Annotated in this window: 103 protein-coding genes and 1 tRNA gene (1 of these 104 only partly in view); 43 read left to right on the forward strand and 61 right to left on the reverse strand. The window is 66.5% G+C overall.

Annotated elements, in window-relative coordinates:
- Nucleotides 1-41 precede the first annotated feature (41 nt).
- Both RH91_RS02180 and traA read right to left on the reverse strand, forming a co-directional pair.
- Nucleotides 42-668, reverse strand: coding sequence for a hypothetical protein (locus RH91_RS02180; RefSeq protein ID WP_157136834.1), 627 nt, complete (start codon nt 666-668; stop codon nt 42-44).
- A gap of 10 nt (nt 669-678) precedes the next feature.
- Complete coding sequence (gene traA / locus RH91_RS02185) at nt 679-3573, reverse strand: Ti-type conjugative transfer relaxase TraA (RefSeq protein WP_010160866.1); 2895 nt, start codon at nt 3571-3573, stop codon at nt 679-681.
- Nucleotides 3574-3745: 172 nt separating this feature from the next.
- Here traA and RH91_RS02190 point away from each other — a divergent pair, with 172 nt between their 5' ends.
- From RH91_RS02190 to RH91_RS02200, 3 genes are all read left to right on the forward strand, one after another.
- Entirely contained in the window at nt 3746-4066 is a 321-nt protein-coding gene (locus RH91_RS02190) for a conjugal transfer protein TraD (protein ID WP_010160867.1), read from the forward strand.
- 19 nt (nt 4067-4085) lie between these two features.
- On the forward strand, nt 4086-4304 hold the full coding sequence (locus RH91_RS02195) for a conjugal transfer protein TraD (protein ID WP_029623534.1): 219 nt from the start codon (nt 4086-4088) through the stop codon (nt 4302-4304).
- Between the two features lie 395 nt (nt 4305-4699).
- A complete protein-coding gene (locus RH91_RS02200; protein WP_157136983.1) occupies nt 4700-5728 on the forward strand; it encodes an IS110 family transposase in 1029 nt (342 codons plus the stop codon).
- A 236-nt stretch (nt 5729-5964) separates the two neighbouring features.
- On the opposite strand, the gene RH91_RS02205 is transcribed toward RH91_RS02200, so the two are convergent.
- The 3 genes from RH91_RS02205 to RH91_RS02215 form a co-directional block, all read right to left on the reverse strand.
- The gene (locus RH91_RS02205) at nt 5965-6888 is read right to left on the reverse strand and encodes a nucleotidyltransferase and HEPN domain-containing protein (RefSeq protein ID WP_010160870.1); all 924 of its coding nucleotides are present in this window, start codon (nt 6886-6888) and stop codon (nt 5965-5967) included.
- Between the two features lie 71 nt (nt 6889-6959).
- Nucleotides 6960-7301, reverse strand: coding sequence for an RNA polymerase sigma factor (locus RH91_RS21190; protein ID WP_010160871.1), 342 nt, complete (start codon nt 7299-7301; stop codon nt 6960-6962).
- Nucleotides 7298-8215 (reverse strand): ArdC family protein, encoded by a 918-nt coding sequence (locus tag RH91_RS02215; protein WP_037478469.1) that lies wholly within the window; start codon nt 8213-8215, stop codon nt 7298-7300. The genes RH91_RS21190 and RH91_RS02215 overlap by 4 nt, the downstream gene beginning before the upstream one ends.
- A gap of 716 nt (nt 8216-8931) precedes the next feature.
- Between RH91_RS02215 and RH91_RS02220 the strand changes: the two genes are divergently transcribed.
- Nucleotides 8932-9138, forward strand: a complete 207-nt coding sequence (locus RH91_RS02220; protein ID WP_029623535.1) for a helix-turn-helix transcriptional regulator — start codon at nt 8932-8934, stop codon at nt 9136-9138.
- A 176-nt stretch (nt 9139-9314) separates the two neighbouring features.
- Here the strand turns inward: RH91_RS02220 and RH91_RS02225 are convergent, their stop codons facing one another.
- Together RH91_RS02225 and RH91_RS02230 are read right to left on the reverse strand one after the other, a co-directional pair.
- A complete protein-coding gene (locus tag RH91_RS02225) occupies nt 9315-10520 on the reverse strand; it encodes a tyrosine-type recombinase/integrase (RefSeq protein ID WP_029623536.1) in 1206 nt (401 codons plus the stop codon).
- A gap of 227 nt (nt 10521-10747) precedes the next feature.
- Nucleotides 10748-10834, reverse strand: a tRNA-Leu gene (locus RH91_RS02230).
- A 97-nt stretch (nt 10835-10931) separates the two neighbouring features.
- On the opposite strand from RH91_RS02230, the gene RH91_RS02235 reads away from it, so the two are divergent.
- From RH91_RS02235 to RH91_RS02275, 9 genes are all read left to right on the forward strand, one after another.
- A complete protein-coding gene (locus tag RH91_RS02235; protein ID WP_010160875.1) occupies nt 10932-11867 on the forward strand; it encodes a complex I NDUFA9 subunit family protein in 936 nt (311 codons plus the stop codon).
- A gap of 51 nt (nt 11868-11918) precedes the next feature.
- The gene (locus RH91_RS02240; protein WP_010160876.1) at nt 11919-12728 is read left to right on the forward strand and encodes an undecaprenyl-diphosphate phosphatase; all 810 of its coding nucleotides are present in this window, start codon (nt 11919-11921) and stop codon (nt 12726-12728) included.
- A gap of 159 nt (nt 12729-12887) precedes the next feature.
- Entirely contained in the window at nt 12888-14330 is a 1443-nt protein-coding gene (locus RH91_RS02245) for an NAD(P)-dependent oxidoreductase (protein ID WP_010160877.1), read from the forward strand.
- Entirely contained in the window at nt 14327-14623 is a 297-nt protein-coding gene (locus tag RH91_RS02250) for a hypothetical protein (RefSeq protein WP_010160879.1), read from the forward strand. The genes RH91_RS02245 and RH91_RS02250 overlap by 4 nt, the downstream gene beginning before the upstream one ends.
- Nucleotides 14620-15102 carry a hypothetical protein gene (locus tag RH91_RS02255; RefSeq protein ID WP_010160880.1) on the forward strand — a complete coding sequence of 161 codons (483 nt, stop codon included), beginning with the start codon at nt 14620-14622 and terminating at the stop codon, nt 15100-15102. Before RH91_RS02250 ends, RH91_RS02255 begins: the two co-directional genes overlap by 4 nt.
- Complete coding sequence (gene gltB, locus RH91_RS02260) at nt 15099-19619, forward strand: glutamate synthase large subunit (RefSeq protein WP_010160881.1); 4521 nt, start codon at nt 15099-15101, stop codon at nt 19617-19619. The genes RH91_RS02255 and gltB overlap by 4 nt, the downstream gene beginning before the upstream one ends.
- A gap of 293 nt (nt 19620-19912) precedes the next feature.
- Nucleotides 19913-20350 carry a hypothetical protein gene (locus RH91_RS02265; RefSeq protein WP_010160882.1) on the forward strand — a complete coding sequence of 146 codons (438 nt, stop codon included), beginning with the start codon at nt 19913-19915 and terminating at the stop codon, nt 20348-20350.
- Nucleotides 20351-20631: 281 nt separating this feature from the next.
- Nucleotides 20632-21303 carry a glutathione S-transferase family protein gene (locus RH91_RS02270; RefSeq protein WP_010160883.1) on the forward strand — a complete coding sequence of 224 codons (672 nt, stop codon included), beginning with the start codon at nt 20632-20634 and terminating at the stop codon, nt 21301-21303.
- Entirely contained in the window at nt 21284-21661 is a 378-nt protein-coding gene (locus RH91_RS02275) for a tRNA-binding protein (protein WP_010160884.1), read from the forward strand. Before RH91_RS02270 ends, RH91_RS02275 begins: the two co-directional genes overlap by 20 nt.
- 59 nt (nt 21662-21720) lie before the next feature.
- Here RH91_RS02275 and RH91_RS02280 read toward each other — a convergent pair whose 3' ends face one another.
- The 12 genes from RH91_RS02280 to RH91_RS02335 all read right to left on the reverse strand — a co-directional run bounded on the left by RH91_RS02280 (nt 21721) and on the right by RH91_RS02335 (nt 30684).
- A complete protein-coding gene (locus RH91_RS02280) occupies nt 21721-23220 on the reverse strand; it encodes a hypothetical protein (RefSeq protein ID WP_010160885.1) in 1500 nt (499 codons plus the stop codon).
- Nucleotides 23221-23264: 44 nt separating this feature from the next.
- Entirely contained in the window at nt 23265-23693 is a 429-nt protein-coding gene (locus RH91_RS02285) for a hypothetical protein (protein WP_010215176.1), read from the reverse strand.
- Between the two features lie 11 nt (nt 23694-23704).
- The gene (locus RH91_RS02290; RefSeq protein WP_029623539.1) at nt 23705-24238 is read right to left on the reverse strand and encodes a demethoxyubiquinone hydroxylase family protein; all 534 of its coding nucleotides are present in this window, start codon (nt 24236-24238) and stop codon (nt 23705-23707) included.
- Between the two features lie 2 nt (nt 24239-24240).
- Nucleotides 24241-24708 (reverse strand): disulfide bond formation protein B, encoded by a 468-nt coding sequence (locus RH91_RS02295; protein ID WP_010160889.1) that lies wholly within the window; start codon nt 24706-24708, stop codon nt 24241-24243.
- A 1-nt stretch (nt 24709) separates the two neighbouring features.
- Nucleotides 24710-26053 carry a S41 family peptidase gene (locus RH91_RS02300; protein WP_029623540.1) on the reverse strand — a complete coding sequence of 448 codons (1344 nt, stop codon included), beginning with the start codon at nt 26051-26053 and terminating at the stop codon, nt 24710-24712.
- 104 nt (nt 26054-26157) lie between these two features.
- Complete coding sequence (locus RH91_RS02305) at nt 26158-27330, reverse strand: murein hydrolase activator EnvC family protein (RefSeq protein WP_010160891.1); 1173 nt, start codon at nt 27328-27330, stop codon at nt 26158-26160.
- Entirely contained in the window at nt 27330-27752 is a 423-nt protein-coding gene (locus RH91_RS02310) for a 23S rRNA (pseudouridine(1915)-N(3))-methyltransferase RlmH (protein WP_010160892.1), read from the reverse strand. Before RH91_RS02310 ends, RH91_RS02305 begins: the two co-directional genes overlap by 1 nt.
- A 39-nt stretch (nt 27753-27791) precedes the next feature.
- Complete coding sequence (gene rsfS / locus RH91_RS02315) at nt 27792-28202, reverse strand: ribosome silencing factor (RefSeq protein ID WP_232283388.1); 411 nt, start codon at nt 28200-28202, stop codon at nt 27792-27794.
- A gap of 8 nt (nt 28203-28210) precedes the next feature.
- Entirely contained in the window at nt 28211-28828 is a 618-nt protein-coding gene (locus tag RH91_RS02320; RefSeq protein WP_010160894.1) for a nicotinate-nucleotide adenylyltransferase, read from the reverse strand.
- Nucleotides 28825-29121 carry a type II toxin-antitoxin system RelE/ParE family toxin gene (locus RH91_RS02325; protein WP_010160896.1) on the reverse strand — a complete coding sequence of 99 codons (297 nt, stop codon included), beginning with the start codon at nt 29119-29121 and terminating at the stop codon, nt 28825-28827. The genes RH91_RS02320 and RH91_RS02325 overlap by 4 nt, the downstream gene beginning before the upstream one ends.
- Entirely contained in the window at nt 29109-29384 is a 276-nt protein-coding gene (locus tag RH91_RS02330) for a CopG family ribbon-helix-helix protein (protein ID WP_051116664.1), read from the reverse strand. Before RH91_RS02330 ends, RH91_RS02325 begins: the two co-directional genes overlap by 13 nt.
- Before the next feature lie 31 nt (nt 29385-29415).
- On the reverse strand, nt 29416-30684 hold the full coding sequence (locus tag RH91_RS02335) for a glutamate-5-semialdehyde dehydrogenase (RefSeq protein ID WP_010160898.1): 1269 nt from the start codon (nt 30682-30684) through the stop codon (nt 29416-29418).
- Between the two features lie 71 nt (nt 30685-30755).
- On the opposite strand from RH91_RS02335, the gene RH91_RS02340 reads away from it, so the two are divergent.
- Nucleotides 30756-31823, forward strand: a complete 1068-nt coding sequence (locus RH91_RS02340; protein ID WP_010160899.1) for a DUF3667 domain-containing protein — start codon at nt 30756-30758, stop codon at nt 31821-31823.
- A gap of 117 nt (nt 31824-31940) precedes the next feature.
- On the opposite strand, the gene RH91_RS02345 is transcribed toward RH91_RS02340, so the two are convergent.
- The 7 genes from RH91_RS02345 to ruvB form a co-directional block, all read right to left on the reverse strand.
- The gene (locus tag RH91_RS02345) at nt 31941-32261 is read right to left on the reverse strand and encodes a hypothetical protein (protein WP_232283389.1); all 321 of its coding nucleotides are present in this window, start codon (nt 32259-32261) and stop codon (nt 31941-31943) included.
- A gap of 213 nt (nt 32262-32474) precedes the next feature.
- The gene (gene ftsH / locus RH91_RS02350; RefSeq protein ID WP_010160901.1) at nt 32475-34427 is read right to left on the reverse strand and encodes an ATP-dependent zinc metalloprotease FtsH; all 1953 of its coding nucleotides are present in this window, start codon (nt 34425-34427) and stop codon (nt 32475-32477) included.
- An 81-nt stretch (nt 34428-34508) separates the two neighbouring features.
- Complete coding sequence (gene tilS / locus RH91_RS02355) at nt 34509-35531, reverse strand: tRNA lysidine(34) synthetase TilS (RefSeq protein WP_010160902.1); 1023 nt, start codon at nt 35529-35531, stop codon at nt 34509-34511.
- Nucleotide 35532: 1 nt separating this feature from the next.
- Nucleotides 35533-36531: a tetratricopeptide repeat protein gene (locus tag RH91_RS02360; RefSeq protein WP_010160903.1), complete on the reverse strand. Its 999-nt coding sequence runs from the start codon at nt 36529-36531 to the stop codon at nt 35533-35535.
- Between the two features lie 52 nt (nt 36532-36583).
- Entirely contained in the window at nt 36584-37519 is a 936-nt protein-coding gene (locus tag RH91_RS02365) for a helix-turn-helix domain-containing protein (RefSeq protein ID WP_010160904.1), read from the reverse strand.
- 109 nt (nt 37520-37628) lie between these two features.
- Complete coding sequence (gene ptsP / locus RH91_RS02370) at nt 37629-39899, reverse strand: phosphoenolpyruvate--protein phosphotransferase (protein ID WP_010160905.1); 2271 nt, start codon at nt 39897-39899, stop codon at nt 37629-37631.
- Between the two features lie 95 nt (nt 39900-39994).
- Entirely contained in the window at nt 39995-41017 is a 1023-nt protein-coding gene (ruvB, locus tag RH91_RS02375; protein ID WP_010160906.1) for a Holliday junction branch migration DNA helicase RuvB, read from the reverse strand.
- A gap of 59 nt (nt 41018-41076) precedes the next feature.
- Between ruvB and RH91_RS02380 the strand changes: the two genes are divergently transcribed.
- Entirely contained in the window at nt 41077-41976 is a 900-nt protein-coding gene (locus tag RH91_RS02380) for a 2-hydroxyacid dehydrogenase (protein WP_010160907.1), read from the forward strand.
- An 8-nt stretch (nt 41977-41984) separates the two neighbouring features.
- Here RH91_RS02380 and ruvA read toward each other — a convergent pair whose 3' ends face one another.
- From ruvA to RH91_RS02405, 5 genes are all read right to left on the reverse strand, one after another.
- On the reverse strand, nt 41985-42581 hold the full coding sequence (gene ruvA, locus RH91_RS02385) for a Holliday junction branch migration protein RuvA (protein WP_010160908.1): 597 nt from the start codon (nt 42579-42581) through the stop codon (nt 41985-41987).
- A gap of 129 nt (nt 42582-42710) precedes the next feature.
- On the reverse strand, nt 42711-43196 hold the full coding sequence (gene ruvC / locus RH91_RS02390) for a crossover junction endodeoxyribonuclease RuvC (RefSeq protein WP_010160909.1): 486 nt from the start codon (nt 43194-43196) through the stop codon (nt 42711-42713).
- Nucleotides 43197-43577: 381 nt separating this feature from the next.
- Nucleotides 43578-44321: a YebC/PmpR family DNA-binding transcriptional regulator gene (locus RH91_RS02395; RefSeq protein ID WP_010160910.1), complete on the reverse strand. Its 744-nt coding sequence runs from the start codon at nt 44319-44321 to the stop codon at nt 43578-43580.
- A gap of 137 nt (nt 44322-44458) precedes the next feature.
- A complete protein-coding gene (locus RH91_RS02400) occupies nt 44459-44698 on the reverse strand; it encodes a DUF2312 domain-containing protein (RefSeq protein WP_010160912.1) in 240 nt (79 codons plus the stop codon).
- Nucleotides 44699-44915: 217 nt separating this feature from the next.
- Nucleotides 44916-45212, reverse strand: a complete 297-nt coding sequence (locus tag RH91_RS02405; RefSeq protein ID WP_010160913.1) for a DUF1244 domain-containing protein — start codon at nt 45210-45212, stop codon at nt 44916-44918.
- 81 nt (nt 45213-45293) lie between these two features.
- On the opposite strand from RH91_RS02405, the gene pyk reads away from it, so the two are divergent.
- Nucleotides 45294-46748 (forward strand): pyruvate kinase, encoded by a 1455-nt coding sequence (pyk, locus tag RH91_RS02410; protein ID WP_010160914.1) that lies wholly within the window; start codon nt 45294-45296, stop codon nt 46746-46748.
- Between the two features lie 228 nt (nt 46749-46976).
- Here pyk and RH91_RS02415 read toward each other — a convergent pair whose 3' ends face one another.
- The gene (locus tag RH91_RS02415; protein ID WP_010160915.1) at nt 46977-47594 is read right to left on the reverse strand and encodes an HAD family hydrolase; all 618 of its coding nucleotides are present in this window, start codon (nt 47592-47594) and stop codon (nt 46977-46979) included.
- A gap of 7 nt (nt 47595-47601) precedes the next feature.
- Nucleotides 47602-47727: a type B 50S ribosomal protein L36 gene (ykgO, locus tag RH91_RS02420; protein ID WP_010160916.1), complete on the reverse strand. Its 126-nt coding sequence runs from the start codon at nt 47725-47727 to the stop codon at nt 47602-47604.
- A 151-nt stretch (nt 47728-47878) separates the two neighbouring features.
- Here ykgO and RH91_RS02425 point away from each other — a divergent pair, with 151 nt between their 5' ends.
- Together RH91_RS02425 and RH91_RS02430 are read left to right on the forward strand one after the other, a co-directional pair.
- Nucleotides 47879-48574 carry a DUF4136 domain-containing protein gene (locus tag RH91_RS02425; RefSeq protein ID WP_029623541.1) on the forward strand — a complete coding sequence of 232 codons (696 nt, stop codon included), beginning with the start codon at nt 47879-47881 and terminating at the stop codon, nt 48572-48574.
- On the forward strand, nt 48571-49719 hold the full coding sequence (locus tag RH91_RS02430) for a M14 family metallopeptidase (protein ID WP_010160918.1): 1149 nt from the start codon (nt 48571-48573) through the stop codon (nt 49717-49719). The genes RH91_RS02425 and RH91_RS02430 overlap by 4 nt, the downstream gene beginning before the upstream one ends.
- A 46-nt stretch (nt 49720-49765) precedes the next feature.
- On the opposite strand, the gene RH91_RS02435 is transcribed toward RH91_RS02430, so the two are convergent.
- On the reverse strand, nt 49766-50665 hold the full coding sequence (locus tag RH91_RS02435; RefSeq protein ID WP_010160919.1) for a LysR family transcriptional regulator: 900 nt from the start codon (nt 50663-50665) through the stop codon (nt 49766-49768).
- 97 nt (nt 50666-50762) lie between these two features.
- Between RH91_RS02435 and RH91_RS02440 the strand changes: the two genes are divergently transcribed.
- From RH91_RS02440 to gpmA, 3 genes are all read left to right on the forward strand, one after another.
- Entirely contained in the window at nt 50763-51503 is a 741-nt protein-coding gene (locus tag RH91_RS02440; RefSeq protein WP_010160920.1) for an SDR family oxidoreductase, read from the forward strand.
- Between the two features lie 64 nt (nt 51504-51567).
- The gene (locus RH91_RS02445) at nt 51568-51780 is read left to right on the forward strand and encodes a tautomerase family protein (RefSeq protein WP_010160922.1); all 213 of its coding nucleotides are present in this window, start codon (nt 51568-51570) and stop codon (nt 51778-51780) included.
- 183 nt (nt 51781-51963) lie between these two features.
- On the forward strand, nt 51964-52650 hold the full coding sequence (gpmA, locus tag RH91_RS02450; RefSeq protein ID WP_010160923.1) for a 2,3-diphosphoglycerate-dependent phosphoglycerate mutase: 687 nt from the start codon (nt 51964-51966) through the stop codon (nt 52648-52650).
- A 178-nt stretch (nt 52651-52828) separates the two neighbouring features.
- Here gpmA and RH91_RS02455 read toward each other — a convergent pair whose 3' ends face one another.
- Nucleotides 52829-53437 carry a hypothetical protein gene (locus RH91_RS02455; protein ID WP_010160924.1) on the reverse strand — a complete coding sequence of 203 codons (609 nt, stop codon included), beginning with the start codon at nt 53435-53437 and terminating at the stop codon, nt 52829-52831.
- A gap of 166 nt (nt 53438-53603) precedes the next feature.
- On the opposite strand from RH91_RS02455, the gene purE reads away from it, so the two are divergent.
- Nucleotides 53604-54083 carry a 5-(carboxyamino)imidazole ribonucleotide mutase gene (gene purE, locus RH91_RS02460; protein ID WP_010160925.1) on the forward strand — a complete coding sequence of 160 codons (480 nt, stop codon included), beginning with the start codon at nt 53604-53606 and terminating at the stop codon, nt 54081-54083.
- Nucleotides 54080-55147 (forward strand): 5-(carboxyamino)imidazole ribonucleotide synthase, encoded by a 1068-nt coding sequence (locus tag RH91_RS02465; RefSeq protein ID WP_010160926.1) that lies wholly within the window; start codon nt 54080-54082, stop codon nt 55145-55147. The genes purE and RH91_RS02465 overlap by 4 nt, the downstream gene beginning before the upstream one ends.
- Before the next feature lie 43 nt (nt 55148-55190).
- Here RH91_RS02465 and RH91_RS02470 read toward each other — a convergent pair whose 3' ends face one another.
- The 6 genes from RH91_RS02470 to RH91_RS02495 all read right to left on the reverse strand — a co-directional run bounded on the left by RH91_RS02470 (nt 55191) and on the right by RH91_RS02495 (nt 64740).
- A complete protein-coding gene (locus RH91_RS02470) occupies nt 55191-57086 on the reverse strand; it encodes a CocE/NonD family hydrolase (protein ID WP_029623543.1) in 1896 nt (631 codons plus the stop codon).
- Nucleotides 57087-57264: 178 nt separating this feature from the next.
- A complete protein-coding gene (locus RH91_RS02475; RefSeq protein ID WP_010160928.1) occupies nt 57265-57567 on the reverse strand; it encodes a hypothetical protein in 303 nt (100 codons plus the stop codon).
- Between the two features lie 20 nt (nt 57568-57587).
- Nucleotides 57588-60401, reverse strand: coding sequence for a M16 family metallopeptidase (locus RH91_RS02480; RefSeq protein WP_010160929.1), 2814 nt, complete (start codon nt 60399-60401; stop codon nt 57588-57590).
- Nucleotides 60402-60584: 183 nt separating this feature from the next.
- Nucleotides 60585-61448 carry an FkbM family methyltransferase gene (locus RH91_RS02485; protein WP_081469489.1) on the reverse strand — a complete coding sequence of 288 codons (864 nt, stop codon included), beginning with the start codon at nt 61446-61448 and terminating at the stop codon, nt 60585-60587.
- A 242-nt stretch (nt 61449-61690) separates the two neighbouring features.
- A complete protein-coding gene (locus RH91_RS02490; protein WP_232283390.1) occupies nt 61691-62485 on the reverse strand; it encodes a hypothetical protein in 795 nt (264 codons plus the stop codon).
- A 119-nt stretch (nt 62486-62604) separates the two neighbouring features.
- The gene (locus RH91_RS02495) at nt 62605-64740 is read right to left on the reverse strand and encodes a penicillin acylase family protein (protein WP_029623544.1); all 2136 of its coding nucleotides are present in this window, start codon (nt 64738-64740) and stop codon (nt 62605-62607) included.
- A 145-nt stretch (nt 64741-64885) separates the two neighbouring features.
- Here RH91_RS02495 and clpB point away from each other — a divergent pair, with 145 nt between their 5' ends.
- Complete coding sequence (gene clpB, locus RH91_RS02500; RefSeq protein WP_010160933.1) at nt 64886-67465, forward strand: ATP-dependent chaperone ClpB; 2580 nt, start codon at nt 64886-64888, stop codon at nt 67463-67465.
- 186 nt (nt 67466-67651) lie between these two features.
- Here clpB and RH91_RS02505 read toward each other — a convergent pair whose 3' ends face one another.
- Nucleotides 67652-70759, reverse strand: coding sequence for a TonB-dependent receptor domain-containing protein (locus tag RH91_RS02505; protein ID WP_232283391.1), 3108 nt, complete (start codon nt 70757-70759; stop codon nt 67652-67654).
- 291 nt (nt 70760-71050) lie between these two features.
- On the opposite strand from RH91_RS02505, the gene RH91_RS02510 reads away from it, so the two are divergent.
- Nucleotides 71051-71569 (forward strand): hypothetical protein, encoded by a 519-nt coding sequence (locus tag RH91_RS02510; protein ID WP_010160936.1) that lies wholly within the window; start codon nt 71051-71053, stop codon nt 71567-71569.
- A 41-nt stretch (nt 71570-71610) separates the two neighbouring features.
- Nucleotides 71611-73065, forward strand: coding sequence for a tetratricopeptide repeat-containing sulfotransferase family protein (locus RH91_RS02515; protein ID WP_010160937.1), 1455 nt, complete (start codon nt 71611-71613; stop codon nt 73063-73065).
- A gap of 7 nt (nt 73066-73072) precedes the next feature.
- Here RH91_RS02515 and RH91_RS02520 read toward each other — a convergent pair whose 3' ends face one another.
- On the reverse strand, nt 73073-74347 hold the full coding sequence (locus RH91_RS02520; protein WP_010160938.1) for an aspartyl/asparaginyl beta-hydroxylase domain-containing protein: 1275 nt from the start codon (nt 74345-74347) through the stop codon (nt 73073-73075).
- An 80-nt stretch (nt 74348-74427) separates the two neighbouring features.
- On the opposite strand from RH91_RS02520, the gene RH91_RS02525 reads away from it, so the two are divergent.
- Nucleotides 74428-75453 carry a hypothetical protein gene (locus tag RH91_RS02525; RefSeq protein ID WP_037478482.1) on the forward strand — a complete coding sequence of 342 codons (1026 nt, stop codon included), beginning with the start codon at nt 74428-74430 and terminating at the stop codon, nt 75451-75453.
- 69 nt (nt 75454-75522) lie between these two features.
- Here the strand turns inward: RH91_RS02525 and RH91_RS02530 are convergent, their stop codons facing one another.
- The 5 genes from RH91_RS02530 to xseA all read right to left on the reverse strand — a co-directional run bounded on the left by RH91_RS02530 (nt 75523) and on the right by xseA (nt 84677).
- Entirely contained in the window at nt 75523-78483 is a 2961-nt protein-coding gene (locus RH91_RS02530) for a TonB-dependent receptor domain-containing protein (RefSeq protein WP_010160941.1), read from the reverse strand.
- A gap of 337 nt (nt 78484-78820) precedes the next feature.
- Nucleotides 78821-81868 (reverse strand): TonB-dependent receptor domain-containing protein, encoded by a 3048-nt coding sequence (locus RH91_RS02535; RefSeq protein ID WP_010160942.1) that lies wholly within the window; start codon nt 81866-81868, stop codon nt 78821-78823.
- Nucleotides 81869-82139: 271 nt separating this feature from the next.
- Nucleotides 82140-82883 carry a M23 family metallopeptidase gene (locus RH91_RS02540; protein WP_010160943.1) on the reverse strand — a complete coding sequence of 248 codons (744 nt, stop codon included), beginning with the start codon at nt 82881-82883 and terminating at the stop codon, nt 82140-82142.
- A gap of 166 nt (nt 82884-83049) precedes the next feature.
- Nucleotides 83050-83259 carry a DUF2093 domain-containing protein gene (locus RH91_RS02545; RefSeq protein ID WP_010160944.1) on the reverse strand — a complete coding sequence of 70 codons (210 nt, stop codon included), beginning with the start codon at nt 83257-83259 and terminating at the stop codon, nt 83050-83052.
- A gap of 23 nt (nt 83260-83282) precedes the next feature.
- A complete protein-coding gene (gene xseA / locus RH91_RS02550) occupies nt 83283-84677 on the reverse strand; it encodes an exodeoxyribonuclease VII large subunit (protein WP_029623545.1) in 1395 nt (464 codons plus the stop codon).
- On the opposite strand from xseA, the gene purD reads away from it, so the two are divergent.
- Both purD and RH91_RS02560 read left to right on the forward strand, forming a co-directional pair.
- Nucleotides 84676-85947 carry a phosphoribosylamine--glycine ligase gene (purD, locus tag RH91_RS02555; protein WP_010160946.1) on the forward strand — a complete coding sequence of 424 codons (1272 nt, stop codon included), beginning with the start codon at nt 84676-84678 and terminating at the stop codon, nt 85945-85947. The genes xseA and purD overlap by 2 nt on opposite strands.
- A 62-nt stretch (nt 85948-86009) precedes the next feature.
- Nucleotides 86010-86675, forward strand: coding sequence for a helix-hairpin-helix domain-containing protein (locus RH91_RS02560; protein WP_010160947.1), 666 nt, complete (start codon nt 86010-86012; stop codon nt 86673-86675).
- Nucleotides 86676-86883: 208 nt separating this feature from the next.
- Here RH91_RS02560 and RH91_RS02565 read toward each other — a convergent pair whose 3' ends face one another.
- From RH91_RS02565 to RH91_RS02575, 3 genes are all read right to left on the reverse strand, one after another.
- Nucleotides 86884-88188: a hemolysin family protein gene (locus RH91_RS02565; RefSeq protein WP_010160948.1), complete on the reverse strand. Its 1305-nt coding sequence runs from the start codon at nt 88186-88188 to the stop codon at nt 86884-86886.
- Nucleotides 88189-88288: 100 nt separating this feature from the next.
- A complete protein-coding gene (locus RH91_RS02570) occupies nt 88289-88717 on the reverse strand; it encodes a nucleoside deaminase (protein ID WP_029623546.1) in 429 nt (142 codons plus the stop codon).
- Between the two features lie 75 nt (nt 88718-88792).
- Nucleotides 88793-89080 (reverse strand): hypothetical protein, encoded by a 288-nt coding sequence (locus RH91_RS02575; RefSeq protein WP_037478485.1) that lies wholly within the window; start codon nt 89078-89080, stop codon nt 88793-88795.
- A 214-nt stretch (nt 89081-89294) separates the two neighbouring features.
- Between RH91_RS02575 and rpmB the strand changes: the two genes are divergently transcribed.
- The gene (rpmB, locus tag RH91_RS02580) at nt 89295-89597 is read left to right on the forward strand and encodes a 50S ribosomal protein L28 (protein ID WP_010160951.1); all 303 of its coding nucleotides are present in this window, start codon (nt 89295-89297) and stop codon (nt 89595-89597) included.
- 3 nt (nt 89598-89600) lie between these two features.
- Here rpmB and RH91_RS02585 read toward each other — a convergent pair whose 3' ends face one another.
- Complete coding sequence (locus tag RH91_RS02585; protein ID WP_232283392.1) at nt 89601-90593, reverse strand: esterase-like activity of phytase family protein; 993 nt, start codon at nt 90591-90593, stop codon at nt 89601-89603.
- A gap of 140 nt (nt 90594-90733) precedes the next feature.
- Between RH91_RS02585 and RH91_RS02590 the strand changes: the two genes are divergently transcribed.
- On the forward strand, nt 90734-91177 hold the full coding sequence (locus RH91_RS02590; protein WP_029623549.1) for a glycine zipper 2TM domain-containing protein: 444 nt from the start codon (nt 90734-90736) through the stop codon (nt 91175-91177).
- 228 nt (nt 91178-91405) lie between these two features.
- Here RH91_RS02590 and RH91_RS02595 read toward each other — a convergent pair whose 3' ends face one another.
- The 4 genes from RH91_RS02595 to RH91_RS02610 are packed head-to-tail and all read right to left on the reverse strand — an operon-like array spanning nt 91406 to nt 95441.
- Nucleotides 91406-92623, reverse strand: coding sequence for an argininosuccinate synthase (locus tag RH91_RS02595; RefSeq protein ID WP_010160955.1), 1218 nt, complete (start codon nt 92621-92623; stop codon nt 91406-91408).
- Nucleotides 92624-92682: 59 nt separating this feature from the next.
- Nucleotides 92683-93909, reverse strand: a complete 1227-nt coding sequence (locus tag RH91_RS02600) for an SAM-dependent methyltransferase (protein ID WP_010160956.1) — start codon at nt 93907-93909, stop codon at nt 92683-92685.
- Between the two features lie 18 nt (nt 93910-93927).
- Nucleotides 93928-94689 carry a molybdopterin-dependent oxidoreductase gene (locus RH91_RS02605; RefSeq protein WP_010160957.1) on the reverse strand — a complete coding sequence of 254 codons (762 nt, stop codon included), beginning with the start codon at nt 94687-94689 and terminating at the stop codon, nt 93928-93930.
- Complete coding sequence (locus RH91_RS02610; protein WP_010160958.1) at nt 94686-95441, reverse strand: cytochrome b/b6 domain-containing protein; 756 nt, start codon at nt 95439-95441, stop codon at nt 94686-94688. The genes RH91_RS02605 and RH91_RS02610 overlap by 4 nt, the downstream gene beginning before the upstream one ends.
- Before the next feature lie 92 nt (nt 95442-95533).
- On the opposite strand from RH91_RS02610, the gene RH91_RS02615 reads away from it, so the two are divergent.
- Complete coding sequence (locus tag RH91_RS02615) at nt 95534-96163, forward strand: flavin reductase family protein (protein WP_010160959.1); 630 nt, start codon at nt 95534-95536, stop codon at nt 96161-96163.
- Nucleotides 96164-96213: 50 nt separating this feature from the next.
- Here RH91_RS02615 and RH91_RS02620 read toward each other — a convergent pair whose 3' ends face one another.
- The gene (locus RH91_RS02620) at nt 96214-96879 is read right to left on the reverse strand and encodes a nitroreductase (protein ID WP_010160961.1); all 666 of its coding nucleotides are present in this window, start codon (nt 96877-96879) and stop codon (nt 96214-96216) included.
- A gap of 101 nt (nt 96880-96980) precedes the next feature.
- On the opposite strand from RH91_RS02620, the gene RH91_RS02625 reads away from it, so the two are divergent.
- The 6 genes from RH91_RS02625 (at nt 96981) to RH91_RS02650 (ending at nt 104098) form a co-directional block, all read left to right on the forward strand.
- Complete coding sequence (locus RH91_RS02625) at nt 96981-98153, forward strand: acetyl-CoA C-acetyltransferase (protein WP_010160962.1); 1173 nt, start codon at nt 96981-96983, stop codon at nt 98151-98153.
- 137 nt (nt 98154-98290) lie between these two features.
- Entirely contained in the window at nt 98291-99073 is a 783-nt protein-coding gene (locus RH91_RS02630) for an SDR family NAD(P)-dependent oxidoreductase (protein ID WP_010160963.1), read from the forward strand.
- Nucleotides 99074-99499, forward strand: a complete 426-nt coding sequence (locus RH91_RS02635; protein WP_010160964.1) for an acyl-CoA thioesterase — start codon at nt 99074-99076, stop codon at nt 99497-99499. It abuts the gene before it with no gap.
- A gap of 508 nt (nt 99500-100007) precedes the next feature.
- On the forward strand, nt 100008-101450 hold the full coding sequence (locus RH91_RS02640) for a DEAD/DEAH box helicase (RefSeq protein WP_037479082.1): 1443 nt from the start codon (nt 100008-100010) through the stop codon (nt 101448-101450).
- A gap of 312 nt (nt 101451-101762) precedes the next feature.
- Entirely contained in the window at nt 101763-103298 is a 1536-nt protein-coding gene (locus RH91_RS02645; protein ID WP_010160966.1) for an acyl-CoA synthetase, read from the forward strand.
- Nucleotides 103299-103309: 11 nt separating this feature from the next.
- Nucleotides 103310-104098: a crotonase/enoyl-CoA hydratase family protein gene (locus RH91_RS02650; protein WP_029623551.1), complete on the forward strand. Its 789-nt coding sequence runs from the start codon at nt 103310-103312 to the stop codon at nt 104096-104098.
- 152 nt (nt 104099-104250) lie between these two features.
- On the opposite strand, the gene RH91_RS02655 is transcribed toward RH91_RS02650, so the two are convergent.
- From RH91_RS02655 to RH91_RS02665, 3 genes are all read right to left on the reverse strand, one after another.
- Nucleotides 104251-105549 carry an amidohydrolase family protein gene (locus tag RH91_RS02655; protein WP_010160968.1) on the reverse strand — a complete coding sequence of 433 codons (1299 nt, stop codon included), beginning with the start codon at nt 105547-105549 and terminating at the stop codon, nt 104251-104253.
- A complete protein-coding gene (locus RH91_RS02660; RefSeq protein ID WP_010160970.1) occupies nt 105546-106982 on the reverse strand; it encodes an amidohydrolase in 1437 nt (478 codons plus the stop codon). Before RH91_RS02660 ends, RH91_RS02655 begins: the two co-directional genes overlap by 4 nt.
- A gap of 98 nt (nt 106983-107080) precedes the next feature.
- Entirely contained in the window at nt 107081-108310 is a 1230-nt protein-coding gene (locus RH91_RS02665; RefSeq protein WP_010160971.1) for a PQQ-dependent sugar dehydrogenase, read from the reverse strand.
- A 209-nt stretch (nt 108311-108519) separates the two neighbouring features.
- Between RH91_RS02665 and rimP the strand changes: the two genes are divergently transcribed.
- From rimP to RH91_RS02680, 3 genes are read left to right on the forward strand one after another with little or no spacing between them, the layout of a single operon-like run.
- A complete protein-coding gene (gene rimP, locus RH91_RS02670; RefSeq protein WP_010160972.1) occupies nt 108520-109182 on the forward strand; it encodes a ribosome maturation protein RimP in 663 nt (220 codons plus the stop codon).
- Entirely contained in the window at nt 109182-110852 is a 1671-nt protein-coding gene (gene nusA / locus RH91_RS02675) for a transcription termination factor NusA (RefSeq protein WP_010160973.1), read from the forward strand. Before rimP ends, nusA begins: the two co-directional genes overlap by 1 nt.
- A complete protein-coding gene (locus RH91_RS02680) occupies nt 110852-111082 on the forward strand; it encodes a tautomerase family protein (protein ID WP_010160974.1) in 231 nt (76 codons plus the stop codon). The genes nusA and RH91_RS02680 overlap by 1 nt, the downstream gene beginning before the upstream one ends.
- Before the next feature lie 130 nt (nt 111083-111212).
- Here RH91_RS02680 and RH91_RS02685 read toward each other — a convergent pair whose 3' ends face one another.
- Nucleotides 111213-111533 carry a GIY-YIG nuclease family protein gene (locus RH91_RS02685; protein ID WP_010160975.1) on the reverse strand — a complete coding sequence of 107 codons (321 nt, stop codon included), beginning with the start codon at nt 111531-111533 and terminating at the stop codon, nt 111213-111215.
- A gap of 263 nt (nt 111534-111796) precedes the next feature.
- On the opposite strand from RH91_RS02685, the gene RH91_RS02690 reads away from it, so the two are divergent.
- Complete coding sequence (locus RH91_RS02690; protein ID WP_010160976.1) at nt 111797-112534, forward strand: DUF448 domain-containing protein; 738 nt, start codon at nt 111797-111799, stop codon at nt 112532-112534.
- Nucleotides 112531-115343, forward strand: partial view of a translation initiation factor IF-2 gene (gene infB, locus RH91_RS02695; RefSeq protein ID WP_010160977.1) — the 5' portion only. The gene runs 49 nt beyond the window's last position; the window shows 2813 of its 2862 coding nt (coding positions 1-2813); its start codon is at nt 112531-112533; its stop codon lies off the right edge, out of view. Before RH91_RS02690 ends, infB begins: the two co-directional genes overlap by 4 nt.

A 115343-nucleotide genomic window follows, 5' to 3' on the forward strand; every position in this document is an offset into this window, starting at 1 on the left:
AAAATGGCCCTGAAAGCAGCCCATCCGCCCGCCCAAACCCGCTAACGTCGCCTGCGACGATGGGGCTTCGGGGTTTCTGCGACCGGGCTGGGTGACGCGCTCGGGATCGGTATTGGCGCGGGTTTATCCAAAGCCAACAAGCGCACACCTGCCTGCCGACGGTCCATCCGCATCGTGCGCGTAGCCATCCATTCCGGTGCAGCCCAACGTGCCGGCAACGCGCGCATGACCACGCCCGGCAGTATCGACCAAAGCAGGATGCCAAGGAAAAACCCACCCGCCGCCGCCAGCATCAGGTGCCGCTTCTGCACCCTAGCGGCATCCACTTGCTGGATCGCAAGTCGGAGCTGGTGGACCAAGGTCGCAGATGTCGCATGCGCGGTTTGCAGCAAATCGGCGTCTTTAGCGCGCACCTGCTCGCTTGCCTTGACGATCGAAGCACCGAGATTGCCCGGCGTCAGGCGCATCGCGGGGCTCTCCCCGATCGCTGCCAAGCTCGCGGAGATTGTGCCGAGCCGGTCATCCATGGCTTTGAGCGTTTCGGTATAGTCGGGCTGCTCGCTATGCTCGGCGGCCAACCCCTGGGTCGCGCGAAGCGCCAGACTCACCTCTCGCCGGAGGGCATCAAAAGCGCGAACGGGATCGTCGATGCTGGCATTCTGGTCCATGCCCAGGATCCTACCGTCCAATACCAAGACCATGCGAGAGGCCGAGATTTCGCTGGAGCTCGTGGGACATTGATTCATATCCAGGCATGCCGATTCCGAGCTCCCTACCACGCTGACGCAGCAGCGACTCGACCTGAGCGTCGCGCTCGAGACCCTTTGCCATGGCGCCCATCTGCTGCCGGACATGGCGCTCGCCGGTAAAGTCGCCGGACCGCTCAAGCCCGGTACGGTGCGTGTCCAGCTTCTTCCAGTCATCGATGAACCGATCTGCGCGCCGCACTGGATCGGTGCGGATTTCGCGCTCAATCGCCATCGCTTGAATCGCCCTCCCGGAGCGGCCCTGTTGCAATTCCTGCGCGAGCTCGGGGTTGCGGCTCAGCGCAGCGCGCAGATCGCGTGCGCCATCCGGCTGAACCTGCTCGAGCGCCGTTTGTGCTTTGGCGAGTGCTGCTTGCTGGTGCGGCAACGCTGCGCGACCGGTGCGGTCGGCGGCATCGACCTCGGCGAACGCTGCCGCATATCGGCGCACGGCCGCGCCGATATCGCGCGAGGGATCCATCGCCATCGACGCCTCTTTGGAAACCGCCAGTTTGAGGCCGTCAAACATGCTGCGCGGTCGTTCTGGCGCCGACTGTGGGGCATCGACGTTCAGGCGCAGGCCGGCAAACGGATTGCGTGCAGGTGTAGGTTGATCGGCGCTCGCCTGCTCGGGCGCCCGGCCATAATCCGACGCCATGTCCTTGCCACGCTCACGTGACAATGCGCGCACCAGCTTGCCCTGATCGCTGAAGTCGTCGCGACCGTAATGCAGATCGACGCTGTCGCGGTGGCGCGACAGTGCGACATAGGCGGCGTGACGATCGAGTCCCGGCGTCGCCAGCACGTGCACCCGATCGACGGTCACGCCTTGCGCTTTGTGCACGGTGGCGGCGTAGCCGTGATCGATCTGGTTATAGTCCTTCACGTCGAACGCGATCGAACGACCATCGTCGAGCATCACCGCCATCCGGCTCTGCGTGACCGACTGCAGGCTCCCGAGCGTACCGTTCTTCACCCCCAGCTCGCGCTCGTTCTTTAGGAACATCACCCTGTCGCCGGCCGCAAACTGCCGCCCGCCGCGTTCGGTGTTGATCGCGATATCCTCGCCAAGCTGATCGCTTGAACGAAGCCGATCGCGCGCGGCCACGTTGAGCGCGTGCACTTCGTCGTTGGTGTGAGTCAGGATGATCCGGGTCGCGTCAGGCGCGGCGGCCCGATCGCGATCCCAGCGATCGATCAGTTGCTCGCGTGCCCGCTCGCGGGTCTCAGCGGCATGCACGCTGCCACGCTCGTCATACGCCGCAACCGCATCAGCGGTGCGACCGGTCGCCAGCTCGCGCGTCGCGTCGCGCTGCCAGTCTTCGCGCTGGCGGCGGATCTGCGTGATCTCGACGCTGCCGTGTCGTTCGGCAGTCGATCGGAACGCAGCGCCGGCCTCGATCGCCTGAAGCTGTTCGGGATCGCCGACCAGCACGAGCTTGGCGCCGCGCTTCTCAGTTTCCGCCACCACGCGTTCCATCTGACGCGTGCCAATCATGCCGGCCTCGTCGATCACCAGCACCGAGCGCTGATCGAGCAACTCTCTACCTTGACCCCATTGATGCTCCATGCTCGCGATCGTGCGCGATGCGATGCCAGAGCCACTCTCGAGATTCTCCGCGGCGATGCCCGACAAGGCAATGCCGTGGACGCTGTAGCCAGCGCTCTCCCACGCCTCGCGCGCCACACCGAGCATCGCCGACTTGCCCGTGCCGGCATAGCCGACGACGACGCCGAGATCCTTGCCGTCGGTGACGTGATCGAGCGCGCTGCGCTGTTCGGCGGACAGCACCAAGCCGCGGTCTGCCGCGCGCGCTAGCGCGGCGTCGCGGTGTCGGTCGGGAACAGCGTGCTGGTCGCGGTTCGCCATCATGCCGGTGGCACGTTCGAGACGCTGTTCGGTCTCGATCATATCCCGACTGGTGAAGCGCAGCTCGCCGCGACCGTCTTTGCCCAGCTGCACGAGCTCGGGCGCGGATTTGACCGCCGCCATCACCTGGTCGAACTGATCCTTGCCGTCGCTGTGCCGATGCACGAACATCGCCAGATCGCGAGCGGTGAACGTTGCCTGGTTGTGCGTGATCACATCGAGCGCGAGCGCCGGGTTTGCGAGGAGTTTCTCACCGTTGGCGCGCGCGATTTCGGCGTGCTCGGCAAGCCGCTCGGACTCCAGCCCTTGCTCGGCCATGCGCGATGCAGCCGGGCCAATCTTGTTCTGTGGCTCGAGGTCGATCCCCTGCGCCTCCAGCGATCGGTGATCGACGCGCGCATCGATGTCGAGTTCAGCAAGCCGGGTGTTGAGGTGCTCGGCCCAGCGCTCTCGCCATTTCTCCAGAAGATCTGTGCGGTTCCAGTCGCGGTTCTTCGGTCCGAATCCGTCTTCGCCCACTTCGCGCGTGGTGAGCATTACATGCGCATGCGGCTTCGCTAGCCCATCGGCGCCCATGTCCCAATGCACGTTGAGATCCGCGATCATGCCGCGGCTGACAAACTCGTCGCGAATGAACTCGCGCGCCAGCTCGATGCTCTGCTCTTTCGACAGCTCGCGCGGGATCGCGAACTCGATCTCGCGCGCGAGCTGCGCGTCGATCCGCTTCTCGATCGCCTCGACCTCATTCCAGAGGGTTTCGCGATCGGAGAGGTGCTCGGGTGCGCCTTCCGGCAGCATTACTTCCGAATGCACGACGCCGGTCTTGTTCGAGAAATCGTGATGCCGATCGAGCCGCTGATCGTGCAGCCGCGATGCCGAGCGATAGGCTGCCGATGCCAGCGCGCTCGAGCCGCTCGCCCGCGAGATCATCTTTGCCGAGAAATGGTAGATCGCCATGACGGCAATTCACTTACACTTCAAAGCGCACGTCGGCACGACGTATAAGCGCGCCCTCAAAAGATTTCATCTGTTTCGGGACTGTGTAATCCCAAGAGATTTCAGGAGATTGTGGCTGATCGACTGAGGCGATATCTGGTTCATCCTCACCCAGCAAATGAGGACGTGACCAATGCGCAAACCACGTGACTTCGATGCCGAGCTGAAGACGCTGAGCGACAAAGCTCGGCAGCTCAAAGAGCAAAAGATTCGCCAGCTCGGCGAACTGGTGATCGCCACCGGAGCCGATGCGCTCACGATCGAGCAACTTGCCGGCCTGCTGTTGGCGGGAACCGACAGCAAGGACGCGAGCGCAAAGGAGGTGTGGCGCAAGCGCGGTGCCGCCTTCTTTCATCGGACGGGCAAAGCTGGCGGCGGCACCGACAGCGACGCGCGCGGCAATCCGGCGAACGACGGCGGCGCGCTACCGGATACAGGCTCAGATCGCTCGTGACGCCGCGAGAGGCTGGGTCTTGAAGCGCCGCGAGCGAACGCGCCACTTGATCGAACTCGGCGGGCTCGTCACCAAAGCCGGGCTGGTCGAGCTTACCGACGATGATCGTGCGGTCCTGTTCGGCCTCATGATCGAGGGCGCCACGACGTTGCGAAGCGAACGCCGCGACGAAGCGCTGACGCTCTGGCGACGGCGCGGCAAACGCGCGTTTGCGCTTGCCGACAGGGAAGACGCATGAACCTGACGCGCAGACGAACGAGAGACCTCGTCTGATGCCTATCGTAGCAACTGCGGTACGCTCGAACCGATGCCGCGGGATTGCCGTGCCCGAAGTGATGCGTGAGCGGAACGGATCAGTCCTGACAGCGATTTTCAACAGCGAGCTGAAAGAGATCGGAGAAAAGTCGGGCTGTTTGCTTAGTGTCACGCTCTGTTTTTCTGAGATCGCCCACGCAACCTTGTTTGCAATTTGGATGTCGATATAAATTCGAGGTCCTTCGGGACAGGCTGGCGATTCTTCGAAACCTTGTTTTAGGTCTGTCGTCGTGAGGCACCGAACCTAGCTCCCAAAATGAAGCTCGCCGACCATCATAGTCTGCTTGGAGCCTGATGATGCAATAGCACTGGGTTGGGCTGGATGTAGGAGAGGAGTTCACCAATATATGTGTTCTGGACGGGGGCGACACCCCTGTGCTGGAATGCTCAACCGGATCGTCCGCCGCTGAGATAGCAGCCGGGCTCGGCAGCCTGAAAATGTCAGAAATCCAGGTGATGGCGATGGAAACTGGATCGGTCGCGTTGCCAGAAAAGCTTCGAAAGATTGGCTTCCCGGTCAGCGTGCTTCACGCCAGAACCGTACATCGATTTCTGTCCATTCGTCATCATAAGACGGATGCCAATGACGCGAGAGGCCTCGCGGAGATCGCCCGTCTCGGCAATCTAGCCGCGCTGGCCATTCACCCTCGAAGTACGGCATCCCAGGAACTTCGCAATCAGCTGATAATTCGGAACAGTCTGGTTTCGGCGCGGGTCGCGGCCCGGGCCACGTTACGGTCTACGCTCCGCAACTATGGAAGCGAAATCCGGCAGCTAAGTCTCGGGGAGGCACTCCGCCCGCAGATAGAGACCGAACTGGATTTTATTTCGCGCACGGTTGGATCGTCGGCGGTCACGCAGGTCGTACCGTTGCTCGACGTCTGCGAGTCTCTGGCGAAATACGTCTCATCGCTCGATCGCCAGATGCAGCGTACCGCGGCCTCAAACCCCGTCACCAGCCGGTTTTTGCAAATTCCAGGCGTAGGCCCGATCTGTGCGATCTCGTTTTATTCGGCGATCGATGAGCCCTCACGCTTTCGTCGCACGGCTGATGTGGGTGCGTATCTCGGTATGATACCCAAAATCAGCCAATCCGGTTCAACGACCTACCGGTCGCGAGTGACAAAGGCAGGGAGCGCCATGACCAGAAGTCATCTTGTGATGGCGGCAGGAGTGATGATGTCCAGGGCAAAACAGCGTTGCGCGATCAGCGACTGGGGTGTCACGCTGGCAGAAAAAGTTGGCTATCCAAAGGCCAGGATGGCCGTGGCGCGAAAGCTTGCAATGGCCATGCTCAGCATGTGGAAAGCCGACAAGATGTTCGAGCCCTACCCGCAACGATTTTAGAGCTCCGCCTTGAGCGGCAAACTAGGACTCCGAACCAAGAACTGGAGCAAAATCTCCGTCCCCCATAATGGAGCCTAGTTTGGAAAATGCTATGGTGCCGGCCGCCCCCGGGTGACCGATACGTATGTCCAGATCACCTGATTAAAGGTATTGGTGCGTCGGCCCAACGGCGTTCTCAACCCCGGCGGGCACGTTCAGCGGTTCGACGGGTCTAGTTCCCGCAGGTCTGTATCAGATCAGGCTGCGGCGCTTTGCTCGAGCGCAGCAATGTGCTCTTCGCAAATCACCTGTACGACGTGGCCGAGCGCCTCGACGCGCTCGCCGAGCCACGCGAGTTCGTCTTCACTGATACGATAATGCTTGGAGTAGCGGGCCTTGACATAGGCCTCCTTGAGTTTCTCGAAGCGGGCGCGGTCGCCCTTGGTTTCGCGTGGCCAGACTTCGATTAGCCGCGCGTCAATCCGCTCGGCCTGGGTGCGCAGAAAACCAAGGTTGTGCACGTGCGGCGTATAGAATGTGCAGACCAATAGTGCGCAGTGGTAGTAACTCTCAGTCGCTTGATGGAGCAGAAAGGCGGCTTTCTTTGAATCGCCTTCTAAAATGTAAAAACGGTACCCTTTGAAGAAGCTATCGCCGCCAGCATGCCATTCTTCAAAATACTCCTGCGCCATCGCTAGCGCCTGATCCGGCGTCTTGGGCTGAGGCTCGGGAAGATCGGTCTCGTCGCTCTGGTAGAGCGCGATCCCATCGCGGGCGATGTCGATGAAAAAATAGCGCCCGTCGGACAATCCGGCGGTTACTTCGCGCCATGTATGCACGATGAAGTTAACCGGCGTGCGGAGCGTCTTCGTGATCGCCAGCTCTCGGTTCAGCGTATCCTCGGCGGTCGACCAGAATTCGACGCGGTCGACCAGCTTCTCGTGATTGACGATAACCAGCAGATCAAAGTCAGACTGATAGCCCTTGGCGGTGTGCGGCTCATCGACCCAGCCGCCGCGCGCATAGCTCCCGTAAAGGATGACCTTCAGAATGCGCGCCTGCTTCTTCCAGTCGGACGTGGCGATCGCGGTCGCGTCGGCAAACTGCTCGAACAGGATCCGCAGGACGCGTTCGAGCTCGCGCTGTTTGGCCGGCGGCAAATGATCGAGGCTGGTCTGCATCGCGCATCATCCTAACGCCTTGATATCGGTTCGGACAGCCTCGCCGGCAAAGCCGGCGAGGCTGCGACGCGTCAGCGCCACCGAGATACGAAAGACTGCCAGCGTCGTTGCCACGGCGTTCTTTCATCGCCGTCCAGGAAGCGCGACAGCTGACACAAGGCTTGCGCCATGTGGCGCTCGACATGGTGCGGACTCAATCCCGCACTCCGCCCGATTTCGATGTAGTCGAGGCCGTCGAGCCGATGCGCGAGAAACACCTCTCGCGTCATTCGCGGCAGCGCCCGCAGCGCTCGCTCCATTGTTGCGAGTTGTGCACGATCAGCGGGCGGATCCTGCTCCCCGGACGCGCTGTCGATCGATGGATCGGAGGCGCCTAGAACGCGCGCCTCCAGCTCGTTCCGATCGTCGGTCACGCCACCGCCTCCCGATCGATCTCACCGGCGGCGGCTTCGCCAAACGCGAGCAGATAGTCGGCCGCCTTGCTGGCGGCACTCGCCGCACGAAAGATCGCCTTGTCATCCTCGCGCAGCACCGCCAGCCAGCTGCCGATGTAATCCGCATGCCGCACGGTCGGCTGGATCGACAGCGACGCACAGGCGAACGCGCTGGCCATCTCCGCGACAAGTTCCTCGCGCGCATAATCAGCGCTACCGAACCCGCCGCGCTGGTCACGATCCAACCGGCTACGATGCCCGGTCCAATGCCCAAGCTCATGCAGAGCGGTGCGATACCAGTTGATCGGCTGGACAAACACAGCCTGCGGCGGAACCGCTACGAAGTCGCCACCGGGAGAATAATAGGCTTCCCCACCACCGATCCGGAAGTCCGCACCGCTCGCCTCGATCAGCGCCCGAACCTGCGGCAGGATATCCGTCGTAGCCCGCACTTGCGCGGCGCTCGTCAATGCATCGGGCAACCCCTCGCACTGATCGACATTGAACACGGTAAAGCGCTTGAGGAACGCAATTTGTCGCGCGTCGCGGTCTTCGTCCTGCGCCCGCGTCTGCTCGTCCTTCGGGGTGAAGCGGTCGGCATAGCAAACGGTCGTCCCCCGTTCGCCCTTGCGGACATTGCCGCCCGCCGCCTGCGCCTGCCGGTAGGTGAACCAGCGCTGCGACGTGTAACGCCCCTCGATCACCGCCGCCCACGGGATCAACACGTTGATCCCGGAATAGCGTCGCCCGGTCCCCGCATTGTGCGGCATCGTGCAACCGCATGAAGCAGCATCCCACGGCTGAACCCAAGGCAACCGCCCCGCCTCCAGCTCGGCAATCACACGCGATGTCACTTCTGCATAAAGGCTCGCCCGATCGGTCTTGTCCTGCATCTTCCTCACTCCAAAACCACCGCAACCGGCGCCGGAGTGGCGGGGGTGGGCGGCAGGAGCGAACCGGCAGTCCCGAAAGAGCGGCGGGCCGCACCCAATGGGCCGAAACGAAGTGGAGGAGCTGCGCGCAGCGCAGCTTGCGACCCGCCGCGGCGGGACTAAAGGGTAGCGACGCCCACCCCCGCCAGTTTGCGTGCCGGAGGCACAACGCCATCGCGCCAGCGCGATGACCGCAGCGATCTGCAGCGCCGAAGCGCTGCCGCTCCCACCGGGAGCCTGACAAAACGCACCCACGAATCCGGCCCACCGGGCACGGCGGCGTGCGCGCGGGCGTGTGCGCCAGCCGCCGCTGTGTCCCCCGGCCGGATCGAGTGTGCCACGCGGCAACAAAGACGCTGCGACCCCTGGCGGCTTCGCAGAAGTCCGTCAGCGCGCGCTCAATTGATCCCGGCGTTCCGCTCCCCGCGGCCATGCCGCCTTCGCGTCAGCGATCGTCATCCGAACGGACCGAGACGCGCATGCGGCTCGGCGGCGCCCACGCGCTGTAGAGCACGGCCGCGCGACAGCGCGGGACGCAAACCAATGCCTCGATTTGAGGCTGCGTACGCCACAGCAAGTCCTTGCACGCCCTGGTACGAGGCCTGCGATCAACCGCTTGATTGATCAAAATCCACGCCGAACTCTTGCCGGAGAAGCATCATGAACAGGATAATGTCATGGCGATCGAAAGCTCAGACCGTATCATCCGGCTGAAGGAGGTCCTGCTGAGGACAGGCCTCACCCGCTCAACCCTCTATCGGAAGATGCAGAACGGAACGTTTCCGAGAAACGTTCAGATCAGCACACGGTGCGCCGGTTGGAGACAATCCGCGATTGACGCCTGGATGCACAATCCAATGTTTTACAGCGTCGACGACGGTTGAGCGCTGTTCAGCTACCGTCCGCCCGCCCCGGCGGTTCCTGACGCTGTCGCGACACCATTGCGGCATCTGCACGTGGCTATCACCAAAGACGAATGGTGGCCCTCCCTTCTCATGCAGCCATGTTCAAAAAAGCTTTGGAAACATCCGTTCGCTGGAAATGCTCTCTCATCCGTTGTTCAGGCCCGAACCAAAACTGAATCAGTCCCGCGTAACCGATCCAAATAGTCGCTCCACCACTGATGCATCGCGATACGCTCCTCCCAATAGAAGCCGCGATTGTAAGTACCCCGTATCGCATCCTTGTCGGCATGAGCCAACGAACGCTCGATCGCGTCTGGGCTCCATTTCCCGCTTTCATTGAGAAGAGTCGAGGCGGTCGTCCTCAAGCCGTGCGCCGTCACCTCGCCCGGGGCATAGCCCATGCGTCGGAACGCTTGGTTTATCGTATTTTCGCTGAGTGGCCTCCGCGAGGTATGAAACGCGGGGAACACGAACCCGTCGGGTCCAGTCAAAGTATGCAACTCAGCAAGATAGCCCAGTACCTGCTTTGACAGCGGGACGGCATGTGGGCGCCGCATCTTCATACGCTCCGGGGGGATTTTCCAGACCCCGTTTTCGAGATCGAATTCGGGCCACAGAGCCTGCCTGAGCTCGCCGGGGCGGGCCATGACATGGGGCGATATCTTCAGGGCGAGACGGGTGATGAGATGGCCAGAATAGGCATCGATCGATAGGAGGAGCTCGCCGACCGCCCTCGGTTCAAGGATTGCGCTGTGGTGCTCAACCTTGGGCGTGATCAACGCGCCACGCAGTACGGAGGTTGGGTCGGTCTCGACACGGCCGGTCGCCACGCCGTAACGAAATACGCGGCTGGCAAATGAACGACAGCGGCGCGCGGTTTCATGTTTGCCCTTTGCCTCAATACGTTTGAGCGCAGCCAGGACATCGACAGGCTTCAATTCGGAAATTGCTCGAGCGGCAATCGGTGCCAGTTGCTCTAAAAGCCAATTCGCTTTTGTCGTCGTCGTATCAGCCCGGCCCTCGGCGACCATCTTGTCGATATATTCCTTGGCAACATCGCCGAACGTGTTCGCCGCGTTGTATTGGGCTACCAGTTTCTCTCGCTTCCGTTCGGCAAGGGGATCGACGCCGTCACGAACCTTGGCTCTCGCCTCGTCGCGTTTGCGGCGGGCTTCTGCCAAGCCGACCTCAGGATAGCGCCCGAGCGCAATGCGATTATCCTTCCCCAGATGGGAATATTTCAAACGCCAGAGCTTCGAGCCGCTAGGATGTACCTCGATGTACAACCCGCGCTCGTCGCTACGCTTGTAAACACGATCCTCAGCCTTAAGGGATCGGATCTCTAGATCTTTAAGTGCCATGACCATCAATCCCGCGTTGAACGGTATCGATCGAAAGCAGCGCCGTATCCCGTCGAAATGGCCCGCCGGGCCACCGTTTGAATCGGGCCACCGATGGCCCGGGCCTTGGCCCACTTTGGAGTGGGATCAACTGGAATTCGGTAAGACGCCTTCGGACAAAACCAACCTGAAAGTGGCAGATTTCCGCGGTTTTGTCGATGGTTCTGGGGCGTCATAAGACGCACGAATGGTGCCCGGAAGAGGACTCGAACCTCCACGCCCTTGCGAGCGCCAGCACCTGAAGCTGGTGCGTCTACCAATTCCGCCATCCGGGCACTGGGTAGGTGGCGGGCCTTAGGGGAGCGTCGTTGGTCTTGTCAACACGCTCGATGCTAGGCAGAGGGCATATCGACATTCGAGAAGGCGCTTTCGATGAACGACAAGCTGGTGACTTTGATCGGCGGCGGGGGTTTCCTCGGCCGCTATGTGGCGCAGGCGCTGCTGGAACGGGGCGCGCGGGTGCGGATTGCGCAGCGCGACCCGCATCAGGCGTTTTTCCTCAAGACGCAGGGCGGGCTCGGGCAGACGCAATTCGTCGCGGTCGACATCACCAAGCCCGAATCGATCGCCCGTGCCGTCGCGGGGGCGGACGCGGTGGTGAACCTGGTCGGGATCCTGAGCGGTGATTTCCAGAAGATTCAGGTCGATGGCGCGCGCATCGTGGCCGAGGCCGCGGCGCGCGCCGGGGTGGAATCGCTCGTCCACATGTCCGCGATCGGTGCGGATAGCGCATCCGAATCGGCCTATGGCCGCTCCAAGGGCGATGGCGAAGCTGCGGTCCGCGCCGCCTTCCCGGCTGCGACGATCCTGCGTCCGTCGATCGTGTTCGGCCGTGAGGACCAGTTCCTCAACCGCTTCGCCGCGATGATCGGCAGCGCACCGATCGTTCCGGTGCTGCGGACGGGCACCAAGTTCCAGCCGGTCTATGTCGGCGACGTGGCACAGGCCGTCGTCAAGGCGCTCGACGAGCCCGCGATCGCCGCGGGCAAGACCTTCGAGCTCGGCGGCCCCGACACGATCACGATGGGGGCGCTGGTCCGCTGGATCGCCAAGACGACCGGGCACAAGCGCCGGATCATCGACCTCCCCGATTCGATCGGTGCGGCGATCGCCGGGTTCGGCTTCCTGCCCGGGGCGCCGATTACCAAGGACCAGTGGAAGATGCTCGCGCACGACAACGTCGTCGCGGCCGGCACGCCCGGGCTGGATGCGTTCGACATCACGCCGACCCCGCTCGATGCGGTCGCGCCGGCGTGGCTGGTGCGATACCGCAAGGGCGGTCGTTTCTCGATGCCCGTCGCGGCCTGACACACGCGACCGTCGCACATCGATCCCGCAGGATCCTGAAAGGGAACGTTCGTGAACGAAATCATCAGCATCATCCTCCTCGGCATCGTCGAGGGGGTCACTGAGTTCCTGCCCGTCTCCTCGACCGGCCATTTGATCCTCGCGACCAAGCTGCTCGGCTATGATGCAGCGCGCTGGGGTGCCTTCAACGTGATCATCCAGCTGGGGGCGATCCTCGCGATCGTGGCGCTCTATTGGCGGACGTTCTGGGCGGTCGGCATGGGGGTGATGAAGCGCGAACCCAAGTCGCTGCTGTTCGTCCGCAACGTGCTAGTCGCCTTCGTTCCGGCCGCCGTGATCGGCCTTGCGATCCACAAGCAGATCGAGGCGTTGCTCGGCAATGCCGAGGTGGTGGCGATTGCGTTGATCGTCGGCGGGTTTGCGATCATCGCGGTCGAGCGGCTTGCCCCCAGGAGCGATATCGTCGGAGTCGCCGACATTCCCTTGCCCAAGGTCATCGGGATCGGCTTCCTGCAGTGCCTGGCGATGGTCCCCGGCGTCAGCCGGTCGGGCGCGACGATTCTTGGCGCGCTCGCGCTCGGTGTCGAGCGGCGGACGGCGGCGGAGTTCAGCTTCTTTCTCGCGATCCCCACGATGCTGGGCGCGACGACGCTCGAACTCGTCAAGAACCGTCATGAGTTGATGAGCGGGCAAGGGGTTGGGCTTGGCGCGATCGCGCTGGGATTTGCCGTGGCGTTCGTCGTCGCCCTGTTGGTGGTAAAATGGTTCATCGGGGTCGTGACACGGTACGGTTTCGTGCCCTTCGCGGTGTACCGGATCATCGCGGGTGCCGTTGCCCTGGCGTGGCTTTCCACGTTTTAGGGCCGTATCGGTTCTTTCGGGCAGCTGTTGCCAACGGAATATCCTGTCGGGCGCCTTGCCGAACGCTATTTATGTCACGTATGCTGACCTATGTTGTGGATTCAAGGTGACAGCGACATAATAGTGCGATATGCGCCGCATTCTCGAAAGGATGGGTGCATGGCGGACTTTTTGCTGCTCAAGTTTGTCGATCGCGAGCAGGCCTACCCGGCCAAGCGCGAGCCCGAGCTGCGGGCGGAGGACTTCCAGGAGATCGCGGATCGCTATGCGGTCCCCGATGCCGAGGAACAGGCCGGCCGTTGCTCGCAATGCGGCGTGCCCTATTGCTCGGTGCATTGCCCGCTGCACAATCACATCCCCGACTGGCTCCGTCTGACCGCCGAGGGGCGGCTGCGCGAAGCCTATGAGCTGAGCAACGCGACCTCGACCATGCCCGAGATCTGCGGCCGGATCTGCCCGCAGGACCGGCTGTGCGAGGGCAATTGCGTTATTGAATTCTCCGGGCATGGCGCGGTGACGATCGGCGCGGTCGAGAAGTTCATCACCGATACTGCCTGGGAAGAAGGCTGGGTCGAGCCGCTCGTCGTCGGCCCCGCACGCGGCCAGTCGGTCGGCGTGATCGGTGCCGGACCCGCAGGCTTGTCCGCAGCGGAATATCTGCGCGGCAACGGCTATGACGTCCACGTCTATGATCGCTACGACCGCGCGGGTGGATTGCTGACCTACGGCATCCCCGGCTTCAAGCTCGAGAAGCCCGTCGTTACGCGCCGGGTCGAGCGGCTCAAGGCGGGCGGGATCGTGTTCCACGAGAGCTTCGAGGTCGGTCGCGACGCGACGCTCGACGCATTGCGCCAGCGCCATGACGCGCTGCTGATCGCGACCGGCGTGTACAAGGCGCGCGCGATCAAGGCCCCCGGCGTCGAGCGTGACGGCGTGGTCGATGCGCTCGATTTCCTGACTGCGTCGAACCGCAAGAATTTCGGCGATGCCGTCCCTGCGTATGACGACGGCAGCCTCAATGCCGCGGGCAAGCATGTCGTCGTGATCGGCGGCGGCGATACCGCGATGGACTGCGTCCGCACCGCGATCCGCCAGGATGCCGCCTCGGTGAAGTGCCTCTACCGCCGCGACCGCGCCAACATGCCGGGCTCGCAGCGCGAAGTGAACAATGCCGAGGAAGAAGGCGTCGAGTTCGTCTGGCTGTCCGCGCCCGAAAGCTTCGTCGGCGAAGACCGTGTGTCTGGCGTCAAGGCGAGCGCGATGCGGCTCGGCGCCCCCGATGCGAGCGGTCGGCGCGCCCCCGAGATCGATCCCGAGGGCGGGTTCGATCTGCAGGCCGATCTCGTTATCAAGGCGCTCGGCTTCGATGCCGAGGATCTGCCGCGGCTGTTCGAAGCGCCCGAGCTTGGCGTGACCCGCTGGGGCACGGTGCTGGTCGACAACAAGACGCTGATGACCTCGCTCGACGGCGTGTTCGCGGCGGGTGACATCGTGCGCGGCGCGTCGCTCGTGGTGTGGGCGATCCGCGACGGACGCGACGTGGCGGCGAGCATGCACAAGTTCCTCAAGGCGAAAGCGAGCGCTGCGAGGAAGGCGGCATGAGGCTGACCGACAAAGAGGTTTCGGCCATTAAGGCGGCGACCCGGCTGACATTCGGCCCGGACGCCGTGGTGCGCCTGTATGGTAGCCGTACTATCGACACGCGGTGTGGCGGTGATATCGACCTCCATGTCGAAACGCAGGACGAGGTCGATGTTTGGCGTGCCAAGGATGTGTTTCTGGAACGGCTGTTCGCCCGGATAGATGCCCAGCGCGTCGATTTGATTGCGACCAAACGCGGAGCGACACCCACCCCGATCGAGCAGATTGCCTACCGCGACGGAGTGGTGCTGTGACGCGAGACGGCGAACGCGCCCTGCTTACGGACTATCTTGCGACATGCGGTCGGCTTCATACGGGATTCGTCAGAACCGTCGCATTGGTTGAACCGCTGGTGCCGATGACGGCAGCCCGCATCGACGAGCTTCCGTTCGAGGAAGATAGCTACGTGCTGGGGTATCTGAAGCGCTACGAACAGTTCGAGGATGCGCTGCATCGCACGTTGAAAGCGATCTCGAAGATCATGGAGCATGGCAAGATCGAACGCCTGACTTCAGTGGATGTAACCCGCCGCGCCTATGCTTTGGGGATACTGCCAAACGAGACAATCTGGGCGGATGCGGTACGCACCCGCAATGCCCTAGCGCACGAATATCCCCTCAACCCGCAAAAGCGCGCCGACCAAGTGAATGCAGCGTGGGATGCGCGGGAAACCCTGATCGAGACGTGGGCGGCTATCGAGCGCTTCGTCGAACAAGAGAGACTATTGGCATGACCAACATGGACTCCGAACGCCTCCGCCTCGCCGAACACGGCATGTATCGCCCCGAATTCGAGGGCGACGCCTGCGGCGTCGGTCTCGTCGCCGCGACCGATGGAACGCCATCGCGCCGGGTCGTGCAATCCGCGATCGATGCGCTGAAGGCGGTGTGGCACCGCGGCGCAGTCGATGCCGACGGCAAGACCGGCGACGGCGCGGGCCTCCACATCGACCTTCCGCTCAAGTTCTTCGACGATGCGGTCGCCGCCTCGGGGCATCGCCCGATGCCAAACCGGCTCGCGGTCGGGATGATCTTCCTGCCGCGCACCGATCTCGGCGCGCAGGAGGCGTGCCGCACGATCGTCGAAAGCGCGATCATCGAGGAAGGCTATACCATCTACGGCTGGCGCCAGGTGCCGGTCGACGTGTCGGTGATCGGCCAGAAGGCGCAGGCGACTCGCCCCGAGATCGAGCAGATCATGATCGCGGGCCCCCTGCCCGACGACCAGACCGCCGCCGAGTTCGAGAAGAACCTCTATCTCGTTCGTCGCCGGATCGAGAAGCGCGTGATCGCGGCGCAGATCCAGGGCTTCTACGTCTGCTCGCTGTCGTGCCGGTCGATCATCTACAAGGGCCTGTTCCTCGCGGAATCGCTGTCGGTGTTCTACCCCGATCTGCGCGACCCGCGGTTCGAGAGCCGCGTCGCGATCTTCCATCAGCGCTACTCGACCAACACCTTCCCGCAATGGTGGCTGGCGCAGCCGTTCCGCTGCCTCGCGCACAATGGCGAGATCAACACGATCCGCGGCAACAAGAACTGGATGCTCAGCCACGAGATCAAGATGGCGAGCCTGTCGTTCGGCGATCAGTCGGAGGACATCAAGCCGGTGATCCCGGCGGGCGCATCCGACACCGCAGCCCTCGACGCGGTGTTCGAGGCGATCTGCCGCTCAGGGAGAGATGCCCCGACCGCCAAGCTGATGCTGGTGCCCGAGGCGATGGCGGATTCGATCGACATGCCCGCCGAACATCTCTCGATGTACCAGTATCTCGCGTCGGTGATGGAACCGTGGGACGGCCCCGCCGCGCTCGCGATGACCGATGGCCGCTGGGCGGTCGCGGGGATGGACCGCAACGCGCTCCGTCCGCTGCGCTATGTCCGCACGGTCGACGGGATCGTCATCGTCGGGTCGGAAAGCGGGATGGTCGTCGTTCCCGAATCGACGATCATCGAGAAAGGCCGGCTCGGGCCGGGCCAGATGCTTGCGATCGATCTCGACGAGGGCGTGCTGTACCATGACCGCGCGATCAAGGACCAGATCGCGGGCGAGGCGGATTACGCCGCGATGATCGGTGCGTTCAAGCGGATCGAGGCGCTGCCGCAGCCCGCCGAGGATGCGATCACGCACTTCGACCGTGCCGACCTCACCCGCCGCCAGGTTGCGGCGGGGCAGACGCTCGAGGATATGGAGCTGATCCTGTCGCCGATGGTCGAGGGCGCGAAGGAAGCGATCGGCTCGATGGGCGACGATACGCCGCTTGCCGTGATTTCGGACAAGCCACGGCTGATCAGCCAGTTCTTCCGGCAGAATTTCAGCCAGGTCACCAACCCGCCGATCGACCCGTTGCGCGAACGCCATGTGATGTCGCTCAAGACGCGGTTCGGCAATCTCGCCAACATCCTCGACACCGAGGACCGGCGCGACGGCGTGCTGGTGCTGCAATCGCCGGTGCTCGATGGCACGAGCTGGGCGCAGCTCAAGGCGCATTTCGGATCGCAAGGCGCTGAAATCGACTGCACCTTCGAGGCCGGCGGCGGGCCGGAAACGCTCCGTGCCGCTATCGCCCGCATCCGTGCCGAGGCGGTAACGGCGGTGCGCCAGGGCAAGAGCGAGCTGTTCCTGACCGACATGGCGATCGGCGTGGACCGGATCGGCATTGCGGGCGTCCTCGCGGCGGCGGCGGTGCATACGCACCTCGTCCGCATGGGGCTGCGCTCCTACGCCAGCATCAACATCCAGACCGCCGAATGCCTCGACACGCATTATTATGCGGTGCTGATCGGCGTCGGCGCGACCACCGTCCACGCCTATCTGGCCGAAGCGTCGATCGCGGATCGCCAGGCGCGCGGGCTGTTCGGCGCGCTGACCCTCGCCGAATGTCTCACACGGCACCGCACCGCGGTGGACGAAGGGCTGCTCAAGATCATGTCGAAGATGGGGATCGCGGTGATCTCCAGCTATCGCGGCGGCTACAACTTCGAGGCGGTCGGCCTCAGCCGCGCGCTCGTCAACGACCTGTTCCCCGGCATGCCAGCGAAGATTTCGGGCGAAGGCTATGCCTCGCTCCACCTCAACGCGCAGCTGCGCCACGACAAGGCGTTCGACGAGGGCGTCGCCACGCTCCCGATCGGCGGCTTCTATCGCCAGCGCCACACCGGCGAGACCCACGCCTACTCGGCGCAGCTGATGCACCTGCTGCAGAACTCGGTCGCGACCGACAGCTATTCGACCTATCTGCAATTCGCACGTGGGGTGGAGGCGCTGCCCCCGGTCTATCTGCGCGACTTGCTCCAGTTCAAATATCCCGACGAAGGCATCCCGGTCGACCAGGTCGAGGCGATCACCGAGATCCGTAAGCGGTTCGTGACGCCGGGCATGTCGCTCGGCGCGCTCAGCCCGGAGGCGCATGAAACGCTCGCGATCGCGATGAACCGGATCGGCGCCAAGGCGGTGTCAGGCGAAGGCGGCGAGGATACCGAACGCTTCTCCCCGCGTGCCAATGGCGACAACGCCAATTCGGGCGTCAAGCAGATCGCCAGCGGGCGCTTCGGCGTGACCGCGGAATATCTCAACGCCTGCGAAGAGATCGAGATCAAGGTCGCGCAGGGGGCCAAGCCCGGCGAGGGCGGGCAGCTCCCCGGCTTCAAGGTGACCGAGTTCATCGCCAAGCTGCGCCATGCCACCCCCGGCGTGACGCTCATCTCGCCGCCGCCGCATCACGACATCTATTCGATCGAGGATCTCGCGCAGCTCATCTACGACTGCAAGCAGATCAACCCGACCGCGCGGGTGTGCGTCAAGCTCGTCTCGTCCGCCGGGATCGGCACGGTCGCGGCGGGCGTGGCGAAGGCGCATGCCGACGTCATCCTGATCGCAGGCCATGTCGGCGGCACCGGTGCCTCCCCGCAGACCAGCATCAAATATGCCGGCACGCCGTGGGAAATGGGGCTGTCCGAAGTCAACCAGACGCTGACGCTCAACGGTTTGCGCGGGCGGATCAAGCTGCGGACCGATGGCGGGCTCAAGACCGGGCGCGATATCGTGATTGCGGCGATCCTCGGCGCGGAGGAGTTCGGGATCGGCACGCTGTCGCTCGTCGCGATGGGCTGCATCATGGTGCGCCAGTGCCATTCGAACACGTGCCCCGTGGGCGTCTGCACGCAGGACCAGAAGCTGCGCGACAAGTTCACCGGCACGCCCGAAAAGGTCATCAATCTCATGACCTTCATCGCCGAGGAAGTCCGCGACATCCTCGCGCGGCTCGGCTTCCGCAGCCTCGACGAAGTGATTGGCCGCACCGAACTGCTCCGCCAGGTCAGCCGGGGCGCCGAACATCTCGACGATCTCGATCTCAACCCGATCCTCGCCAAGGTCGATGCGCCCGACGACCAGCGCCGCTTCAGCCTGACGACGCGGCGCAACGAAGTGCCCGACAGCCTGGATGCGCAGATCATCAAGGATGCGGGCGCGGTCTTCAGCCGGCGCGAGAAGATGCAGCTGACCTATTCGGTACGCAACACGCACCGCGCGGTCGGCACGCGGCTGTCGAGCGAGATCACGCGGACCTTCGGCATGTCGGCTCTCGCGGACGGGCATGTCCACGTCCGGCTGCGTGGCTCGGCGGGGCAAAGCCTCGGCGCGTTCCTCTGCAAGGGGATCACGCTCGAGGTGTTCGGCGATGCCAATGACTATGTCGGCAAGGGGCTGTCCGGAGGGATCATCGCGGTGCGCCCGGTGGTGAGTTCGCCGCTGGTCAGCCAGGACAATACGATCATCGGCAATACCGTGCTGTACGGCGCGACCTCGGGCAGCCTCTATGCCGCGGGCCAGGCGGGCGAGCGGTTCGCGGTGCGCAACTCGGGCGCGAACGTGGTGGTCGAAGGCTGTGGCGCGAATGGCTGTGAATATATGACCGGCGGGACCGCTGTCGTGCTTGGTACGGTCGGCGCCAATTTCGGTGCGGGGATGACCGGCGGGATGGCGTTCATCTACGATGCCGACGGCAGCTTCGCGCGGCGCGCCAACCCGGACAGCATCACGTGGAACCGGCTCTCGTCGCTGCATTGGGAAGCGGTGCTGCTCGGGATGGTCCGCGCGCATCATGCCGCGACCGACAGCAAATGGTCGGGCGCGTTGCTCGACGACTGGGGCCGCGTGGTGGATCGCTTCTGGCAGGTCGTGCCAAAGGAAATGCTGACGCGGCTGAGCCATTCGATCGACGACCGGGTGGAACAGGAGGCGGCGGAGTAGCGCGGGGCCGCACCGCCTCGGCAGCAAAGCGCACCGGACGGTCTGCGCAAAGGTGTTTAGCAGCGGCTTTTTGGATGCCCTCCCCGGCCAAGGCCGGGGCCCAAAAGTGGCGCGGTCGTACCGTCGCGATCGGCGACGTTACATCGGCCGTCGCTCTTGGACCCCGGCCTTCGCCGGGGGGGGATGATTGCAGAGAGGGCGTGCCCGAAGCTGACCCCATACGGCTTCGCCAATCGACGCACGCCGTGGAAGCTGCTATACGTGCGCCTTCACCGCATCCCAAAAGGTACGCCATGCGCCTGTATCTCCTCGGTTTGTTCGCCCTGACCGCCGCCACCCCGGCGCTTGCGCGCGAACCCGCCCCGCGCCCCGCACCGTCGATCGACGCCGCACAGGTCGGTGCGTTGCTGTCGAACCCGCTGGTGCAGGAAGGGCTAGCCGCGGTCGTCGACCAATATGCGGGCGCCTTGCTCCAGACCCGCGTGGGGCCGGTTGCGAAACTGGCGGGGCCGGACGCGGGCATCCGCCAGGAGGACACGCTCGGCGACGTGATCGGCCGGCAGGACCCGCACTATGCGGACCATCTCCACAAGGGCGCGAAGGGCGCGATCGCGGCGACCGGACAGGCCGCCAAGGACATCGCCAGCATGACCGCCGAACTCCAGCGCACCGCCGACCGGCTCCGCACGGTCCTCGGGAGCAGCGGTCTGGGGTTGGACGCGGCGCGCTAAATCCCTAGTTTTTGCCGCTCGGCGGTCTGGCGGCGCTGGGAAACATTCTTCCCCGGCGAAGGCCGCGGCCCAGGTGGAATGGCCGAAGTACCGTAGCGCAGCCCATCCATTCCCCGGCTGCGCTCTTGGGCCCCGGCCTTCGCCGGGGAAGTGAAGTCAGCAGGACGCTGCTGTAACGGCCGACTACCGGCCACCCCAGCGGTCGTCCCCGGGATGCACCCGACCGATTAATCCCGCGCGCCATCTTCCCCCTGCGCCGCACTGCTTCTACCACGCAGGATATGTGGCAACTCTATCAATTCCCGCTCTGCCCGTTCTCGCGCAAGGTCCGCCTCCTGCTCGGCGAAAAGGGCATCGGCTATGAACTCGTCCGCGAAAGCCCCTGGGAACGCCGCGACGAATTCCTCGACATGAACCCGGCGGGCCAGGTGCCCGTGCTGGCGGACCAGTCGCGGGGGATCCTGCTGATGGATTCCATGGCGATCTGCGAATATCTCGAGGAAACGGTCGAGAAGAGCGCGATGATCAACGGCACCGCGACCAGTCGCGCGGAGATTCGCCGGCTCGTCGCGTGGTTCGATACGCAGTTCTTCGCCGATATCGTCGCGCCGTTGCTCCACGAGCGGATGGAGAAGCGGCTCGTGACCAAGGAACCACCCGATTCGAAGCGGCTTCGCGACGCGATGAAGGCGGCGGTACGGCATCTCGACTATACCGATTACCTGCTCGATCATCACAATTGGATGGCGGGTGCGACGATGAGCCTTGCAGATCTGGCCGCAGCGGCGCAGATTTCGGTCGCGGACTATCTCGGCGGGATTGACTGGAAGAATCACGAACAGACCGCGAAATGGTATCGCGGGTTCAAGAGCCGCCCCAGTTTCCGCCCGCTGCTGTCCGAACGGATGGAGGGAATCATGGCACCGAAACATTATGACGATGTCGACTTCTGACCCGGTCACCTCCGATCTGGCGCCCCAGATCGCGTTCGACGACTTCCTGAAGGTCGACATTCGCGTCGGGACGATCGTCGAGGCGCTCCCCTTCCCGCAGGCGCGCAAGCCCGCGTACCGGCTGGCGATCGACTTCGGCCCCGGGATCGGGATCAAACGGTCCTCGGCGCAGATCACGGTGCATTACACGCTGGAGGAGCTCGTCGGGCGACAGGTCGCCGCGGTCGTCAACTTCCCACCACGGCAGATCGGACCGGTCATGTCCGAGGTGCTGACGCTCGGCTTCCCCGACGCGGCGGGCGAAGTCGTGTTGCTCCAGCCCGGGCATGGCGTTCCCAATGGCGGGCGACTGTTCTAGGCAGTCTGCCTGGCCCTCCCCGGTTCGTTTCGAAACGAACGAACGGGGAAACGAACCCGCTACGCGCGGCCCTGCGCCCGGACGCGGCGTTCCGCCCGGCGTGTCTGCCACAGCATCAGTCCCAGCAGCGGCACGGCAATGTCGAGATACAGCGCAAAGCCGAACCACGGGGCCCAGCCGGCGTAGAGATTGAGCACGGTATCCAGTTTCCCGTGCAGGAACATCCCGGAGAAATTGCGAGTCAAGACCGGCGTCAGCATCGCCTCGGGCGCAAAAATGTCGGTGCTGACGACGATCAGGTTGATCGCGCTCGACAGCGCCAGCACGCCGATTGCGGCTAAGCGCGCGCGGCGGTGTTCGAGCGAGGCCCATAAGGGGGCGAGGCCGAGCGCGAGGAAGGGAATGGCGGGAACCGCGTGGCGCGGCCCGACCGATGCGCCGCCGTCCCAATAATGGTAGGAGGCGTTGACCAGCAGCGCGATCGTCACGACCGCGACCGCAAGCCAGCCGAGATCGCGTGTCGCCGGGGTACGGATCAATCGCACCAGCCCGACCACCCCCAGCAGCAGAACAGGTGCCACCCAGAACAGCCCGCGCCGCAGCCCGAACAGGATCTCCCACAGCGCAACCGGTTTCGGGTAGGTCAGGCCGAACAGCCCCTCGTTCATCCCCTGGAAGCCGACCACCCCCTGATAGCCGAGCACGAACGGCGTGCCGAACGCGATCTCGTTATAGGCCAGGACCGGCAGCAGCGCGACACTCGCCGATAGCAGCGCCGCCGCATACAGACGGTTCCGGACCGGTCCGGCGGTGCGACGGGTTCGCCACAGCGCCCACACGCCGATCGCCAGCCCCGCAAGCGCTGCCTGGAATTCGATCGCCGCCGCCCAGCCGAGCGCAAGACCCGCCATCACCGGATAGCGCCACCGGCCAAGCGCGCGAGGTCCCGACGTCCCCCGCCAGATCGCCCAGGTCGCGATCAGCAGAAGTGCGGCGACCGGCGCATGGCCAAACAGGGTGGTCGACCAGCCCCATGCCACCGACCCGAGCGCATATCCCAGCGCGGCGAACAGCCCAGCGGCGGGGCTGCCCGTAATCCCCGTCCCGAGATCGAGCAGAAGGACCGCGGCAAACGCCGTCAGCAACGCCGCACTACCCGCGACCGCGAGCGACAGCCGGACACCAAGGAAGGCGCGCAACCGCGGATTGGCGATGTCGATCACCTCGTCCTGCGAGCGAGCGCCGGAAACCGCGTTGACCGCCCACACCGCCGGGACCGCCATCCCGGTCATCCCCGGGGCCTTGTCCATGTAATAATGCCGCGCCGCCCCGTTGCCGAACTGCGCCTTGTCGATCGTCAGCGACTGGTACCGGTCGATCCGCGCATCGCCGTGCTCGACCAGCGCGATCGCGGCGAAAAGGCGAGTCGCGGTGTTCGGGTTGAGCGCGTTGGACCCGAACCACACGCACGACAGCCAAACCAGCGCGAACAGCAGGAGCGCGACGCCATGCGGCCCGCGCGCCGTTTCGATGGTCGAAGACGAACCGGGCGTGATCAAGCGTTCCGGCACCCGATCAGCACCACGCCGGTTGCGTCCGCATCCTATTCGAGCGCCCGGTCGACTGCGCGCTGGTCCGCCTTGGCGGCCTGACGCTCGCGCTTATATTGCTGGCCGCGTTGTGCGAGGCACCCGGTGGCGCCGCCCGCGCCGACGGTCGAGCAGCTGCCGATGCCCTCGACCCCGACCTTGTCGTTCGCCTGCGCCTTCGCGGCCCAGCTCTCGTTTTCGGGTGTCACTTCCAGCTCGCGCAACTCCTTGGGGATGCGGAACTGTTCGCCAGGGGCGCGGCGCACGCAGACGACGATCTCGTTGCCGTTGGTATCGGTCGGGCACTTCTGGTTGCCGTAGATCGTCATCGTCGGTGCAGGCACGTTCTGCGCGGCGAGCGGGGCCGGAGCGGTGAGGCTGGCAGCTGCGCCGACCATTACGGTCGCGGCGAGCGTCAGCCGGGGGAACAAGGCTCGGGTCATCACTTTCTCCGTCAAATCCGTTTGGCCGTGGCAATGGCAACCTTGCAGCCAAGCCGGATGAACGTGCTCAGAACCGGATAGCCGATCGCGTTCTCGGCGCCTGCCGCGAGCGCGGCTTCCTTGTGCTCGACCTCTTCCGCCTGGAAGTCGCGGATCGCGTCGGTCAGCTCAGGGTCGCTGTCGCCCAAAGCGACGAGCTGGTCTTCGTAATGCTTGTCGATCTCGGTCTCGACCGCGGCGGTGCACGCCATCGCGGCCTCGGGGCTGATCGCGGCGGTCACCGCACCGAGCGCGAACCCCGCGACGTTCCAGATTGGCTCGAGCAGCGTCGGGCGTACGTTGCGCCGCGCCATCATCGCGTCGAAGAACGCGCGGTGGCGTGCCTCCTGGTTCGCCATCCCCGCGATCGCGCGCGCCGCCGGGCTGCGATCACCCAGCACCGCGAGCTGCCCCGCATAGATCCGCGTCGCGCCGAACTCGCCGGCCTGATCCACCCGGATCATCGATTCGGTCGCGCGTCGCGCGTCGCCCGGCTTCCAGCCCATGCTCATTTCCTCCGCAATGCCCAGAAGATGGCGATTGCTCCTGCGATCGAAAAGATCGCGTTGAACCCGGCGAGCGAAATCCCGCCGAGCCGCCATTGCGCGACGTCGCACCGGACGATCGGCGCCTTCATGATCGATTCGAGCGTGACCGGGCCAGTCATCGTCGAGGTGCATTCGGTGAAGCCCTGCCACCAGTGATATTCGACGCCTGCGTGAAACACCCCGATCAGCCCGCTGAGCAGGACGGCCACGCCCGCGAGCGCGACGAGCAGGCGTTGCACGCCACGCCCGGGCGCAGCGAACGCGAGTGCCGCGAGGATGATCGCGACGCCGTGCGGATAGCGCTGAAACCAGCACAATTCGCACGGATACAGCTTGCCGACATATTGCGACACCAATGCGCCGCCCAGCAGCGCTGCGGGGACGACCAGCGCGAGCAGGCGCGCGAGCGGGAAACGATCGGTCGTCATGCTATTTCGCCGCCGTTGCCGACCGTGGCGACGCGGCCCCGAGCCGGCCGATCGTCTGGAGCGCATAGCTCAACTGGAAATCCTCAATGCCCTTGGCCTTCAATTGCTCCGGCGTCGCAGCGAAGCGCGGGTCGGTCTTGGTGTCTTCCTCAATCGCGGCATTGTCCGCCTTGACCTCGTTGATCAGGTGGCGGCGCAGATCGTCCTCGCGGAAGACCGGGCGCGACTTGTAATCCGGGTCCGAAATCTGCGGCACAGCGATATCGGGTTCGATCCCGCCTTCCTGCACCGAGCGGCCCGACGGCGTGTAATAGCGCGACGTGGTCAGCCGCAGCGCGGCATTCGCGCCAAGGTCGATCACGGTCTGGACCGAGCCCTTGCCGAACGAGCGTTCGCCCATCACGAGCGCGCGGTGATGATCCTGCAACGCGCCGGCGACGATCTCGGACGCGGACGCGGTGCCCGCGTTGGTCAGCACGATGATCGGCGCGCCGTGCGCGAGGTCGCCCTTCACATAGCTTTCGGCATAGAAGGGTTCGATATCCGCCTTGTCGCGACCGCGTTGCGAGACGATCTCGCCGCTGCTCAGGAAATTGTCCGCCACCGCGATCGATTCGTCGCGCAGGCCCCCGCCATTGTCGCGCAGATCGACGATATAGCCGAGCGGATCATGCCCGATCTGCTTCTGGATGCCCTTGATCGCGGCGGTCACCGCCTCGCCGGTATGTTCCGAGAAGGCGTTGATGTTGATGATCCCGACGCCGTCCTTGACGCTCCACTTGACCGGCTTCTGAACGATCTTCTCGCGCACTAGCGACACCTCGATCGGCTTGTCGCGGCCCGGGCGGAGCAACGTCAGCCCGACCTTGGACCCGGGCGGCCCGCGCATCTGCGTGATCGCCTCGTCGAGCGTCTGGCCGAAGATCAGCTTGCCGTTGATGTGGGTGATGTAATCGCCCGACTTGATCCCGGCGCGCCCGCCCGGCGTGTCTTCCGCCGGGGCGATCACCTTGATCGCGCCGTCCTGCATCGTCACGGTCAGGCCAAGCCCGCCATAACTGCCGAGCGTCTGGATCCGCAGATTGTCGTAATCGAGCCCGGTCTCATAGGCGCTGTGCGGGTCGAGCGCGGCGAGCATCCCGTCGATCGCGCCCTTGACCAGCGTCTTGTCGTCGACCTTGTCGACATATTCCGCCTTCACACGATTATAGACGTCGAGGAACACCGACATCTCGCGATAGGTGCCGGTGTCGACCGCCGCCATCGCGCTGGTGCCGACCGGCACGATCGCCAGCACCGCCGCGATCGCGGAGGCCTGAAGCAGGGACGTGGAAAAGCGCGACATCGGCGAATACTCGAACGGCATGAGGAGATCAGTCCACCGTAGCCGGGTTTGTGGCGCGATCAAAGCACGCGGCGCATGAACGCAGGCGGAACGGCAAGATCGGCTCAGCCAAGCAACGGCGTCATGTCGATCGGCCGGTCGCGGCGGCGCAATTCGATCGTGACGCGGGGTGCCGGGCCTGCCGCGGCATAGCCGACGAGGGCGTCCTGCGCGATGTGCTGGCCGGCGCGCGCAGTGGTTTCGCCGAGCCCCGCGATCAGCGAGGTCCAGCCACCGCCGTGATCGAGGATCACGATCGTGCCATAGCCGCGAAACGGACCCGCGAAGGCGACCTGCCCAGCCGCAGGCGCGACGACCCGCGCGCGGCCCAGCGTCGCGATCGTCAGCCCACGCGACCGCACGCCCGCATCGGACACTTCGCCGAACCCCGTCGCGATGCGCCCGCTGACGGGCAGACGATATGGCGGCGTCGCGCGCGACCAGCCGGTGCCGCCGCCGCCCGCGACCGTCCCCGGTCGCGCCGGGCGCTGCTCCGGCCCGGGGAGCGTTGTCAGCTGTTGCTGCGTCGTCGCGAGCGTATCGGCCTGGTCCATCCCGTCGACCAGGTCGCGCGCCTTTTCGCCAAGCGCGATCGCGCGATCCGATTCGAACAGCGCATCGCGCCCGAGCGCGCGGGCGCGGAGCCGATGCGCGGCTTCGAGCCGGCTCAGCGCAAGCCGTTGCGCCTCGAGCCGGGTCCGCCCCTCCGCCAACGCCTGACCTGCAAGCGTCGCCTGCGCCTGAAGCAGCCGGGTCCGGGCGAGCTCGGCACGGACGCCGTGCGTGCGTGCGCGGATTGCGGGGAGCGTGCTCGCGAGGACTGCGCGGACATGGACGATATCGTCGATCGATCCGGGCTGGACAACGCTGATCACCGCCGGGCGACGCGCCAACGACTGGAGTGCCGCGAGCAACCGCGCGACGGGTTGCTGCTGCGCCGCGAGCCGCGCCCGTTGGGCTTCGAGCAAGTGCGCGACGATCACGATCCGTGCCTGCGCGGCAACGACGTCTGCCTCGGCCTGCCGGATCCGTGCGGCGACCGCCGCCTCGCGCGTCTGCGCCTGGCGGGCCTGATTCTGTTCGTTCGCGGCCTGCCGTTCAAGCGCGGCAGAACGCGCGGCAGCTGCGGCCGATTGGGCGTTGGCGGCGGCAAGCTGGCTGCGCTGGTCCTGCGCGGGCGCGGCGCTGCCACCGGCCGCGGCGAGCGCAAGGGCGAGCAGAACGGACCGACGCCGCATCAGCCCTCGCGGTGGTAGGGATGGTTGGCGAGGATGCTGGTCGCGCGCCACAATTGCTCGGCCAGCATCGCGCGCGCGAGCAGGTGCGGCCAGGTCGCGCGCCCGAAACTCAGCAGCAAGTCCGCCTGCGCGCGAGCTGCATCGTCGAACCCGTCCGCCGCGCCGATCAGGAAACGGACCTCGCGCACGCCCGAATCGCGCCATTTCTCGAGCGTCCCTGCAATCTCGCGCGAGGGGAGGACGACCCCGGTCTCGTCGAGCAGGACGACGCGGGTCCCGGGGTCGAGCGCGGGGATCTTGCCGCCGCTGTCGGGCAGTTCGGTCACTTTGTACGGCCAGGATAGCCGTTTGACATAGCGCTCGACCAGTTCGGCCTCGGGCCCGCGCCCGATCCGCCCGCGCGCGACGATATGCAGCAGCATCAGTCCCCACCCCTGCCCCGGTCCGACGACCGGTGCGCCTTACGCTTCGCCGCCGAACGGATCGGGCGTGGCGGGCAGAGTCGGTGCGTCGCCGAATGCCCACATCCGCTCGAGATTGTAGAAGCTGCGGACTTCGGGGCGGAACAGGTGGACGATCACGTCGCCCGCGTCGATCAGTACCCAGTCGGCGGTCGGCAAGCCTTCGATCCGGGTCGAGCGGCGGAGTTCGCCCTTGATCTTCTCGGACAGCTTCTGCGCCATCGACGCAACCTGACGGGTCGAGCGACCGCTTGCGATCACCATATAGTCCGCGATGGTCGACTTGCCCGCGAGCGGGATCGAAATGGTATCGACCGCCTGATCGTCGTCGAGCGACGCGAGCACGAGCCGATGCAGCGCCTCGACCTCATCGGGTTCGGACGCGCGATACACAGGAGAAGATGAAGCCAAGGCGATTCCTATTCGATAGGGGGAGAGTCAGTATCCGGCAGGAAATGCCGCTGCCAGGCGGGGTCGGCAGCACGAAGCTGCGTCGCGGAGCGCGGGTCGGGGCGGAAGCGCAACAGCACGAGGGCCGGCAATCTCCACTGCGTCCAGTTCTTCGCCTGGTGTGCGGGCCGACGAGCGCGCCGCAACCAACCCATCGCGGGAGCCGCGAGAGCATCCCGGTCATACCCCGGACGCGCGATGACCGCAATCGGAACCTCGCGCGCGATCGTGCGCCACCCTTTCCACTGGTCGAACTGCGCGAGATTGTCCGATCCCATCAGCCAGATGAAGTGCTTCTTGGGATACAGGCGGCGCAATTTGATGACCGTATCGACGGTGTAGCGCGTCCCGAGGCGCTGTTCGATCGCGCTGACCCGGATCGGGGCGTGGCGCGCCATCCGCGTCGCGGAAGCGAACCGCGCGGCGAATGGCGCCATGTCGCTGCGGCTCTGCTTGAGCGGATTGCCCGGCGAGACCAGCCACCACACTTCGTCGAGCCCAAGCGCATCGAGCGCGGCGAGGCTGATCGCGCGATGCCCTGCATGCGCGGGGTTGAACGAGCCGCCGAGGATGCCAATGCGAGTCAAAGCTCGGCTTCGATCGCGTGGAACCAGTTTTCCCGACCATGGTGGATGCGGACGATTTCGACCCTGTCATCGCGCAGGCGGTAGAGGATCAGATAGGACGTCTGGCGCACACTGATCACGCGAAACGGCTCGCTAATCGACCAGCCCAGCCGGGGATAGTCCGACAAGCGCGAAGCTGCCGACCGGATCGCGCGAAGAATGCGGACCGCTGCAGCAGGATCCCGTTTCGAGAGATACGCATCGATGTCGGCCAGATCCAGACGGGACGTCGGCGACCAGATCAGGTGCGGCATCGCGCCTCATGCCTGGCGATCATGGCGTCGAGGTCGCGCATTACGACCTCGTGCGGAATGGACTCACCGCGATCGAGTTCGTCGATGCCGACCTGTGCGGAGGCCGCGAACGCCGCTTCGCGTACCACGGAACGACGGATCGCATCAGCAGCGTAAGCCGCAGGACTGATCCCGAGGGACGCCGCCATCTGATCTAGCAAGGCGCTGGTCTCGGCATCGAGTTCAGCGGTGACTGACTGCAAGATGGACGCGGGATGGTTCATGACGGCAAACTAATCGCTCACCGCATCGCCATCAACCCCGCACCTGGCCCGTCCCATAACCGATCCATTTGTACGTCGTGAGCCCCTCCAGCGCGACCGGCCCGCGGGCGTGCAGGCGCCCGGTCGCAATCCCGATTTCCGCGCCGAGCCCGAACTCGCCGCCATCGGCGAATTGGGTCGAGGCGTTCCACAGCACGATCGCGCTGTCGACCTGTGCGAGAAAACGATCCGCGACCGCCGCATCGGCGGCGACGATCGCGTCGGTATGATGCGACCCGTGCCGCGCGATGTGCGCGATCGCGCCCTCCACCCCGTCGACCAGCGCGGCGGAAGCGATGGCGTCGAGATATTCGGTGTCCCAGTCGGCGTCGCTCGCGCGGGGCAGTTCGGGAAAGTGTCGCGCCAATTCAGCGTCGACGCGGACCTCGCACCCGGCTTCGGACAAGCCCGCGACCAGCGCCGCTGCCTGCGGATAGTCCCGGTCGATCAGCAGCGTTTCCATCGCGCCACAGACGCCCGTGCGGCGCAGCTTGGCATCGCAGACGATCGCCTGCGCCATCGCCGGGTCCGCGGACGCATCGACATAGACGTGGTTGATCCCGTCGAGATGCGCGAGCACCGGAACGCGCGCCTCGGCCTGGACTCGCGCGACCAGCCCCTTGCCGCCACGCGGCACGATCAGGTCGATCGCCTCCCCCCCGCCCGATCCGTCCGCGACGAGCATCGCCCCGACCGCGGCGCGATCGGTCGTCGGCACGAGTTGCGCGGCATCGGCGGGGACGCCGTGCGCGGCGAGGCCGCTCACCAGCGCCGCGTGGATCGCGCGGTTGCTCTCGATCGCCTCGGACCCGCCACGCAGGATCACCGCATTGCCCGCCATCACCGCAAGCGCCGCCGCATCCGCGGTGACGTTGGGGCGGCTTTCGTAGATGATGCCGATCACGCCGATCGGCACGCGCACGCGGCGCAGCACCAGCCCGTTGGGGCGCACGCGTTCGTCGATCAGCGCGCCGACCGGGTCGGGCAAGCCCGCGACCGCGGCGACGCCCTCCGCCATCGCGCGCACGCGCGCGCCGTCGAGCCGCAACCGATCGAGCAGCGCGCCCGAGAGCCCGGCGGCAGTGGCCTTGTCCAGGTCGACCGCATTGGCCGCGACGATCGCGACTTCGGCGGCGCGCAGGGCGTCCGCCGCAGCATGCAGCGCGCTCGCCTTGGTCGCGGTCGGCAGCGTCGCCAGCGTTCGGGCGGCGGCGCAGGCGCGGCGTGTCAGGTCGGCAACAAGGGCGGTTGCATCGGTCATTACGGTCTCGCTATCATGGCCTCGGGGACCGCGGCAAAGCCTATCTGCGCGGCATGACAGGGGAAAGGCGCATGACCGAGCTGACGGCGGCAGGCGATGCAGCGACCGGAATGCTCGCGGCGCACGCGATCGATTCCTATCCCGACCGGGAGGGTCATGGCGGCGCGGCGGCGGGCTTGTGCCTCAATTGCGGGACGCGGCTTTCGGGCGAGTTCTGCCACCGCTGCGGCCAGGCCGCGCACGTGCACCGCACGCTCGCGTCGATCGGGCATGACCTGTTGCACGGCGTCTTCCATTTCGAGGGCAAGATCTGGCGAACGCTGCCGATGCTGTTCACCCGCCCGGGCGCGTTGACCCGGCGCTACATTGCGGGCGAGCGCGCGCGGTTCGTGTCCCCGCTCGCGCTGTTCCTCTTTTCGGTGTTCCTGATGGTCGCCACGTTCGAGACGGTCGGCGGGCCGATCGGCGGGACGAGTACGGCCGAACGGCAGGGCGCAAAGATGACACCCGCGAAGCTCGACTCCGAGATCGCCGACACCGAGGCGCGGATCGGCGTGCTCGAGAAACGCCGCGATCAGGGCGAAAAGGCCGCCGAGATCGCGATCGAGCTCAAGGCGCTGCGCAAGACCGCGGCGGGCTTGCAATCGGCCAAGGCGCTCACCCACGGCGATTTCAGCAAGCCGATCTCGGTTGGTGACATCAACACCGGGAGCAAGATGCTCGACGAACGGATCGCGCACGCGTTCGCCGCGCCCAAGCTGTTCCTCTACAAGCTGCAATCGACCGCGTACAAATTCAGCTGGGCGCTGATCCCGATCTCGCTGCCGTTCATCTGGCTGCTGTTTGCGTTCCGCCGCGATGTCGGGCCGTATGATCACGCCATCTTCGCTATCTATTCGCTGTCCGCAATGACGATGGGGACGGTGGTCCTGACGATCCTGCTCGCGGTCGGGGTTTCGGGCAAGCTGGTCGGGACGGTGTTCCTGCTCGGGCCGCCGCTGCACATGTATCGGCAGCTCAAGGGGGCCTATCGGCTGAGCCGGTTCGGTGCCTTGTGGCGGACGGTGGCGCTGGTCTGCTCGGCGTATGTTGCCGGTCTGCTGTTCTTCGTCGGCGTGCTGGGGATGATCGCGGAATAAGGGGCTCTCGCCCCATCCCGATCGGTCCGTTGCGGGTGCCGTCGGGAAAACCGGCACGGCGCGTGTTTCTCGACACCGCTCGGAACGGACGATGGGTGGCGTTCCCGCTTGCTGCGTTCAGCCGCAGGGATACCGGTGCTGCATCATCGCCTGAAACGCGGTGGTAACGCTCTGCGATCGGTCGCTTGGCGGGAGCGCGGCGAAATCGGCGATCAACGTCTTCGCGTCGACATTGGCCTTGCCGCGCGGCGGTGGACAACTCCGCGGCGGCTTGCCCGCGAGACGGTCCGCTTCGACTTGCGCGCGGTACGCGTGCGCCGCCGTCGCTATCTCGCCGCGGACGTCCGTCAAATCGGGGGAGGCGGCGGCGAGCACGCCTTTTGCCTGAAGCGCTCTTGCCTTGGCGAGGAACGTGTCGACCGTCATCGCTTTGGCCATCATGGGCGCGAACGCCAGAACCACAGCACCCGCAATTGCCGATCGTCCCCGCATCCCTACCCCTCCGCTTGCCATTGACCGAAGGTGTCACGGGCCAAGGGTTGGCAAAAGGGCAGGAGACGCCGTTTACGCCGAGCCGCCTCACCACGTCGCCAGATCCGAAAAAGGCGCCGACCCGATCGGGACGACGCCTTTTACGCAGGTCAGTTCGGATCAGGCGCCAGCGGGTGCCGGGCTCCCGAACGGGCCGCCGCCCTTGGGTCGCCGCGTCTTGGGGATCGAGGTGCCCGCCCCCGGAACCGAGGGGCTCTTGGGACCATCGTCGCGCGACATGCTGCCGTCGGCGATCAGCGCCTTGATCTCGTCGCCCGAAAGCGTCTCATATTCGAGCAGCGCGCCCGCCAGCAGGTGCAACTGGTCGATGTGATGCGTCAGCAGATGCTTGGCGCGATCGAGACCACCCTGAACGATCGTCTTGATCTCGTCGTCGATCAGTTGCGCGGTCTGGTTCGACATGCGGACCGGCTGCGAGCTCGAATAGCCGAGGAACGACTCACCTTCCGGCTGCGAATATTCGACCGGACCGACCTTGTCCGACATGCCCCATTTGGTGACCATGTCGCGCGCGAGACCCGTCGCATACTGGATGTCCGAAGACGCCCCCGACGACACCTTGTCATAGCCGAAGATCACTTCCTCTGCGACACGACCGCCCATCGCGACCGCGAGGTTCGCGTACATCTTGTCGCGGTGATAGCTGTACGAATCGCGCTCCGGCAGACGCATCACCATGCCCAGCGCGCGACCGCGCGGAATGATCGTCGCCTTGTGGATCGGATCGGACGCCGCTTCGTGGATCGAGACGATCGCATGGCCCGCCTCGTGATAGGCGGTCATCCGCTTCTCATCCTCGGTCATGACCATCGACCGACGCTCGGCGCCCATCATGACCTTGTCCTTGGCTTCCTCGAACTCGCCCATCGCGACCAGCCGCTTGCCCTTGCGCGCCGCGGTCAGCGCCGCCTCGTTGACAAGGTTGGCGAGATCCGCGCCCGAGAAGCCCGGGGTACCGCGTGCGATGACGCGCGCATCGACGTCGGGTGCCAGCGGCACCTTCTTCATGTGGACTTCGAGGATCTTGATCCGGCCCTCGATATCCGGCCGCGGCACGACGACCTGACGATCGAAGCGGCCCGGACGCAACAGTGCGGGATCAAGGACGTCGGGACGGTTGGTCGCCGCGATGATGATGATGCCCTCGTTCGCCTCGAACCCGTCCATCTCCACGAGCAACTGGTTGAGCGTCTGCTCGCGCTCGTCATTGCCGTTGCCGAGTCCGGCCCCGCGATGACGACCGACCGCGTCGATTTCGTCGATGAAGACGATGCAGGGCGCAGACTTCTTGGCCTGTTCGAACATGTCGCGGACACGGCTCGCGCCGACGCCGACGAACATCTCGACGAAGTCCGAACCCGATATGGTGAAGAAGGGCACGCCAGCCTCACCCGCGATGGCGCGGGCAAGCAAGGTCTTGCCGGTCCCCGGCGAACCGACGAGCAGCGCGCCCTTCGGGATCTTGCCGCCGAGGCGGGCGAACTTGGTCGGGTCCTTGAGGAACTCGACGATCTCCTGCAACTCCTCGCGCGCCTCGTCGATGCCGGCGACGTCGTCGAAGGTCACGCGACCTTCCTTCTGCGTCAGCATCTTCGCGCGGCTCTTGCCGAAGCCCATCGCGCCCGAGCCCGAGTTTTTCTGCATCTGGCGGAGGACGAAATAGCCGAGGCCGAGGAACAGGAAGAACGGCAGCGACTGCATCAGCAGGATCTGCCAGATCGGCGCGCCCTCTTCCGGCTTCGCGCTGATTACGACGCCCTTTTCGCGCAGGCGATCGGTCAGCCGCGGATCCTGCGGCGCGAAGGTGCGGAACTTGGTGTTGTCGGAATAGGTGCCGGTGACGACCTCGCCCGCGATATTGACGTCGTGGACCGCACCACTCTCGACCTTGTCGAGAAAGGTCGAATAGGCGATCTGGTTCGACCCCGTCGTCGCGGTACGGGTGTCGATCAGCGTCACGAACAATGCCAGCGCAACCAGGATGCCGACCCAGATGAGCAGCGACTTCATCCAGGGGTTCGGGCCTTCGGGCGGCTTCTCGTTATCGTTCATGGGTGGGTCGTACCTTTCTCGAACGCCCAAGATAAGCACAGAAGGATTAATGGCAATGGAACGCGAGGACGGATTCGTCGATCAGGACGATCGACGCGGCGGTTCCGGACGAAAATACCAGATCCCGCAATGTTCTGACACCATCACGCCCGCCTTGGTGCCCGGCGTACCCGCACGCAACGACTCGAGCACCGGCTCGATATCGCCCGCCGACTCGAAGACGGGGCGCGAGATACGGTGCTTTTCGCGCACCCGTGCGATTGCCCTGCGGGCCAGCATCCGCTGCATGTCACGCGGCAGATCCCCCAACCGCACTTTCACGCCCACCGCGTCGTCGGAGACGAGCCGTTCGTCCCACAGCCACGCCGCCATCGCCTCCAGCGCGCGTTGCGCGGAACCCGCATGAGCCGCCGTACGGGCAAGGCCTGCCGGGTCGAGCCAAGGCGTCTCGCGTAGCATGTGCCGCACGCGCACCCGCTCGAAGTGCGTATCGTCGTTGCTCGGATCGTCGACGAAGGGAATCGCGCCATTCGTCACGACCGCGCGCAACGCGGCGCGGCGCCAGCCGAGCAGCGGACGGATGATCGTGAAATGCCCCCCGTCGCCGCTGATCGCGTGCGTCCGCCGCAACCGGACGCCGGCAAGCCCGGCCGGACCGGTTCCCCGAACCGCGCGCATCAGGAAGGTTTCCGCCTGATCCTCGACATGATGCGCGGTCGCCAGCGCCACCGCGCCGGAGTCGATCACCCATTGCCCCATAACGTCATAGCGCAGCGCACGCGCCGTCGCCTGGATCGCAGTCTTTCCGATCGTCTCGCGCAACGGCAGCGTCCGGTGCGGGACGCCGCGGGTCACACACCAGCGCGCGACCATTGCGGCTTCGTCCGCGGCGGCGGGGCGCAGGCCGTGATCGACGGTCGCCGCGCACACGCGCCCCGGAAACGCCGCGGTCGCCAGCGCGAGCATCGCCATGCTGTCGGGCCCGCCAGACACCGCGAGCGCCAGCACGCCGTCCGTCGCCAGCGGCGCGCCCAGCGTATCCGCCACATCCCCGCGAAACCGCGCGACCTGCGCGGGATCGAGCCCCGGATCCGGGGCGGTCATGTCAGCTGCAGTTCGAGGCCGCGCGGCCCTTTGCCACCCCTGCCTTCATCTTGGGGTCGGCATCGACCTTCGCGCCATAGGTGCGCTGGAGTTCGGTGTAGACCTTGCACACCTGTGCCGCGGGCTTGTCGAGCTTCACCAGCGCCTGTGCGAGGTAGAACAGGCTCTCGGGCGCGCGGTCGCCATCGGGCCAGGTCTTGTAGCTGTCGTAGAAGGCGAGGCTGGCGAGCGATGGCTTGCCATCTTCGAGATACGACCGGCCGAGCAGGTTCTGCGCATAGCTTGCGCGCTTGTGCTTTGGGTATTTGGTCGTGACCGTCTTGAACTGCGTTTCCGCCTCGGCATATCGCTTCGCCGTCCACAGCCGATAGCCGTAGAGATAGGTATCCTCGACCGGATCGCCGGTCTCCGGACGCTCGACCGAAGCGACCTGGGTAGTCCGCTGCGTATCCCCCGCCACGGCGGCGGCGCGGGTCGGGTTGGCCATCGTCGGCGCCGCGGCGTCCGGGGACGGGCGCGACACGCTCGGCCGCGGGTTCGCGGGGGCCGGGCGGTCGCCCGCCTGCTCCTCGAGCGTCCGCGCTTCGCCCGCGCCGCCGAACGCGCCGGGCGCAGCGGCGGGCGGCGTATCGGCCGCACGCGCGGCAGCGTTGGTCTCGATCGTTCTGAGGCGGCCTTCGAGCACGTCGATCCGATGCTGGTTGGTCTCGACCTGCCCGGTCATCTGGCGCAGCTGCGCTTCGAGCGAATCGACGCGCGCAGTGAGATCCGCGACCGGGCTGGCGGCGGGGGTGCCCGGGATCACCGCCTGCGGCCGTGCCGCAACATTGTCAGGCTCGACATAGGCCCCCGCGCCGCCCGGGAAGACCTTGCGCTGGACCGCACGCATCTCGCTCTCGAGCCGACCGACGCGACCCTCGACATTGGACTGCGCGAGCGCTGGTGTCCCGCCGAGCATGGTGGCGGCGAGCAGGATCGTGACGACTGGAAACTGGCGCATCAAACACCCCCCGGTGCAAGAAAGGAAAGAAAGATCGCGACGCGGACCGACGTCACGGCGTGGGGCTGCTGCCGCCCGACGGCGCGGCGGGTTCCGGCGCGACCGCGGCCGGGGCGGCGATGTTAAGCCCCGAGCCAGACGCCGCGGCGGTCCGCGGCGATCCTTGCGAACGCTGCGTCGTGTCGGGTGCCGCACCCGCTTCGGTCGAAGGCTTGCCCCGCGCGATCAGCGACGCGGGGTCGACCTTGACGTCCTTGATCGCGCGCTTGCCGTCGCCCAGCGGCGTGATCGGCTGGCCGCCGACCGTCACGCGCAGCTTGTCGGGACGGCCGACGTTGATCATCGGCCCGGCGGCATCGCCCGGCACCGTATAGGCCTCGCCCGGCTTGAGCGTCCCGATGTAGAGCGTCTTGTTCGCGCCGTCATAGACCTTGAGCCACACCTCGTCGGTCGCAGTGAGCACGACAGGCCCGTTCTGCGGCGTGGGGATCGGCGCCGGAGCCGGTGCTGCGACGGGCACGGTGCTGGCGACCGGCGCGGAACCGACCGGTGCGTTTTCCTCGGGATGGAACAGGTTGGTGCCATACCAGATCCCCGCCCCGATCAGCAGAATCACCGCCGCGATCAACGCACCGAGCGCAAGCCCGCGGGTCGGGCCACGCGACGGCTCGACGATTTCATACGCCTCATATTCGATCCGGCGTGGCGTGCTCGGCTTGTCGACCGCTCCCCGGATATCGCGCCCGACCGCAACCTCGTCGACCCCCACGGCGCGGGCGTACGCCTTGGCGAAGCCGACCGAATAGGTGATCGACGGCAGTGCGGCGAAGTTCGACTGCTCGATCGCCTCGAGCTGGCGCACCGGAATCCGCGTGCGCGCCGCGACTTCGGCAAGCGACAGCCCCATCGCCTCGCGCGCCTCGCGCAGCCGCTCGCCAGCCGTCTTGGGGAACAGCGTCGCCTCTTCAGGCGGTAACGGATCGGTCATGCAGTCCTCCGGCCGGACGGTTGCGCCCCGGGTGCGCCCGGCCCTCGCCCCCGTGTCTCACAAAGCGGGCGGGACAAGTCAACGCCTTGCGCGCTTGTCGCCGCCCGGTTCACGCCAGTTCGACGTCGTGTTGCCGGGCCCATTCGGTCAATGCGCCGCGCATGTCGCGCGGCGGGGCCTTGAGCAGCGTCGCCATATGCGCGGACAAGGCCGCGCGATCGAGCGTGCGGACCATCGCCTTGATCGGCCCGACCGCCGCCGGTGTGATCGAAAGCCGTTCGATCCCAAGGCCGATCAGCGCCATCGCTTCCAACGGCCGCCCGCCCATCTCGCCGCACACCGTAAGCTGCACGTCCGCCGCGCGCGTCGGCTCGACCAGCTTTACAAGGAAGCGCAGGATCGCCGCGCTCAGCCAGTCATAGCGTTCGGCGAGCTTGGGGTTGGCGCGATCGGCGGCGAACAGGAATTGCGTCAGGTCGTTGGTGCCGACCGACAGGAACGAGATGTTGGGCAGCAGCAGGTCGAGCTGCTCGGCCAGCGCCGGGACCTCGAGCATCGCGCCATAGCGGATTTCTGTCGGCAATTTCTTGTTGCGCGCGGAAAGCCAGTCGCGCTGCGCCTCGAACAAGGCGCGCGCTTCGTCGAATTCCCACGGCTCGCTCACCATCGGGAACATCACGCTCAAGGTCCGCCCCGCCGCCGCCTCGAGCAGCGCGCGCGCCTGGACCTTCATCAACCCGCCACGCTCCAGCGCCAGCCTGAGCGCACGCCACCCCATCGCGGGGTTCTCCTCATCCGCGTCGGTCTTGTTGAGATAGGGCAGCGCCTTGTCGCCGCCGATGTCGACCGTGCGGAACACCACCGGGCGATCGCCTGCGGCTTCGAGCACGTCGCGGTACAGCCGTTGCTGGCGCTCGCGCGAGGGGAGCGTGGCGGAAACGAGGAACTGGAATTCGGTGCGGAACAGCCCGATTCCGTCCGCCCCGGTCATGTCGAGCGCGGCGACGTCGTCGCGCAGCCCGGCGTTGACCATCAGCGTGAGGCGGTGGCCGTCCTTCGTCACCGGTGCTTCGCTCTTGAGCGCGGCGAACACCGCGCGGCGCTTCTGGCGGAGTTGCAACGCGGTCTCGAACACTTCCTCCATCGCGGACGACGGGCGCGCGAAGACGTTGCCCGCGGTGACGTCGAGCAACAACAGATCGCCCTCGCCGATCAGCCGCCGCACATCGCGCACCCGTCCGAGCACCGGCACGCCCATCGCGCGCGCGACGATCGTGACATGGGCGGTCAGTGAGCCTTCCTCGAGGATCACGCCCTTCAGGCGACGGCGGTCATATTCGAGCAGCTCGGCGGGCCCGAGATTGCGCGCGATCAGGATCGTGTCCTGCCGCAGCCCCATCTGCGCGGCGGTACCCATCTGCCCCGAGACGATCCGCAGCAACCGGTTCGACAGATCCTCGAGATCGTGCATCCGATCCGCGAGCAAAGGATCATCGATCTGCCGCATCCGCATCCGCGTGCGCTGCTGGACGCGCTCGATCGCCGCTTCGGCGGTAAGCCCGCTGTCGATCGCCTCGTTGATGCGACGGCTCCAGCCCTCGTCATAGGCGAACATCTTGTACGTCTCGAGCACTTCCTCATGCTCGCCACCGCCGCCGAATTCGGCCTGGCTCGCGAGCCGCTCGATCTGGTCGCGCATCTTGTCAAACGCGGCATAGACGCGGTGGCGCTCGGCCTCGGCATCCTCGGCGACGGTATGTTCGACATGGACGCGCGGCTGGTGGAACACGGCATAGCCGCTCGCCATCCCGTCGACGAGCCGAAGCCCGGCGATCCGCATCGGCGCGGTCGACTGCGGGCGCATCGTCGCCGCGCCGCTGGCGTCGACCAGTTCGGCATTGGCGATGAGTTCGCTCAGCACCATCGCGACCGTCTGCAACGCCTCGATCTCCACATCGGCGTAGCGGCGCGATTCGACGTGCTGGACGCACAACACGCCGACTGCGCGCTCGCGCCGGATGATCGGCACGCCCGCGAAACTGTGAAACCGATCCTCGCCGGTCTCGGGGCGATAGGCGAAATCGGGGTGCGACGCGGCCTCGTCGAGATTGAGCGTCTCGACCTGTTCGGCGATCGTGCCGACGAGCCCCTCGCCCATCGCCAGCTTAGTGACGTGCACCGCCTCCTGCGCGAGGCCGCGGGTGGCGAAGAGTTCGAGCACGCCTTCGCGGAGCAGGTAGATCGAACAGACCTCGCTCGCCATCGCCTCGCCGACGATCCCGACGACCGCGTTGAGCTTTGATTGCGCCGGCGTTCGCGACGCCATCACGTCGTGAAGACGGACGAGGATCTCGCGGGCGGAAGCGGCTGCAGTCGTCATGCGATGGCGCTAACAGATTGCTTGGCCACGTTCCATCTTGCGCCGCACAACATAATCTTTGGCCGGCTGTTCGGGTGGGGGATCAGGATCGCACCTCAGCTTTCGAACAGGCTTTCCTGGCTCCCCGCCGGCGGGTTGAGCCCGAGGTGCTTCCACCCGCCCGCATTGAGGCACCGCCCCCGCGCCGTCCGCGCGATCAGGCCCAACTGGATGAGATACGGTTCGATCACTTCCTCGACCGTGTCGCGGGGTTCGCTCAAGCCCGCCGCAAGGGTTTCCACCCCGACCGGGCCGCCGCGATAAATGTCCGCGATCATCATCAGGTAGCGCCGGTCCATCGCGTCGAGCCCGAGCTTGTCGACCTCGAGCCGGTTGAGCGCAAGATCGGCCTCGGTCGCATCGACGCTGTCCCGTCCGGCGGCATGCGCGAAATCACGGACGCGGCGGAGCAGCCGCCCTGCGATGCGCGGCGTCCCGCGCGACCGGCGGGCGACTTCGGTCGCGCCCTCGGGGGTGATCGCAAGGCCGAGCAGCCCGGCCGCGCGCGTCACGACCCGCGTCAGTTCCTCGACCGTGTAGAAGGACAGCCGCACCGGGATGCCGAAGCGGTCCCGCAGCGGCGTGGTGAGCAACCCTTGCCGGGTGGTCGCGCCGACCAAGGTAAAGCGCGGGAGGTCGATCCGGACGCTGCGCGCGCTCGGCCCCTCGCCGATCATCAGGTCGAGCGCGCGGTCCTCCATCGCGGGGTAGAGGACTTCCTCGACCGCGGGCTGGAGGCGGTGGATCTCGTCGATGAACAGCACGTCGCCATCCTCGAGATTGGTCAGTAGCGCGGCGAGATCCCCCGACTTGGCGATCACAGGCCCCGAGGTCGCGCGGAACCCGACCCCCATCTCGCGCGCGATGATCTGCGCGAGCGTGGTCTTGCCGAGCCCCGGCGGGCCGAAGAACAACACGTGATCGAGCGCATCGCCACGCGCACGTGCCGCCGCAATGAAGACGCGCAGATTCTCGCGCGCGGCCTTCTGCCCGACGAAATCGTCGAGCGACTTTGGGCGCAGCGCGGCATCGACGTCCTCGGGCGTGCGGGCAGCGGTGAGGATGCGGTCTTCGGTCATTGCGACGCGATAGCGCGCGGTGGCTGGGCGGGGCAAGGCGCAGCGGGTAAGGCGTGACGATGGCTGACCTTCCCGATCTGTATCTCATCGCCGACATGGCCCCCGATCTGGTCGCTGCGCTGGAGCAGCGCTTCACGGTCCACCGCACCGATCCGCCTGCGACGACCCGCGCGATCTGTGGGGGCGGAAGCAGCGTGGTCGACGCCGCGCTGATCGACCGGCTCCCCGCGCTGGAGATCATCGCGATCAACGGCGTTGGTTATGACGGGATCGATTTAGACGTAGCGAAGGCGCGTGGGGTTCGCGTGACCAACACCCCCGACGTGCTGACCGATGACGTCGCCGACCTCGCGATCGGGCTGTGGCTCGCGGTCGAGCGGCGGATCGCGGCGAACGACGCAGCGGTGCGTGACGGCGGCTGGAACGTTCCGCTCGCGCGGCAGGCGAGTGGGCGGACGATCGGGATTTTCGGGCTGGGCCGGATCGGCCAAGCGATCGCGCGGCGCGCCGAACCGTTCGGCGGCGAGATCCTCTACACCGCGCGCAGCGAGAAGCCGGTCACGTGGCGGTTCGTGCCCGACATCACCGCGCTCGCCGCAGCGTGCGACGTGCTGATCCTCGCCGCGCCGGGAGGGGCCGGGACGCAGCGCATCGTCGATGCGGCGGTGCTGGCGGCACTTGGCAACGAGGGCGTGCTGGTCAACGTAGCGCGCGGCAGCCTGGTCGATCAGGGCGCGCTGGTTGCGGCACTGGAAACGCGCGAGATCGCAGGGGCTGGCCTGGACGTCTTCGCGGACGAACCCGCCGTGCCCGAGGCGCTCAAGACGATGCCGAACGTCGTCCTGTCCCCGCATCAGGGCAGCGCCACGGTCGAGACCCGCGCGGCGATGGCGGCGCTCGTGCTCGCCAATCTCGATGCGCATTTTTCAGGCAAACCGTTGCCGAGCGCAGTGGTTTAGCCCGCCCCCTACTTCGCCGCCTTGCGCAGCGCCAGTCTGACCAGTGCGTCGAGCGTCGCGCCTGTGCCGAGTTCCTCCTCCGCCGCCGCGACCGCGCTGCTCGCTTCGGCGGGGCGGAAGCCGAGGTTGAGCAGCGCCGATACCGCATCCGCGCCCGCGCCGACCGGGGCGACCGCGCCGCTGCCGCCGCTGCCGAGCGCGATGCCGCCGGTCTTGTCCTTGAGTTCGCGGACGATCCGCTCGGCGAGCTTGGGGCCGACGCCGTTGGCGCGCGCGACCATCGCCTTGTCCTGCGCGGCGATCGCGCGGACGAGATCGGTCGGTTCGAGCGCCGACAGGATCGCCAGCGCGACCCGCGCGCCGACGCCCTGCACGCCGGTCAGCAGCCGGAACCAGTCGCGTTCGGCCGCGCTTGCGAAGCCGACGAGGCGGATGAAGTCCTCGGCGACCAGCATCTCGGTGTGGAGCATCACCGGCTCGCCGACCGGGCCGATCGCGGAGAGCGTGCGCGACGACGCGCCGACGAGGTAGCCGACCCCGCCGACGTCGATCACCGCATGGTCGAGGTCGGTCGCGCTGAGGACGCCGCGTAAGTGAGCGATCATTGCACAGACGCCAGTCGCGGCATTAGGGTAAGCCCTTGTAAAAGAATGATTGTCTTAGGGCCTCGGCACCCCTCGACCGTCGTGCTGCCGCCGTAGGTACCCGGGACGGCGCTCGGCGGCAAAGCGAAATCAGGGGATGCGCCGGGCGCTCGCCATGTGGTGCGCGTGGCAGATCGCCACGGCCAGCGCGTCCGCCGCGTCCGCGCCGTCGATCTTGACGCCCGGGAGCAGCACCGACACCATCGCATGGACTTGCGCCTTGTCCGCATTGCCGACGCCGACCACCGCCTTCTTGACCAGCCGCGCGGCATATTCGCCGACCTCGAGCCCGACCCGCGCGCCCGCGCACAGCACGACGCCGCGCGCCTGACCGAGCTTGAGCGTGCTTTGCGGGTTGGAATTGACGAACACTTCCTCGACCGCGCACGCGTCCGGCGCATGATCGACGATCAGCGCGGCGAGCATCGCGTCGAGATGCGCGAGGCGGCGGGCGAGCGGCGCGGCGGTGTCGGTCTTGAGGCGGCCGTTGGCGACGTGGCTCAGGCGGTTGCCTTCGGCGCGGATCAGGCCCCAGCCGGTGGTGCCGAGGCCTGGGTCCAGGCCGAGGATCAGCATGTTGGGTTGGAAGAAGGGGGTTTCACGCAAAGGCGCGAAGCCGCGAAGGAAGAAGGCTTTGGGTCTGTCATTGGTTTGGCCGGGTAAAGGAAGGGGGTTCTCGCACAAAGCCACAAAGGCACGAAGAGGGACGGCAGGGAAGCTACCGTCTCCGCTGCCGTCATCCCGGGCTTGGCCCGGGATTCACCAGAGTTCGAATCCTCCGCTTCGCGGAAGTTACGCGAGGCGATGCCGGAACGAGCCCGGCGTGCCGGGAGGCATTTTCTTCTTCTTTTCGCGGCTTTGCGGCTTTGCGTGATAAATTCTTACTTAGGCCCTTCTCGGTGAGACACTGTCCCACCCCAACCCCTCCCCTGAAGGGGAGGGGCTTTTAAGAGGGCGTTAGCCGAGCTTTTCGAGGATCGCGTCGGACACTTCGTAATTGCCCCAGACCGTCTGCACGTCGTCATCGTCGTCGAGCACGTCGATCAGCTTGAACAGCGTCGCCGCGTCGTCCTCGCCGACTTCGACCATCGTCTGCGGACGCCATGCGAGCTTCGCGCCTTCGGGCTCGCCGAGCACCGGGGTCAGCGCGGTCACGACTTCGTGGAGCGATTCGTTCGAGGTCCAGATCTCGTGACCCTCATCGCTCGACTGGACGTCCTCAGCACCGGCTTCCAGCGCCGCCTCGAACACCTTCTCGGCATCGCCCGCCGACGCCGGATAGGAAATCAGCCCCATCCGATCGAACGCATGGCTGACCGAGCCCGACGCGCCGAGATTGCCACCGTTCTTGGCCATGCCGGTGCGGACGTTGGTCGCGGTGCGGTTGCGGTTGTCGGTGAGCGCCTCGATGATCAGCGAGACACCGCCGGGACCGAAGCCCTCGTAGCGGATTTCCTCGTAATTCTCGGTATCGCCCTTCGATGCCTTGTCGACCGCGCGCTGGATATTGTCCTTGGGCATCGACTGCGCCTTGGCGGCGTTGATCGCCATGCGCAGGCGCGGGTTCATGTCCGGATCGGGCAGGCCCATCTTCGCCGCGACGGTGATTTCGCGGCTGAGCTTGGAGAACATGCCCGAGCGCTTCTTATCCTGCGCGCCCTTGCGGTACATGATGTTCTTGTATTTGGAATGGCCTGCCATGGGTCTCTCTGCTTTGCCTGCGCGTCATCCCGGCGCCTGGGCCGGGATCCATCCTGTGCCCCGTCGCATACCGTCCGGGGCGAAGTGGATGCTGGAACAAGTCCGGCATGACGGCAAGAGTGTAGGTCGGTCGGCGCTTACGCCAGGCCGAGCGCCTGCTTGTACGTCTCGAGCAGCATTTCTGCCTCGTCGCGGTGGTGCTTTTCCATTTTGCGCAGGCGCACGATGGTGCGGATCGTCTTGACGTCGAACCCGGTCGACTTGGCTTCGCCGTAGACATCCTTGATGTCGTCCGCGATGCCCTTTTTCTCTTCCTCGAGCCGCTCGATGCGCTCGATGAGAAGGCGTAGCTGGTCGGCGGCGATGGTCTCGCTCATGAAAAGTCCCCTGCAAACAGATCGTGGACCATCCGTCCCGAACAGGGGCCGGGCAGGGTCGGGGCGTATCGGGGGCGCCGCGCTGGATCAGCGGGCACTTTGCGATACGCCGGGTCGACACGCTCGGTGGCGGTTCAGGGCGAATGGCGGTGGACGCGGGCCTTACCCATCCGCGGCCCCCGCGTCACCCCCCCGCGTCCGCCCTGCCCGCCACGGGTCACGCATTCTTCGCGACGCTGTCCTTCATCCGCTGCAATTGCTCCGGCGTCGCGTCGCCCTGGTGGTGCGTCTTCCACTCACTGTAGGGCATGCCGTAGATCGTCTCGCGCGCGGCGTCCTTGTCGAGGCTGCCGTGCGATGCTTCCTGCACCCAATCCGACAGGCAGTTGCGGCAGAACCCCGCCAGCCCCATCAGGTCGACGTTCTGCGCGTCATCGCGGTGGCGCAGATGGAGCACCAGCCGCCGGAACGCCGCCGCCGCCACCGAATCGTCCAGGTCATTCAAATCGCTCATCGCACGCTCCAAAGGTTGATCGTGCCGAGATAGGGGTTAGAGCGGCACGCGCAACGCCACTCCCCAGGGCAAGGACAATCCATGACAAAGGCCATCAGCCCCCGCGCGCGCAAAGTCCGCATTCTCGCGACGCTCGGTCCCGCCAGCAATACGCCCGAGATGATCGCCACGCTGTTCGAAGCGGGGGCCGATGCCTTCCGCGTCAACATGAGCCACGGCGACCAGCAGTCGAAGGTCGCGGTGATCCAGGCGATCCGCGCGCTCGAGAAGACCTACAATCGCCCGTCGACGATCCTCGCCGATCTGCAGGGGCCGAAGCTGCGCGTCGGCAAGTTCGAGGGCGGCCGGGTCGAGCTCGTCACCGGCAACACCTTCACGCTCGACCGCGATGCGACCCCGGGCGATGCGACTCGCGTCGAGCTCCCGCACCGCGAGATCTTCGAGGCGATCGAGCCCGGTGCCCGGCTGCTGCTCGACGACGGCAAGCTGGTGCTGCGCGTGACCAGCCACACCGAGACGACGATCGTCACCGAGATTATCGTCGGCGGCGCGCTGTCGAACAACAAGGGGCTCAACGTCCCCGACGTCGTGCTGCCGATGGCCGCGCTGACCGAGAAGGATCGTAGCGACCTCGCCTTCGCGGTCGACCAGGGCGTCGACTGGATCGCACTCAGCTTCGTCCAGCGGCCCGAGGATCTCGCCGAGGCGCGCAAGCTGATCGGCGGCAAGACCGCGTTGCTCGCCAAGATCGAGAAGCCTTCGGCAATCGAGCGGCTCGAGGAAATCGTCGAGGCGTGCGACGGCGTGATGGTCGCGCGCGGCGATCTCGGTGTCGAATTGCCGCCCGAGAGCGTGCCCCCGCTCCAGAAGCGGATCATTGAGGTTTCGCGCCGCCTCGGCCGCCCGGTCGTGGTCGCGACGCAGATGCTCGAATCGATGATCTCCTCGCCCTCGCCGACTCGCGCCGAGGTTTCCGACGTGGCGACCGCGATCTATGATGGCGCGGATGCGATCATGCTGTCGGCGGAAAGCGCCGCTGGTGCATGGCCGAAGGAATCGGTCGCGATGATGAACGCGATCGGCGAGGCGGTCGAAAAGGACCCGACGCATGGCGACCGGATCCACTTCACGCAGATCCATTCGGACCCGACCACCGCCGACGCTCTGGCGGAAGCCGCCAAGAACATCGCGCACACCGTCGATGCCGCGGCGATCATCTGCTTCACCGCCTCGGGCTCGACCGCGCGTCGTGTCGCGCGCGAGCGGCCGGGCGTGCCGCTGATGGTGCTGACCCCGAACATCGAGACCGCACGGCGTGCCGGGCTGCTGTGGGGCGCCTATGCGGTCCACACCAAGGACGTCGATTCGTTCGAGGCGATGGTGGCGAAGGCGAAGCGCATGGCGCTGCGCCACACGCTGGCCAAGGCGGGCGACCGCGTGATCATCATCGCGGGCGTGCCGTTCAAGACGCCGGGGTCGACCAACGTGCTCCACGTGGTGCGGATCATCGGGGACGAATTGAAGGACTATAAGTAAGGTAGGACTGACCGACCGCTGACCGTCACCCCAGCCTCGTGCCGGGGTCCACCGTCGTCCGCATCGTCTGCCGCGGACTTGCACCACGGTGGATGCCGGCACGGCCCCGGCATGACGCACGGAAGAGCCGCCGAATCGCTCGTGCTCCTGCGCAGGCAGGCGCCCAGAGTCCGAAGCGCCGCGCCTGTTACCCTGGGCTCCTGCCTGCGCAGGAGCGCTCCATTTGGGTCAGGCTAGAAGTCCGAGGTTTACCAGATCCGCGCGCAGCGTTTCCGCATCGGTGAACACCACCGCGGGCATGCCGACGCTCTGCGCGCCCGCGACATTGTCTTCGCGGTCATCGACGAACAGCGCATCTTCCGCGGCCAATCCGAAGCGATCGAGCGCGAGGCGATAGATGGCAGGATCGGGCTTGGTCAGCAGTTCGTCGCCCGACACCACGATATCGACGAAGCGATCGAACAGGTCCGCCTCACGCGCGCGGAACGGCGGCCAGAACTCGCCGGAGAAGTTGGTGATGGCATAAAGCGGCACGCCCGCCGAATCGATCTCGCGCACGAGCGCGTCCATCCCCGGAAGCATCCCCCCGAGTTGATCGATGAATCGCGGCCCCCAGGCGGCGATCAGATGGGCATGATCCGGATGCGCGGCCGCAAGCTCCGCCGAGGTCTCGGCGAAGGGGCGGCCAGCGTCATGCTGGAAATGCCAGTCCTTGGTCGCAACATCCCGCAGAAACGCGTCGAGCGCCCGATCATCATCGATCAGGCGCTCATAGAGGAACCGCGGGTTCCAGTCGTACAGGACGTTGCCGACGTCGAAAACGACGGCACGCGTCCGGGCACGCATCGGGTGATTAACCCTGGCGCGCCTTGAAGCGACGGTTGGTCTTGTTGATGATGTACGTGCGCCCACGACGACGAATCACGCGGTTGTCGCGATGACGGCCCTTGAGCGACTTCAGGGAATTGCGGATCTTCATGATCGATTCGCTTTGCAAATTCTGGAATGTGGAAAAGAGGCGCTCGCATATGGGGCCAATCACTCTTAGTCAAGATCGGGTTGCCGCGGAACCCCAACCGGGCGTCGAGGCGTTACCCCATCGCAACAAGCTCTCTTAAAGGCGCAAGCGCATGAAAATCGGTTTGGGACTGGCATTGGTAGCAGCAACCGCGCTCGCGGGCTGCGCGACGACGACGCGCAGCGGCCCGGTGGAAGTGACCCGCTTCCACCTCGGCGCACCGCTCGAGACGGGGACGCTCGCGGTCGAGCCGATGCAGCGTGGCGCGGTCGGCCGGTACGGCACATATGGATCGAACGTCGGGACCGAGCCGACCCCGCGCAATCCGCAGGATCGGCAGCCGATCGATGACGGGCTCGAATTCCGCAACTATGCGGGTGCGGTCCAGGCGGAGGCGATGCGGTATGGCTTCACCATGCCGGCCGCCGGCGCGACCTCGCAATATATCGCCGTGGTCGGCTTCAACCGGCAATATCGCGAAGGCGCACCGCGCAGCAGCGGGTTGCAGGTCGGGCTCGGCGGTGGCGGCTATGGCGGCGGTGGCTATCGGGGCGGCGGCGGCGTCGGGCTCGGCGGCGGGATTTCCTTCCCGATCGGTCGTCCGAAATATCGCACCGTGGTGCTGACCGACATGCAGGTGCAGATCCGCCGCCGCAGCGACCAGACGATCATCTGGGAAGGCCGCGCGCAGACCAGCGCCGACGGGTCCGCGCGGGATGCGCAGCCCGATGCGGTCGCGCGGAAATTGGCGATGGCGCTGTTCCAGGGCTTCCCCGGGGATTCGGGCCGCACTATCACGGTGAAATGAGCCTCATCCAGAACACCATCGCCGTTACCGCCGCCTTCGACAGCGGCAACATCCAGCTGGTCGGGATCGATTCGGGGGGCAGCCATGCCGCCCGGATCGATCTCAACATCGCGCACGATCGCCAGTCGGATTTCTACCAGTGGTTCCACTTCCGCGTCTCGGGCGTGAAGGGGACGAGCTGCACCTTCCGGATCCTGAACGCGGGCGGCTCGGCCTATCCGTTCGGCTGGCCGGGCTACAAGGTGCGCGTCAGCACCGACCGGATCCACTGGCGGATGATCCCGACGCGCTACGTCGACGGGGTGCTCGAGTTCGAATGGACCGGGACGGGCGATCTCGCCTGGTTCGCCTATTTCCAGCCGTATACGATGGAACGGCATGACGACCTGGTCGCGCGGATCGCGCTCGCACCGGGCGTGAAGCACCACGAACTCGGCCAGACGCTCGACGGGCGGTCGATCGATTGCTTCGAGCTCGGTACCGGCCCCAAGCCGATATGGTTCTACGCGCGGCAGCATCCGGGCGAGAGCATGGCCGAATGGTTCATGGAAGGCCTGCTCGAGCGGCTGACCGACACCGCCAATCCCGCCACCGCCGCGCTGCTGGCGAAGGCGACGTTCTATTGCGTGCCGAACATGAACCCCGATGGTTCGTTCCGCGGGCATTTGCGCACCAATGCGGCGGGGGTGAACCTCAACCGCGAATGGCTCACCCCGACGCCCGAGAAGAGCCCGGAAGTGCTGTGCGTGCTTGCGGCGATGGACCGGACCGGCGTCGACTTCGCGATGGACGTCCACGGCGACGAGGCGATCCCTGCAAACTTCTTCGCCGGGTTCGAGGGGATTCCGTCGTGGACCGAGACGCAGGGCGCGAAATATACCGAGTTCGGGCAGCGGCTCGAGGCGGTGACCCCCGATTTCCAGACCGCCAAGGGCTATGACAAGGCGGCCCCCGGCCGCGCGAACCTGTCGATGTCGACCAATCAGGTCGCGGAACGGTTCGGCGCGGTGTCGATGACGCTGGAAATGCCGTTCAAGGACCACGATCCCAACCCGGACGCCGAATTCGGCTGGTCGGGCGAGCGCTCGAAGACGCTCGCGCATGCCTGCCTCGACGTGCTGGCGGAGATGATCGACGGGATCTGAGCTGGGGCCTGGGCGCTTCCGTTCGGGTCCAGCGCGGTCGCGCCGGTCACTTCAATAGCGTCGTCTGTTGAAAAACGGTCGTAACGAGATCCAGGAACACGCGCAGACGCGGGGCCGACTGGCGACTTTGCGGAAACAGCGCCGACAGCATCGTCGGGGACGGCGGATTGTCGGGCAACACCTCGACGAGCGTCCCCGCGTCCAGCTCTGCCTTGAACCGATATCGCGGTGCCTGGATCAACCCGAAGCCGCGCCGGGCAAGATCGGCGGTCGTATCGGAATGGTTCGCGCTGACCCGCATCGGAAGCCGGATCTCGCGCAGACCGCCGTCGACGCTGAACTCCAAGGGCATGACCTCCCCGTTTCGCGATGACAGGAAACCGACCATGTCATGTCCACCAAGGTCATCGAGCGAGGCGGGCATGCCGCGCCGTTCGAGATACGCCGGGCTCGCCACGGTCACTTCGCCGATCGTGCCCAGGCGGCGCTGGATCAGGTCGCTGTCGGCGGGGGTGCCGGCCCTGATCGCGCAATCGACGCCTTCGCGGACCAGATCGACCAGCCGATCGCTTTGCCCGAACTGCACGTCGATACGCGGATAGCGGTCCAGAAACCCAGGCAGCGCGGGAAGGATGAACGTCCGGGTCAGCAATCCCGGTGCATCGATCCGCAACGGACCGTGCGGCTCGCTGTCGCGCAGAACCGACTCGGCGTCATCGAGATCGGCGAGGATCATCAGGCAACGTTGATAATATTGCACGCCGTCGGGCGTCGGCGCGACATGCCGCGTCGTGCGATCGAGCAGGCGCGCGCGCAACCGCTGCTCGAGCTGCCGGATGGCTTCCGTCGCGGTCGAGCGGGGAATCCCTCGATCCGCCGCGGCGCGGGTGAAGCTGCCGCGCTCGACGACGCGGACGAACAGGCGAAGGCTGGCGAGGTGGTCCATCCGAACATTGTTCGCGTGGGCCGAACGAACATGTCAAGTTCGGACGGATTATCGCCGATATCTCGACCGACTATCTCCGCGGTGAAGGAGATCTGCCATGTCGCAACACCCGGCGCGAACCGCCATCGTCACAGGAGCATCGAAGGGGATCGGGGCAGCCATCGCCACCAGGCTGTCGGCGGACGGCATCGCCATCGTCGTCAACTACGCGCGGGACCGCGCCTCGGCCGAGCGCATCGTCGCCGCCATCGAACGGGGCGGCGGCCGCGCGATCGCCATGCCGGCGGACATCGCGGATCCGGCGGGGATGCCTGCGCTGTTCGATGCCGCGGAGACGGCGTTCGGCGGTGTCGACATCCTCGTCAACAATGCGGGCATCATGCAGCTCGCGCCGCTGGGGGACTGCGACGACGCGGCGTTCGACAGCCAGGTCGCCACCAATCTCGGTGGCGTCTTCCGCGGGATGCGCGAGGCCGCGAAGCGGATGCGTGACGGCGGGCGGATCGTCAGCGTCTCGTCGAGCGTCGTCGGTCTCTATCAGCCCACCTACGGCGTCTACGCCGCGACCAAGGCAGCGGTCGAGGCGATGACCCACATCCTCGCCAAGGAAATTGGCAAGCGCGGGATCACGGTCAACGCCGTGGCGCCGGGGCCGGTCGCGACCGACCTGTTCCTCGGCGGAAAGTCCGACGAACAGGTCGCCGCGATCGCGCGGATGAACCCGTTCGGCCGGCTCGGCGAGCCCGCGGATATCGCGTCGGTCGTCGCTTTCCTCGCCAGTCCTGACGGCCGCTGGATCAGCGGACAGGTCATTCGCGCGAATGGCGGCGTACTCTGACGAGCAGGCTCGCCGAGCTGCTTCCCCCCTCCCCACCGACCCAACCCAACCCGAAGGACCCGATATGCCGTTTGCCAACTTCAAGGTTCCGGAAGCCGCGCTCACACGCGCGCAGAAGGAAGAGATCGTCCACCGCACGACCGCGATGCTGGTCGAATATTTCTCCGAAGCCGCGCGCCCGCACACGATGGTCCTGATCGAGGAGGTCAAGGATGGCGGGTACGCCCGCGCGGACTCGGTGTTCGTCATCCCCGACGCCTATCGCGCCACCGGGTGAGACTGCCCGGCGGGACCGGGTTGCGGCTCGGTGCCTGTCGCGCGGATGATCGGGGGGCACGGTGGGTCTGCGTCCGCAAATCCGCCTCCGCCCCCAACCCCGAGGTTGATCGCGAATGCCCCAGGCGATACCCCGGCGCGCAATTGGGTTCCCGGCCGTCGTCGGGAAAGGAGACCATCGCACATGCCAACGCTCGTCCTGATCCGCCACGGCCAGTCCAGCTGGAACCTCGAGAATCGCTTCACCGGCTGGTGGGACGTCGACGTGACCGAAAAGGGCGCCGAGGAAGCGCGCGCGGCGGGGCGGTTGATGGCGGAGAAGGGGCTCGATTTCGACCAGTGCTTCACCTCCCTGCAGACCCGCGCGATCAAGACGCTCAATCTGGCGCTCGAGGAAATGCACCGGCTGTGGCTTCCGGTCGAGAAGGACTGGCGCCTGAACGAACGGCATTATGGCGGGCTGACCGGGCTCAACAAGGCCGAGACCGCGGAAAAGCATGGCGAGGCGCAGGTCCACATCTGGCGCCGCAGCTTCGACGTGCCGCCGCCGCCGATGGAAGCGGGCAGCGCCTATGACCTGTCGCAGGACCGCCGCTATGCCGGGATCGCCATTCCCGCGACCGAAAGCCTCAAGGACACGATCGCGCGCGTCCTGCCCTATTGGGAGGCGCGGATCGTGCCGGCGTTGAAGGAGGGGCAGCGCGTGCTGATCTCGGCGCACGGCAATTCACTGCGCGCGCTGGTCAAGCATCTCTCGGGTATCCCGGATGACGAGATCACCACGCTGGAGATCCCGACCGGCCAGCCGATCGTCTACGAACTCGACGACACGCTGGCGGCGACGGATCGCTATTATCTGAACGAGCGCTAATCAGACCGTCACCCCGGCGCGGGGCCGGGGTGACGATGATATTGGGTACGCGGTACAAAACACTTCCGCGCCGCCCCGGCCCGGTGCCGGGGTTCATCCACCTGCGATACGCCATACGCTACAAACTGGCAGGTCGATGAATGCCGGGTGCGCCCGGCGCGACGGGAATTCGGGAAACTCAGTTGGCCTCGGTCTTCACCGTGGTGGTCGTCTTCTCGACCGTCCGGGGTGCCGGGCGTACCGCGGTGTGGCGGACGGTGCGCTTGACGACACGGCGGGCGGCGGGACGCGGCGCGGGGGTCGCGACCTTCTCGGTCTCGGTCGTCACGGTCGTGGTCGGTGCGACCGGGGCTGCGACGACGACGGGGGTCGCGCGGGCGGCGGCTGCATCGGCGGCGGCGGCGGACGCCGCCTGCTCTGCGGCGACCGCGCGCTGGTTGGCGGCGGCGGCATCGGCCTGCGCGTTGGCGGCGGCATCGCGCGCTTCACCGTTGGCGGCGCGTGCCGCCTGGGTCCGCGCGCGCTGCGATTCACCGATGGCGGTGTCGGCCAGCTCGGACGCGTGGTTCGCCGCGGCGATCGCCTGCTCCTTGTCGCCGCGCGCAAGATCCTCCTGTGCGGTGCGCAGCGCGGCCTGCGCGGCTGCCTGCATGCGGGGAACCTCGCCGGTCGCGCCGACCTTGTTGGCGGCATCGATCTTGGCCTGCGCAGCGGCGATCGCGACGCGCGCGCGGTCGGCCTTGCCTTCGGCGAACGCAGGCGTCGCGAAGACGAGAACGGCCGACATTGCGGCGCAGGAAATGGCAGAGATCTTGCGGTTCATTGAAGCAGCACCCTGTACTGTGAGACTGATCCGCTTAACTCGTTCTCGCACCGATTGGTTCCGCAACCGTTATGGTTAAGCCGTCACGCGGATGGTTGCTCTTGCGCCGTCGCCCCGCTAACCCCGGGCGATGGAACCCTCTGTCGGCATCATCATGGGCAGCACTTCCGATTGGGAGACGATGCGCCACGCCGCCGATCTGCTCGACGAGCTCGGCATCGCGCAGGAGGCCAAGGTCGTCTCCGCGCACCGCACCCCGCACCGGCTGTACGACTATGCGGGTAGCGCGGCGGGACGCGGGCTCAAGGTGATCATCGCGGGCGCGGGCGGGGCGGCGCATCTGCCCGGCATGGCCGCCGCGCTGACGCATCTTCCGGTGCTGGGCGTGCCGGTCGAGAGCAAGACGCTCAAGGGCGTCGACAGCCTGTATTCGATCGTCCAGATGCCCGCGGGCATTCCGGTCGGCACGCTCGCGATCGGCAAGGCGGGCGCGAAGAACGCGGCGCTGCTCGCCGCCGCGATCCTCGCGCTGTCCGACCCCGACCTGTCCGCACGGTTGCAGGCGTGGCGCGCCGCGCAGACCGACGGCGTCGCCACCGATCCGGCATGACGATGCTTCCCCCCGGTTCGACGATCGGTATCCTCGGTGGCGGGCAGCTCGGGCGGATGCTCGCGGTGGCCGCGGCGCAGCTCGGCTATCACACGCGCATCCTCGCGCCCGACGAGGAAGCGGTCGCGGCGCAGACCGCGACGAGCTTCACCCGCGCGGATTATCACAGCCGGATCGTGCTCGACGAATTCGCCGCGGCGGCGGATGTCGTCACTTATGAGTTCGAGAATATCGCGCTCGATCCCGTCCAGTATCTCGCGGCGAAGGTGCCGGTCCACCCGGCCCCCGCCGCACTCGGCATCGCGCAGGATCGCGCGAGCGAAAAGGCATTCGTCGGCGAAATCGGTGGCCGCACCGCGCCCTGGGCGAAGGTCGAGACGCTCGCCGAGCTCGAGGCGGCGGTCGCGGAGATCGGGACGCCGGCGATCCTCAAGACACTCCGCATGGGCTATGACGGCAAGGGCCAGGTCCGCATCATGGACGCAGGCGAGGTGGCCGCGGCGTGGGATGCGATCGGGCAGCGGCCCGCGATCCTCGAGGGGTTCGTCACCTTCAGCCACGAATTCTCGATCCTGCTGGTGCGTCGCGGCGACGGGCAGATGGTGAGCTATCCGCCGCCGTGGAACGAGCATGAGGACGGCATCCTCGCGCGCTCCACCCTCCCCGCGCCCGCCGAAATCGCGTCGCAATGGGGCGAGGCGGCGGCGCTTGCGGGGCGGATCGCGGACCGGCTCGACTATGTCGGGGTGCTGGCGTGCGAGTTCTTCGCGGGCGCGGACGGCCCGGTGTTCAACGAAATGGCGCCGCGTGTCCACAATTCGGGGCATTGGACGATCGAGGGCGCGGCGTGTTCGCAATTCGAGAACCACATCCGTGCGATCTGCGGGCTGCCGCTGGGCGATACCGCGCTGACTGCGCCGAGCGTCGCGATGGAGAATCTGATCGGGCATGACGCCGATCGCTGGGCGGAGATCCTCGCGGAGCCGGGCGCGCATCTGCACCTGTACGGCAAGGAAACGCGGCCGGGGCGCAAGATGGGGCATGTAACGCGATTGGGTAGGTAAACGTCTTCTGCTCCCTCTCCCCGCAAGCGGGGAGAGGGAGAAGTCAGTGCACCACTGGCAGCGCGATATAGCTCTGGTCCGGGCCGCTCACCGTCACCTGCTGCGTCGCTTTCACGTAACCCGCCGGTTTCGCGAAGAAGATGTTGGGCACGAAGCTCTGCGGGTTGCGATCGTAGAGCGGGAACCAGCTCGACTGGACCTGCACCATGATGCGGTGCCCGGGCAGGAACACATGGTTCGCCTGCGGCAAGGCCCAGCTATACGCCAGCGGGACGCCGGGCTTGAGCGCCACCGCATGGTCGAGCCCCTCGCGGTAGCGCCCGCGGAAGATGTCCATGCCGACCGCGAGCTGATAGCCCCCCATCTTCGGCTCGCTCGGGACCTGGTCGGGATAGACGTCGATCAGCTTGACCACCCAGTCGCTGTCGGTCCCGCTGGTCGCGGCGGTGAGATGGACGACCGGCTGCCCCGCGATCGTCACCGCCTGCGTCAGCACCGGGCCGGTGAAGGTCAGCACGTCGGGGCGGCTGGAGACGACCCGCTGGTCGCCGACCAGCCACGCCTTCCAGTGATTGTCCTCATAGCCGACCGGGCGGACCGGGCGCGCGACGTTCGTCACCGGATGCGCGGGATCGGAGACATAGTCCGCGGTCTGCACCGGCGCGGTTGCGGGCGCGGGCGCGAAGCCGACCGCGTCGCCCGGCTGGAGGAACAGCTTGGTCATCGCCGGCTGCGCGGACCAGCCGGGCAGACGCTGCCACTGGTTGGTGCCGCTCTGGAACGCGGTGACGGGGGCGACGTCCATCGGCGTGCCCTTGAGGTAATGCGCGAGGAACGGGCCGAGCACGGTGCGGCGCCACCATTTGGCGGTGTCCTGCTCCCATTTGATGTCGCCGAGCGCACTGCCCTCGTCGATCTGCTGGCCGTGATACCACGGGCCCATCGTCAGATAGACCATGTTCCCGGCGGTATCCTGGGGCTTGAGCGCGCGGTACACCGCGGTCGCGCCGTAGATATCCTCCTGGTCCCACAAGCCGTGGACGAGCATCACCGGCACCTTGAGCGGATAGCGCGCGAGGACCTGGTCCATCGCCTGCGCCTGCCAGAAGCTGTCATAGGCCGGATGCGCGGAGAGCTTCCGCCAGAAACCGATCTGGTCGAGCCCGTGCGCCTTGGCGAGCGCGCCCGCCGACCCGGCGCGCATCGCGGAGTCATATTCGTCATAGGTGGTGCGAGCATAAGGCGACGAATTGTCGCGGGTCGCGATCTGCTCCCAGATGTAATCGATCCCGAGCCGGAACGCGCCGTTGTGGAACCAGTCGTCCCCGCGCCAGCCGTCGACCATCGGGTTCTCGGGCACCGCCACCACGAGCGCGGGGTGCGGGTCGATCAGCGGCATCAACGACAGGAAGCCGTCGTAGGAAATCCCCATGATCCCGACCTTGCGGTTCGATTCGGGCAGGTGCTTCACCAGCCAGTCGATCGTGTCGTAGGTGTCGGTCGAATCATCGGTATGCGTTGGGTTGAGCGCGGTGTCGTGGAGCGGCGGGTTCATCATCGCGATGCCCTGCGACCCGTATTTGCCGCGGACGTCCTGCACGACGCGGATGTAGCCGCCCTCGACGATCACGTCGGTCGCATTGTCGTAGCCGGTGATGCTCGAGGCGAGATCGGCGTTGTTGCCGCCCTTCCCCGTCATCCCGTCCGCGCTGTACGGCGTGCGGGTCATCACGATGCCCGCGTCGTGCGCGCCCTTGGGGATCAGGATGATGGTGTGGAGCTTGACCCCGTCGCGCATCGGGATCTCGACGGTGCGGCGCTCATAGTTGAAACCCTCGGTCGCGGGCACGAGCGTGGCGGGGCGTTCGTCGTATTTCTGCGCTTGGACGGTCGCGGGAAAGAGCGCCAATGCTGCGCCCAACAACCAATGTGCCTTCATGCCCCATTCCCCCATCCGTCACCCCGGCCTCGTGCCGGGGTCCACGGGTCGCAGTCCCGATGCGGCGAGTGTGTGGCACGGTGGCCCCCGCGACAAGCCCGGGGTGACCGCAGGCACAAAAAAACGGCCCACTCTCCGAAGGGAGAGCAGGCCGTCTTTCAGCACGACCGCGCCGGCGTTACGCCTGGCGCGTACCCGTCATCGGGAAGCTGCCGAACGCGCCTGCGCCGACCGAACCCGTCAGCGTGTCGCCCTCGGCGGTCGCGCTGCAATCGAGGCTCATCGGCATCGGCACGGTGATCGACATCGTCCACTTGATCGTGTCACCCTCGACCTTGCCGTCTGTGATGTCGACCGCGCCCATCGCGCCGACCTGGCTTCCGGTCCAGCTGTCGCCGTCGGTCTTGACGGTCAGCACTGCCTTCTGGTCGCCCAGCGGCGACTTGACGATCGTATCCCAGCTTCCATCGACAGCAGCCATCGTATCTCTCCTGAATCAGCTCAGCGCACGTCCGCTACGGACGCCGCCGGCACCACCTCGACCGGTAGCCCGATGCTGTCAAGCTGGCCGCGGACCTTGCTCGCATCGCCCACCACGACCCAGACGAACTTCGCGGGGTCGAGCGCCTTGCGTGCCGCAGCGTCAAGCTCGGCCGCCGTCATCGCGCGATATTTTTGCGGGAGCGTCGCGTAGTAATCGTCCGGGCGGCGATACAGCTCGTTCGACTGCATCGCCCCGAGCACTGCGCCCGACGTCTCGAAATTCCCCGGGAGCGAGCGAATCGCATCGGTGATCGTCCGGTCGAACTCGGGCGCGGTGATCCCCTTGGTCGTCAGGAACGCCTTGATGTCGCCTTGCAGCGCCTTGATCGAATCCCCGGTGCGATCCGCCTGGACGGGGGCCGAGAGGACATAGGGCGTCTGATATTCCGCGCGCCGGAACCCGCCGCTGACGCCGTAGGACCAATGCTTGTCCTCACGCAGATCAAGATTGATGCGCGACGTGAAATCGCCGCCGAGCGAATCGTTCGCGGTGGTGATGCCGAGCAGGTCGTCGGTGCCGACGAGCGCGGTCGGGGCCGCGCCGACGATCAGCGACTGCGGCGAATCCGGCCGGTCGATCAATACGATCCGCGGGGTGGCCGGCGTCGCGGCGGCGGTGAAGTCCTTGGTGCCCCGCGCGCCCGTAGGGGTCCAGTCGCCGAAGCGCGCATCGAGCGCTGCCTTGACCTCGGCGAGCGGGCGATCGCTGACGACGAAGATCCTCGCGGTGTCGGGGCGGATCCAGTGCTGCTGGAACGCGACCAGATCGTCCCGACCGAGCGTCGCCACCGCCTTTGCGTCGCCGCTGCCGATCGCCTTGGCATAAGGCGAGCCCGCGCCATAGACGAGCCTCGGGTAAACCCGCGCGGCGAGCCCGTTCGGGCTGGTCAGCTCGGCGGCGATCCGCGAGACCTGCTGGTTCTTGAGCCGCGCGACTTCGGCGGGGTCGAACTTCGGGTTGCGGACGACATCGGCGAACAGCTCGGTTGCCGCCGCGAGGTTCGCGCTTGGCGTGAACAGCGTCAGGATCGTGCGATCCGCGCTCGACCCTGCCGAAATGCTCGCGCCGAGCCGCTCCTTGGCTTCGGCGAGCGCGATCGAGTCGCGCGTCGTCGTGCCTTCGCTCATCATCGCGAGCGTCAGTTGCTGCGTGCCGAGCTTGCCGGGCACGTCCGCTGCGACGCCCGCGTCGAAGCTGATCGCGGCCTGGGTGATCGGCACCGCAGTGCGCTGTGCGTAGACCAGCTCGATCCCGTTGCGCAGCTTCGCGCGCTCGATCTTCGGGTACACCAGCTCGCCGAGCGTGCCGACCGCGGGCAGCGCGCCGCGCGTGCCCTTGACCGCGGGCTCGGGCGCGGTGACGACCTTGGCGGGCGGGGTCGCCTCGACATAGGCGTCGCGCGCGCCGGGGACGACGGTCAGGCCGTAGACCGGGCGCGACAGCCACTTGGCGGTCGCGGCCTTGACCCGCGCCGGGGTTTCCGCCGCCAGCGTGACGAGCTGTTTCTTGTAGAAGCCCGGATCGTTCGAATAGAGTTCGCCCTGCGCGAGCGCGACCGCCTTGCCGCCGAACCCGCCGGTCGATTCAAGCCCCGCGATCGTCCGCGCGGCATCGCGCGTGGCGACGCGCTGGACCTCGTCCGCGCTCGGTCCGGTGGCGATGAGATCCGCGATGATCGCGTCGAGCCGCTTGGCGACCAGCGCGGGATCGACCCCGGGCCGGACGTCCGCGCTGACGACGAACATCCCAACCTGCGCGAAGCTCTCGTTGCCGGCGGTCACACTGACCGCGAGCTTCTCCTTGCGGACCAGCGCATTGTCGAGCCGGCTGCTCGACAATCCGCCGAGCACCCCCGCCGCAACGTCGAGCGCGACCGAATCCGGGTCGTTGAGACCCGGCACCGCCCACATGCGATAGATCCGCGTGTTGGCGACGCGGTCCTTCATCGTCTCATATTTGGCGACCGGGAGCGTCGGCACCGGGGCGGCAGGCACGATGCTTTCGGGTCCGCGCGGGATCGCGCCGAAATATTTGGCGACGAGCGTCTTCGCTTTGGCCGCATCGATATCGCCCGACAGCACCAGCACCGCATTGTTGGGCGCATAATGGCCGCGGAACCAGCTCTTCACGTCCTCGACACTCGCGGTATCGAGATCCGCCATCGATCCGATCGTCGTGTGGCCATAGGGGTGGGTCGCGGGGAACAGATTCTCGACCTGCTTGTACTCGACGAGGCCGTACGGCTGATTGTCCCCCTGCCGCTTCTCGTTCTGGACGACGCCGCGCTGCTCGTCGACCACCGCCGGGGTGATCGCACCGAGCAGATAGCCCATCCGGTCACTCTCGAGGAACAGCGTCCGCTCGAGCGCCGCCGACGGGACCGTCTCGAAATAATTGGTGCGGTCGAAATAGGTCGTGCCGTTGAGGTCGGTCGCGCCGATCGCCTTGGTGTAATCGAAATAATCCCCCGGCGCATTCTCGCTGCCGTTGAACATCAGATGCTCGAACAGATGCGCAAAGCCGGTCTTGCCCTTGGTCTCGAACTTGGAGCCGACATTGTACCAGATGCTGACCGCCACGACCGGCGCCTTGCGATCGGTGTTGACGATGACGCGCAGGCCGTTGGGGAGGCGGAACTGCGTGTAGGGAATATCGACCTGGCGGACGAGATCCGCGACCGGGGCGGGCTTGGGAGTCGGCCCCTGCGCGGAAACCGGCGTGGCAAAGGTCGCGAGCGCGACGCCCGAAAGCGCAAGGAGCTTGACGGTCATGACGGATGGTTCTCCCGGGTGTCAGGTCGTTGAAACGACACTGTTAGACCGGGGTATAGCCATGGCGTTTGGCATGGCAATCTCCTCCCTCGCGCGGACGCGACGGCCCCCGGCAGGCAGGGGAACATTAGGAGGAGTACGGCATCGGACTCGTAACCGTTCGATACGGAATGAGATCCAGGGTCACCGCTTCAACAGAAGCATCCGCATGGATTCTGTTCCGTTCAAAAGGGCGTCGCGACCAATTGGCACCGCCCCGGCCTTGTGATCGATGTCATGAATCGCAAAGCCGGCCTTTGTTATTTCGTCAACAAAGCCACCGGCGTCCGCGTAGACAGACGGTGCAAACTCGACAACCATGGTCCGGAGATGCGCGCCCTCGACCATCTTCCGCATCCCCTGCCAAATTGCCTCCTCAAACCCTTCCGCATCGATTTTGACGAAGCTTGCTTCGAGGGCGCCAGGGATTCCGTCCAACCGACGCGTGCTACACTCGATGCTCGTCGAATTGGCCACGCTTGCGCCGGTGAGTTGGGCGCCGCCTGGGTGATTGATCGGAATCACCAGCGTTGCAGGGCGGCCATCACGCTCCGCGACAGGGAACGGATGCACCGTCACCCGGTCCGAAACGCCGTTCAAAATGCACGTCGCTTCAATACGCCGCACCATGGCCGGATTGGGTTCGATCGCCATGACCCTTCCGGTTGCGCCGCATCTGTCGGCCATGATCATCGAATAATATCCAAGGTTGGCACCGACATCGATCGCGGTCATGCCCTTTTTCAAAGTATCGATGACGACTTCTGTTACGCGGGCCTCCCAAATGCCATCCGCGATGATGTGCGGCGACACGCTCCAATCGCTTGGGTCAGCAAATATCTTATACTGGCCCAGCATCCGACACAGCACCATGCCGTCGCCGAGATTCTCGGCAAAAGCGCGATCCCGAAGGTATTTCCGCCGCAGCGATAGCTGGAGTCGCGGGAAATGCCGGAGTGGTGACGCTTTTTTTCCAAAGATCGTCGCGTTGATCGGGCCACTTGTCATGCGACCTCCTTATAGGACGATGACCAACATTCAACCTGTCTTGCGGTTTATCGTTTTAGCGTCGAAAAAGGCTGCCGTCGGAACCGCACGCCCCATTCTCAAGCCCCCATTAGGACAGGACTTCGGCGCTGCTCGCGGTCAGAATTTGGTGTAAGCTTACCGGCCACCGTATGCCCCAAGCTTGCGCTTGGTCGGCAGGGATTTTCTCTTGTTCCATCGCCTCCTGAGATCGCCCGGCACGCTCAGTCGCTGGCGGTCCAACCCTGCTCGCGATTGTTGCCGTGTACGGGCTGTGCCGCCTTCAGCGCTGCCTGGAAACGCTCGCTAGCGCTGGGACTGGAGGGCGATGCCGCAGCGCGTGGGATCGGCGCGCGCGCAACCGCTGCGGGGGGCAGCGGAGCGGATCTTGGCGCGGGGACGAACGGCGCGGGAGCGGGCGCAAACGGTACCACGCTGCTCGAGCGGATCTGGACCCTGCCGTCGGTGACGATCGTCGTTAGTCGGCGTTGTTTGCCTGGCGGTAAGGACGCGGCGACCGCGCCGATCCCGTAGCCCGACACCGAAACTTCGCGGCCATATTCGTCAAGGTGATCGACGATGGCGACGCCGGGGTGCTGGCCGTTCGGGCCGCCGAGGATGCGGAGGATCTCGCCCACGTCGGCAGTGTAGCAGGTCGTGGCTTTCCTCGATCGGCACTCGCCTGGCGGGACGGCTTCGCGACTGGGCCGCGCATAGAGCGTGGCGGCCTTGACCCCCGGCGACGTTTGGCTGTTACCGCCAAGAAGCATGACGTAGCGATACCCTTCGGCGCGGGCGCGTTCGGCGGCACGGTACAGCGCCATGTCGACCGCCTCGCCGCGGCCACGGATTGCGGTGTCGATCCGCCAGGATCCGTCGCGCTCGACCTTGTCCCTATAGCCGAATGTATAGCCGATACCGTGCCAGCGCTGCATCGGACCATAATAGGGCGCGTCGTCCCCGGCCCATGCCGATCCGGGTACGGCCAGCACTACCGCACAGAGCAAGAGACGCTTCATCATGCTTCCTTCAGGATGGAGCCATCAGGCTAGCGGCCAAGTCGTAAACACATCGTTCCCCGCCAGGGACGTCGGGCACGCGGCCGGGGCGGTTGCCATATCCCGCGCGGTCCCCACCCTTACGGCCGGTACACCCGCTCGACGTTCCGCCGCAGATCCTCGCGCCAGAACAGCACCGGCTTGAACCGGTGCGCCACGAACAGCGGCGCCTGGTCCGCGTAATGCGGCGACTCCGGCCGGGTCGTCGCCGCGCCGAACGGCTGGATCGAGCGCGATTCCACCCGCCCCGCCTTGTCCCACGCCATCAGCATGATGAAGCTGTCGCCATGCTTCACCACCAGCCGCCCGTCGGGCGCTTCGTCCCACGTCGAGGCGGCGCGCAGCACGTCGGGCGCGCCATCGAGCGGCAGGTCGACCTTGCCCTGCCGCAGCCGCAGCACGGTGCCCAACGGCGGGTCGAGCGTGCCGAAATGCGTCTGGAGATACGCCGCCGCCTTGGCCAGCGCGTCGCGCGGGTCGAGTTCGGGGCGGCGCTGGTAATGCCATTTCTGCCCGGTCCGCAGCAGGATCGCGGCGAGCGCCTGTCCACCGTGCTGGCCGTCGAAATTCCAGTTCCAGCGCTGCAGCACGCCGAGCGCTGCGCTGAGCTGCGGATCGCCGCGCGGGTCGACCCGTGCGATGTCGCGATACCATTTCGCGGCCCAGCTTAAGCGGCTGATCCCGGTATCGAACTTGATCCTGAGCAGGTCCGCCTCGCTGATCCGGGGGGTCTGGCCCATCAGCTCGACCGCGCGGGTACCGCGGTTGGTGGTGTCGGTCTCGATCCCGAGCAGCGGGCTGTAATCCTGCGGGCGAAGCTCCGACCCCTGCCCCGCCGCCTGATACGGCGTGTTGTTGGCGTTGATCAGGAAGCCCGACGCGGGGTTCACGTTGCGCGGTACCGCTGCGAACGGCACCGTCCCCGGCATCAGGTCGCGCGACGTGTCGCCGGGGAGCAGGTGCTGGTAATCATAGCCCGGCCGCCGGTTGGGGAAGCTCGCGTTGTAGACATAGGCGATGGTGCCCTGCGCATCGCCGTAGAGGAAATTGGTCGCCGGAACGCCCTGGAGTGCCAGCGCCTGCTGCCATTCGGTAAAATTCCGCGCACGCGTCAGGCGGTAATATTCCTCCACCATCCGCAACTGGTCCGCGCCGGCATAGCGGATCGCATAGGCCCCGCTCTTGTTGACGATCACCGGGCCCTGCACCGCGCGGTACACCGTCTTCGGGATTGGCAGCACGAACGGCCCGACCCGCACGCCCAGCCACACGCGCCGCGCCTGCAACGGCCGCCATGCGCCATCGAAGCGATAGCGGGTGTGCGCGGCATCGGTGTCGAGCGTGTAGACGTCGGTCAGGTCGGGCCGGTTGACGGTATTGGTCCACCCGAGATGTTCGTTATGCCCGAGCACCGGGAACGGCACGCCGGGGAAGGTCGCGCCCGAAAAGTGCCAGCCGGTCCCCGACTGCACCGACAGCTCGTACCAGGCGACCGGCCCCTTCCACGGCTGGTGCGAATTGGAGAGGACGCGGGTGAAGCCATCCGCCGACCGTTTCGGCGCGACGACGAAGGCGTTGGAGCCGTTCTGATTGCCCTCGCCGCTTGCGGGAAGCGCCGTGGGATCGGGCGCATCGGGGGTGGCGCCGGCGCTTTCGCGCGGCAGCGGCGTGTCGCCCGACAACGCGCCGAGTACCTGATCCAGCCCGAAGAAGAACGGCGTGCGCAGGACGAAGCCGGTCGCGATGTCCTCGCCATTCGCGGGGAACAGCTTGGCGAGCCGCACCTGCCCCGGATGCCGCCGCGCATAGACGTTGAGCCCGGTCGCATAGGCATCGAGCAACGCGCGGACATCGGCGGGTTGCTTGAGATAATCGCGATGCGCGGTCTCGCGCGCGCCGAGCAGCGCGAGCGTGTAATCGACCTTCGCGCCGTCCGCCCCGGTCATCGCGCCGAGCCGCCCGCGCGCCATCGCCACGGCTTCCTGCAGCGTCGCGAAGTCGTCCTCGGCATGCGCGTAGGCGACGCCGTACGCCACGTCGGGGTCGGTCTTGCCGAAGATGTGCGGCACGCCGAAGCGGTCCCGCGCAATGACGCTGTCATAGCGGTGCGCGGGTGGCGGGGTCGCGCTGGTCGCCGCGATCGGCTCCCAGAGTGCCAGGCCAGCGGCGGTGACGAGCAACAGACTCGCGAGGCCCACCCCAAATGTTCGCAGCATGCATTCCCCCTGCGGCTCTGGTCTTGGCCAGGTCCTGCGCTATCTTGGCGAACGGGGCGGATTTGTCACGCAATCCGTAGTCTCACGACTTGTGTTGTATATTTGCAACACCATATCGGCGCGAAAGCAACTGTGAGGGTGTTGGATGAACATCGAGAAATTTACCGATCGCGCCAAGGGCTTCCTGCAATCGGCGCAGACCGTCGCGATCCGCATGAGCCATCAACGGATCGCGCCCGAGCATATCCTCAAGGCTTTGCTCGAGGATGAGCAGGGCATGGCGTCCGGGCTGATCACGGCAGCCGGCGGCGATCCCAAGCGCGCGACGAGCGAGACCGACCTGCTGCTGGCGAAGATCCCGGCGGTATCGGGGAGCGGCGCGCAACAGACGCCGGGGCTCGACAATGATGCGGTACGCGTGCTCGACCAGGCCGAGCAGATCGCGACCAAGTCGGGCGACAGTTTCGTGACCGTCGAGCGGCTGCTGGTGGCGCTCGCGCTGTCGCTCAACACCGCGGCGGGCAAGGCGTTAAAGACCGCGGGCGTTGCGCCCGAGGCGCTCAATACGGCGATCGAGCAGGTCCGCAACGGCCGCGTCGCCGACAGCGCGGGTGCGGAGGACAAGTTCGACGCTTTGAAGAAGTTCGCGCGCGACCTGACGCAGGCGGCGCGCGACGGCAAGCTCGACCCCGTGATCGGCCGCGACGAGGAAATCCGCCGCACGATCCAGATCCTTGCGCGCCGCACCAAGAACAACCCGGTGTTGATCGGCGAACCCGGCGTCGGCAAGACCGCGATCGCCGAGGGGCTCGCTTTGCGCATTGCGAATGGCGACGTTCCGGATACGCTCAAGGACCGCAAGCTGATGTCGCTCGACATGGGCTCGCTGATCGCGGGCGCCAAATATCGCGGCGAGTTCGAGGAGCGGCTGAAGGGCGTGCTCGACGAGGTGAAGGCCGCCGAGGGCGACATCGTCCTGTTCATCGATGAGATGCACCAGCTGATCGGCGCGGGAAAATCCGAAGGCGCGATGGATGCGGGCAATCTGCTCAAGCCAGCGCTCGCGCGGGGCGAGCTGCACTGTGTCGGTGCGACCACGCTCGATGAGTATCGCAAATACGTCGAAAAAGATGCGGCACTCCAGCGGCGTTTCCAGCCGGTGTTCGTGGGGGAGCCGACGGTTCCGGACACGATATCGATCCTGCGCGGATTGAAAGAAAAGTACGAACTTCACCACGGCGTGCGGATCACCGATGCGGCGATCGTCGCGGCGGCGACCTTGTCGAACCGCTACATCACCGACCGCTTCCTGCCCGACAAGGCGATCGATTTGATGGACGAGGCCGCGTCGCGCATCCGCATGGAAGTCGAAAGCAAACCCGAGGAAATCGAAATCCTCGACCGGCGGATCATCCAGCTCAAGATCGAGCGCGAGGCGCTGAAGCGCGAGACCGACGAAGCGTCGCGCGACCGGCTCGGCACGCTCGAGGGCGAGCTTGCGAATCTCGAGCAGCAGTCGGCTGAGTTGACCACGCGCTGGCAGGGCGAGAAGGACAAGATCTCGGCCGAGGCGAAGCTCAAGGAGCAGATCGACGCCGCGCGGCTCGAACTCGAGCAGGCGCAAAGGGCCGGCGATCTCGCCAAGGCGGGCGAGCTGTCCTACGGGCGCATCCCCGAGTTGCAACGGCAGTTGGATGCCGCAGCGGGCGCGACCAAGGGCGCGATGCTGCGCGAGGAAGTGACGGGCGAGGACATCGCGGGCGTGGTCGCGCGCTGGACCGGGATTCCGGTCGAGCGGATGCTCGAGGGCGAGCGCGACAAGTTGCTTCAGATGGAAACGACGATCGGCAAGCGCGTGATCGGCCAGCAGAACGCGATCCGCGCGGTGTCGACCGCGGTGCGGCGTGCGCGTGCAGGGCTACAGGACCCGAACCGGCCGCTCGGCTCGTTCCTGTTCCTCGGGCCAACCGGCGTCGGCAAGACCGAGCTGACCAAGGCGCTCGCCGAATTCCTGTTCGACGACCCGACCGCGATGGTCCGCATCGACATGAGCGAGTTCATGGAAAAGCACGCGGTTGCGCGGCTGATCGGTGCGCCTCCGGGCTATGTCGGTTATGAGGAAGGCGGCGTGCTGACCGAGGCGGTGCGGCGACGTCCGTATCAGGTCGTGCTGTTCGACGAGGTCGAAAAGGCGCACGGCGACGTGTTCAACATCCTGTTGCAGGTGCTCGACGACGGGCGGCTGACCGACGGCCAGGGGCGCACGGTCGACTTCACCAACACGATCATCGTGCTGACCTCCAACCTAGGCAGCCAGGTGCTGACGACGCTGGGCGAAGGCGAGGACGTTGCTTCGGTCGAGCCGCAGGTGATGGAGATCGTCCGCGGGCACTTCCGCCCCGAATTCCTCAACCGGCTCGACGAGATCGTGCTGTTCCACCGGCTCGGCCAGGCGGAGATGGCGCCGATCGTCGACATCCAGGTCAAGCGGATCGCGACGCTGCTCGGCGAACGCAAGGTGACGCTCGACCTCACCGAGGCCGCGCGCGCGTGGCTCGGGCGGGTCGGCTACGATCCGGTCTATGGCGCGCGGCCGCTGAAGCGCGCGGTGCAGCGCTATCTGCAGGATCCGCTCGCGGACCTGATCCTGCGCGGGAGCGTCAAGGACGGCGCGACGGTGCGGGTCGACGAGGGCGACGGGAAGCTGGAGCTGGTGGTGGAGTAGGCAGCCGCCCCCCGGGGCAGACGTCCCAACCTCCGTTCGGGCTGAGCGAAGTCGAAGCCCTGCGCACAGCGCCGGCCCTTCGACTGCGCTCAGGGCGAACGGAGGGGGCCACTTCCGGCAAAGACAAAAAAGGGGCGGCGGATCGTGTGATCCGCCGCCCCGATGGCTTCCCGAAGGACGCGCCGTTTACATGTCGACGGTGACGCCGACGAACAGGTAGCGGCCGTTGCCTTCGAAGATGCCCGGGTAGGTGTTGCCGTTGCCGAACGAACCGATCGGCGACGCGGCCTGGCTCAGGATCGGCGGCGTGCGGTCGAGCAGGTTGTTCGCGCCGATGCGGAAGGTGAACTTGTCCGCTGCCCGCACGGTCGCGGCCAGATCGAAATAGTTCTGCACCGGGATGCGCGCGTCGAGCGGCGAGAACGAACCGGCAAGGTCCGTGTCGCTGCTCGTGCGCTCATACTTGGTCGCCGACAGATAACGCCAGCGTGCCGACAGGCCGATGCCCTGCGGCGACGTGTAGGTCACGCGCGCCGAATGCCGCCACTTGGACTGCGGGTAACCGCACTGTGCACCATACAGGCCGGCGCAGTCGAACTTCGCCCCGACCTTGTCCGAGGTGAACTGGTCGACATACGTCCCGTTGAACGACAGGCCGAACGTACCGATCTGGCCGGTCCGCAGCGTGTAGCCCGCCGAAACGTCGATCCCGCGCGTCTTGAGCGAGCCCGCGTTGACGTTGGTGTCGACGATGTAGCCGGTGTTGCCCTGGAACAGCGTGCCGTTGGCATCGCGGTTGATGGCGCCGCACAGCGACTGTGCGCCGGTCGCGATGCACTGCGCGATGATCGTGTCGGCGCCGATGACGCCGATCCGGTCCTGCAGCTTGATCGAGAAGGCGTCGACCGAGAGGTTGAAGCCGCGCAGGAAGCTCGGCTGGAGCAGGACGCCGACCGTGAACGTATCCGCCTTCTCGGGCTTCAGGTTCGGGTTGCCGCCGAGCAGGCCGTTATACTGTTCCGACGGGTTCGCCGCGATCAGACCAAAGCGGTTTGCCGCAACGCCGGTACGGGCGCAGGCAGCGGCATTGTTGCCGTTGACCAGACCGTTGACGGCCGGACCCGCGCACGGATCGGTCGCACCATCGAGCTGGACCGACTGCTGCGCGAACAGCTCCTGCGTGTTCGGTGCGCGGACCGCACGGTTATAGCCACCGCGGAAGCGGACGTCCGAGATCGGCGCCCAGACGAGCTCGCCCTTGTACGACGAGACGCCGCCCGAGGTGCTGTAGTCCGAGTAGCGATAGCCGCCGTTGATCGTCAGTTCCTTGAAGAAACGATGATCGGTGACCAGCGGAACCTGGATTTCGCCGAACACTTCCTTGACGTTGAACGAACCGTTGATCGGCAGCGTCGCGCCGCCTTGGCCCGCCAGATCGCCGCTCAGGAAGCCGTTGTCGACCTCGAGCGTCAGCGATTCCTCGCGATATTCGCCACCGACGTTGATGCCGATGCCCTGGGTCGAAAGCGGCGACTGGAAGCCGTACTTGCCGCCTTCGAAAGTGACCGAGCCGCTGACGACCTTCTCTGCGGTGTTACCCGACTGGAAGCCCGGGGTCTGAACGTAGTTCAGCGCCGCCTGCGAGATGTTGCCCGCGCCGAAGATGTTGAGCGGGACGCAGTTCGGATCGGTGCCGTCGACGACCGAGCGGCAGACCGGCTGGCCGAGCGTCGAAGACCCCGGACGCGTGTCGGTGATCGCATCGAGCGCGCGCTGGGTGCGCGAGACCGAGAATTCGTTGCGATAGACCTGGCTGAAGATCGTCGTGCCGTACTGGCCATAGACGTCGTACGAAACGCCGTCCGCGATGTCGCCGCGTGCGCCCGCGACGAAGCGGTAGGCGGTGTGACGCAGATCGGCCTGACGACCACCGCCTTCGACGTTGCGGCGACCGATCGTGACGTTCGCCTGCTGATACTGCGAGCCGTCCGGGTTGGTCAGGTTGATGACGTTGCCGTTCGCGTCGCGAACCAGGTTGGTGCTGCGGAAGAAGGTCGCCTGCTGCGCAGCCGACAGATACGGGTTGTTGCTGTTGAGCACCGACGTGTTGCTGAAGTCACCCGACGGCGCGATCTGCGCGACCGAGCGATCGTCCATGAACATGAACTCGGCATAGGGCTTGAAGCTGTCGCTCACGTCGTAATGCGCGAGGAAGCCCGCCGTGTAGCGCGTGTCGGGGCGCTGGTAATAGTTGAGCGGGTTCGCGTTGTAGAGCGTCCGGCCGGGGGTCAGCTGCCCTGCGCCGTTGAGCGTGTACTGCTGCTGGAGACCGCTGGCCGCGCCGTTGACGACCGTATCGCCCAGCGTGAAGTTGGCGGGGAATGCGGTGGCCGAGCCACTGCAGACATATTCGCTGCCGTTGGCAGGGGCGCCAAGGCCGCACGCCGCATAGTCGCGGTCGCCCTGGAGGATCGCGCCGATCTTGCGATAGCCCATGTAGCCGACGACATGGCCGCGGCCGTCGCTGGTGCCGACGCCCATCTTGAGGTTGACGTCGAACTGCGTGCCGTCGAACGCCTGACCGTCACGCGTCGGATAGCCCGCTGCGGTGGCGATGTTCTGGAAGCGCTGGCTGCGGTTATCGTGGTTGTAGATGCCACCCGACGCGTCGAGGCTGACGCCTTCGTAATTGGTGTCGAGCACGAAGTTGACGACGCCGCCGATCGCGTCCGACCCGTAGACCGAGCCGGCCCCGCCGGTGAGCACGTCGACGCGCTTGATCAGCGCCTGCGGAATGACGTTGAGATCGGCTGCGGCCGATGCGGTGCTGCTCGACGACGGGTTACCCGGCATCAGGCGACGACCATTGACGAGGACGAGCGTGCGCTGGTCGCCGAGGTTGCGCAGGTTGGCGGTCGCGGTGCCGTTCGACCCGTTCGACACCGACGAACTCTGCGTCGCGAACGACTGCGGCAGGCTGTTGAGCACGTCCTCGATGCGGGTCGCGCCCTGCAGCTTGATCTCGGCTGCGTTGACAACCGTGATCGGGCTGGCCGAGGTCAGGTTCGGGTTCGAGATGCGCGAACCGGTGACGACGATGTCGCCAGCGTCTGCGCCGGGGGTGTTGGACGCGGCGGGCGTGGTGCTCGCAACGCTGTCGTCACCCGTGCTGGTCGTGGTCGGCGCCTGCTCCTGCGTGGGCTGCGGTGCGGGCTGGGCGGCGGGTGCGGGTGCCGGCGCGGCGGGTGCGACCTGCGCTGCGGCAGGAAGGGCACCGAGGATGCCGGCAATCATCGTGGACGCGAGCAGAGAGCCGCGCAAAACGTGGTTTTGCATGTTGGATTGAATCCCCTTTGATGCCAACGCGGGGGCGATGGCACGAATCAACAGCGGTTAACCCGCTGTCTATGGGGTGCTTCTTTAGTAGGAGCGGCGCGTCACAAAAGTGAAATTGCGGACATAATGCGCAGATCACTCACAATGTTCCGGAACTGTAGCAGAATAGACACAGCCTGTTCACAGACGCTTGCGACTGCGCGGGCCGGGCCGTACCGCGCGTCGGACGCTCTGCCAAGGGGACACGCTGTGCGCGCTCGAACGCTTCAAATTCTGCTGATCGCGGCCGCCCTGTCGGGCAGCGCAAACGCCGCCGCGCCGCGCGCGGAAGGCCGCTCGCAGGCGCTGAGCGATGTCGTGCAATGCCGCAAGCTGACCGACCCGGCCGCGCGGCTCGCCTGTTTCGACAAGACGGTCGAGACGCTCGATTCCGCGGAGGCGCGACAGGATGTCGTCGTGGTCGACCGCCAGCAGATGCGCCAGGCGCGCCGCACCCTGTTCGGGATCGGGCTGCCGACATTGCCGATCTTCGGCAATGCGCCCGACATCGATTTCATCGACACGACCGTCGCCGAGGCGCGCGTCGATGGCGCCGGCCGCTGGACCTTGCGGATGGCGGATGGCGCGCGCTGGGCGCAGACCGACGACAATGTCATCGGCCGCAGCCCCAAGCCCGGCGACAAGGTCCATATCAAGCGCGGCGCGCTCGGCAGCTACCAGATGAACGTCGGCGGGCAGCCCGCGGTCAAGGCGCACCGGATTACCTGACGATGCTATCGGGCCCGGGCCGGACCCGATAAGACACGAGAATGCCGCACGCCCCCCAGACGACCGCCCTGCTCCAGACCGCCGCCGAACGGTTGCGCGGCGGGGACCTGCCGGGCGCGATCGCCGCGTTCGAGGCGGTGCTTGCGATCGATTCCCGCCAGCCCGACGCCTGGTTCAACCTCGCCTGGGCGCAGCGCGCGACGCGGCAGTTCGATGCGGCGCTGGAGTCTTACGCGCAGGGACTGGCGCAGGGCGAGCCGCACCCCGAACAGGCGCATCTCAACCGCGCGGCGATCCTGTCGGATCACCTGTTCCGCCCTGAAGCCGCAATCGTCGAGCTCGAGCACGCGCTGCAGGCCAACCCCGATTTCCTGCCGGCATGGCTCAACCTCGGCAATCTCCACGAGGATCTCGGCGACCGTGGCGCGGCGCGGCGTGCCTATAGCGCGGTGCTGGCGCGCGCGCCCGACAATGGCCGCGCGCACGCCCGGCTCGCGGCCATCGACGTCGCGGACGGCGCGGCGGGCGCTGCGGTCGCGCGGCTGAAGACGGTGCTGCCGCGCGCCGCCTCGGTCGAGGATCGCGCGGATCTGTTGTTCGCGCTCGGCAACGCGCTCGATGCCGCCGGGGATTCGGGGGATGCGTTCCAGGCGATCGAGGCGGCGAACTGGATCGCGCGGTCGATCGCACCGTCGGTCTATGATCCCGCGGCGCACACCCGACTGGTCGACGCGCTGATCGCCGCCTATCCCGCGCCGGCACCCCCTTCGCCCGCCACGCCTGCGGGTGCGAAGACACCGCTGTTCATCTGCGGGATGTTCCGGTCAGGCTCGACGCTGGTCGAGAAGATCCTCGGGCAGCACGAAGCGATCACCCCGGGCGGGGAACTCGAGGCGATTCCCGCGATCGTCCAGTCGCTCACGCCCTACCCCGTCGCGCTGACCGCCGGCGAGATCGCGGCGTTGCGCGCACGCTATCTCGCCGAGCTTCCCGGCACGGGAATCGTGACCGACAAGCGGTGCGACAATTTCCTCCACATCGGGCTGATCAAGACGCTGTTTCCCGAAGCGCGCATCCTCCACACGCGGCGCAACGTGCTCGACACGCTGCTGTCGACCTATTTCCTCCAGTTCGGCGATGGCGTTACCTATGGCACCGACCTGCGCGACGCGGTGCATTTCTACCTGCTTTACCGGCGGCTGATGGCGCATTGGGAGCGGGTGTATGGGGACGACATCGTGACCGTGGACTATGACGCGCTGGTCACCGATCCGCAGGCGAGCGTGTCCGGCATGCTTGCGTCCCTGGGTCTCGGTTGGGATGACGCCTGCCTGTCCGCGCCGGACTCGCCGCTCGCGGTGCGGACCGCGAGCGCGTGGCAGGTCCGCCGCCCGATCCACCGCGAATCGCTCCACCGCTGGCACCGCTATCGCGTGCAGCTTGGCGGGGCGATCGCGCTGCTCGAGCAGCAGGGGGTGGATGTCGGCGGGGGTTGATCCCCCATCAGGCGCGGGGCGCAACCAATCCCCGGTCGGTCACCGCGAACAGGCGCGCGAGGTCGGCTTGCTCGTCGGGCGTCAGATACGGGTTCCACACGTCGAAGATCAGCACGATGCGGATCTGGTCGCTGCGATTCCACGCCTCGTGCTCGATCGTGTCGTCGAAACCGAACGCCTCGCCCTCGCGCCAGGCGCGCGTCTCACCGCCGACGCGAAAGCCGCAGCCTTCGGGGACGACCAGCGGCAAATGGATGATCGCGCGCGTATTGGTGACACCGGTATGCGGCGGGATCGTCGCGCCGCCGCGCAGGATCGAGAAGAACGCCGAGGGCGCCTTCCCCGGCAGTTGCGTCTGCGGAACCGCCGCGAGCGCCGCCGCGGTGGCGGGGCAGCGGTCGCATACCGCATCGTTGCGCTGGCCATATTCCCACAAGAAGCAGGCGCTCCAGTCGGTCGAGCCGTCGAGCCTGCTCCACGGCGTAGCGGGCGTGCCGGCATCGAGCCGGACATAGGGGCGGATCGCGTCGGCCCCGCCCGCCACCATCGCAAGCGCCTCGGCGCGGATCGCGGGCGTCGCCGCCTCCAGCGCGGCGAACCACGGGAAATGCGCGGAGTCGAAGAATTCGTCCGCGGGGAGGAACGGGAAATGCACCCCGGCGCACTGGTTCTGGTAGATCCTGCGTCGCCCGAGCGTGTGGTCCGCGCACGCCTGGAACCGCCGCGACGCCGCCTGCAACCGCGGCGCGCCGCCGAATTCGTCTAGCAGGGCATCCGCGAACGCCGCGTTGTGCGCCTCGAGGAATCCCAGCGCACGCCGCTCGGCCTCGACCAACGCGGGCGGGCGTTCGGCGACCTGCGCCGCGAGCTGAACCACCGCGCTCCAGTGCCGCGCGGCATCCGACACCAGCCCCTGCCGCTGGAGCAATTCGGCCATCCGCAACTGCGCGAGGAAATGGAGCTGGTCGATATCGAGCACCGACTGGAGCGCGGCGCGTTCCCCGTCGGCGTCCCCCGCGGCGCGATGCGCGGCGGCGAGATTGAGCCGGAGCGCCGGCTCGCCGGGGTCGAGCGCAATCGCGCGGCCAAAACACGCCACCGCCGCGCCGAAATCCGCGTCCGCCAGCGCGCGCATGCCACGGGCGTTATGCGCTTCGGGCCGTGCGGGATCGAGTGCGATCGCGCGGTCGAGCGTCGTGCGTTCGCCCGCCGCATCGCCGCGCTGGCGCAGGGCGGCGGCTTCGCGCAGCAAGGGTCCGACGGCACCGGCAGGATCGATCATGCGGTCGAAAGAGCATACCGCGCCGACCCATGCAAGCCGCGCGCTTGATCCCGCGCGCGCACTCCGCGACAGTATCCCGCATGGCCACTGCGCACCCTCCGATTGCTCCCGATCCCGACTGGCTCGCGCATCGCTACGACCCCGGGCAGGATACGTTCCATTTCCTGCAGGTCCCGCGCGCGCTGCGGCAGACGGTACCGTTCCTGACCGACGAGCACATCGCCGGGCCGGGCGACCCGGTAGTGATCCGGCGCGGCGACTGCGACCTGACGGGCGCGGCACCCCGCCTGAACTTCATCTTCCATTCGGCCTATTGCTGCTCGACACTGCTCGCCAACGCCTATGACCGGCCGGGCCGCGCGTTCAGCTTGAAGGAACCCGTGCTGCTCAACGATCTCGTCGGCTGGCGGCATCGCCTCGGCGATCCGCGCCGGATCGGCGCGGTGCTCGGCGATGGGCTGCGCGCGCTGGCGCGGCCGTTCGCGCCGGGGGAGCGCTGCGTCATCAAGCCCTCCAACATCGTCAACGGCCTCGCCGCCGCGATGCTGACCGAGCGGCCCGAGGCGGCGGCCGTGCTGCTGTACGCGCCGCTCGAGACGTATCTCGGGTCGATCGCGAGCAAGCGGATGTGGGGCCGGTTGTGGGTGCGCGAATTGCTGGCGGGGTTCCTCAAGGAAGGGCTGGTCGACCTCGGGTTCGAACCGCAGGCGATCTTCCTGCAGTCCGACCTGCAGGTCGCGGCGGTCGGCTGGCTGGCGCAGCACGCCTTGTTCGCGAAGCTTGCCCGCGCGTGGCCCGGGCGGGTGCGGACGCTCGACAGCGAAGTGCTGCTCGCGCAGCCGGCGGCGGCGCTGGCGGCGATCGATACGCTGTTCGACGTGGCCGACAGCGACGCGGGGCGCGACGCGATCGTCCGGTCGGTGTTCCGGCAGCATGCCAAGTTCGGCGGGGACTTCGACGCCGAGGCGCGCAAGGCCGACCAGCGCGCGGCGCTGTCGCTGCATGCCGAGGAAGTCCGGATGGTGCTGGCCTGGGCGGCGAAGGTCGCGGAGGGTGCGGGCGTATCGCTGGTCGCGCCGGCACCGCTGTTGCCGGACGCATCCTAGCGGTCTGCCCGTCATAAAAAAGGAGGCGACCCGAAGGCCGCCTCCCGTAGATCCGGTCAGATACCCGGATCAGAACTTCACACGAAGCGCCGCATTGAACGAACGACCAAGCGGATCGTACGTCGACGGGAAGGTGTTGCCGCTGTTGGCAGTGGTCGAGCCGGCTTGACCACCGACGATCGGCGGCTGCTTGTTGAACAGGTTCTGCACACCGAGGGTGAGGTTGAACTGCTTGGTGACGTCGAACTGGAAGGTCAGATCGAAGTAGTTATACGCCGGGATACGATTGAAGTTGTACGACTTCCCGGCGAGTTCCGACGAAACGCCCGCCGCGTTCGTGATCGTGCCGCTGAACAGGGTTCCAAGACCCGGCTCGTAGGTCACCTTGTCGATATGCCGCCACAGCACCGATGCATTGACGGGGCCGTAGGACAGGCCGGTCCGCTGCTGCCAGCTGTACTTCGGCTGGATCTGGCCAAGGCTCGGCCCGCAGTTGACGCTGTAATAGCCGACGCAATCGCGGTTGAGCGACGTCGGAGCGGACTGGAAGCGGAGATGGTTGGTCCAGGTGCCGTTGAAGCTCAAGTCGAGGCCGAACTGGCCGAACTTGCGACTGTACGCAGCACCGATATCGATCCCGTCGGTCGCCAGTCGACCAAGGTTGGTCTCGGGCAAGAGCAGGCCGAACGTCGACGAAGACGGTCCGCTCAGGCCGCCGTTGGCGGGGTTGCGACGGATGACGGTGCAGGCCGAATTCGTGGCAGACGCCGCCGTGATGTTCCCGAAGCAGGCGGAGATCGCATCACCCGGCGTGGCGAAGGTGATCGCGTTGTTGACCTTGATGTTGAAGTAATCGACCGAGAACGTCAGGTTCGGAACGACGTCGCGGGGGGTAAACACCGCGCCGACGGTGAACGTGTCGGCTTTTTCAGGACGGATCTGCGTGTTCGTCACGAAGGTCGCGTTGATCTGACCGGCGTTCGGACCGGGGATGGCACCGATTTGCCCGGCGGTTGCCCCCTGGGCGATACACACCGCGCGCAGGTTCGCATTGGCCGAAGGGGCTGCGTCCTGACACGGATCGGTCGTCAGGTTCGTCAGCGCCGTCACGGTCGGCGAGAAGAGATCGTTGATGTTCGGTGCGCGCACGGCGCGCTGGTAGTTGCCGCGCAGACGAACGCCCTTGACCGGCTCCCACGTGGCGCCGCCCTTATAGGTCGTCGTGTTGAAATGCGGGCTGTTCGGCGCCTGCACGTTGTACGACGAATAGCGGATGCCCGCCTCGAGCGTCAGTTCGTTGAAGAACGGCTTGTCGGTCACCAGCGGTGCGATGACTTCGCCAAAGGCTTCCTTGACGTCATACCCGCCGGTGAACGGGAGGACAGCGCCACCGGCGCCGCCGAGCGCCGACGGATCCTGCGCGAACGCATCCGGGATACGCTCATAGGTGTACTTCCGATATTCGCCGCCGACCGCATAGCTGATCGCCTGCGACGACGTGCCGAGCGTCAGCAGTTCACCGCTCAGCAGCGCGTGGACCTGCGACAGTTCGGTATTGATCCGGATCGTGCTCTGGCCCTTGATGAAATCGACCTGCGCCTGCGAGATGCTGCCCGACTGGCCGAAGAGGTTGAGCGGGACGCAATTGCCGCTCGTATCCAGGCAGGTCGTGGCGTTGGTGGCGTTCAACGCCTGCTGGATGCGCGGCAGGATCGTGTAGCCGGATTGCGTCTGCGTCTGCTCGCTGCGGCCGTAGGAGCCCGCGAGATCGAGCGTTCCGATCTTGCCGACTTCGATCTTCAGGCCGACCCGAGCGTCATAGACGTTGTTCTCATAGTTGCTGACGCGCGGCCCGAGCTCGACGAGGCGGCGATAGACGCCGCTCAACGGCAATGCGGCATTGTTGTCGCACGTCGGCCCGCGCGCGATGCGGTTGGCATCGCAGATCTGGTTGCGGATCCCTGCGGTCAGATACGGGTTTTGTCCCGGGATCGTCAGCGCGTTCCCGAAGACGCCGGATGGCGCGATGATCGAATTGATCGTGTTCTGCGAGAACATCCCGCGCGCGTAGAACTCGACCCCGTCGGCAACGTCGTAATGGGTTGCCGCGTAGACGCTCTTGCGGACCAGCGGGGTCTGGAAGATGTTGTACGGGTTGAAGTTGAAGCGCTGGTAGGTCGGTACGAGCGAGGCACCGTCCGGCGAAACCTGCAGCGTCCCGGCAGGCCGCGGCAGGACGATGCGCGTCGGAACCGCGGTCCCCGAGGCTCCGGAGGCGACACCCGACACGCTGTCGACACCGAAATTGGAATAGCCCTGCGTCTGATAGACGGGGTCCACGGTCGTATAGCCAAAGCTCAGCACCGCGTTGCCGCGGTCGCCGGCGAAGTTGGCGCCGACCGTCAAGTCGCCGCGGAACGACCGGGCATCGCCCGTTTCCAGGATCTTGTTCTGGACGCGCACGTCGAGCCCGGTGAAGTCGCGCCGGGTGATGAAGTTCAGCACACCCGAAACCGCGTCCGCGCCGTAGGTGGTCGACGCACCGCCGGTCAGCAGATCGACCCGCGAGACGAGCGCGAGCGGAATGACGTTGAGGTCGGTCGCGCCGTTCGCAAGCGACGGAACGATGCGGTTGCCATCCAGCAACACCAGGTTGCGCTGAACGCCAAGGCCACGAAGATCGACCGAGTTGGTGCCGTTCGAGCCGTTGTTGACCTGGCTGCCGATGCCCGGCGACACGCCCGGCAACGCGCGGACCAGTTCCTCGACCGTGTTCGGCGCGCGCTTGGTGATTTCCGCGTCGCTGATGACGGTGACCGGGGTCGACGAGGTGAGGTTGGGATTGCGGATCAGCGTGCCCGTGACGACGATGTCGCTCCCGGAAGCCGCCGGATCCTGCGCGGCGGAATCAGTGACGCCAGGCTCGACCGGACTGGTTTGCGCAGATGCGGGAGAGACAAAGGTTGCCACGGCAAGAACCGAAAGAGCCGAACCAAGCCCCAGCTTGCGAATAAGCGTCGTCGTTCGCATCAAAAAAACCCCCTTTTGCAATTGCCCACAAAGCTCATGAAAACATTACATCATCCGAAAGGATGATGATGTCAGATACTTTCAAATATGCCCGGGGGATTGATGCTATTCAGAAGTTCCGCTGTAAAGTGGCCGTGACGGACCCATTCACGGTTTTTGCTGCACCGTATCAAAAATGCAACAATGTTGCGGTGCCGAAATGTCGGATGACCAAGGGTCGAACGACCGGGCGATCCGGCGCCGGCACGCCGTGCGCGCTGCGCGCACGCCATAAAAAAACGAGGCGGAAATTGCTTTCCGCCTCGCCGATAGGAGCTCCGCCAGGGGCGGGTTGCCGTTAGAAGTTGAACTTCGCGCCCGCGCGGAACTGGCGGCCGTAGATGTTGTTGCCGGCCTGGACCGGGTTGTAGAGATACGCGCCATAGGTGACCGGGTCGATCGGAGGCAGCCGGTCGATCAGGTTGAGGACGTTGGCGTACAGCGTAAAGGCGTTGTTGACCTTTGCGCTGACGTTGAGGTCGATCGTCACGTAGCTCTTGACGCGGTTGCCGGTGTAGCCCGGTGCAAGCCCGTGATCGCCGTATGCCGTGCCCTGGTCCATCGCCGACAGATCGTAGCCCGAAGTGTAGTTGACCGTGCCGGTGACCGCGAGCGGGCCGGTCTCGATCGTGTTCTGCCAGTTGCCCTTCCAACGGAACGTGCCCGAGCCGGCGGTCAGGTTGAAGTTGCCGAGCGAGTCGACATAGGTCTCGCGCGTGCCGTCCGGGAAGGTCGTGCTGAGTTCGATCAGCCAGCTCGCGTCGAGGTTCGAGGTGAACTTGAACGCACCGAAATCGTGGAAGACGTTCGCCCCGAAATCGATACCCTCGGACTTGAGCGTGTTGGCATTGATCAGCTGCGATTCGACGAACGCGATGCGCGGCCGTGCGGTCGGGTTGTTCACGTCAACCGCGTCCGCGAGCACGTTGTAGCCAGCCGGGATCGCCTGGTTGGCATAATAGGCCGCGATCGCAGGGGCAGACGACGGCGAGGTGATCGCCCCGGTCTTCTTGATGTTGTAGTAATCGACCGTGAAGGTCACGTTGCGGATCGGGTCGAACTTGATCCCCGCGGTGAAGCTGCGCGACTTCTCGGGCTGCAGGTTGGGCGACGCGAGCGTCGTCAGACCGACCGAATAGGCGGTGATGTAGGTCGGGCAGCCGGTCGGGTTGGTCGGGGTGCAGTTCGCGCCATATTGGGCAAGGAATGCCGCCGGGATGTTGGCGACCGACTGCGACACGTAGCCCGTCGTCGGAAGCGCGTTGGCCTCGGCGAAGCTCGGGATACGGAACCCGCGCGAATAGGTGCCGCGCAGCGTGACCTGCCGGACCGGACGCACGATCACGCCGACCTTCGGCGAAAAGTTGGACTGACCGCTCGAATAATGGTCATAGCGACCCGAACCGTCGATCTCGAGCTGGTCGAAGATCGGCGCCTTGATTTCACCGAAGGCCGAGGCGACGGTGCGATTGCCGACCGTGCCGAACGCGTTGAGCGTGAAGTAGCGCTGCGTCGCGCCGGTGTAATCCGCGTTGCCGCTCGGCGAGTTGACCGCTTCGTAATAGACCGAGCCGCCTGCCGCGACACGGAGCGGACCGCCCGGCAGATCGAACAGTGCCTTCCCGATGGTGGCCTGCGCCTGGTACAGGTCAGAGGTATTGGTGTTGACGTTGGTCGGGGTCAGGTAGTTGAGCGTTGCCTGCGAGGTCGCGCCCGGATTGACGAAGTTGTACGACCCGTCCTTGATCACGTTGAGCAGGTTCTGGATGTAGACATAGCCCTTCTGTGTCACTTCCAGATCGGTGTGCATCGCGGTGCCTTCGACGCGATAGTCCCAGTCCTTCCCGAAGGTCCCGCTGATCCCCAGCGCGCCGCGATACACGCGGCTCCGCGTCTGGTTGAACGTCTGGGTCGGGACACGCCCGAGAACCCGCGCGATCTGGCCCTGTGCGGCGAACGGGTTGTTCGGGTTGAGCGTGCCGTTGGCCGCGGTGCAATCCCCCACCGTGGTGCGGGCGCAGATATAGACCGGGAGCGCGAGGATGCCCGAGCCCGGGGCAAGCCCCGCACCGAACGCGGTCGAGGTGGAGAAGCGCGGCAGGTCGATCCCGGTCGGCGCGTTGCCGCGGATCGTCGCGGGGGTGCCGGTGTAGCTCGACGTGCTCTGCTGGAAGTTCACCGCGAGATACGCTTCGCTCGACGAGCCGACCGTCGCGGTAAAGCGCGCCGAACCGCCGAAGCGCTCGATCTTGGGCGATACGACGCCATATTGCGCGGTATTGTCTTCCTGACAGATCGTTCCGGCCGGGGCGTTGGCGTTCACGGTCTGCGCAAGCTGGGCGGCGGTCAGCGTAATCGACTGGCCGCTGATGCAGCCTGCGTTGCTCAGCTTCTGGTAGCGACCCTGCGCGACGCCGCCATTCTGCACGCCGTTGCTGTAGCCGACATTGGTATAGGGACGGACGTAAAAGTCAGTCGCGGCGCCGAAGCCGTTGAGGTTGCCCGATGCGTCGAGGCCGTTGGTGACGCCGTTGGGGCCGCCGATCGGACGCTGGTCGTCGCTGTTATAGGGCGCGCGAAGATCCGAGTTCTTCACCATGTCCTGGTTGTAGTAGAAGCCGCTGATATAGGCGTTGAAGCCCTTTTCAGCGAGATCGCCGACACCCGCGGTCAGCGTGACGCGCTGGTTGGCGGCGAAGCCCTTTTCGGCGATGCCGGCTTCGACGCGGCCCGCGAGCCCCTTGAACTGCTTCTTGGTGATGACGTTGACCACGCCCGCGATCGCGTCCGCGCCATAGCTCGACGATGCGCCGTCGCGCAGCACGTCGATCCGCTCGACGATATCGTCGGGGATGGTGTTGAGATCGACGAAGTTGCGCGAGCCGTCATCCGCGAGCGGATAATAAGCCGCGCGCAGGCCGTCGAACAGGACGAGCGTCGAGCTGGTCGAAAGGCCGCGCAGCGACACCGACGAGGCACCACCGGCGAACGCGCCATTCGCGCTGAACGAGTTGGTCAGCGCCGCACCGTTGTTCGACGACAGCTGCTGGAGCGCGTCCTGCACGGTGTTGATACCGCGGCGGTCGAGGTTCTGCTGGGTCAGCGTGGTGACGGGCGACGGCGTCAGCGTGCCGCGGATGATCGACCCAGTAACGACGATGTCCGCGCCGGCTTCTTCCTGCGGGGTGGGGGCGGTCGTGGGCGACGTGGTGGTCGTCCCTTGCGCCGTGTCGGTTTGCGGCGTTGCTACGCCGTCCTGCGCGTGCGCGCTGCCGGTGGAAACGGCAACGGCGAGCGATGCCGTCGCGGCGAGTAGAAACGATTTACGATATGCAGAATTTAGCATCAACACAGCCCCTTTTGCTTCCCCGACACGTCACGATCTGCGTGTTTGTAGGGCATGGCCAAGCGTCCGCGGATCATTGGACCCTAGGACGCTCATGGGGAAAATTTGACGGAGTTTGCAGCGCTGTAAAGCAGCCTTCTCAGACTGTGCCAACTTTACGGCGGCTGTGTAGCATTTTGGTCACATAATGGCCGAAAAGGGCCTAAGGCTTATTTTGGTTCAAATCCCGAGATTCGCGCCATTTAATGTTGCGTCGCGGCAAAGGTAGCGATCACATAACGTTAGGCATCGGCCCCGTAACGAGCAACGGGTCGATCTTTGCATCACGCCAGCGCAGGCTCCAGTGGAGGTGCGGACCGGTCGCGCGTCCCGTTGCGCCGGACACTGCGACTCGCTGCCCGCGCCGGACGTGATCGCCCACGCGCACGCCGATTTCGGACAGGTGGAGGAAGGCGCTGTTGAGCCCGTTGCCATGGTCGATCATCAGCAGATTCCCCTCGAGCGTGAAGGGATGGTCCGCGGCCAGGATCACCACGCCATCGGCCGGCGCCACGACTTCCGAGCCGATCGGTTTGGCGACGTCGAGGCCCGAGTGATACGAACCCGCCTCGCCGTTGCGATAGATGCGCTGCGATCCGAACAGCGTCGAGATCCGACCGGTGGTCGGCCAGACGAACGCCTGCCGCCAGCCTTGCGCATCGGTCACGATCCGCCGCGCGGCGGCGATCTGCGCGAGCTCGGCGGGGCGGAGGCGGTCGAATTCGGGTTGCGGCAGCGGGATCTTGGGGAGCGTCGTCAGCCGTGAGATGTCCCACGCGCGGGGCGAGACCGTCAGCGTGTCGCGGATCACCCGCCCGTCGTCGAGCGTCGCGGCGAGGGTTGCGACCGGGGGCGCGTCCCGGTCGAACGCGATGAGGAAGCGGCCGTCGGCGGCGACGGGAACGATCGCGGTGTCGAACAGGAGGTCGCGGGTATGGGCGGGTGCGGTGCCGATCACCAGCCCGCCTTGCGTCATGCTCCCCGAATAGCTGAACTGTGTCCGTCCGGCGGGACGCGGCGGCGCTTCGGAACGGGCAGAGATCGGAGCAGCGTCGGGACGCTGCGGTATGGCCGGAACGGTGGCGCAACCGCCGAGTCCGATCACGACCAGACCGGCCAGAACATGGCCGACCCACGCAGGCTTATGCGGCAGTTTCGCCGCCCATCGCCTGGGTCGCGAGCGCCGCGGTGGCATAGGCTTCCTGCCGCGCGACGCTCCAGTAGCGCAGGTCGTCGAGCGCGATCCGCGCGCCCGAGACCGCGCAGACGACATGATCGCCCGGGTTGAGCACGCGAAAGCCGTTCGCCATGAAGTGCAGCCGCGCCGCGCGATCGGTGTTGGACATGAGCATCGGCTGGGGCTTTCGAACGAGAATTACAGCAGGGTCGGCTGGTCGCCGGATGGACCAGCATACCCCTTGCCCCCGCCACGCTCAACCTTGGCATCGACCTCGCCGTCGCGGAAATGGAGCGTCACGGCCCCCGCCGCGCGCGCCGCCGCCGCCGAGCCGACGACCGCACCCCCGACCCGCGCCGAAACGAATGCATAGCCACGGTCGAGAATGCTGTTCGGCCCGAGCGACTGGACCAGCCGCCACGCCGCCGCGGTGCGATCGCGCGCGCGTTCGAGCTGGCGTTCGAGCGTCGCGAGGCGGAGCGCGCCCGCCGAGCGATCGAGCTGCCCGCGCGCGAGCGTCACGCGGCGTTCGAGGCCACGGTCGAGCCGCGCGCCGATGTCGTCCGCGCGCTGCCGCTGCGGGCCGAGCAACGCGTCGCGACGCGGCAGCACGCGGACCAGGGCGGTCAGCCGCTCGCGCCCGCGTTCGTGATAGCGCCGCGCGCATTTCTCGGTGCGCTGGCCGTATCCCGCGATCGTCAGCCGCAGGTCCGCGAGCACCGGCACCGCGATCTCGGCGGCGGCGGTCGGCGTGGGCGCGCGCCGGTCCGCAGCGAAATCGGCGAGCGTGGTGTCGGTCTCGTGCCCGACCGCCGAGATCGTCGGGATCGTGCACGCCGCGAGTGCGCGGACGACGACTTCCTCGTTGAACGCCCACAGATCCTCGATCGACCCGCCACCGCGCGCGACGATGACGAGGTCGGGGCGCGTCTCGGGCGGCATCGCGTCGAACCCGCGGATCGCGGCGGCGACTTCTTCGGCAGCGCCTGCGCCCTGTACCTTGACCGGCCACACCAGCACGTGCGTCGGACAGCGATCCTCCAGCCGGTGGAGAATGTCGCGGATCACCGCACCGGTCGGCGAGGTGACCACGCCGATCGTCCGCGGCATGAACGGGAGCGGACGCTTGCGATCGGCCGAGAACAGCCCCTCGGCGGCGAGCTTGGCCTTCAATTTCTCGAGCAGCGCCATCAGCGCGCCCTCGCCTGCCAATTCCATGCGGTCGATGATGATCTGATATTTCGAGCGGCCCGGATAGGTGGTGATCCGCCCGGAGACGATCACTTCCGCGCCGTCCTGCGGCTGGAAACCCAGGGCGGCGACCTGCCCCTTCCAGATCACGCCATCGAGCACCGCGCTGTCGTCCTTAAGGCTCAGATACGCATGCCCCGACGCGACGCGCTTGTACCCCGAGATTTCGCCGCGCAGCCGGACGCTGCCGAACTCGCTTTCGACCGCGCGCTTGAGCTTGCCGGCGAACTCGCCGACGCTCATCACCGAATTGCCCGATGCTGTGGCGGTCGGCGTGGCGTTGTCGGCGGGAGCGTCCCCCGCTAGGAGGCGGGCCGCGGCGTCAAAAAGAGGGTCCGACATGAATATCCTACTGATCGGATCGGGTGGTCGCGAACACGCGCTGGCCTGGAAGCTCGCGATGTCGCCGCTGTGCGATACGCTCTTTGCCGCGCCGGGCAACCCGGGGATTGCGGAACACGCGACGCTCGTCGGGCTCGACGTGCGCGATCATGCGGCGACCGTCGCCTTTTGCGCGACGAACGCGGTCGGCCTCGTCGTGATCGGCCCGGAAGCGCCGCTGGTCGACGGTCTCGGCGATTCGCTCCGCGCGGCGGGTCTCGCGGTGTTCGGGCCGAACGCGGCGGCGGCGCAGCTCGAAGGCTCGAAGGCGTTCACCAAGGCGGTGTGCGACGCCGCGCATATCCCGACCGCGCGCTACGTCCATGTCAAGACGCTCGACGAGGGGCTCGCTTCGCTCGGCGGCTTCCTTCTGCCGGTCGTAGTCAAGGCGGACGGGCTTGCGGCGGGCAAGGGCGTGACGGTCGCGGCGACGCTCGGCGAGGCCGAGGCGGCGCTGGGCGACCTGTTCGCCGAACCCGGTGGCGAAGCGGTGATCGAGGAATTCCTCGACGGCGAGGAAGCGAGCCTGTTCGTGCTGACGGACGGCACCGCGATCCTCCCGTTCGGCTCCGCGCAGGACCATAAGCGCGTCGGCGAGGGTGACAGCGGCCCCAATACCGGCGGGATGGGGGCCTATAGCCCGGCGCGCGTGCTGACTCCCGAGCTGGAGGCGCGCGCACTCGACGAGATCGTGCGGCCGACGGTCGCGGCGATGGCGGCGGCGGGGACCCCGTTCTCGGGAGTGCTCTACGCCGGGCTGATGCTCACCGCGGACGGCCCCAAGCTGATCGAATATAACGCGCGCTTCGGCGACCCCGAATGCCAGGTGCTGATGGCGCGGCTCGAGTCCGATCTGGTGCCGATCCTGCTTGCGGTCGCGCAGGGCACGCTGGCCGACCACGGCGTGGCGCAGTGGCGCGACGCGGTGGCGCTGACGGTGGTGCTCGCCGCAAACGGCTATCCCGGCACGCCCGAGGCAGGCGGAGCGATCCACGGCATCGCCAACGCCGAAGCGACCGGCGCGCGCGTCTTCCAGGCGGGGACTCGACAGGCTGACGGGGGCATCGTCGCCTCGGGCGGGCGCGTGCTCGCGGTGACCGCGCTGGGCGACACGATCGGCGTGGCACGTGACGCGGCGTATCGCGGGGTCGATGCGGTCGACTTCCCGACCGGTTTCTGTCGCCGCGACATCGGCTGGCGCGAAATCGCGCGCGCGGACAACAAGGGTTAATTAGCGCGCGACGGGGGCGGATGCGCTGCGCTAGGACCGCGCAATCGATTTAGGAGTATCCGATGGCTGCCTCGCCCGAAAATCCGAACCAGGCGATCGACTTCATGCTGCCGATCACGACGGTTCACGTCGCGTTGATGGTGGTGCTCGCCATCGCCGCGGTAGCGACGATCATCTGGGGCAGCATGCTCGCCCGCCGCCGCAAGAATGCGGAAAAGCAGGTCGAGAAAAATTTCGAGGTGGCCGAGGCGCATGGCGCGACCCACGAACCGAGCGTATCGGCGGACGGGACGCAGGTGGCGACCATGTCCGCAGACGTTCCCGAACGTCCTGCGCAAGACACCGATCGCCAGGTGCCAGTCGCCCCGCGCATTCCGGAGGACCGGCCCGTTTCCGGCGCCGCCCCCGCGACGGCCACGCCCGAACCTGCCCCTGCCCCTGCCCCTGCCCCTGCCGCCGCTCCGCCCGCGGCACCTGCCCCCGCTGCGAGCACGCTTACGCAGATCAAGGGGCTCGGCCCCAAGCTCGCCGCGACGCTGGCCGAACAGGGGATCACGCGGGTCGAGCAGATCGCGGCGCTCACCCCTTCGGACGCCGAGACACTCGATGCCAAGCTCGGCGCATTCCGCGGGCGGATGACGCGCGACCGCTGGATCGAACAGGCCAGATTGCTGAGCGCCGGCGACCGCGCGGGCTATGAGGCGCAGTTCGGGAAATTGGGCGGGTAAGGCTTTCTTCCGGGCGTGTCCCGGTATCCGCCGTCGCGCGCGGGCTGCGGCGGTCTTGTGGCTGGCACTCTACCAAAAACGGCTTCCCCGGCGAAGGCCGGGGCCCAGTAGAAGTGGCCTGTGGCATTAAGCAAGGCATTCGCCAGGACCGTCCCGCGACTGGGCCCCGGCCTCCGCCGGGGAAGCGAGATGCCTCCAAGCTACGAAGCTACCTTGCCTCGCGCACCAGCAACTTGTCGATCCGCCGCCCGTCGAGATCGACCACCTCGAACTTCCAGCCCTGTTCGACGAAGCTTTCGCCCTCGCCCGGCAGATGGCGGAATACGGCAAGCGCAAGCCCGGCGACGGTCGCGTAATCGCGGTCCTCGGGCAGGTCGATCCCGAGCCGCTCGGCCAAAGCATCGACCGCCATCTGCCCCGCGACCAGCAACGACCCGTCGTCGCGCGTCACGACCGAGGGCGCTTCCTCGGGATCGGTATCCGACGCGAATTCGCCCGCGATCGCCGCGAGCAGATCGGCGGGGGTCACGATCCCCTCGAAATGCCCGTATTCGTCGTGGATCAGCGCCATCGGCACTTCGGCCTGCCGCAACGCGTCGAGCGCATCCATCGCGTCGATCTGGTCGAGCACGACCGGCGCCTGCCGCATCAGTGCGCGGACGTCGAGCGGGAGCCCCTTGAACAGCGCCACCGCAATGTCGCGCGCCTGCACCACGCCGATGACGGTATCGACCGAGCCCTCGGTCACCGGCAGCCGGCTGTGCGACGCGGTCATCAGTGCGGCGCGAATCCCCGCCTCGTCGAGCGTCGCGTCGATCCATTCGATGTCGGTGCGCGGCGTCATCACCTCGCGCACCGGGCGATCCGCCAGCCGCACCACGCCCGAGATGATCGAGCGCTCGTGCTCCTCGATCACGCCCGACTTGGACGCCTCGGCGACGATCAGGTGGAGTTCCTCGGCGGTGACATGCTCCTCGGTCTCGCGCTTGAGCCGCATCAGCCGGAACAGCAGCCCCGAGGACGAATCGAGCAGCCACACGACCGGCGCGGTCGCCCAGGCGAGCCACAGCAACGGTGCAGCCATGGTCGCGGCGATCGGCTCGGGCGCGCGCAGCGCAATCTGTTTGGGGACGAGCTCGCCGACCACCAGGGAGGCATAGGTCGTGATCCCGATCACCACGGCGAAGCCCATCGTCTGGCCAAGCTCCGCGCTCAGGCCGAGCGCGGTCAGCCGCGCGCCGACCGGTCCGCCGAGGCTCGCGCCCGAATAGGCGCCCGACAGGATGCCGATCAGCGTGATCCCGATCTGCGTCGTCGACAGGAACTTGCCCGGGTCCGCCGCGAGCGTGATCGCGGTCCGCGCGCCGCGCTTGCCGCTGCGCGCCATCGCCTCGAGCCGCGCCTTGCGCGAGGACACGATGGCGAGCTCCGACATGGCGAAGACACCGTTGAGCAGGATGAGCGCGAAGATGATCGCGACGTCGATCCAGGGAAAGGGAGGGAGTGGGTGCATGGCGCAACACGTCCTTTGCGCGATTCGGGGAATTGCACAACCGCCGTCCTGACGGTGCGCCTTGAATAGATCGTCCTGCGGCGCCCGGCGGAAGCGTCGGTCAGCGCCGTCCGGCGAAGAAACCGCGCAGCAACGCCGCCGCTTCGCCTTCGCCGATGCCGGGGAAGATTTCCGGCCGGTGATGAATCGTGGGCTGCGCAAACAACCGCGGACCATGTTCGACCGCACCGCCCTTCGGATCGCTCGCACCGTAGTAGAGCCGCGCTATCCGCGCATGCGCAATCGCGCCTGCACACATCGCGCAGGGCTCGAGCGTCACCCACAGGTCGCACTCCCCGAGCCGATCGTCCCCGACCGCCGCCGCCGCCGCGCGAATCGCGAGCATCTCGGCGTGGGCGGTCGGATCGTGCAGCGCGCGCGGTGCATTCGCAGCCGTCGCGATCACGACGCCGTGCCGCATCACCACCGCGCCGACCGGCACCTCGCCCGCCTCCGCCGCCGCGGCGGCAGCATCGAGCGCGGCGCGCATCGGCGGCGGAAGCAACAGGGACGCTATCGACATGACCGGGTCATGCCCGAACCCGTGCTCCCGGACCAGCCGCGCTTATTGCGTGGTGACGGTGTTGCCGTTGGCGTCGACGGGCTTGTTGATTCGCACGGTCGGAACCGAGACCGTCTTGGTGGTGGTGCCGACGGTCGGGACCTCGACCGACTTGTTCGCGGTGCCGAATTCGACCGTCGCCATCTTGGCATCGACCTCGGGGGCCTTGCCGCCAGCGACGTTGATCGACGGCAGCGAGCCCGCGCTCGTATCGATCTTGAGCATGCCGAGCGACACCAGCGCCACGACGACAAGGGCTGCGATCCCCACCAGAGCCAATAGAAAACGCATCCCAAATATCCCCTTAGTCCGTGCAGTCAGATCGTTACCGTAATCAAACGCCGCGTGTTTGCGGAAGGTTGCATACCCCCCGATCCGGCCTGCCAACGACAGTTGATTGTTACGGGAAAAAGGCTGAATCGGTTGACGGGGCCGGATGCTTTGGGTAAGCGCGCCCCCTTCTAGGGGTTCGTCACGGGCCCCACCGGACATTCAGGAATTCACGATGTCGCGCATTTGCGAACTGACCGGCAAGGGCCGGATGGTGGGTAACAACGTTTCCCACGCGAACAACAAGACCAAGCGGACGTTTCTGCCGAACCTGCAGAACGTGACGCTCATGTCGGATGCCCTCGGCACCAGCGTCAAGCTGCGCGTCTCGGCACACGGCCTGCGCTCGGTCGAGCATGTCGGCGGTCTCGACAACTGGCTGGTCAAGACGACCAACGACAAGCTGTCGCTGCGCTGCCGTCGCCTCAAGCGCGACGTCGCCAAGAAGCTCGTCGCTGCGCAGGCACCTGCGGCGTAAGCCTCAGGTCCGGTCGCCGCGGGCGACTGGATCCAGTCTGAACTTCAGCAGCAGGCTGCGCTGCACCGGCAACTGGTTATCGTCCGAGACGAGCCAGATGACGGTGGCGCGGCCTTCTTGCGTTGCGGCAACACCCTCGAAATTGTCGTGGATCAGCGGTGATTCGAGCGTCGCGATGTCGTGGCCGCGCACGGTTGCGCCCGGCTTGACGTCGGCCGGGTCGACGATCGTCAGCACGTTCGAGAAGCGGAACCACGCGAAGCGCCGGTTGAGGATCAGCCAGCGCCCGTCGGGCAGCAACGTCATGTCGCTCGGGCTGCTGCCCTCGGGCGGGATATAGTCGAAGCGGAAGCCGCGCCGCGGATGGACGCTCGGGTCGCCCGCGAACACGACCCCGCCGCGCCCCTTCCCCCCGGGCCACCGGTCCTGCTCGCCGATCGTCACCATCCCGCCGCCGGGCAGCAGCATCATCGCTTCAGGCCCCTTGTTCAGCGGCCAATGGTGCATCACCGGCGGCGCGACATGCGCCTGCGCGGTGCGAAAGGTCGAATCGTAGCGCCAGAAGGCGTTGGCATTCTCGAACCCGACCCAGATCGCGCCGGTGCGGGGATCGACGCTCATCGATTCGCTGTCGCGGTCGGCCTTCTCCCAGCCGGTCCCGGGGCCATCGGGCAATTCGGCATAGCTGCGGTCATGCACCTGCCAGTTGCGGCCGAGCGCGAATCGCACGATGTCACCGCTGTCGCTGAGCAGCGTGAAGCGATCCCCCGCCACCGCGAGCGACGAGAAGCCGCCGAACTGCGAGTCGTCGCTCCTGAGCCGAACGCCCCCGAGATAGACGAGATCGCCGACCCGGGTCCGCGCCGGGTTCGACTCGTCGAGCGGGACGCGCGCGACCGTGAAGGCGGGATCGGGCCCGAGCAGGGAAATCCGCGCCTTGCCGCTCCATTCGGGGACCAGCAGCACGAAGAGCGAGGCACAGATGAGGAAGCGCACCGACAGGCCCTGCGGGACCGCCCGGCATCGCGCAACCGCCTTTCGTGGATGAACACGCGCTAACAGGCCCATTCAGGCTCGTCTCACCCCGAATCGATCATAAGGGCATCATCGGAATGCACACCGAGAGGGAGACGACGATGTTCAAGAAGCTCATGCTCGCTACGACGACGATGGCGATTGCCGTCTCCGGTCTGGCTGCAACCCCCGCGAGCGCCCAGCGCTATTACGACCGTGGCGATGGCTATGCGTATGACCAGGCGTATCGCGATGGCTACAACCGCGATGACGGCTATCGCGGCGGCGGATATCGCGGCGACGGCTATCGTGGCGGCGGATATCGCGACGACCGGCGTGGCTATGACGATCGCGGCTATAACGACCGGCGCTATTACAACACGTCGCGCAACCGGTGCCGCAGCGGCGACAGCGGCACGATCATCGGCGCGATCGCGGGTGGCCTGCTTGGCAACGTCGTCGCAGGGCGCGGCGACCGGACGCTCGGCACGGTGCTTGGCGCAGGCGGCGGTGCGCTCGCCGGGCGCGCGATCGATCGTGATGGCCGCCCGGGCTATTGCCGCTGATCGGCTGACGGTTTCACCAGTTTCCCCCGTGTAGCGTATCGGGGGATACGGGGTCGGCCCTGCCCTAGAGGGGCCGGCCCCGGACTTTTACCCTAACCCTTAGCCCTTCCCCGGCGCAGGCCGGGGCCCAGTAGCGGGCCGGTCGTAAGCGGGCGCTGTGCCCAGATGACATCAACCTTCACTACTGGGCCCCGGCCTTCGCCGGGGAAGTGGCATTGTACTCAGGGCTTACCGATCCCGCCGCCCGAGCAACCGCAACCGCAGCGCGTTGAGCTTGATGAACCCGGCGGCATCGCGCTGATCATACGCGCCCTGGTCGTCCTCGAACGTGACGACCTTTTCCGAATACAGCGACTGCGGCGACTTGCGGCCGGTGACGTTGACCGACCCCTTGTACAGCTTGAGCCGGACGGTCCCCTCGACCTTCGCCTGGCTGTGGTCGATCGCGGCCTGAAGCATCTCGCGCTCGGGCGAGAACCAGAAGCCGTTGTAGAGCAGCTCCGCGTAGCGCGGCATCAGCTCGTCCTTGAGATGCGCAGCGCCACGATCAAGCGTGATCTGCTCGATCCCGCGATGCGCGAGGTGATAGATCGTGCCGCCCGGCGTCTCGTACATGCCGCGCGACTTCATGCCGACGAAGCGATTCTCGACCAGGTCGAGCCGCCCGATGCCATGCTTGCGGCCCAGTTCGTTCAGCGCTTCAAGCAACGTCGCAGGCGACATGCCCACGCCGTTGAGCGCGACACCGTCGCCGCGTTCGAAATCGATCGTGATCGTCTCCGGCTGGTCGGGCGCGTCCTCGGGATTGACCGTGCGCGAGTAGACATAGTCGGGCACCTCGTCCCACGGATTCTCGAGCACGAGCCCTTCCGACGAGGTGTGGAGCATGTTCGCGTCGGTCGAGAACGGGGCCTCGCCGCGCTTGTTGTGCGGGATCTCGATCTGGTGCTGCTCGGCCCATTCGATCAGCCGGGTGCGGCTGGTGAGGTCCCACTCGCGCCACGGCGCGATCACCTTGATGTCGGGGGCGAGCGCGTAATAGCCGAGCTCGAAGCGGACCTGATCATTGCCCTTGCCGGTCGCGCCGTGGCTGACCGCATCTGCGCCGACCATCCGCGCGATCTCGATCTGACGCTTGGCGATCAGCGGCCGCGCGATCGACGTGCCGAGCAGGTACAGCCCCTCGTACAGCGCGTTCGCGCGCATCATCGGAAAGACGTAATCCTTGACGAACTCTTCGCGCAAATCGTCGATGAAGATGTGCTCGGGCTTGACGCCGGCCTGCTGCGCCTTGCGCCGCGCGGGCTCGAGCTCCTCGCCCTGCCCGAGATCGGCGGTGAAGGTGACGACCTCGCACTGGTAGGTCTGCTGCAGCCACTTGAGGATGACGCTGGTGTCGAGCCCGCCCGAATAAGCAAGGACGACGCGGTTGATTTTGTCAGTCACGGGCAGGATCCTTCGTGTTCGGCTGCCCCCTATGCGAGGGGGCGACAGGGTGCAACGGGCTAGCCGCGAAAAGCGCGCTCGCTCTCGATCATGTAATCGCGCGTGATCGGCAGGACGTGGCGGTTCTTGGCGAACTGGATCTGATAGTTGACCATCCCGCCGAAGTGGAACGCCGCCCCCGCCCCCGCCAGATAGAATTGCCACATCCGGTAGAACGGCTCGTCATACAGCGCGATGATCTGCTCGCGCGCCGCGACGGTGCGATCGTACCAGTCGTCGAGCGTATAGCCGTAATGCAGCCGCAGCACCTCGACGTCGGTGACCATGAAGCGCAGGCCTTCGTTCGCCGAGATGATCTCCGACAGCGCCGGGTTGTACCCGCCGGGGAAGATGTACTTGGTCGTCCATTTGTCGGTGACGCCCGGCCCGCCCGCGCGCCCGATCGTGTGGAGCAGCATCACGCCGTCTTCGGTCAGCAAGTCGCGGCACTGGCGGAAGAACGTCTTGTAATGCGCCGGGCCGACATGTTCGAACATGCCGACCGAGACGATCCGGTCGAACGTACCGGTCAGGTGGCGATAGTCGATCAGCTCGAACTTGACGCGATCGGCGACCCCCGCCTCCTGCGCGCGCCGCCGCGCGACCTTGAGCTGTTCCTCGGACAGCGTGACGCCGAGCACGTCCGCGCCGGTATGCTGGTGGAGGTACAGCGCCATCCCGCCCCAGCCGCAACCGATGTCGAGCACCGTCATCCCCGGTTCGAGCGCGAGCTTTGCGGCGATATGCGCCTTCTTGTCGCTTTGCGCCTGCTCGAGGCTGTTGCCGGGGTTGGTGTAATACGCACAGCTATACTGGCGGTCGGAATCGAGGAAGAGATCGTAGAGGCGGTCGGACAAGTCGTAATGGTGCGCGACGTTGCGCTTCGAGCGGCGCGCCATGTTCACGCGCTCGATCCGGTGCGTCACCGCCTGGATCGCGCGGCGCATCGGCGAAGCGGCGAGGCCGTTCGCGCCCGCTTCCCACGGGTCGTTCGCCGTCAGCAACCGGACGAGGTCGCGCACGTCGCCCTCCTCGACCACGAGCCGGCCCTTCATATACGCTTCGCCCGCGCCGAGCCCGGGATCGCGGACGATCGCCGCCGCTGCCCCCGCATCGGTGAAGCGAATCGTTACATCCGGGAAGCGTGCATCGGGCGTTCCGAAGCGGACGGTCTTGCCATCGGCGTGGTGTACGGTGAGGGTGCCGCGCTGGACGCGCTTGGCGAGAAACAAATCGATAAGGGCCATGTGCGGCCCACTAACGCGTCAAATGCCTGCATACCAATCGTAATCGACATTATCCTCCCAATAGCCGCCCTTGCCGAGCCCGATGCCCGCAAGCGAGGCCACCGCATCGATCGCCATGACGTATTTGGCCTGCTTGTAGCCAAGCTGGCGCTCGAGCCGCAACCGCACCGGCGCACCGTGGCCAACGTCGAGCAGCTGGTCGTTCATCCCCCACGCCAGGATCGTCTGCGGGTGGAACGCGTCGATCAGGTCGATCGATTCATAGTAGTGCGCGCCCGAATAGAGGTCGGCACAGGTGAACACGACATAGCGCGCGCTATCCTTCACCCCCGCCGCCTTGAGCACGTTGCCGAGCATCGGGCCGTGCCACTTGCCGATCGCGCTCCAGCCCTCGACGCAGTCGTGGCGCGTGATCTGGGTGCGCGCGGGCATCGCCATCAGTTGCTGGTGCGAGATCGCGAGCGGCCGCGTGACGAGGCCGCCGACCTTGAGCCGCCAGCTTGCGAACTTGTCCGCGACCATCGCGGCATATTCGGGGGTGCCGGGGTTGCTGGTGCCGTTGGTGCGGAAGAACGGCGACATCTGGTCGGCGCGATATTCGGGCGCGAGGCTGTGCCGGTTCGACAGCGTGCGCTGCAACCCCATGTTGAGCTTCTCGCCCGAGAACAGGATCTTGCGCGCCGCCGGGATATCGGCGATGGGGTCGCACCCGGCGAGCAAGGCCCCGGAGCCGAGCGCGGCGGTCGTCACCAGGGCGCGACGGGTGATCAGGCTGCTCATGCTGCGTCCTCGCGCTTGTCGTGGCCGGGGATTCGCCACCAGCCGGTAATCATCGAGCGTGTCTCGGGCCATGCCCCCGCCAGGATGACGAGCGCGAGGTGAACGATGATGAACAGCACCACCCCCACCATCGCGATGAAATGCACCGAGCGCGCCGACGCGCGCCCGCCCATCAGGTCGAGCAGCCACGGCCACGCGGCATCCATGCCCGGCGACAGCGCCAGCCCGGACAGGATCATCGCGGGCAACAGGATGAAGATCGCCAGCACGTAGGCGAGCCTCTGGAAGATGTTGCGCGCGTTGGGCTGCCTGGGGTCGTGGAAGCGCAGCGCGGCATGTTCCTTGGCGTCATACCACAGATGCGCTGGCGCGAGTTCGCGCGCGCGGATCGCCAGGTCGCGCTGGAAATGCCGGTTGATCAGGCTCGCGACCATGTAGAACAGCAGCCCGAACCCGAGCACCAGCGCGAACAGCAGATGCCAGCGCCGCGCGACCGCGAGATTATAGCCGGCCGGGATCGTCAGGAACGATGGCACATGCGGGGTATTGAGCCAGGGATGATCCGAATTCGCGCCGAACTGCCCCCAATAAAGGTGCGGATGCGCGTTGAGGATCGTCAGCCCGCTGCCGATCATGATGAAAACCGTGATCGCGGACACCCAATGCCAGATCCGCGTTGTGAGGCGATGCCGATAGATCGGCGTGGCCGACCCTTGCAGCGGAATGTCGGGGGAGCGGGTTGCGTCGGTCATGCAGGTACCTATTCGAGCCTTCGCCGGGAATGGTTACACCTATCCCCGATCCCCGCCGTCGCCCACCGCTAACCGCATCCGAGGATAATTCCATGTCCGACCTTCTGTTCTACGAGCCGCGCGATGGCCATGCGGGCGTCCCAGGGCTCGACCACGACCCCCTGAATGCGATCGTCGCGCCGCGCCCGATCGGCTGGATCAGCACGCTGGCGGAGGACGGGACGCGTAACCTGGCGCCGTACAGCTTCTTCAACCTGTTCAATTATCGCCCGCCGATCATCGGCTTCGCATCGATGGGGTGGAAGGACAGCGCCGCCAACATCACCGCGACCGGCGAGTTCGTGTGGAACCTCGTCACGCGCGATCTCGCCGATGCGATGAATGCGAGCGCGGCGACGGTGGGGCCGGAGGTCGACGAGTTCGACCTGGCAAAGCTTGCGACGGTGCCGTCGCGGCTGGTCAAACCGCCGCGCGTCGCGGCGAGCCCGGTCGCGTTCGAATGCCGCCACACCCAGACGCTGCGGCTGAAGACCACCGACGGCCGCGAGCTCGACCAGTGGATGATCCTCGGCGAAGTAATCGGCATCCACATCGCGCCGGCGCTGATCGCCGACGGCGCCTATCAGACCGCGGCGGCGCATCCGATCCTGCGCGGGGGCGGCCCGGCGGATTATTTCGAGATCGGCGCGGACGCGCTGTTCAAGATGCCGCGGCCGGGGTGAGGGGGCCGGGGTGAAGCGGCCGGCCCCGCCGCCCCCTCCGCCTCGCCCCGTCAGTTCCGGATCGTCAACCACTCCGTCACATCGGCCCGCTCGGTCCGCAGCGCGTTCGCGGGATCGGCGGGGTCCTCCACGCCGATCGCCATCCCGCAGAACAGCATCCGCTCCGCCGGAATACCGATCGCCGCACCGACCGTCTCGGGATACATCGCCCAGCATTCCTGCGCGCACGTCGCCAACCCCGCCTCCACCGCGAGCAGCATCACGTTCTGCAGATACATGCCGAGGTCGGACCATTGCGGCGGCCCCATCCGCCGGTCGACGCTGCAGAACAGCGCGGCGGGCGCACCGAAGAACTGGAAGTTGCGCGCGAACCACAGCCGCCGCGCCGCCTTGTCCGCGCGCGGGATACCAAGTTCGCCGTACAGCGCCTCGCCGACCGCGAAACGCCGGTCACGATAGGGCGCGACGAGGTCGGTCGGGTAGATGGCGTAGGCGGGTTCCTCGCTCTCGCCGCGCCACAGTTTCGCGGCGATCGTCTCCTTCAGCGCGACGAGCGGCGCGCCGGTCAACAGGTCGATGTGCCACGGCTGGAGATTGCCACCGGTCGCCGCCCGCGCGGCCTTGGTGACGATCCCGCGCAGCACGTCCGGGTCGATCGGCGTCGGCAGGAACCCGCGTACCGAGCGCCGCGCCGCAATCGCCTCGCTGACGGTCATGGAATATCCTTTCGAGCCTTGGGTATGCAACCGCACTCTTGCCCGCCGCCACCATTCAGGGCAAGACAGTTGCAAAATACAACCCTTATGGAGAGTCGAGCATGGCCGAGGCCTATATCGTGGACGCAGTGCGCACCGCTGGCGGCAAGCGGGGCGGAAAGCTTGCCGGCTGGCATCCGGTCGACCTGGCGGCATCGGTGCTCGACGCGATCGTTGAACGCACCGGGATCGACGGCGCGGCGGTCGACGACGTGATCATGGGTTGCGTGATGCAGGGCGGGCAGCAGGCGGGGCAGGTCGGCCGCAACGCGGTGCTCGCGGCGAAGAACCTCCCCGACAGCGTCCCCGCGGTGTCGATCGACCGGCAGTGCGGCTCCTCGCAACAGGCAATGCAGTTCGCGGCGCAGGCGGTAATGTCGGGGACGCAGGACATCGTGATCGCGGCAGGCGTCGAGAGCATGACTCGCGTCCCGATGGGCACCACCGCGACGCTGTTCATGAAAGAGGGGCTCGGCAACTACAAGTCGCCGCTGCTCGAGGAAAAATACCCGGGCATCATGTTCAGCCAGTTCATGGGCGCGGAGATGATCGTCAAGAAGCACGGCTTCACCCGCGAGCAGCTCGACACCTTCGCAGTCGAAAGCCATCGCCGCGCCGCCGCCGCGACCGAGCGGGGGGCGTTCGACAGGGAGATCCTCGCGCTCGACGTCGAGACGCCCGACGGCATCATCAGCCATCGCACCGACGAGGGCATCCGCGCGGACGCGACGCTGGAGAGCATCGGCGCGGTCAAGCTGTTGCAGGAAGGCGGCAACATCAGCGCCGCCAACGCCAGCCAGATCTGCGACGGCGCGTCGGCGGTAATGATCGTCAGCGAGCGCGCGTTGAAGGAACACGGGCTGACCCCGCTCGCGCGGATCGTCAACCTGACGGTTACCGGCGGAGACCCGGTGATCATGCTCGAGGAACCGCTGTTCGCGACCGACCGCGCGTTGCAGCGCTCGGGGATGAAGATCGAGGATATCGACCTGTACGAGGTCAACGAGGCGTTCGCTCCGGTGCCGCTCGCGTGGCTCAAGCATACCGGCGCGGACCATGCGCGGCTCAACGTCAACGGCGGCGCTATCGCCTTGGGGCATCCGCTGGGAGCGTCGGGCACGAAGCTGATGGCGACCCTGGTCCATGCGTTGCACGCCTCGGGCGAGCGCTATGGCTTGCAGACGATGTGCGAAGGCGGCGGGATCGCCAACGTCACGATCATCGAGCGGCTTTGATCCGACTTGACCCCTCCCCTTCAGGGGAGGGGTCGGGGTGGGACGTATCGTCAGGCGCTGGTCTCTGCGAGGCACCCCCCACCCCCATCCCCTCCCCTGAAGGGGAGGGGCGTTCTTGTTCCTCGGGAGGAAACACCATGAATCTAGACTCCACCACTGCCGCCGTCGTCACCGGCGGCGCGTCCGGCCTCGGTGCCGCCACCGCGCGCGCGCTCGCCGCCAAGGGCGTCAAGGTCGCGATCTTCGACATGCAGGCGGAGAAGGGCGAAGCGATTGCCGCGGAGATCGGCGGCACGTTCTGCGAAGTGAACGTCACGTCCGAAGACTCGGTCGACGCAGGCTTCGCCAAGGCGCGCGCGGCGCACGGGCAGGAATCGATCCTCATCTGCTGCGCGGGCACCGGCAATGCGATTAAGACCGCGAGCCGCTCGAAGGAAGATGGCAGCATCAAGCATTTCAGCCTCGCCGCCTTCGACTGGCTCATTCAGATCAACCTCGTCGGCACGTTCCGCTGCGTCGCCAAGTCGGCGGCAGGGATGCTGACGCTTTCGCCGGGTGAAGACGGCGAGCGCGGGGCAATCGTGATGACCGCGAGCGTCGCTGCCGAGGACGGGCAGATCGGCCAGGCCGCCTATTCCGCGTCCAAGGGCGGTGTCGTCGGGATGACGCTTCCGATCGCGCGCGACCTGATGGGGGAGGGGATTCGCGTCAACACGATCCTTCCCGGCATCTTCGAGACGCCATTGATGCAGGGCGCGCCGCAGCAGGTGAAGGACAATCTCGCCGCCTCGGTTCCCTTCCCCAAGCGACTGGGCAAGCCCGAGGAATATGCCAAGCTCGCGCTCGCGATGGTCGAGAACAGCTATTTCAACGGTGAGGACGTGCGGCTCGACGGCGCGATCCGGATGGCGCCGCGCTGAATGGGACGGCCCGATCCGGCGCGGCAGGACCCCGCGCACTATCCGCACACCACTACGATCCAGACGCGGTTCCAGGACCTCGATGTTCTCGGCCATATCAACAATGTCGCGATGGCAGCGCTGTTCGAGAGCGCGCGCGTGCGGTTCAACCGCGCGCTCGAGCTTTCGGGCTGGTCGGGGCATCGCTGGCTGGTCGCGCGAGTCGAGGTCAATTATCTTGCCGAGGCGTATTTCCCCGATGACGTCGAGATAGCGACCGGGATCGGCGAGATCGGCAATCGTAGCTGGCAGATCTTGTCGGCGGCGTTCCAGAAAGGCGTGTGCGTTGCGACCTGCGACGTCGTGATCGTGATGAGCGCGAGTGGCGGGCTGACCACGCTGCCGGATGATTTCCGGGCAGGGCTGGAGGCGAACCGGGTCGGGTGATCGATACGCCCGTCACCCCAACAAAAGCGAGAGGTCTGCGGCGAGAGGTCTGCAAAACCGCCCGTCATCCTGAACTTGTTTCAGGATCCAGCCCTCCGCGAGTCCGGACTATGCTTGCTGCGCGGTGGATGCTGAAACACGTTCAGCATGACGGCTGCCTTTGGGGCGAGGGGTGACGACCAAACCTACGACTATCTTTATGCAGGGGTCTCGCAAAGGCCCGGGCGGCCCCGTTTTACGGCAACGGCGGGACACAAACACGACGGCCCCGGCCTCCGTCGGGGTGACGGCTGTCTCCCCGCGCCGCACCCCACCTTGACTTCCGCCCCCGCCTCGGCCATATGGCGGCCATCGAAGCGTCATGCAGCGTGATCGGACTTTATCGTCCCAGCTCCGCCTCGGTCGTTATCAAACGGACTTCCCTTTTCACGCGGGGTGTCAATCCTCCCCCCGCCATCCGTGCGTCCAAAGACGTGCGTCCATGGCACATGCAATGGAATATACTTTCATGTCTTTCGCCCATCTCGGCCTTGCCGAGCCGCTCGTCCGCGCGCTCGAAGCAAAGGGCTATACCTCCCCCACCCCGATCCAGGCACAGTCGATCCCGATGCTGCTCGAAGGCCGCGATCTGCTCGGCATCGCGCAGACCGGCACCGGCAAGACCGCCGCATTCGTGCTGCCGTCGATCCAGCGCCTCGTCGCCGCCGACAAGCGCGTCCTGCCGACGCATTGCCGCATGCTGGTGCTCGCGCCGACGCGCGAACTCGCCAGCCAGATCGCCGATAGCGCGCGCGATTACGCGAAGTTCTCGAAGATGACCGTCGCGACGGTGTTCGGCGGGACCAGCATCAACAAGAACCGCCAGGACATGAGCCGCGGCGTCGATATCCTCGTCGCCACGCCGGGCCGTCTGCTCGATCTGATCGAGCAGCGCATGGTCAGCCTCGCGATGCTCGAGATCCTCGTGCTCGACGAAGCCGACCAGATGCTCGACCTCGGCTTCATCCACGCACTGCGCAAGATCGTAAAGATGCTGCCGCGCGTGCGCCAGACGCTGTTCTTCTCGGCCACCATGCCGAACGCGATCCGCGAGCTTGCCGACCAGTTCCTCAACGATCCCGCGACCGTAAAGGTCGCGCCCGTGTCGAGCACGGCCGAGCGCGTCGAGCAGTATGTCTATTTCGTCAACCAGGGCGAGAAGCAGGCGCTGCTGACGATGCTGCTGGCGGACGGCGCGATCGAGCGTTGCCTCGTCTTCACGCGGACCAAGCATGGCGCGGACCGCGTCGTGAAGCTGCTGGGCGCGAACGGCATTCCTGCCAACGCGATCCACGGCAACAAGAGCCAGCCGCAGCGCGAGCGCGCGCTCGGCGAGTTCAAGACCGGCAAGGTCAAGGTTCTGGTCGCGACCGACATCGCGGCGCGCGGGATCGACGTTTCGGGCGTCAGCCACGTGTTCAACTTCGAGCTGCCCAACGTGGCGGAGCAGTACGTCCACCGCATCGGCCGCACCGCACGCGCTGGCGCATCGGGCATCGCGATCAGCTTCTGCGCCGATGACGAGCGGAGCTACCTGCGCGACATCGAGAAGCTGACGCGCGTCAAGCCCGACATGGTCAAGCTCCCCGAGGGCTTCATGGCCGAAGCGGCCCGCATCAAGGCGGCCCGCCCGGCGGGGTCTGACGTCAGCGATCGTCCGCGCGACGAGAGCGGTCGTCACCGTGCGCCGCCGCGCGCAACGCATACCGCGCGCCCGACCGGCGAGCGTCCTGCTGGTGGCAGCCGTCCGTATAACGCTGGCGGCGCAGGCCGTCCGGCGGGTGGCGCTGGCCGTCCTGCGGGCGCTGGTCGTCCGGCCGGTGGTGGTCGTCCGGGTGGCAGTGGCCGTCCGGCGGGCGGTGGTCGCCCGGCTGGCGGCGGCGGCGGACGGCGTTCGCCTGCTGCTGGCTGAGGCTTGCTGGTTTCTTGCTAATTCACGAGCGGCGGGTCCTTCGGGATCGGCCGTTTGTGCGTGTGAGCGGGTACTTTGCCGCCACACCTTCCACCAAAGTCCTTCCCCGGCGAAGGCCGGGGCCCAGTAGAGATGGCCGGGGTAAAGAAGCGCAGCGCTTAAGGCTCTTCTGTCTCACTACTGGGCCCCGGCCTTCGCCGGGGAAGCAGCTCGAAGGCGGCCCCCCCGGAAAACGCCCCGTTGCCGCGCGCTTCGTCCCGCGCTAGCTTCCCGTTGCAAAAGAAAACGAATCTACAGGGGAGGGGCTGGCGAATGTCGCATCCATGCGTCCACGCGCGGAGTGATCCGGGCAAGCCTGCGCTGATCGTCGCCGAAACCGGTGAGACGATCAGCTTCGCCGAGCTCGACCAGCGCGCCAACCGCGCCGCGCACCTGTTCCGCGCGCATGGCCTGCGAGCCGGAGACACGATTGCGCTGTTCTGCGAAAACACCCCGCAATTCTACGACATTGCCTGGGGCGCGCAGCGCGGCGGGCTGTTCTTCGTCTGCATCTCGACCAAGCTGACCGCGCCGGAAGTGCGCTACATCCTCGCGGATTCGGGCACGAAGCTGGTCGTGGCGTCCGCGGGGCTTGCGTCGGTCGCCGAACACGTCGCGCCCGAGCTTCAGCGCTTCGCGGTCGGTGGTGTCATTCCCGGCTGGCAGGACTGGGACGCCGCGGTGGCCACGATGCCCGCCGACCCGATCCCCGACGAACGCGCCGGGATCGACATGCTCTACTCCTCGGGCACCACCGGCCGCCCCAAGGGCGTCCGTGTCGCGCTGCCGGAAGACCCCGACATCGCCGCGACCACCGTGCTCGAAATGCTCGCGCGCGGACTCTACGGGCTTGGCCCGGACAGCATCTACCTCAGCCCCGCGCCGCTCTACCATGCCGCCCCGTTGCGCTGGTCGATGACGGTCCAGCGGCTCGGCGGCACCGTCGTGATGATGGCGCATTTCGAGCCCGAAGCCGCGCTGGCCGCGATCGAACGCTACCGCGTCACCGCGAGCCAATGGGTGCCGACGCATTTCGTCCGACTGCTCAAGCTCGATCCGCAAGCACGCGCGCGGCACGACCTGTCGAGCCTCAAGGTCGCGATCCATGCCGCCGCCCCGTGCCCGGTGCCGGTCAAGGAAGCGATGATCGACTGGTGGGGGCCGGTGCTGTTCGAATATTATGCCGGGTCGGAGGGCAATGGCCTCACCACGATCGCCTCGACCGAATGGCTCGCGCATCGCGGGTCGGTCGGCAAGGCGGCGTACGGCGTGCTCCACGTCTGCGGCGAGGATGGCGCGGAGGTCGCGGCGGGCGAGGAAGGGCTGATCTATTTCGAGGGCGGCGGCGCGTTCGAATATCACAACGATCCCGAAAAGACCGCCGAGGCGCGCAACGCGTTCGGCTGGTCGACGCTCGGCGATATCGGGCGGATCGACGCGGACGGCTATCTGTACCTCACCGATCGCAAGAGCTTCATGATCATCTCGGGCGGCGTCAACATCTACCCGCAGGAAATCGAGAACCGGCTGATCACCCACCCGCGCGTCGCCGACGTCGCGGTGATCGGCGCGCCCGATGCCGAGATGGGCGAGCGCGTCGTCGCGGTGGTCCAGCCGGTCGACATGGACGAAGCGGGGGCGGCGCTTGCCGCCGAACTGATCGCCTGGTGCCGCGCCGAACTGTCGGGGGTGAAGACGCCGCGCCAGATCGATTTCACCGCGGAATTGCCGCGGCATGCGACGGGCAAATTGTACAAACGGCTGCTGCGCGACCAGTATTGGGGCGAGACGGGCAGCCGGATCGTCTGATGGAGGATTGCATGAACGACCGGGTTTCGATCACCGTGACCGATCACGTCGCGGACGTGCGGCTGACTCGCGCCGACAAGATGAACGCGATCGACCCTGCGATGTTCGAAGGGATCGGCGCGGCGATCGACTCGCTCCACACGCGCAAGGACGTCCGCTGCGTCGTCCTGTCGGGCGAGGGCAAGGCGTTCTGCGCAGGGCTCGACATGACGAGCATGGCGGGGGGCGGCTCCGGCCTCAGCACGGTCGACCGCAACGACCAGGGCAGCATCCTGCCGCAGCACGTGACGTGGGGCTGGCGCAACCTGCCGATGCCGGTGATCGCGGCGGTGCACGGGGTCGCGTTCGGCGGCGGGTTCCAGATCATGTCCGGGGCGGACATCAGGATCGCCGCGCCGGGGACGCGCTTCGCGATCCGCGAGAGTTACTGGGGACTGGTGCCCGACATGGCGGGGTTCCCGATCTGGCGCGGGCTGGTGCGCGACGACGTGCTGCGCGAGCTGGTCTATACGTCACGCGAGTTCGATGCGGAGGAAGCGCTCCGCTACGGCTTCGTCACGCGGATCGCGCATGCGCCGCACGCCGCCGCGCTCGAGCTGGCGCATCAGATCGCGGCGAAGAGCCCCAATGCGATCCGCGGGGCGAAGCGGTTGTGCAACATGGCGTTCGATGCGGATGCGCGGACGTTGCTCGCGGCGGAGACCGCCGAGCAGGTCGCGGTGATCGGCAAGCCCGCGATGATGGAGCAGGTCGCGGCGAACATCCAGAAACGGCCTGCGGTGTTTCACGACGCGGAGTGAATTCGGCAGAAATTCTTCCCCGGCGAAGGCCGGGGCCCAGTCGTGGGCCGGGCGTAGCTCCATAGCTGCCCCTTACAGCGACCTTCGCTACTGGGCCCCGGCCTCCGCCGGGGAAGTGCTAGTGTAGACAGGAATAAGTTCGATCGGCCGCTCTACCGCTCGTACGCCTTGGGCAATGCGCCTTCCTGCGGCACCATATACCGATCGCGCAACGCATCCTGTCGGGTGCGCAGCGGCTGCTTCACCCCGTCGATATAGACTGCCGCAACGCCGGTCCCCAGTTCCAGCGGATCGCCATCCCACACCACGACGTCACCGCGCCGCCCCGCCTTGAGCGAGCCGATCTCGTCGCCCATCCCGATCGCCTCGGCCGGCACCGAGGTGATCGCCGCGAACGCCGCGTTCCAGTCGAGCCCGGTCGCGCCCGGCAGCTTGGTCAAGGCAACGAGATTGCCTGCATATTGCTTTTCGAGCCGCGCCTGCCGCGCGTCATTGTCGTTGATCGTGCCCAGTCCGACGAGCACGCCCGCCGCCTTCATCCGCCCGACGTTCGACTGGGTCGAGCCGAGCTGATCGAACGAATTGGGCAGGTCGGTCAGCGCCGAGGCAATCACCGGGATGCGCGCCGCCACCAGTTGCGGCGCGACCATCCAGCCCTCCGCCGCGCCGACGAAGACCATCTTCACCGCGGGAAAATCCCGCTTGAGGTCGATCAGCGCGAGCATGTCCGACGCACGCTCGACATGGACGAGCAGCGGCACTTTGCCGTTCGCGACGGGTACGAGGGCCTCGGCATCAGCGCGGGTCAGCAGCGCGTCCTTGCCCTGGTCGGCATAGTGATTGGGGTCGCGCGCGAAATCCTTCGCCTGCGCCATCGCGTTGCGGAACATCGCGATCGCGGCGGGGCGACTGCCCCCGGCGGCGCGCCCGCCGTCCACGCCATATTCCATGAACTGGAACGCGCGCGGCCGGGTGACCGGTGCCCGGTCCGCCCCGAGATCGATCACCGCGCCCATCCCCGCGAAGATCGACCCGGCGTTGTCGGGCGCGACGATCGCGCGCGTCACGCCCTCGGCGCGGTTGAGCGGGATCGAACTCGTGCTGGAATTGACCGCCGACGCGATGTCGATCGCGGCGTGGAACGGGCTGGTCTTCGCGCCCGCGTCAGCGGTTTCGTCGACGCCGTCGACTTCGATGATCCCCATCCGCGTGAAGCCCGCGACGATCCCGGGCGTGACCCAGCGACCGCCCGCGTCGACCGCGGACACGCCCGCCGGAACCGCGACCCCGCGCCCTGCCGCCACGACGCGCCCGTCGCGAACGACCACGGTGCCGCCCTCGATCGGCGCGGAGCCGTCCCCGATGACGAGTTTCGCGTTGGTGATCGCAACCGTCTGCGCGGCGACCGGGGTTGCCAGAATGGCGGCGGAGAGGAGGAGCAGGCGCTTCACTTCACGTCTCCCGAGCCGGGCTGGCCAAGTTCGAAATCGGATACCGGTCGGCGCTTGGGATCATTCGCATCGTAGAGCAGCGCACCGTCGATCCACACTTTCTCGGGCCGGGTGTAGACGCTGAACGGATTGCCGTTCCACAGCACGACGTCGGCCATCTTGCCGGGCTTTAGGCTACCGGTCTTGTCGTCGATGTGGAGCGCCTTGGCCGGGTTGTAGGTCAGCCATTCCCACGCGACCGCATCCGAAATGTCGATCCCCGCGCGCCGCCCGGAGGCGAGCGCCTTGGCGACTTCCTGGTTCAAGCGCTGGATCCCGTTCTCGTCATCCGAGTGAATCATCGCGCAGGCGCCGTTCTTCTGGAGCAGCGCGAGATTCTCGCCGATCGCGTCGTAGCTCTCCATCTTGAAGCCCCACCAGTCCGCCCAGACCGCCGCGCATGTCCCGTTCTGCTTGAGCAAGTCGGCGATCTTGTAAGCTTCGACCGCGTGGTGGAACGCCGAGACGTGGTATCCGAACTCCTTCGCCATATCCATAACGACGGCCATTTCGTCCGCGCGGTAGCAATGGTTCTGGATCAGGATCTCGCCCGACAGCACCCCCGCGAGCGTGTCCATCGCGATGTCGCGTCCGGGGACCTCGCCGCCGTCCTTCTCGTATTTGTCCCACTTGCGTTTGTACTCGACCGCCTTCGCCCAGGTCTGGCGGTCGACCGCGATGTTGCCCATCCGGGTCGAGGGCTCGCGGCCCTTGGAGCCGTAGACGCGCTTGGGGTTCTCGCCGCACGCCATCTTGAGGCCATAGGGCGCGCCGGGGAACTTCATCCCCTGTTCGGTGCGCGCGTAGACGTTCTTGATGACGACCGAACGCCCGCCCATCAGGTTCGCCGAACCGGGGAGGATCTGGAGCGTGGTGACCCCGCCGTTGACGAGCGCGCGGCTGAAGCCGGGGTCCTGCGGCCAGACGCTGTGCTCCGCCCAGACGTCGGCGGTGACCGGACCTGTCGCTTCGTTGCCGTCCGAATTGGCCTGGACCGCGGGCGAGGGATAGTCGCCCAGATGGCTGTGGATATCGATGATCCCGGGGGTCAGCGTCTTGCCGGTGCCGTCGATCACGGTCGCGCCCGCCGGTGCCGCGACGCTCTGGCCGAGTGCGACGATCTTGCCGTCGGCGAACAGCACCGAACCGTCGTCGATCTTCCCGCCCTCGCCGTCGAAGATCGTGACGTGGGTGACGAGCGTCGGGGTGCCGGGATAGCGCTTGTAGGTCGACGGGAACGGATCGTGGCTGAACGCCTTGCCGACGCCGGGGCCCTTGCCGGTGCTAGCCTTGTCGCCCTTCGCCGACGCACTCGCAGGGCGACCGCCGCCATCGCTCGCGCAGCCCGCCAGCAAGGCGGCCAGCGCCACCGTGGCCAATCCGATCCGCTTCATACTTGCCCCCTTGTCGCGCGTTTCGCGCTGTCTTGGGCAAGTCATCCGGGAGGATGAGCGGGCTGTCAATCCATTGGCGACGGTCCCGCCACGCTGCCCTATTTCTTCGCCAGCCGTACCAGCTTGCCGCCGTCCTCGAGCAGCCAGATCGCGCCGTCCGGCCCCTGCGCGACATCGCGGACGCGTTCGCCGATCTTATACTGGTTTTCGACCCGCGCGGTGTCGCCGGACAGCGCAACGCGGATCAGCGCCTCGCCGCCGAGCGCGCCGATCAGCAGGTTGCCGCGGAATTCGGGGAACATCGCGCCGGTATAATAGATCATGCCGCCGGGCGAGATCGACGGGTTCCACCACAATCTGGGCGCTTCGAGATCGGGGCGGCTGGGGTGATCGGGGATCGGCTTGCCCGAATAATTGTCGCCATTGGAAACGATCGGCCAGCCGTAATTCTTCCCCGGCAGGATCAGGTTGAGCTCGTCGCCGCCGCGCGGCCCCATCTCGACCTCCCACAGCTTGCCGTCCTGCGCGAAGACCATGCCGTACGGGTTGCGGTGTCCGCTGCTGAACGTCTCGGCGCGGACGCCGCCTGCCGACGCCTGCGGGTTCCCCGGGGCGGGCTTGCCGTCGAGCGTCAGGTGGAGGATCTTGCCGATCGCCTGGTCGGGGTCCTGCGCCGGGGTGAAGCGCTGGCGCTCGCCCGAGGAGAGATAGAGCGACGTGCCGTCGGGGGCGAACAGGATGTTCGCGCCGAACTGCCCGCCGACCCCGTCCGACCCGGCGCGCCACAACACCTGCAGGTTCACCAGTGCGGTGCCGGTGAACAGCCCGCGCGCGAGCGCGAGGCTGCTCCCGCCGGGGCGCGGCTCGGCATAGCTGATGTAGACCAGCTTGCTCGTCGCGAAATCGGGCGCCAGCGCGATATCGAGCAGCCCGCCCTGATTGTCGAACAGCACCTTGGGCGCACCGGTAACGTCGGCGATCGTTCCGTCGGCGCGGCGCAGCTTGATCATGCCCGCCTTCTCGGTGACCAGCGCGGACCCATCGGGCAGCACCGCGACCGCGAACGGGTCCTCAAACTGGCCGATTGTCTGCATCGCGAAGGGCGGTGCGGTTTCGGCCCGGTTGGCGCGGCCCGTGGTCGCGGGGATGTTGCGGACGGTCGCGTCGGGGGCATCATCGGGCAGGCTGGTGACGGGCGCCGTGGCGGGTCGCGCCACCGGGCCGGTTGGTGCCGCCGCATCGGGCGACGCGGCGGCGGATTGCTGCGGCTGCCCCGAACAGGCGGTCGCGGCCAACAGAAGTGCTAGCGGCGCACGGAACAGCGTCATCTGGATTCTCCCGGGATATGCGGCACATACCGACAGTGGCGCGAAGTGGTTCCGTGAACGGTCGCCGCCATGACAGAACAGCCATCGGCCGCACCGCGCAAAAGCCCGGGGGGATAGGACGATTTTGCCCGCCACCGCCCACCCCGTTCGCAGCCGCTTGCCAGCCCCCTGCAATCCGACTATATCGCCCCTATTCTCTACATCAACGGATGAAGAGGCTGGAGCCCCCCGGTTCCGGCTCCGAAGACCTTTGCCTGATCCTGAAGGACCGACCCGACTTGACCGACACCCCCGATCTGACCGCATTGGTAGCCCCCGAAGCCGAAGCGCTCGGGTTCGATCTCGTGCGGGTCAAGCTGTTCGGCGGCAAGGGCGACCTCACGCTCCAGGTGATGGCGGAGCGCCCCGACACGCGCCAGCTGACGATCGACGATTGCGCCGAACTGTCGCGGCGCATCTCGGACGTGCTCGATGCGCTCGAGCTCGAGGGCAAGGATCCGATCCAGGACGAATATCGGCTCGAAGTGTCGTCGCCCGGGATCGACCGGCCGCTGACCCGGCTCAAGGATTTCAGCGACTGGGCGGGGCATGAGGCACGGATCGTGCTGCTCGCGCCGATCGAGGGCCGCAAGGTGCTGACCGGCACGCTCAAGGGCGTGACCGAGGACTGCATCGCGATCTATCTCGCCAAGCATGGCGAGCTCGACGTGCCGTTCGCGCAGGTCAACACCGCCAAGCTGGTGCTGACCGACGCGCTGATCGCCGCGACTCGCCCGCTGTCGATGGACGGTGCGGACGAGGAAGAAATCGAACACGACGACGAAGCTGTAGATGCGCCCGAGGGTGCCGACCGCGAAGAAGGACATAACTGATGGCCACCCCAGCAACCTCCGGCGTCACCGCCAACCGCGCCGAGCTGATCGCGATTGCGAATGCGGTCGCCACCGAGAAGATGATCGACAAGGGCATCGTCATCGAGGCGATGGAAGACGCGATCCAGCGCGCCGCCCGCGCGCGCTACGGTGCCGAGAACGACATCCGCGCGAAGCTCGATCCCAATACCGGCGATCTCCGCCTGTGGCGCGTCGTCGAGGTGGTCGAGGCGGTCGATGACTATTTCAAGCAGGTCAATCTGAAGGAAGCCGACAAGCTCCAGAAGGGTGCGGTCGTCGGCGACTATATCGTCGATCCGCTCCCCCCGATCGAATTCGGCCGCATCGCCGCGCAGGCCGCCAAGCAGGTCATCTTCCAGAAGGTCCGCGACGCCGAGCGCGAGCGCCAGTATGAAGAATTCAAGGACCGGATGGGCGAGATCATCACCGGCGTCGTCAAGCGCGTCGAGTTCGGCCACGTCGTCGTCGACCTCGGCCGCGCCGAAGGCGTGATCCGTCGCGACCAGCAGATTCCGCGCGAAGTCGTCCGCGTCAACGACCGGATCCGCTCGCTGATCCTCAACGTCCGCCGCGAGAACCGCGGGCCGCAGATCTTCCTCAGCCGCGCGCACCCCGACTTCATGAAGAAGCTGTTCGCGCAGGAAGTCCCCGAAATCTACGACGGCATCATCGAGATCAAGGCCGCTGCGCGCGACCCGGGCTCGCGCGCCAAGATCGGCGTCATTTCGCATGATTCGAGCATCGACCCGGTCGGTGCGTGCGTCGGCATGAAGGGCAGCCGCGTCCAGGCGGTCGTCCAGGAAATGCAGGGCGAGAAGATCGACATCATCCCGTGGTCGCCCGACACCGCGACATTCGTCGTCAACGCGCTCCAGCCGGCCTCGGTGTCGCGCGTTGTGATCGACGAGGAAGAGGATCGCATCGAAGTCGTCGTTCCCGACGATCAGCTGTCGCTCGCGATCGGCCGTCGTGGCCAGAACGTGCGGCTCGCGTCGCAGCTGACCGCCAAGGCGATCGACATCCTGACCGAGGCGGATGCCTCCGAGAAGCGCCAGAAGGAATTCGTCGAGCGCTCGGCCCTGTTCGAGAAGGAACTCGACGTCGACGAGACGCTCGCGCAGCTGCTGGTCGCCGAAGGCTTCGGCAGCCTCGAGGAAGTCGCCTATGTCGGCGTCGACGAAATCGCGTCGATCGAAGGCTTCGATGACGATCTTGCAGCCGAGCTGCAGAGCCGCGCGACCGAGGCGCTCGATCGTCGCGAGTCGACCAACCGCGAAGAGCGGCGTGGTCTGGGTGTCGACGATGCGCTTGCCGCGCTGCCGCACCTCAACGAGGCGATGCTGGTCACGCTCGGCAAGGCCGGGATCAAGACGCTCGACGACCTCGCCGATCTCGCGACCGACGAGCTGATCCAGAAAAAGCGCCAGGAACAGCGCCGCCGCGCCGAGGACGCGCCCAAGCGCGTCGAGGACAGGGGCGGCGTGCTCGGCGAGTATGGCCTGAGCGAAGCGCAGGGCAATGAGATCATCATGGCCGCACGCGCGCACTGGTTCGAGGATGAGGCGACCGAGGAAACCGAAGTGGAAGCCGAGGAAGCGCCTGCTGCCGACGCGCCTGCTGCCGACGCTTCGGAGGAAAAGGACGCCTGATGCCGTTCGTCAGCATCCGCCTCTCGGGCACCGCGACCAGGGACCAGAAGTCCGGGATCGTCGCGGATGTCACCCGGTCGCTGGTCGAGCGGCTGGGCAAGAACCCGGCTGCGGTGCAGATCGTGATCGAGGAAGTGTCGCCCGAGAATTACGGCGCGGGCGGGATCCTGATCGCCGACCGGGATGCACCCAAGTTGCAGGAGGACGCTCATGCGGAATCCTCGCAATGACGCGCTAGCGGTTACCCTTCGCTGTCGTCATCCCGGGCTTGTCCCGGGATCCACCGGGCCGCGCTTCCTGCGGCGCGGGGGACGTGCTGCGCTGTGGACCCCGGCACAAGGCCGGGGTGACGGGTTGGGTTTAGGGCATAGCTGGCAGGCCGAGGCCGACCGCGAGGTCCTGCCAATGCGGGTTGTCGCGCTCGATCAGGTTCTTCTTGAAGTCGCGCGGCCATTTTTTGAGACGTTTCTCGAAGGCAATCGCGGCGTCCATGGTGTCCGCGACATCGTACCAAACAAGATGCTTGATCGCGTAGCGCTTGGTGAAGCCATCGAACGTTTCTTCCCGATGTTGCAAGATACGCCCGACCAGATTCGACGTGACGCCAACATACAGCGTCCCGTTGAACCCGTTTGCCAGCATATAGACGCACGGTATCCGCTCGCGCACCTCGCCCTCCATCGTCACCCCGGGCTCGTCCCGGGGTCCACCGCTGGGCAAACTCCCCCGTCGCGGAATGTGCGGCACCGTGGACCCCGGCACAAGGCCGGGGTGACGGCATGCGGGCCTGTAGACGCACGATATTCGCTCGCGCACCCCGCCTCCCAACGTCACCCCGGGCTCGTCCCGGGGTCCATCGCTGGGCACACTCCCCCGGTGCAGAAGGTGCGGCACGGTGGACCCCGGCACAAGGCCGGGGTGACGAACGTCGGAGGGCATGCAGCATGACCGACGAAACCGGCGCGATCCGCCGCTGCATCCTGCTCGGCGAGCGCGCCCCGCGCGAGACGCTCGTCCGTCTCGCGCTGTCCCCCGACGGCGCGGTCCACCCCGACGTTCGCGCCAAGGCCCCCGGCCGAGGCGCATGGATCGGCGTGACCCGCGCCGAGCTCGACACCGCGATCACCAAGGGCAAGCTCAAGGCCGCGCTCGCCCGTGCGTTCAAGACCGGGCCGATCGCGATCCCGGACGACCTGTCCGAGAAGATCGCGACCGCGCTCGAACGCGCCGTGCTCGACCGCCTCGGCCTCGAGGCGCGCACCGGCAACCTGTTGACCGGCGCGGAAAAGATCGAGACCGCGGCGCGCAGCGGCAAACTTCACATGCTGCTCCACGCCTGCGATGCGGGCGCGGACGGCAACCGCAAGCTCGATCAGGCCTGGCGCATCGGCAACGATGAAGAAGGAAGTGATTTGAGGGGGTTGGTTCTGCCGGTCCCGCGCACCATATTGGCCGTGGCACTAGGCCGCCAGAATGTGGTACATATAGGCCTGACTGATCCCGATGCCGCCGGACGCGTACGCGATTCGCTACACCGCTGGCTGCATTTCATCGGCCCTGACCCAACTCCCGCGCCTTGCGAAACGGCCTCGCAGGGGGCATCGGCGTCTCACCACGACGCCGGTCCGCTGGCCGATCTGGCCCGAGTGCCGACAGACGACGTACACGAGGAATTTGAGTGAGCGATACCGAGAACGAAAAGCCGAAGCTGGGCATGCGCGCGCCTTTGGGCTTGAAGCGTACGGTCGAGACCGGCCAGGTCAAGCAGAGCTTCAGCCATGGACGGTCGAACACCGTCGTGGTCGAGGTGAAGCGCCGCCGCGTGCTCGGCCCGGGCGGCACCCCGGTCGATGCACCCATCGTCGAGGAAGCAGCGGCTCCGGCTGCGGCCCCCGCACCGGCACCAACCCCGGCTGCGCGTGCGCCGGAACCCCGCCGCGCGCCCCCGCCCGCGCCGGTGTCGCCCGCCAACTCGCTGCTGTCGCGTCAGGAACTCCAGACCAAGCTGCTCCGCGAGGCCGATGAGGCGCGCATGCAGGCGCAGGAAGAGAACCGTCGCCGCGACGAACGCCTCCGCGCCGAGGCGCTCGAGGAAGATCGTCGCCGCGCCGAGGAACGGGCCAAGGCGCCTGTCCCGACGGCTGAGCCGACGCCCGCTCCCGAGCCGACACCCGAAACCGTCGCAGAGCAGGCGGCGCCTGCCCCGGCTCCGGTCGAAGCTGCAGCGCCCGAAGCGCCGGCTCCGGTCGCGGCACCCGCCGCCCCGGCAGCGCCGGTCGCTGCAACGCCTGCCCCTGCACCGGCTCCCGTAGCCGCTGCGCCTGCGCCCGTCGCGAAGCCCGCGCCGGTCGCAGCCAAGCCGACGCCCGCCCCTGCACCAGCGCCGGCCCCCGTGCTGCGCCCGCTGTCGCTCGAGCGCGATCCGTCGATGCCGGCACCGCGCCTGTTCACGCCGGTTCCCCGGCCCGAGCGGCCCAAGCCGCCCGCGCCTGCGCCGGCACCCGAGCCGACGCCTGCTGCAACCACGGCTTCGGCAACGCCGACGCCCGCCGGTACGGTCAAGCGTCCGGGGTCGCCCTCGGCTGCGCCGACCGAAGCGCCGTCGCGTCCCGGTGCCGGTCCGCGTGACCGCAAGGGTGACGAGCGTCGCGGCGGCAAGCTGACCGTCAACCGTGCGCTCAACGATGGCGACGGCGCGCGTGCGCGTTCGCTCGCTGCGCTGAAGCGTGCCCGCGAGAAGGAAAACCGTCGGATGGGCGGCCCGCGCGAAGCGCAGGCCAAGCAGATCCGCGACGTCGTGGTGCCGGAGGCGATCACCGTCCAGGAACTCGCCAACCGTATGGCGGAAAAGGGCGCGGATCTGGTCAAGACGCTGTTCAAGATGGGCATGCCCGTCACGATGACGCAGACGATCGACCAGGATACCGCCGAGCTGCTGGTGACCGAATTCGGCCACAACATTCAGCGCGTCAGCGATTCGGACATCGATCTGACCAACGACACGCATGAGGATCATGACGAGAACGCGGTCACGCGTCCGCCGGTCGTGACGATCATGGGCCATGTCGATCACGGCAAGACCTCGCTGCTCGACGCGCTGCGTGGAACCGATGTGGTCAAGGGCGAGGCCGGTGGCATCACCCAGCATATCGGTGCCTATCAGGTCACGCTGAAGGACAAGTCGAAGATCACCTTCCTCGACACGCCGGGCCACGAAGCGTTCACCGAGATGCGCCAGCGCGGCGCCAACGTGACCGACATCGTCGTGCTCGTGGTCGCAGCGGACGACAGCATCAAGCCGCAGACCGTCGAGGCGATCAACCATACGCGCGCCGCTGGCGTGCCGATGATCGTCGCGATCAACAAGATCGACAAGCACGACGCCAATCCGCAGAAGGTGCGCGAGCAGCTCCTGCAATATGAGGTCGTGGTCGAGGAACTGTCGGGCGATGTCCAGGACGTCGAGGTCTCTGCGCTCAAGAAGACCGGTCTCGACGAGCTGATCGAGAAGATCCAGCTCCAGGCCGAACTGCTCGAGCTCAAGGCCAACCCGGACCGGACCGCCGAGGGCACCGTGATCGAGGCGAAGCTCGACAAGGGCCGCGGCCCGGTCGCGACGATCCTCGTCAACCGCGGCACGCTCAAGGTCGGCGACATCTTCGTCGTCGGCGCCGAGAGCGGCAAGGTCCGCGCGATGACCAACGACAAGGGTCAGCAGATCAAGGTCGCTGGCCCGTCGATGCCGGTCGAGGTGCTCGGCCTGTCGGGTGTCCCGCGTGCGGGCGATCCGCTGTCGGTGGTCGAGAGCGAAGCGCGTGCGCGTGAAGTCGCCGAATACCGCAAGGGCGTCATCACCGACAAGCGCACCGGGGGTGGCCCGGCCAGCCTCGAGTCGATGTTCTCGGCGCTCAAGGAAAAGCAGGCGATCGAATATCCGCTGGTGGTCAAGGCCGACACGCAAGGGTCGGTCGAGGCGATCGTGGGTGCGATCAACAAGATCTCGACCGATCTCATCAAGGCGCGCGTCCTGCATTCGGGCGTCGGTGGCATCACCGAGAGCGACGTGACGTTGGCGGGTGCATCGGGCGCACCGATCATCGGCTTCAACGTCCGTCCGAACGCCAAGGCACGCGAGATTGCGGAACGGCAGAAGGTCGCGTTCAAATATTATGACGTGATCTACGACCTGACCGACGAGATCCGCGCCGGCATGGCGGGCGAGCTTGGCCCCGAGGCGTTCGAAACGGTCGTCGGCCGTGCGGAAATCCGCGACGTCTTCTCGGCCGGCAAGCACGGCAAGGCGGCTGGTCTGCTCGTTACCGAGGGCAACATCCGCAAGGCGCTCAAGGCACGTATCACCCGGGCGGATGTCATCATCTACCAGGGCGAGATCGCCTCGCTGCGCCGCTTCAAGGACGACGTCGCCGAAGTGCGGGCTGGTCTGGAGTGTGGCGTGACCTTCACGTCGAACTTCGTCGACATCAAGCCGGG

This window comes from Sphingomonas sp. PAMC 26617 (genome assembly GCF_000242835.1).
Taxonomy (GTDB): Bacteria; Pseudomonadota; Alphaproteobacteria; order Sphingomonadales; family Sphingomonadaceae; genus Sphingomonas.

Coding starts and splice junctions, on each gene's coding strand:
- RH91_RS02180 (WP_157136834.1), bottom strand. CDS start 668: ATGGACCAGAATGCCAGCATCGACGATCCCGTTCGCGCTTTTGATGCC.
- traA (WP_010160866.1), bottom strand. CDS start 3,573: ATGGCGATCTACCATTTCTCGGCAAAGATGATCTCGCGGGCGAGCGGC.
- RH91_RS02190 (WP_010160867.1), top strand. CDS start 3,746: ATGCGCAAACCACGTGACTTCGATGCCGAGCTGAAGACGCTGAGCGAC.
- RH91_RS02205 (WP_010160870.1), bottom strand. CDS start 6,888: ATGCAGACCAGCCTCGATCATTTGCCGCCGGCCAAACAGCGCGAGCTC.
- RH91_RS02215 (WP_037478469.1), bottom strand. CDS start 8,215: ATGCAGGACAAGACCGATCGGGCGAGCCTTTATGCAGAAGTGACATCG.
- RH91_RS02220 (WP_029623535.1), top strand. CDS start 8,932: ATGGCGATCGAAAGCTCAGACCGTATCATCCGGCTGAAGGAGGTCCTG.
- RH91_RS02225 (WP_029623536.1), bottom strand. CDS start 10,520: ATGGCACTTAAAGATCTAGAGATCCGATCCCTTAAGGCTGAGGATCGT.
- RH91_RS02235 (WP_010160875.1), top strand. CDS start 10,932: ATGAACGACAAGCTGGTGACTTTGATCGGCGGCGGGGGTTTCCTCGGC.
- RH91_RS02245 (WP_010160877.1), top strand. CDS start 12,888: ATGGCGGACTTTTTGCTGCTCAAGTTTGTCGATCGCGAGCAGGCCTAC.
- RH91_RS02250 (WP_010160879.1), top strand. CDS start 14,327: ATGAGGCTGACCGACAAAGAGGTTTCGGCCATTAAGGCGGCGACCCGG.
- gltB (WP_010160881.1), top strand. CDS start 15,099: ATGACCAACATGGACTCCGAACGCCTCCGCCTCGCCGAACACGGCATG.
- RH91_RS02265 (WP_010160882.1), top strand. CDS start 19,913: ATGCGCCTGTATCTCCTCGGTTTGTTCGCCCTGACCGCCGCCACCCCG.
- RH91_RS02270 (WP_010160883.1), top strand. CDS start 20,632: ATGTGGCAACTCTATCAATTCCCGCTCTGCCCGTTCTCGCGCAAGGTC.
- RH91_RS02275 (WP_010160884.1), top strand. CDS start 21,284: ATGACGATGTCGACTTCTGACCCGGTCACCTCCGATCTGGCGCCCCAG.
- RH91_RS02285 (WP_010215176.1), bottom strand. CDS start 23,693: ATGACCCGAGCCTTGTTCCCCCGGCTGACGCTCGCCGCGACCGTAATG.
- RH91_RS02290 (WP_029623539.1), bottom strand. CDS start 24,238: ATGGGCTGGAAGCCGGGCGACGCGCGACGCGCGACCGAATCGATGATC.
- RH91_RS02295 (WP_010160889.1), bottom strand. CDS start 24,708: ATGACGACCGATCGTTTCCCGCTCGCGCGCCTGCTCGCGCTGGTCGTC.
- RH91_RS02300 (WP_029623540.1), bottom strand. CDS start 26,053: ATGTCGCGCTTTTCCACGTCCCTGCTTCAGGCCTCCGCGATCGCGGCG.
- RH91_RS02305 (WP_010160891.1), bottom strand. CDS start 27,330: ATGCGGCGTCGGTCCGTTCTGCTCGCCCTTGCGCTCGCCGCGGCCGGT.
- RH91_RS02310 (WP_010160892.1), bottom strand. CDS start 27,752: ATGCTGCTGCATATCGTCGCGCGCGGGCGGATCGGGCGCGGGCCCGAG.
- RH91_RS02325 (WP_010160896.1), bottom strand. CDS start 29,121: ATGCCGCACCTGATCTGGTCGCCGACGTCCCGTCTGGATCTGGCCGAC.
- RH91_RS02330 (WP_051116664.1), bottom strand. CDS start 29,384: ATGAACCATCCCGCGTCCATCTTGCAGTCAGTCACCGCTGAACTCGAT.
- RH91_RS02335 (WP_010160898.1), bottom strand. CDS start 30,684: ATGACCGATGCAACCGCCCTTGTTGCCGACCTGACACGCCGCGCCTGC.
- RH91_RS02340 (WP_010160899.1), top strand. CDS start 30,756: ATGACCGAGCTGACGGCGGCAGGCGATGCAGCGACCGGAATGCTCGCG.
- RH91_RS02345 (WP_232283389.1), bottom strand. CDS start 32,261: ATGGCCAAAGCGATGACGGTCGACACGTTCCTCGCCAAGGCAAGAGCG.
- ftsH (WP_010160901.1), bottom strand. CDS start 34,427: ATGAACGATAACGAGAAGCCGCCCGAAGGCCCGAACCCCTGGATGAAG.
- tilS (WP_010160902.1), bottom strand. CDS start 35,531: ATGACCGCCCCGGATCCGGGGCTCGATCCCGCGCAGGTCGCGCGGTTT.
- RH91_RS02360 (WP_010160903.1), bottom strand. CDS start 36,531: ATGCGCCAGTTTCCAGTCGTCACGATCCTGCTCGCCGCCACCATGCTC.
- RH91_RS02365 (WP_010160904.1), bottom strand. CDS start 37,519: ATGACCGATCCGTTACCGCCTGAAGAGGCGACGCTGTTCCCCAAGACG.
- ptsP (WP_010160905.1), bottom strand. CDS start 39,899: ATGACGACTGCAGCCGCTTCCGCCCGCGAGATCCTCGTCCGTCTTCAC.
- ruvB (WP_010160906.1), bottom strand. CDS start 41,017: ATGACCGAAGACCGCATCCTCACCGCTGCCCGCACGCCCGAGGACGTC.
- RH91_RS02380 (WP_010160907.1), top strand. CDS start 41,077: ATGGCTGACCTTCCCGATCTGTATCTCATCGCCGACATGGCCCCCGAT.
- ruvA (WP_010160908.1), bottom strand. CDS start 42,581: ATGATCGCTCACTTACGCGGCGTCCTCAGCGCGACCGACCTCGACCAT.
- ruvC (WP_010160909.1), bottom strand. CDS start 43,196: ATGCTGATCCTCGGCCTGGACCCAGGCCTCGGCACCACCGGCTGGGGC.
- RH91_RS02395 (WP_010160910.1), bottom strand. CDS start 44,321: ATGGCAGGCCATTCCAAATACAAGAACATCATGTACCGCAAGGGCGCG.
- RH91_RS02400 (WP_010160912.1), bottom strand. CDS start 44,698: ATGAGCGAGACCATCGCCGCCGACCAGCTACGCCTTCTCATCGAGCGC.
- RH91_RS02405 (WP_010160913.1), bottom strand. CDS start 45,212: ATGAGCGATTTGAATGACCTGGACGATTCGGTGGCGGCGGCGGCGTTC.
- pyk (WP_010160914.1), top strand. CDS start 45,294: ATGACAAAGGCCATCAGCCCCCGCGCGCGCAAAGTCCGCATTCTCGCG.
- RH91_RS02415 (WP_010160915.1), bottom strand. CDS start 47,594: ATGCGTGCCCGGACGCGTGCCGTCGTTTTCGACGTCGGCAACGTCCTG.
- ykgO (WP_010160916.1), bottom strand. CDS start 47,727: ATGAAGATCCGCAATTCCCTGAAGTCGCTCAAGGGCCGTCATCGCGAC.
- RH91_RS02425 (WP_029623541.1), top strand. CDS start 47,879: ATGAAAATCGGTTTGGGACTGGCATTGGTAGCAGCAACCGCGCTCGCG.
- RH91_RS02430 (WP_010160918.1), top strand. CDS start 48,571: ATGAGCCTCATCCAGAACACCATCGCCGTTACCGCCGCCTTCGACAGC.
- RH91_RS02435 (WP_010160919.1), bottom strand. CDS start 50,665: ATGGACCACCTCGCCAGCCTTCGCCTGTTCGTCCGCGTCGTCGAGCGC.
- RH91_RS02440 (WP_010160920.1), top strand. CDS start 50,763: ATGTCGCAACACCCGGCGCGAACCGCCATCGTCACAGGAGCATCGAAG.
- RH91_RS02445 (WP_010160922.1), top strand. CDS start 51,568: ATGCCGTTTGCCAACTTCAAGGTTCCGGAAGCCGCGCTCACACGCGCG.
- gpmA (WP_010160923.1), top strand. CDS start 51,964: ATGCCAACGCTCGTCCTGATCCGCCACGGCCAGTCCAGCTGGAACCTC.
- RH91_RS02455 (WP_010160924.1), bottom strand. CDS start 53,437: ATGTCGGCCGTTCTCGTCTTCGCGACGCCTGCGTTCGCCGAAGGCAAG.
- purE (WP_010160925.1), top strand. CDS start 53,604: ATGGAACCCTCTGTCGGCATCATCATGGGCAGCACTTCCGATTGGGAG.
- RH91_RS02465 (WP_010160926.1), top strand. CDS start 54,080: ATGACGATGCTTCCCCCCGGTTCGACGATCGGTATCCTCGGTGGCGGG.
- RH91_RS02470 (WP_029623543.1), bottom strand. CDS start 57,086: ATGAAGGCACATTGGTTGTTGGGCGCAGCATTGGCGCTCTTTCCCGCG.
- RH91_RS02475 (WP_010160928.1), bottom strand. CDS start 57,567: ATGGCTGCTGTCGATGGAAGCTGGGATACGATCGTCAAGTCGCCGCTG.
- RH91_RS02480 (WP_010160929.1), bottom strand. CDS start 60,401: ATGACCGTCAAGCTCCTTGCGCTTTCGGGCGTCGCGCTCGCGACCTTT.
- RH91_RS02485 (WP_081469489.1), bottom strand. CDS start 61,448: ATGACAAGTGGCCCGATCAACGCGACGATCTTTGGAAAAAAAGCGTCA.
- RH91_RS02490 (WP_232283390.1), bottom strand. CDS start 62,485: ATGAAGCGTCTCTTGCTCTGTGCGGTAGTGCTGGCCGTACCCGGATCG.
- RH91_RS02495 (WP_029623544.1), bottom strand. CDS start 64,740: ATGCTGCGAACATTTGGGGTGGGCCTCGCGAGTCTGTTGCTCGTCACC.
- clpB (WP_010160933.1), top strand. CDS start 64,886: ATGAACATCGAGAAATTTACCGATCGCGCCAAGGGCTTCCTGCAATCG.
- RH91_RS02505 (WP_232283391.1), bottom strand. CDS start 70,759: ATGATTGCCGGCATCCTCGGTGCCCTTCCTGCCGCAGCGCAGGTCGCA.
- RH91_RS02515 (WP_010160937.1), top strand. CDS start 71,611: ATGCCGCACGCCCCCCAGACGACCGCCCTGCTCCAGACCGCCGCCGAA.
- RH91_RS02520 (WP_010160938.1), bottom strand. CDS start 74,347: ATGATCGATCCTGCCGGTGCCGTCGGACCCTTGCTGCGCGAAGCCGCC.
- RH91_RS02525 (WP_037478482.1), top strand. CDS start 74,428: ATGGCCACTGCGCACCCTCCGATTGCTCCCGATCCCGACTGGCTCGCG.
- RH91_RS02530 (WP_010160941.1), bottom strand. CDS start 78,483: ATGCGAACGACGACGCTTATTCGCAAGCTGGGGCTTGGTTCGGCTCTT.
- RH91_RS02535 (WP_010160942.1), bottom strand. CDS start 81,868: ATGCTAAATTCTGCATATCGTAAATCGTTTCTACTCGCCGCGACGGCA.
- RH91_RS02540 (WP_010160943.1), bottom strand. CDS start 82,883: ATGACGCAAGGCGGGCTGGTGATCGGCACCGCACCCGCCCATACCCGC.
- RH91_RS02545 (WP_010160944.1), bottom strand. CDS start 83,259: ATGCTCATGTCCAACACCGATCGCGCGGCGCGGCTGCACTTCATGGCG.
- purD (WP_010160946.1), top strand. CDS start 84,676: ATGAATATCCTACTGATCGGATCGGGTGGTCGCGAACACGCGCTGGCC.
- xseA (WP_029623545.1), bottom strand. CDS start 84,677: ATGTCGGACCCTCTTTTTGACGCCGCGGCCCGCCTCCTAGCGGGGGAC.
- RH91_RS02560 (WP_010160947.1), top strand. CDS start 86,010: ATGGCTGCCTCGCCCGAAAATCCGAACCAGGCGATCGACTTCATGCTG.
- RH91_RS02565 (WP_010160948.1), bottom strand. CDS start 88,188: ATGCACCCACTCCCTCCCTTTCCCTGGATCGACGTCGCGATCATCTTC.
- RH91_RS02570 (WP_029623546.1), bottom strand. CDS start 88,717: ATGCGCGCCGCGCTCGATGCTGCCGCCGCGGCGGCGGAGGCGGGCGAG.
- RH91_RS02575 (WP_037478485.1), bottom strand. CDS start 89,080: ATGCGTTTTCTATTGGCTCTGGTGGGGATCGCAGCCCTTGTCGTCGTG.
- rpmB (WP_010160951.1), top strand. CDS start 89,295: ATGTCGCGCATTTGCGAACTGACCGGCAAGGGCCGGATGGTGGGTAAC.
- RH91_RS02590 (WP_029623549.1), top strand. CDS start 90,734: ATGTTCAAGAAGCTCATGCTCGCTACGACGACGATGGCGATTGCCGTC.
- RH91_RS02600 (WP_010160956.1), bottom strand. CDS start 93,909: ATGGCCCTTATCGATTTGTTTCTCGCCAAGCGCGTCCAGCGCGGCACC.
- RH91_RS02605 (WP_010160957.1), bottom strand. CDS start 94,689: ATGAGCAGCCTGATCACCCGTCGCGCCCTGGTGACGACCGCCGCGCTC.
- RH91_RS02610 (WP_010160958.1), bottom strand. CDS start 95,441: ATGACCGACGCAACCCGCTCCCCCGACATTCCGCTGCAAGGGTCGGCC.
- RH91_RS02615 (WP_010160959.1), top strand. CDS start 95,534: ATGTCCGACCTTCTGTTCTACGAGCCGCGCGATGGCCATGCGGGCGTC.
- RH91_RS02620 (WP_010160961.1), bottom strand. CDS start 96,879: ATGACCGTCAGCGAGGCGATTGCGGCGCGGCGCTCGGTACGCGGGTTC.
- RH91_RS02625 (WP_010160962.1), top strand. CDS start 96,981: ATGGCCGAGGCCTATATCGTGGACGCAGTGCGCACCGCTGGCGGCAAG.
- RH91_RS02630 (WP_010160963.1), top strand. CDS start 98,291: ATGAATCTAGACTCCACCACTGCCGCCGTCGTCACCGGCGGCGCGTCC.
- RH91_RS02635 (WP_010160964.1), top strand. CDS start 99,074: ATGGGACGGCCCGATCCGGCGCGGCAGGACCCCGCGCACTATCCGCAC.
- RH91_RS02640 (WP_037479082.1), top strand. CDS start 100,008: ATGTCTTTCGCCCATCTCGGCCTTGCCGAGCCGCTCGTCCGCGCGCTC.
- RH91_RS02645 (WP_010160966.1), top strand. CDS start 101,763: ATGTCGCATCCATGCGTCCACGCGCGGAGTGATCCGGGCAAGCCTGCG.
- RH91_RS02650 (WP_029623551.1), top strand. CDS start 103,310: ATGAACGACCGGGTTTCGATCACCGTGACCGATCACGTCGCGGACGTG.
- RH91_RS02660 (WP_010160970.1), bottom strand. CDS start 106,982: ATGAAGCGGATCGGATTGGCCACGGTGGCGCTGGCCGCCTTGCTGGCG.
- RH91_RS02665 (WP_010160971.1), bottom strand. CDS start 108,310: ATGACGCTGTTCCGTGCGCCGCTAGCACTTCTGTTGGCCGCGACCGCC.
- rimP (WP_010160972.1), top strand. CDS start 108,520: ATGAAGAGGCTGGAGCCCCCCGGTTCCGGCTCCGAAGACCTTTGCCTG.
- nusA (WP_010160973.1), top strand. CDS start 109,182: ATGGCCACCCCAGCAACCTCCGGCGTCACCGCCAACCGCGCCGAGCTG.
- RH91_RS02680 (WP_010160974.1), top strand. CDS start 110,852: ATGCCGTTCGTCAGCATCCGCCTCTCGGGCACCGCGACCAGGGACCAG.
- RH91_RS02685 (WP_010160975.1), bottom strand. CDS start 111,533: ATGGAGGGCGAGGTGCGCGAGCGGATACCGTGCGTCTATATGCTGGCA.
- RH91_RS02690 (WP_010160976.1), top strand. CDS start 111,797: ATGACCGACGAAACCGGCGCGATCCGCCGCTGCATCCTGCTCGGCGAG.